The following is a 112553-nucleotide window of genomic DNA, read 5'->3' as shown; positions in this document are numbered from 1 at the left end:
CGGCTCCACACCCGAGGTCCAGCACACGGTCCCCCGGGGCGAGCGGGAACCTGGAGAAGTCGACGGTCAGCACGTGGCCCTGCTTTCGGGGGTGGTGGAACGGGGGGAGGGAAGCCCGGCGCCCAGGGGGCCGGGGTGAGGGTCGCGGGGCGGGGAGCCGGGGGCGGCTTCGTCCACGGCCGGGGCGGCGGCCTCGGCTCCAGCTGTCCCGGCCTCCGTCGTCGCGTGGCTCCGGGTGCCCCCCGCTCCCGCCGGCCGCCGGTCCGCGCCGGGGCGCGACGCGGACGTACCGCTCCTCTCGATCGCCTCGCGGTACCGCTCGACCGTGCCCTCGGCCGCCCTCGCCCAGGTGAAGCGGGACAGGACGCGTTCCCGGCCGGCCGCGCCGAGGCGGGCGCGCAGGTCCGGATCGCCGAGGAGCCGGCTGAGCCCGGCGGCCAGCGCTCCCGCGTCGCCGGGCGGCACCGCCACGCACGTCTCGCCGTCGGGGCCCGCGACCTCGGGGATCGCGCCGCCCGTCGTCGCGAGCAGCGGGGTGCCCGTCGCCATCGCCTCGGCCGCCGGGAGGGAGAAGCCCTCGTACAGGGACGGCACGCAGGCGACCTCCGCCGAGCGGACCAGGGCGACCAGTTCCGCGTCCGAGATGCCCTTCACGAACTCGACGGCGCCCTGGAGGCCGTACCGCTCGATCGCGCGCGCCACCGGACCCTCGGTGGGCTGCTTGCCCACGACGACGAGGTGCGCGTCGGCGTGTTCCGTACGGACCTTCGCGAGCGCCTCGACGAGGAAGACGAGGCCCTTGAGGGGGACGTCCGCGCTGGACGTCGTGACGATGCGGCCCGGTACGACCGGGACGGAGGGGTCCGGCGCGAACAGGTCGGTGTCGGCGCCTATGTGGACGACGTGGATACGGTCGTCGCGGACACCGAGGTGGTCGACGATCTCCTGGCGGGACGTGCCGGAGACGGTGAGGACGGACGGCAGGCGGCGGGCGACCCGCTTCTGCATCCGCGTGAACCCGTACCAGCGCCGCACCGAGTACCGCTTCTGCCATCCCTGCGCCGCGTCCAGCTCCAACCGGCGGTCCACGGTGATGGGGTGGTGGATCGTCGTGACCAGCGGCGCGCCGACGTCGCCCAACAGGCCGTACCCGAGCGTCTGGTTGTCGTGCACGACGTCGAACTCGCCGCGCCGCTCGCGCAGATGGCGGCGGGCCCGCAGCGAGAAGGTCAGCGGCTCCGGGAAGCCGCCCGTCCACATCGTGCCGACCTCCAGCGCGTCGATCCAGTCGCGGTACTCGTCGCGCTTCGGCGTGCGGAAGGGGTCCGGGTGGCGGTACAGGTCGAGGCTGGGCAGCTCGGTGAGGGTGACGCCCTCGTCGACCACGGGGTACGGCTGCGAGCCGATCACCTCGACGCGGTGGCCCAGGCGCGCGAGTTCGCGGGAGAGGTGCCGTACGTAGACGCCCTGGCCGCCGCAGAACGGGTTCCCCTTGTACGTGAGCAACGCGATCGCGAGCGGGCGCCCTCCGTCCGTGGCCGGTTCCGTGGCCGGTTCGGCCCCACTGGCCTCAGCGGTCACTCCGGGCCCCCTTCTGCCTGCGCGAGACGGCGAGACTACGCCGGGCGCTAATCTAGAACAAGTTTCAGACTTGATCGTCCGGGAGGCTTCGAATCTACCGGCAGGTAGGGGGCCTGTGAGCAGTGGATCAGGTGATTCACGCCACGGCCGCGCACCGCACGATCACCCGGCCCCACGGACGGTACCCATGCCCCCGGAACCCCCCTCCCCCGCCCTCACGGAACGCCAGCAGGCCCGCCGCCGCAGGATCCTCCACACCACCGCCCAACTCGCCGGCCGCGGCGGCTTCGACGCGGTCCAGATGCGCGAGGTCGCCGAGTTGTCCCAGGTGGCGCTGGGCACGCTGTACCGGTACTTCCCGTCGAAGGTCCACCTTCTGGTGGCCACGATGCAGGACCAACTCGCGCAGATGCACGGCACGCTGAGGAAGAAACCCCCCGCGGGGGACTCTCCCGGTGCCCGTGTCGCGGAAACCCTGATGCGAGCGTTCCGAGCGCTGCAACGCGAGCCGCATCTGGCCGACGCGATGGTCCGAGCCCTGACCTTCGCGGACCGCAGCGTAAGCCCCGAGGTCGACCAGGTCTCCCGCCAGACAACCTCAATCATCCTCGACGCCATGGGCGAACCCGACCCGACGCCCGCCCAACTCTCCGCGGTCCGTGTCATCGAACACACCTGGCACTCGGCCCTGATCACCTGGCTCTCGGGCCGCGCCTCCATCGCCCAGGTAAAAATCGACATCGAAACGGTCTGCAAACTGATCGACACGCCTACCACTGACAGGCGGTAGCCTCGAACTCCTCCAGAGAAACCGTGACCGCGGAATCCTCCTTCTCGTACCGGACCTGCCCGGGCGGAATCCGATCCCGCACGTTGAAAGAAACACCCACCGCCGACCAGGAGTTGTCCTTGGTCCACCCGTAGAGCACGTACGTGAAGCGGCCCAGAAGAGGGGCGGACAGCCCCTTTCCGCTCCACCCCGCGGCAGGGGTCTCAAGAGGCCAGGTAACGAGCCCGGGCCCAAGAGGACGGTCTGCGATCCACCTCCCCACCTTCCTTTCCTTGACGGCTTCCTCGCTATCTATGTAAAGAGTCGCACCGTCGATGTGATGCCCGCACACCAATATGACCCCGAGCAACTTCCCATCAGCACCGACGGAAATCCCGGCAACGGCGTCGATGGGAACACTGCACGCGGAGAGGGAGAACAGAGCGGAACCGGCGACGAGCACACCACCGAACCGCCGAATGACTGACCACATGAAAAGCCCCCCAGCTAATCGCGCACCCACCCAGCATCTGAAGACGACAGCATAGGCCCGCCCCCCTCAGGGGCGCGGGGAACTGCGCGACCAGCCACAACGGCCCCGCACCCGCCACACCCCTCAGCCCCCTACTCCTCCGGCGGGAACACCACCTCCCCGCTTCCCGCCAGGGCGATCGAGATCGCCTCCACCGGGCAGTTCTCCGCCGCCTCCAGGACGGCCTCGTTCGCGTCGGTCTCCACCTCGGCCGGCTGGGACTGGCGGCCGGGGTCGAGTTGGAAGAAGCCCTGGGTCCGGTGGACGCACTGGGCGGAGCCGATGCACAACGACCGATCCACGTCGAGCCGCCACCGATCACCCACGGCTAGGCCCCAGCCGGGAGGTGAATCATTTTGTGTTCGAGGTATTCACCGAATCCTTCGGGACCGAATTCGCGGCCCAGGCCGCTGTTCTTGTAGCCGCCGAAGGGGCCGAGCATGTCGAGGCTGAACGTGTTCACGTTGTACGTGCCGGTCCGTACCCGTCGGGCGATATCGATGCCGCGCTCGACGTCCTGGGTCCAGACGCTCCCGCTCAAGCCGTAATCGGAGTCATTGGCGATCCGTACGGCCTCTTCTTCGTCGCCGTAGGGGAGGAGGCAGATGACGGGGCCGAATATCTCCTCGCGGGCGACGCGCATACTGTTGTCGACGTCGCCGAGAAGCGTGGGAGCGACGTACCAGCCGCGTTCGAGACCGTCAGGACGCCCGCCCCCGGCGAGAACTTTGGCGCCTTCTTCCTGCCCGACCCGGATGTACTCGAAGCTGCGTTCCTGTTGCCGCCGGGCGACGAGGGGCCCGATCTGGGTGGCGGGGTCGAGCGGGTCGCCGACTTTCAGCGCGCGGACGGCGGCGACGAACGCCTCGGCGAACTCGTCGTACCGCTCCCGGGGCAGCAGAATCCGCGTCTGCGCGACACATGCCTGCCCGTTGTTCATCCAGGCGGCGGGCCCGATCCCGCCGACCGCCGCGTCGACATCCGCGTCGGGCAGCACGATCGCCGCGGACTTCCCCCCCAACTCCAGAGTGACCCGGGTCAGATTCCGGGCGGCCACGGCCATGACCCGTTTCCCGGCGGCCACGGACCCGGTGAACGCGACTTTGTCGACCCCGGCATGCCCGACGAGATACTCCCCGGCCTCCCGGTCCGCGGGCAGCACCGACAACACCCCTTCGGGCAGCCCGGCATCCCGGCAGATCTCGGCGAGCACGTACGAGTCGAGCGGGGCCTCGGGGGACGGCTTGAGCACGACCGTGCACCCGCTGAGCAGCGCCGGCGCCAGCTTGGACGCGGCGACGAACTGGGGCGTGTTCCAGGGGATGACGGCGGCGACCACCCCCACGGGCTCCCGCCGTACGAGGATCTTCCCGAGCACCCCGTCCCGCCGCTCCTCGAACACGAACCCCCGGGCGACGGTGATCGCGGCGTCCCACACCATCATGGACGCGAGCGCCTGCCCGAGCACGCTCCACGAGTAGGGCGACCCGTTCTCGCAGGAGATGACCCGGGCCAACTCCTCGTGCCGCGCGGCGATCCCGTCCTTGATCCGCGAGACGACGGCGATCCGCTCCTCCAACGACAGCCGGGGCCAGGGCCCTTCGTCGAAGGCCCGCCGGGCCACCTCGACGGCCCGGTCGACGTCCCCGTACGTCGCATGAGGCACCCGCCCGATGACCTCCTCGGTGTGCGGCGACACCACCTCGATGACCCCGTCCCCGAGCGGCGCCACCAACTCCCCGCCGATGACCAGCTGTCCGTACTCCACGACGTCCATAGCCACCACACCCTCGGTATCGGCACCGGTTTCTGACGGTGTTTCAGGAACTGATACCAGTTCTAGTTATAGTGAGCAATGGCCACGGCGCGGCGGCATGCGGAGGGCACATGACGGGGACCGGCACGAAGGCGTACGACCACGGCGGCGGCGTCCGCTCCCTCCAAGTCCCCATCCCTGACAACCCGTTGGGCCACACGCTGGTGTACGTCGTGGACACGGACGCCGGACCGGTGCTCGTGGACACCGGCTGGGACGATCCGGCGTCGTGGGACACCCTCGTCCAGGGCCTCGCCGACTGCGGTACGTCCGTGGCGGAGCTGACCGGCGTCGTCGTCACCCACCACCACCCCGACCACCACGGCCTCTCCGGCAGAGTGCGGGACGCGTCGGGCGCGTGGATCGCGATGCACGAGGCGGACGCGGCGATCGTCCGCCGCACCCGGGAGACGCGGCCGGAGCGCTGGTACACGTACATGGCGGCGAAGCTGACGGCGGCGGGCGCGCCCGAGGAGCATGTGGCGCCGCTGCGCGAGGCCCCGCGCCGGCCGCTTCCCGGGTTCTCCCCGGCGGTCCCGGACCGGGAGATCGTCCCCGGCGAGCTGCTCCCCCTGCCCGGCCGCCGCCTGCGCGCGATCTGGACGCCGGGGCACACGCCCGGTCACGTCTGCCTGCACCTGGAGGAGGCCCACCCGCACGACCTCCCCGGCACGGGCCGCCTCTTCTCCGGCGATCACCTCCTTCCCGAGATCACTCCCCACATCGGCCTGTACGAGGACCCGGACGACGCGACCGTCACGGACCCGCTCGGTGACTACCTCGACTCCCTGGAACGGATAGCCCGCCTCACCCCCTCCGAGATCCTCCCCGCCCACCAGCACACGTTCACCGACGCCCCGGCCCGCGTCCAGGCCCTGCTGGACCACCACGACCAGCGGCTTTCAGCATTGCAGGCGCTACTGACAACGCCCCTCACGCCGTGGCAGCTGGCGGTGCGAATGGAGTGGAACCGGCCGTGGGCCCAGATCCCGTACGGCTCCCGGAACATCGCGGTGTCGGAGGCGGAAGCGCACGTCAGGCGCCTGGTGAAGCTGGGCCGCGTGGAGGCGGTGCCGGGGAGCGACCCGGTGACGTACGTGGCCGTCGCGACGTAAACGTACGGAACACGATCCTTCGTCCGAGTGAGTACCGGCATGACCCGGTTCGGCCTGGGCAGGTCTGCCGCCGTAACACTCGTCACTCTCCGCAGCTTCATGCCTCCCATGGGTCACGGAGAGACCGCGAAAGGAACCGCGCACATGCGCATGCGTACCGCCCTGGCCGCCGGCGTCGGGGCTCTCGCCCTGATCGTCACCGTCCCCACCTCCGCGTCGGCGGCCGACGGCGCCTTCCTCTACGCCTACAGCGGCCTGGACGGCTCCGACCAGATCGCCATCCTGGAGGACCCGGCGAGCGGGGACTGCATCACGCTGCCCGAGGTGGCGAACCCGAGCTCCAGCTCGCCCGCGCGCTACGCGTACAACGACACGCGCTCCACGGCCGTGGTGTTCGAGAACCCGGACTGCACGGGTGAGGCGACCGCACTGGTGCCGCACTCCGGAGGGGGCGAGAGCACGGAGTTCCGGTCGGTCACTTTCAGCTAGAAAGTCCCGAAATATGCCGTTGACCGGTGAACCACCCCACGTGACCCGGGTCACCTACGAAGCCGGTTCGTAGCTCCGGACGCAGGTCACACGGCAATGAGTCACCTCAAATGCGACGAAACCTAGTAAAGGAGGTGTTTGCGGGTGCCCCCCGCCGCCTGCTTCTCTGGTTGACGTCGCACGGCGCCGACAAGCCCCCACGGGCCTCGGCGCCGACGCTTTGCCGGAGGTGAGACTCCCCCGGCGCGAGCGACCGCCCTGTCCCCGAAGAAAAAGGTCCCTGTGTCTTTCGCCGCCCTCCGCAGCATCACCCGGTCCCCGAAGAAGGCCCTCACGACCGCCGCCGTGGCCACCGCCGCCGCCGGCCTGGCCCTCACCGCGGCCCCCGCCCACGCGGCGACCGCGACCGCGGACTCCGCCGCCGAGGCGCGGACGATCGCGAAGCAGCTGATCCCGGACACGGCGCAGTACGACGCGTTCGCGCACATCGTCGAGCACGAGTCCGGCTGGGACGTCGACGCGACGAACTCCTCCTCCGGCGCCTACGGCCTCGTCCAGGCCCTCCCCGGCTCGAAGATGGCGTCCGCCGGCGCCGACTGGAAGACGAACGCCGCCACGCAGATCAAGTGGGGCCTCCAGTACATGAATTCGCGGTACGGCAGCCCGGCCGCGGCGTGGAACTTCTGGCAGGCGAACGGCTGGTACTGACCGGCCTTCCGGTCAACTGGCGCTGACCTTCAGCTCCTTGACGCCGTTGATCCACGCCGACCGCAGCCGCCGCGGGTCCTCCACCAGCCGGATTCCCGGCATCGCGTCGGCGACGGCGTTGAAGATCAGGTCGATCTCCAGTACGGCCAGCGACTTGCCCAGGCAGTAATGCGGACCCCCGCCTCCGAACCCGAGGTGGGGGTTCGGGTCTCTCATGATGTCGAACTGGCCGGGATTCTCGAAGACTTCGGGGTCGTGGTTGGCGGAGGCGTAGAACAGCCCCACCCGTTCGCCCTTCTTGATCTGCTTCCCGCCCAACTCCGTGTCCTGCGTGGCCGTTCGCTGGAACGACACGACAGGGGTGGCCCAGCGGACGACCTCCTCGGCCATGGTCGAAGGGCGTTCGCGGCAGTACAGCTCCCACTGGTCGGGGTGGGTCAGGAACGCGTGCATGCCGTGCGTGATCGCGTTGCGGGTCGTCTCGTTCCCGGCGACCGCCAGCATCAGCACGAAGAAGCCGAACTCGTCGGAGTTCAGGTTCCCTTCGTCCTCGGCGGCGACCAGCGTCGACACGATGTCCCGCGCCGGGCACTTCTTGCGCTCGCCGGCCATGTCCATCGCGTAGGCGATGATCTCGGCGGCCGACTGCTGGCCCACCTCCTCCGTCACGGCGAACTCGGGGTCGTCGTAGGCGATCATCTTGTTGGACCAGTCGAAGACCCGCGCCCGGTCGTCCTGGGGGATGCCGATCAGCTCGGCAATCGCCTGGAGGGGGAGTTCGCAGGCGACCTGGGTGACGAAGTCGAAGGGGTCCGCGCTGCCGCGTACGAGCTCGACGATGTCGTACGCGCGCGTGCGCAGCCTCTCCTCCAGCGCGCGGATCGACCGTGGCGTGAAGCCCCGTTGGACGATCTGCCGGACCCTCGTGTGCTCCGGCGGGTCCATGTTCAGCATGATCAGGCGCTGCGCCTCGATGGACGCGCGGTCGATGTGGTCGTTGAAGCGGATGATCGCGGTGTTGACGGAGGACGAGAAGAGTTCGGGGTGCGTCGAGACGTACCGGACGTCGGCGTGCCGGGTCACGGCCCAGTACCCCTCGTCCTGGAAGCCGGCGACGTTGCCCGACTGCGGTATCCAGCGCACCGGTTCGACGCTGCGCAGGTCGGCGAACTCCGGCAGGGGGACACGGGCGTGCAGCAGGTCGGGGTCGGTGAAGTCGAAGCCTTCGGGAAGCGCTGGACAGGGCATGGGACAGCTCCCGCCATCTGACGGCTCATCAGAAATAGGTGCGGAGACCGTAGTTCAGCGGGCTTGAGGCTGCAAGACCCTTGCGGTGACGTACGCCACATCCGCAGACTGGCAGGCGGAACTAGAACACGTACTAGTTACTCGGCCCCGGAAGGAATCCGCACCCATGGCCGCCGAACCCGTGATCGTGGAAGCAGTCCGCACCCCCATCGGCAAGCGCGGAGGCGCGCTCGCCAACCTCCACCCCGCCTACCTGCTCGGCGAGACGTACCGTGAACTCCTCGGCCGTACCGGCATTCCCGCCGACGCGGTCGAGCAGATCGTCGGCGGCGCGGTGACCCAGGCCGGCGAGCAGTCCGCCAACCCCGTGCGGACCGCCTGGCTGACCATGGGCCTGCCGTACGAGACCGCCGCGACGACCGTCAACTGCCAGTGCGGGTCCTCCCAGCAGGCCTCGCACATGACCGCGAACATGATCGCCGCCGGGGTCATCGACGTCGGGGTGAGCTGCGGCGTCGAGGCCATGTCGCGGGTGCCGCTGGGCTCCGCGTCCAAGCACGGGCCCGGGAAGCCGTTCCCCGACGAGTGGAACGTCGACCTGCCCAACCAGTTCGAGGCCGCCGAACGCATCGCCCGGCGGCGGGAGTTGACGCGCGAGGACGTCGACGGGCTGGGCGTGCTGTCCCAGCAGCGGGCGGCGGACGCGTGGTCGGAGGAGCGGTTCAAGCGCGAGACGTTCGGCGTGCAGGTGCCGACCACCGAGGAGGAACAGGCCGCCGGGCAGGGGATGTGGCGGCTCGTGGACCGCGACGAGGGGCTGCGCGACACGTCACTTGAGGCGCTCGCGGGGCTGAAACCCATCATGCCGACGGCCGTTCACACGGCGGGGAACTCCTCGCAGATCAGCGACGGGGCCGCCGCGATCATGTGGGCGTCCAAACGGATGGCCCGGGCGCTGAAGTTGAAGCCCCGGGCTCGGATCGTCGCGCAGGCGTTGGTCGGTGCCGATCCGCACTACCACCTCGACGGGCCGATCGACGCGACGCACGCGGTGCTGGGCAAGGCCGGGATGACACTGAAGGACATCGACCTCGTGGAGATCAACGAGGCGTTCGCGTCAGTGGTGTTGAGCTGGGCGCGGGTGTTCGGGCAGGACCTGGCGAAGGTCAACGTCAACGGGGGTGCGATCGCCCTCGGGCATCCGGTGGGGGCGACCGGGGCTCGGCTCATCACGACAGCGCTTCATGAACTGGAGCGGGCCGACAAGGAGTTCGCGATGGTCGTCATGTGTGCGGGGGGTGCGCTGGCCACGGGGACGATTCTTCAGCGGCTCTGAGTCCAGGTCAGGAACTCCGAGAACGCCGTGGGGTGGAGGGAGAGGTGGGGGCCTGCGGGGTTCTTGGAGTCGCGGACGGCGATACGGGGGAAGGGAGTCGAGGCGATCTCTACACAATCGCCGCCCTGGTCACTGCTGTAGCTGGACTTACGCCACAGAATCTCCGCGCTCCGCGCCATAGCGTTCCTCCATCACCCGCCGCATCAACTCCGCCGAGTCCTTGATGGAGAGTGCGGCGGCTTGGAGATGATCGTAACGGAGCGAGCAGTCTTCGACGGTGTCCGGGTTGGCCGTCGGATGCCCGTCGCCGTACCCCTCGGTGTAGACGATGTCGGGGTCGTCAGCGAAGCGGTAGAGGTTGAACGACCCTGTCAGTCCCGCGTGCGCGCCGGCCGTGAACGGCAGGATCTGCACGTTGATCCGGGGGTTGTCCTCGAAGGACAACAGATGCGCCAGTTGCTCCCGCATGATCTCGCGTCCGCCGATCTCCTGGTAGAGCGCGGCTTCACTGACGATCGCCCAGAAGACGGGCGGGTGCTCCTTCACCAGGATGTGCTGGCGGGCGAGCCGGGCGGTCGTGCGGTTGTCGAGGTCGACCTGGTCGAGGGTGCCGAGCGTGGCGCGCGCGTACGCCGGGGTCTGGAGGAGGCCGTGGATCATGCCGATCTGGAACGTCAGGATCTCGACCGCCCGCGCCTCCAACTCCGCCACCTGCTGGAACCACGACGGCAGTTGGGAGCGCAGGACAAGAATGACCAGCCGTGAGAAGAAACCGTCCGTGTTCAGTGCCGCGTCGATCCGCTGGCTGAACTCCAGTGTGGGGACCTTGCGCGCGTTCTCGATCTGGCCGATGAGGGAACCCGTGTAGTTGACGACGTCACCCAGCTGACCCTGCGTCATCCCGGACGCCTCGCGGAAGCGGCGCAGCTCGAAGCCGTAGTAGTCGAGCGGCGACGCACCCGGGTCGAGAACGTTGATGTGGGTCACCCAAGTCCCCTCTCTGGCAAGAAGTTTCGAATTCCCGCGAACAAACCGACAGGTTGTATTCGCGTGGTAGCCCAGAGTAGGGAAGAGGGTCCACGCTCGTACCGTGAACGAACACTTTCCCCCCTTCCTGGTGGGTCCCCTCTTCCCCACGTACTGCATGATCCTCAGGGTCGGCGACCACTCCCCGCGCCACATCCGCCGCATCACGCGCACGCTGCTGAAGGAGTGGCGCACGGAAGAGGTCACGGACGCCGTGGAGTTGGCCCTCACGGAACTGGTCACGAACGTCCACCGCCACGTCCCCGACCGCCGCTGCCAGATCCTGATCCTCCGCCAGCCGAACGCGATCCGCGTGGAGGTGACGGACCCCTGCCCCCAACTCCCCACCCCGACCCGAGACTTGCCCCTGGACGCCGAGTCCGGCCGGGGTCTGGTCCTGGTGGACGCCCTCACGGACAAGTGGGGAGTGGACCCGGTCGGGCCCCTCGGCAAGACGGTGTGGTTCGAGTGCGCGACGCCGATGGACCTGTGAACCCTGCCTCACGACGGGAGCCGGGCTCGGCACCTACGAGATGAGCCCGGCGCACCCGTCAGCCAGGAGAAGGTGCCGCAACCGTTCTCTCCGGTTCCCTGTCCTGTTCCTCGGGCGCGGTCTTCACCGCCGTCCGGGCGCGGGGCCCCATGAACGCGTACGACAGCCCGAACCCGGCAAGGACGACGACCGCGCCGCCCGCCGCGTCCAGGACCCAGTGGTTGCCCGTGGCGACGATGGCCGAGACCGTGAAGAAGGGGTGCAGGAGGCCCAGGGCCTTCATCCACCACTTCGGGGCCACGATCGCGATGACGAGGCCGCACCAGAGGGACCAGCCGAAGTGGAGGGACGGCATGGCGGCGTACTGGTTGGTGAGGGCCGTCAACGTGCCGTAGTCCGGTTTGGAGAAGTCCTGGACGCCGTGGACGGTGTCGATGATGCCGAGGGAGGGCATCAGGCGCGGGGGCGCGAGGGGGTAGAGCCAGAAGCCGACCAGGGCCAGGAGCGTGGCGAAGCCGAGGGAGGCTCGGGCCCAGCGGTAGTCGACGGGGCGGCGCCAGTAGAGGACCGCGAGGACCGTCAGCGGGACGACGAAGTGGAACGACTCGTAGTAGAAGTCGAAGTAGTTGCGCAGCCAGGAGACGCCGACGACCCAGTGGTTGACGGCGTGCTCGATGTCGATGTGCAGGAAGCGCTCGATGTCGAGGATCTGCTGCCCGTGCTCCTCCGCGCGCACGCGCCCGCCGGAGTTCGTGCCGCCGGTGGCCGCGAGGCGGACCTTCTGGTACGCCGCGTAGGTGACGCGGATGAGGAGCAGTTCGAGGAGGAGGTTCGGCCGGGACAGCACGCGCCGCATGAACGGCAGCAGCGGCACCCAGGAGAAGCGCGCGGGCACGGGCGCGGCGTACTGCGTGGGCGTCGGCGCGGCGTACAGCGGGTCCTTGCGGGACAGGAACGGCAGGAACGTGGCGGCGGCGATCGCGGCGAACAGGACGATGTTGTCGCGGACGGGGTACAGGGCGGCCATGTTCGGCAGCATCATCTTCGCGGGCAGCGTCATCACCAGGACGACGGCGACGGGCCACACGTACCGGTCGGAGGCCCGCTTCCCGACCCGCCCGACGACGGCGAGCAGCACCCACAGCAGCTGGTGCTGCCAGGTGGTGGGCGACACGGCGATGGCGGCGCACCCGGTGATCGCGACGGCGAGCAGCAACTGGCCGTCCCGCGCGTAGCGCACGGCACGGCGCACCCCGAGAACGGCGACGGCGGCGCCGAGCGCAAGGAACAGGCCGATTTCGAGCGGCCCGTTCACCCCGAGGCGCAGCAGCGCGCCGTGTAGGGACTGGTTCGCGAGGTCGTCGGCCTTGCCGCCGAGCCCGGTGCCGGCGATGTGGTGGACCCAGTACGTGTACGAGTCGTGCGGCATCGCGGCCCAGGCGAGCAGCGTGGCCGCGCCGAACGTGCCGACGGCCGTCGCCGCCGCCCGGCGTCTGCGCGTGAACCACAGGAGCGCGGCGAAGAGCAGGACGGTCGGCTGGAGGGCCGCGGCGACGCCGATGAGGACGCCGCCGGCGTACTTCCCGCGCGCGACGAAGCAGCCGAGGAGGACCAGCAGCACCGGGATGATGCTGGTCTGGCCGAGCCACAGGGTGTTGCGGACGGGCAGGGAGAGCATCAGGAGGCTGATGGCGACGGGGGCCGCGAGGAGGGCCGTACGGCGGCTCACGGGCTGCGGGAGGGCGCGCGCGGCGACGACGCCGAGGGCGGCGACCAGCAGCAGCGTGCCGAACGTCCAGCCCCAGCCGAGGGCCTGTTCCGCGGCCTTCGTGAGGGGCTTGAGGACGAGGCCGCCGAAGGGGGTGCCGGTGAACTGGGTGGAGTCGTACAGCGAGCCGTTGACGTGCAGCACGCCGTTCTGGCCGACCCAGGTCTCCAGGTCGGTCAGGCGCTCCCCGCGCGGGGTCGACAGGACGGCCGCGACCTGCCGTACGGCGAGGACCGCCACGAGCAGCCACAGGCCGATGCGGGCCGCGCGCAGACGCGCCTGTCGTGCGTCCGCGGGGTCGACGGCACTCGCCCCGAAGGGTTCCGCCGGTCGCCCGCTGTGCTCCGCATTCGCCACGGCTGGTAGGCCTCCCGCCCCGTTCGTTCGATCCCGCTTGTCTGGTGGTTCTCCCGGAGGCCCACCAGGGGTTTCCTCCGGACGAACCCTACGGGCACGCCTCTCCCCCTGACAGAGACGCAGGTCACCCCTGCTTCACCTGGCAGCCCTTCTCCTTTTGTCCGGAAGACGATAGTGCGTGTCCGGGCAGGTCGCGCCCTCGGGGGCTGTTTTCGCCCGTCTCATGGGCGGGATTTGAATCGGCGCCGAACGGAAGCCCCGCCGCGCCCGTACCGTCGTAGACCCGCGCGGGTCACAGCACTACGAGTAGTGACGGATGACTACGGAGGGCTTCGGGCATGGTGGTCGGTTTTCCGTGGAGACGACCGGGAGCGGCGAAAGGTTCATCCCCGTCCTTACGCGCGCGTGCGCTGGCCGCTCTTCTGCTGCCGGCCGTTCTCCTGCCGGTGGCTCCCGCGTACGCGGGCGGGGCGCTGATCACCGGGGACGACCGGCGCGCGGCGGTCACCCGGGAGGTCTCCGTCGTCCGGTGGGACGGCGCGCGCGAGCACATCGTGACCCGGCTGACCGTCGCGGGCGACGCGCCGGACGCGGGGTGGTTGTCGCCGGTCCCCGCGCGGACGTCGGTGAAGCCGGGCGACCCCGCCCTGTTCGACCAGCCGGCGTCGGCCACGGTCCCCTCGTACCGCACCCGGCTGCACTTCTGGCCGCAGGACGGCGACTGGCCCTTCACGTCCGGTGCCGACCGGGGCCCCGGGCCTCCCCCGCCGGGTCCGCGCCCCGGTGTCGGCGTCGTCGCCGGCCAGCGGCTCGGCCCGTTCACGGTGATCCGCCTCTCCCCCACCGACCCGCTGTCCGCGTGGCCGCGCGCGGGCGGTTTCGCCCTTCCCGCGGGCCTCCAGGACGCCCTGCGGCCGTACGTGGCGCTGCGTCGGCAGTACGTCGCGATCAAGCCGACCCCGGCCGCGTACGGCGCCCTCAGGGCCGCCCCCCTGGGCCCCCTGCTCGTCACGTTCGCCGCGCAGGCGCCGGTGCACCCGATGCGGCCGGCCTCGACGCCGGTGTCCCTGTCGCTGTATGTCCTCTCGGCGCCCCGCATGGAGCCGGTCTCCGCGATCGGCGACTCGCGCCTGCGCGTGACGTACGGGGGGCGGGTGCGGGCAACCGACGGCCTTCTGTCGACGTTCGCCCGCGAAACCCCCTACCTGACGGCTGTCGCCCAGGACGTCGCCACGCCCATCACCACCGACCCCGGCCTGCGCCGCGCCGCTTCCGACGCGCCCGTGCGGCAGGTCGTGTACGCCGACCGCCTGCGCACGCTCGCGGGGGTACCGGCGTGGCTTCTCGCGGTGGCGGCGGTGATCCTCGCGGTGGGCGGGGCGGCGATCCGTCTCGCGGTGCGGGGGCATCGGGTGGGGTGGGGGGAGCGGGGGGAGCGGGCGGGGGAACGTGACCGGGCGGGGCGGGGCGACCGTGCAGGTCAAGGGGGCCGCGCGGGGCAGGGCGACTCCGCAGGGCGGGGGAGCTGGGCAGGGCGGGGTGATCACCTGGAGCGGGGTGACCGCGCAGTGCCGGGCGACCGAGTGGGGGCGGGCGACCGAGTGGGGGCGGGGGACCGAGTGGGGGCGGGGGACCGCGCGATGCCGGGTAGCCACGGGGAGCAGGGGGGCCGCGCAGCGCGGGGCAGTCACTCGGAGCCGGGTCACCATCCAGTGCAGGGCAGCCACTCGGAACAGGGTCACCGCGCGCGTGCGCAGGCACGGCCGGGTGCGCAGGCCCGGCCGGGTGCGGGGGGCCGGCGCTGGTTCCTGGGGCGTGTCCCCACTTCCACCTCTTCTGAAGGGAGCACGACAGCAATGACCGGCACGACGGAGGAGACCCCGATGAGCGGCCTCAGCGCGCGGGTGGCCGACGCGTTGGGGGCGCTCCGCGCACGCGTGGGGGGTGGCGGCGCTCCGCGCGCGGGTGCGGTGCCGCCGATGCCGACGGAGGCACCGACCGTCGGGGTTCCGGCGGCGCCGGGGACGAGCGGGGTTCCGCCGATGCCGAGGACGGCGCCGGCGGTGGGCGCCGGCTTCGCCGTGGAAGGGGCGCCGTCGGCCGGGAGCCCTTGGTGGCCGGATCAGGCGCCCGCGCGCGGCGGCACCTCGATGCCGTACGCCGCCGGAATGCCTCCCCTCCCGGAGGAGGCACCGGCGACCGGGATTCCGCCCAGGCCGAGGACGGCACCGACCGGTGGCCCGGACGGAGCGTCGTGGGGTGACGCCACGGAACGGACGTCCGGCGCCGGGGTCCCGCCGATGCCGGACGCCGCTCCGACGGTCGGGGTTGCGCCGTTCCCGGAGACGCCGATGGCGGGTGGGGTGCCGCCCGTCGCGGGGGCCAGGTCGACGACCACGGTCGGGATTCCGCCGTTCCCGGAAACGCCCCCGGCAGGTGGGGTGCCGCCCGTCGCGGAGGCCGGGGCGACCGGCGCGGGCCGCGCGGTGTTCGACGTGCCGCCGGTCCCCCGGTCCGCGCCGCGTGTGCCTCCGATGCCGAGTGCCGCGCCGTACGCCGCGCCCACGCCGTCGGCGGACGGCGGTACGGCGCACCTCTTCGCGTCCCCCAGGGCTCTCCACAAGTACCCCTTCTGCGCACCGCCGTTGAACCAGAACACGTACGGCGCCCGGCACAGGCACCGCCGGGTGCAGCAGGTGCCGGGGCAGGGCAGGGGTACCGGCTGAGGGGCTGGGCCGCACGGCGTCCGGATGCGCCGAACGGGTGAAAGCGCCGGCTCGGACCACGGGTCGGGAACCTCGGCGGTGGTGACGGCCGTTGGGCGGATCAGACAGCGTGGAGAGGCAGGGGACGATGAGCGACGAGCAGCTCTGGGCATCGGTGGACGGGTACTTCGAGGAGGAACTGGGGCTGAGGGACGAGGTGTTGACGGCGGCGCTGCGGGAGAGCGAGGCGGCGGGGCTCCCGCCGATCAGCGTCTCGGCCGGTCAGGGGAAGCTGCTCCGGCTCCTCGCCGAGCTCCAGGGGGCCCGGCGGATCCTGGAGATCGGGACGCTGGGGGGTTACAGCACGATCTGCCTGGCGCGGGCGCTCCCCGAGGACGGCCGCCTCGTCACGCTGGAGTACAGCCGCAAGCACGCGGACGTCGCCGAGCGGAACATCGCGCGGGCCGGCCTCGACAAGATCGTGGAGGTCCGCGTGGGCGAGGCCCTGACGTCCCTCCCGCTGCTGGCCGACGAGAACCCGCCGCCCTTCGACCTGGTCTTCATCGACGCGGACAAGGCGAACAACCCGCACTACGTCGAGTGGGCCCTGAAACTCACCAGCGCGGGCGCCCTGATCATCGTCGACAACGTCGTCAGGGGCGGCCGGGTGATCGACGCGGACGACCCGGCGGCCGACGTCCAGGGCACGCGCGCGGCCCTGCACCTGATCGCCACCCACCCCCGCCTGACCGGCACGGCGATCCAGACGGTCGGCACCAAGGGGTACGACGGCTTCGCCCTGGCAAGGGTCCTGCCCTGAGGACCCGCCCCGGGGGACGCGGCGAGGTGCCCGGGGCCCCCGCCACACGGGCCCCCGCCGCCCCGCCGCCCCACCTCGCGCCCTGGCGGCACTCCCACCGGGCGGGACTCGGCATCACCTCCGCCCTCACCTCCAAGGCCCCCGCCGCCACGACCCCCCTCGCCGCCCCGAACCCCCTCCCCCCGAAACCCCCCGCCTCAGCGGAACCCCCCGTTCACCGCGATCGTCTGCCCCGTGACGAACGCCGCGTCGTCCCCGGCGAGGAAGGCGACCACCCCCGCGATGTCGGACCCGCGCCCGAGGCGCCGGAGCGGGGTCACGGCGGCGAGGGCCTCGCGGGCCCGCTCCCCGTGCAGCGCGCGCAGCATGTCCGTGTCGACGGTGCCGGGCGAGATCGCGTTGACGGTGATCCCCCGGGGCCCGAGCTCGTGCGCGGCGGTGGTCGTGAACCGTTCGAGCGCGGCCTTGCTCCCGGCGTACACGGCGGCTCCGGGCGCCGACAGCGAGGTGGCGATGCTGGAGATGTTGATGATGCGCCCGCCCTCGCCGAGCACCTCCTGGGCGCACTGCATGATGAAGAAGGGCGCCCGCGCGTTGACGGCCATGACGCGCTCGTAGTGCGCCTCGTCGGCGTCGGCGATGGCGATCTGCTCGGACTCGGCGGCGTTGTTGACGACGATGTCGAGACCGCCCAGCAGCTCCCCGGCGCGGGCCATGAAGGCGCGGACCTGCTCCAGGTCGGCGAGGTCGGCGCCGACGGTGTACGCCGTTCCGCCGGCCGCCCGGATCTCCTCGGCGCAGGACTTCGCGGCGGCCTCGCCCTGGTGGTAGCCGACCACGACGGCCGCCCCGTCGGCGGCGAGCCGCAGCGCGATCGCCCTGCCGACGCCCCGGGAGGCCCCGGTGACGACGGCCTTCCTGCCGTTCAAGACGCTCATTCAGTTCCTCCGGTCGAGCGGGACGATGGTGTCGCCGTCCACCAGGTCGGGCAGAGCGGCGAGTTGTTCGTCGAAGACGGCGTTGTCCCCGAGGTGGCCGCTGATGCTGCGCAGCCGGTGCACGCGCCGGAGCACGGCGGCGCGCTCCACGTCGGCGCGCGGGAAACCGTCCCCGTACCCGGCGGTGAACGCGTCCCACAGGACGCCGTAGCCGAGGTTGTCCGGCGCCCGGTGCGCCCCGCGCGAGGCGACCGCGACGGACGTGGACAGGGCCTCGGCGAGCGTGCCGAGGTCGAGCGCGGGAGGCCCGTACCCGGCCTCGGCGCTGACGAGGACGTGCGCGCTCCGGTCGCGCCGGTCGACGACGATCACCCCGGGCGACAGCGTCCCGAGCAGTACCCCGCCGGGCGCGGACAGATGAGCCGCCCACTGCGCGAGCCGCGTGGAGCGTTCCTCGCCGATCCGCCGCACCAGGCGCGCCGCCACCGGGTCGGGCCGTTCGGCGAGCCAGCGGGCCAGTCCGTCGAGCCAGGGCACGGTGCCGTGAACCCCGTCGGCGACCGCGTGCAGCCCGCGCACCGCGTCGCCCACGCGCCAGACGACGTCCGCGTACTGCCTGGGCAGAGCGCTCCCCGCGAGCAGGTGCCAGCCGATGCTGACGGAGTCGGGCAGGACCTGCGCGAACCCGCCCTCGGGCAAGGGCTCGGGCACGGCGAACCGGACGCCCTCGGTGCCCGCCCGGGCGAAGACGTCCCGCAGCCCGTCCGGCACCGCACCGGCCGCCTTGATCGCGCTCCGGCCGGGCACCCGGTGCCAGCGGAAGCGGTGCGGGCCTTCCCGCAGGACGTGTGTGGTCGACGCGGGGGTGCCGTACGAGACGACGACCTGTCCGGACATGCCGGTGCCTTTCGTCGGGTGGTGCTCGGGGGCCCGGCCCGGACCGGGCCCCCGAGCGTGTGCCGGCTTCGACTAGCAGTCGAAGATCAGCGTGGTGGTGGTGATGACGGGCGTCGCGGTGGTGATGGACGCCGTGGTCTCCGGGCCCTCGACGCCCGCGACCTGGGCGACCTGGTCGCCGTCGGTGTAGGTGCGGTAGCCGCGGACCAGGTTCTCGGCCGGGTTCTCGATCTTCATGGTGTTCTCCTCCGTTGGTTTTCCGGTTCTCCCGCCCGCCGAGGTCCGGCGGGCGGGAAGTCACAGGGCGGGGCAGGGGCTGTCGAGGTTGCGGTGGGGCAGCGCCGGGTCCGCGCCGGCGGCCCGCAGCGCCCGCGCGAGGGCTTCGGCGACGGGGATGCCGTACCGCGCGTGGTCGACGAGACCGTCGGCGCAGGCGCGTGCGCGGTGCTGGCCGAAGCTCGGCTGCCGGGCGGCGCCCGCGCGCGGGGCGGGGTCCCAGGCGAGGGAGAGGCCGGGGGCGAGGGCCCGCGTGAACGGCGAGACCGGGTCGGCCAGGTCGAGCGGGGTGCCGGCGACGGTGTCGACGGCGCGCTCCGCCTCGTCGGTGACGTAGACGACCATGGCGTCCCTGCGGGGGTACCGGTCCGGGTGGGAGAGGATCTTCGCCCGGTACGGCAGCCCCTCCCCCTCCAGCCGGCGCAGCACCGCGCCCCACACCGCCGGGGCGGCCCCCGCGTCCGGCACGTGCAGGTAGAGCCGCAGGACGGGACCGCCCTGCGCGCGGGGCAGCCGCGACCCGACCACGGACAGGAAGCCGGGGGACAACGACGGCCGGTACGGCGGCAGTTCGACGGTGGTGCCGTCCCGCGTGCCCACCCGCGCGCGCGGGACCCGCACCCGGAGCCCGGCCAGGACGACGGTCGCCTCCTCGCCGTCCTCCGACAGCAGGCGGGTGGGGACGCGGACGGCCGGGTGCGGGACGGCGGCCTTCAGCTCCGCCTCCAGCGCCGGGTCCACGAGGTCGCGGGGGTGCACGGCGGCCGGGCGCGCCCCTTGGTGGAACGTCCGGTACAGCTCCTCGGCGAGCCGGGCGCGCAGTTCGTTCAGGGTGCGCGCGCCGATCTCGGTGCCGGCGACGCGCGCGGTGAGGTTCGGTACGTCGACGTCGGTCGCGCCGGTGACGGTGGCGAGGGTGCCGGTCACAGCGCCTCCAGGCCCAGGACGCCGACGTACGCGGCGGGGCGCGTCAGCGCCGTACGGCCGACGCCGACCGCCGCGCGGTGCACGGGCGTGAGTTCGGCGCCGTACGCCGCCGCGGCCATCACGCGGTCGAGGAGGTGCCAGCCGGCGAAGGCGACCGCGCGGCGGGCGAGGTCGCGGTCGCGGCCGGGGCGCACCGCGCGGTAGCCGCGGGTGAACGCCTCCAGCGTGGGGAGCGCCTCCTGGAGGTTGCGCACGCCCCTCGCGACGATCTCGTCGTCCGCGCCGGCCGTGTCGATCTCCTCGGCGGCGATGCCGACGATGCCGCGGTGCAGGAACTCGCCGGCCGTGGTGCCGAGGTCGCGCGCGGCGTCGCCGTACCGGAATTCCTCCCAGTCCGTGACGACCAGTTGTCCGTCGGCGACGAGTATCTGATCGAGGCGGAGATCCGCGTGGATGGGAACCCGCGGTGCTATTTCCTCGTCTTTCCTGAGATTCGCGACCGCTTCTTTCAGGTGGTCGTCGCCCTGGAGAATGCGCCAGAGTTCGATGAGGCCGCCGCTGCTTTCCAGGTACTGGGCCGCCGAGAGGGCGGAGAAGACGCGGACCGAGGGCATCGGGAGCGGGCGGCGGTCGAGGTGGTCCGGGGTGAAACGGGCCGTGTGGAGTTCGCCGAGCGCGGCGCCGAGGGCGTGGGCGAGCGCGGGAGTGAATTCGCCCGCGGTCACCGCGTCGGCCGCCGTGCGGGCGTCGCGGACCCAGCGGGTCAGGTGGACACGGCGGTCCGGGTCGGCCGCGAGGACGGCAGGCCAGCGCAGGTGGTGCCAGGTCAGGGCCTGTGCGAGGTCCTCAAGGCGGGCGCCGTGCGCCGCGTGCGGGCCGGTGACGCGCTTGGCGAACACGTCGGTCCCGCTGGTCGTGCGTCCCGCCATGTTCGGATTGCGTCCTGGATAGGTCACCACGGTGTCCGAGACGAATTCCCCGTACCCCCGCTGTCTCACGAATTCTGCTATCTCCGCGTCGGGCATGGCTCGACTCTCGCAAATGCCTTTCGGCGCGGACAAGCCTTTCGAAGATCTTCAAAAAGTCTTGTGGGCGCAACCGGCGGAGTTCTTCGGGCGTCTGATCACGTGCAGACGAACGGGGGGTTCGATGGCCACGTATTCACAGCTCTGTCTCGGTGACATGTCCGAGATCCGGATGCAATTCGTTCCGCATCCGGGAGCGAGCCTGCTTTCCCTGACGGCGGACCTGTACGGCGACCGCCGCCACGCCGTGCCGCCGGCGGCGCGCGACGCCGTACGGCGCCGGGTGCCCGCGCACGTGCGCGAGACCCTGCGTCCACTGTTCGCGCCCGGGCATCCGGCGATCCCCGACTGCCTGACGCCGACCGCTTCCATGTCCCGCGACGGCGCCGAGCACCATCTGGAGCAGCTTCTCGACCTGCCCGCCGACGCCCTTCTGACGGCCCTGGAGGAGGAGTTCGCGGGGGCGCCGCCCGAGCAGTGGCGGCCGGTCGTCGACCGGCCCGGGCGGTGGCTGGAGCGGTACGGGGCGGTGATGCGGGCGCTGTGGGAGGCGGTACGGCCGGTGTGGCGGGCGGCGCAGGAGGGGCTGCGGCGGGAGGCGGAGCGGGTGGGCGGCGCGCTGGTCCTGGGCCGGCCGGACGCGGTCCTGTCCACCCTGGGCCCCCGCTACCGCTACACCGACTCCGTCCTCCACCTCTCCGACGGCCACCCCGAGACGTTCACCCTGGACGGCCGGCGCGTCATCCTCGTCCCCGTCGTCTCGGGCGGCTCGGCCTCCCTCTTCGCCCTGGACCACCCGGACTTCGTCTGGGTCGGCTACCCGCTGCCCGGCCTGCGGACCCTGTGGTCCCCCGCCGCGCCACCCGCCCCCTCGCCCACCGATCCCGCCCGCCTGCTCCTCGGCGACGCCCGGTCCGCCATCCTGCGCGCGACCACCCGCCCCACGGCCATGGGCGACCTCGCGACCGCCCTGCGCTACGCCCCCGCAACGCTCTCCCACCACTGCGCCCGCCTCGAAGACGCGGGCCTCGTCCAGCGCCGCCGCGAGGGCCAGTACGTCGTGGTCCACCGCTCACCCCTGGGCAGCGAACTCCTCGACCTGCTCGGCGCGTAGCCGCCCACCGCTGTCAACCCTCGTGGTAGAAGCCCACGTTCACGCTGCGTGGGCTCGTGCGGTCGGTGATGATGATTTCGCCGGAGCCGCCTCGGGGGAGGGTGACGGTGCCGCCGTAGGGGATCGGCTGGGCGTACTGGCCGGAGACCAGGCGGACTTCGGAGGAGGGGTCGTCCTGGGAGCCGCGGAGCCAGGTGACCTGCCAGGTGGCTTCGGGGCCGCAGAGGAATTCGAGGTGGACCCGGGAGACGAAGAGCCAGTCCTGGGGGGTCGCGAGGCGGCAGACGGTGGTGTCGCGGCCCACCCGCAGCACCGCCCCCGGCTCGCTGTCCGCGTCGGCCATGAGCATCCCTGCCGTGGCCCCCTCCTCGACCGCGGAGACGGAGGCCATGGTGAGTTCGAGCACGTGCGTTCCCCTTGTGTCCGCCGGACGGTCCGCCCGACATGTCCCAACCCCCCGGACACCTACGTCACAGCGTCCGAAACGGCATTGCACAGCGGCGGAAATGATAAATCGCCCGGCGACACCGCGTCCGGCACAATGGACGCATGACCGAGCGAAAGCCACCGGGCGTGCCGTTCGACTCCTGGGTGGACAGGCAGATCCAGGACGCGCAGGCGCGCGGGGAGTTCGACGGGCTGACGGGCGCGGGCAAGCCGCTGCCGGACGGTGCGGACTCCTCGTACGACGAACTCTGGTGGATCAAGCGGAAGATGGCCCGCGAGGGCTGGTCCGTGCTCCCGCCGGCGCTGGCGCTGCGCAAGGAGGCGGAGGACGCGCTCGCGGCGGCCTTGGCGGCCCCGTCGGAGTACGCGGTCCGCAAGATCCTCACCGAAGTCAACGCGAAGATCCGGGACATGATGTTCCGTCCGCCGCCGGGACCGCCGCTCGGCAAGAAGCCGTACGACGTGGAGGCGGTCGTCGAGGAGTGGCGCGCGCGCCGGAACACGCCCCCGGCGGACACCGAACGCCCCGCGCCCTGAGGGGACTTGGGTGGGCGCCGGGCCGCTGTACGGCGGCTCCGGCGCCCAACTCCCCTCACACGTGCAGCAACCGCTCGCACAGCTCCCGGTAGTCCCGCAGAGCGAGCCGCAGTTGCTCGGTGTCGCCCGTCGCCGGAGCCCCGCCGTCCCCGGCCTGCCAGGCCCCGCGTACGGTCCGCCGCCTGCGCGTGATCGCCTCGGTGAACCGTATCGCCAGCTCCTCCAGCACTTGATCGGCCTCGGCGACGGCTTCCCGGGGCTCGTCGACGAACCCGGCGAGCGCGTGCCGCATCCTCAGCTCCAGCTTGTCGCACTCGTCGCGGGGGATCAGCGGCGAGCCGTACCCCTTCTCACGGGTCTCCCCGCTCTTCACCGGCGCCGCGGCGGGCGCGCCCGCGGACGTTCCCGTGGGCATCCCCGTCGGCGTCTTCGCGGGTACGGCCGTGGCTTCCGGCGGATCCCCGGCGCCCGTGCGCCCCTGCGGCACGCCCTTGCGCGGCGTTCCCGTCTCCTCGCTCATCCCGCACCCCTCCTGTCTCGTCCTGTCCCGGCCCTCACTTGGCCTGAATCCGCTGGAACACCGCCGGTACACGACTGCTCCGGCCGGTACGCGCCCCGTCCTTGTCACGGCCCTTGTCGCGCGAGGCGGCGCGGGGCGCGCGGGCCGGCGCCTTCGGTGCGCCGATCAACTCCCCGAACAGCGCCCGGGCTTCGAGGACGGCCCGGCGCGCGTCCTCCGTGTCCGCGCCGCGCTCGCCGACCACGTGCCGCACGTGCCGGTACCCGTCGACGTGCCCGGCGTGGTGCACGGCCAGCGCCGCGACCTGCTCGTCGAAGTCCTCGGCCCGCGGATACCCTCGCGCGCCCGCCAACTCCCCGAGCAGCTGGTCCACTTCGGCGGCGGCCTCCCGGGGCGACTCCACGAACCGCTCCTGCGCGGCCCGCCACCGCTCCCGGAACTTCTCCTGCTCCCCGGCTTCGAGGGGCCGCTCCCGCAGACCTCCGTGGCGTTCGACGAGAGCCGTCAACTCCCGTTCGGCGGCCCGGACATCCCCGTCGTGCCGGGCCACGGCCCGCCCGTACTCGGGCCCGAACCGCCGCTTCAAGGACCCTCCGCCCTGGGTGCGGCGCACTCCGAGGAAACCCGCCGCGGCGACGACGAGCACGCCGACGACGATCAGAACGACGATCACGCCTGTGGACATGGCTGCCTTCCGGTGTCTCGGCCCAACGGGCCGGTTCCCCTTCCGGGTTGCCCGGAACCCGGCACACAAACGGCCGCTCCGTATATCGCTTGCGCCCCCGCCCGGCCGCGTCCGGAGAATGTCCCATGCCCTGGACGATCACCCCGGAACTCCCCGACTCCCCCGCCGCGCGGGCCCTGTGGCGCGCGTACTACACGGAGGTGAGCGACCGCTGGTACCTCCGCCACGAGGACCGCACCACCGACCCCGCCGAGCTGGAGCGCGAGATCCACGCCCGCCCCGGCACCGAACTCGCCCCGCCGCAGGGCACGTTGCTGGTGGGCCGGTACGACGGTGAGGCGGCCGGTACGGCGGGGGTGCGCTTCCTGGCGCCGGACACGGCCGAGTTGACCCGCGTCTTCGTGCTCCCGGAGCTGCGGGGCAAGGGTGGGGCGGCGCTCCTGGTGGGCGCGGCGGAGGACGCCGCCCGGGAGTTCGGGGCCGCGCGCCTGATCCTGGACACGCGCAGCGACCTGGTGGAGGCGAGGGCGCTGTACGCGCGGCTGGGGTACACGGAGACGGAGCGGCACAACGACGACCAGTACGCCGAGCACTGGTTCACGAAGGCCCTCGGCTGAGACTAGGGCCCAACCGGCCTCGCGTTCACGCCCGTTGCGGCTGCTCCCGCACCGACCCGCACAGCTCCCCGGTCAACTCCCGTACCAGTCGCACCAGATCGGTCGGCCGGTCGGGCCCCCACCAGTCCCCCAGCATCTCCGCGAGCGACTCCTCCCGTGCCTCGGCGAGCCGTTCGGCGGCCTCGCGTCCCCGCGCGGTGAGCCGCAGCTCCGTCCCCTCGCGCCGGGCGAGCCCGCTCTCCTCGATCTGCCGGGCCCCCTCGATGATCACGGCGAGCGGTACGGGGCTCTGGTCCGCGAGCCGGCCCGGCTCGACGCTGCCGTACTTCCTGATCCGCAGCAGGATCCAACTCGCCGCCGGCAGCAGGTCGTACCCCGCGCGGGCGGTGATCGTGCGGTACACCTCCCGGCGTCCCTCGCGCGTGCCGAGGACGGACAGCGCCCGGCACACCTCGTCGTACGAGGACCGCTCGACGGGGTTGCTGGCGAGGGTCTGGGTGACGTCGGGCGCGGTCACCGAGGAGCGGAGCTTGTCCTCCTTGAGGAACCAGGCGAGGACGAAGCCGAGCAGGGCGACGGGCGCGGCGTACAGGAACACGTCGGTGATGGAGGAGGCGTAGGCGTGGAGGGCGGGTGGCCTGAGCTGGGGCGGGAGTTGGGCGATGCCGCGCGGGTCGGACTTCAGCGCGTCGGCGGTGAACCCCGCCGGAAGCCCTTCAACTCCCTTGAAAGCGGAGGTGAGTTTGTCGGAGAGGCGGCTCGCGAAGAGCGTGCCGAACACGGCGACGCCGAAGGACGCGCCGATCGACCGGAAGAAGGTCGCGCCGGACGTGGCGACGCCCAAGTCCTCGTAGGACACGGCATTCTGGACGATCAGGACGAGCACCTGCATGACGAGGCCGAGCCCGAGGCCGAAGACGAAGAAGTACGCGCTCATCTCGCCGGTCGGGCTGGACTCGTCGAGGCGGTGCAGGAGGAGCAGGCCGATGGTGGTGACGGCGGTCCCGGCGACGGGGAACACCTTCCAGCGGCCGGTGCGGCTGACGATCTGGCCGGAGAGGGTCGAGGAGATCAGCAGCCCGGCGACCATCGGCAGCATGTGGACGCCGGACATGGTCGGCGAGACGCCCTGCACGACCTGGAGGAACGTCGGCAGGTAGGTCATCGCGCCGAACATCGCGAACCCGACGATGAAGCTGATGACGGCGGAGAGCGTGAAGGTGCGGACGGCGAACAGCTTCAGCGGCAACACCGGCTCGGCGGCCCGGCGTTCGACGGCGACGAAGGCGGCGGCGAGGACGACTCCCAGCACCAGCAGGCCGATCACCGGGAACGAGGCCCACGCCCACGTCGTCCCGCCGAGGGAGGCGACCAGGACGAGGCAGGTGGCGACGGAGGCGATCAGGAAGGTGCCGAGGTAGTCGATGACGTGGCGGGTGGTGCGGCGCGGGATGTGCAGGACGGCCGCGATGACGGCGAGCGCGACGACGCCGACGGGGAGGTTGACGTAGAACACCCAGCGCCAGCTGAGGTGTTCGGTGAACACGCCGCCGAGCAGCGGGCCCAGGACGCTCGTCGCGCCGAAGACCGCGCCGAACAGGCCCTGGTAGCGCCCGCGTTCGCGGGGCGGGACGAGGTCGCCGACGATCGCCATCGACAGGACGATCAACCCGCCGCCGCCCAGGCCCTGGAGTGCCCGGAAAGCGATCAACTGCGGCATGTTCTGGGCGGTTCCGCAGAGAGCGGAACCGATCAGGAAGAGCACGATCGCCGTCTGGAACAGTCGTTTTCGGCCGTACTGGTCACCGAGTTTTCCCCACAAGGGGGTTGCCGCGGTGGAGGCGAGGAGGTAGGCGGTCACCACCCAGGAGAGGTGTTCCAGGCCGCCGAGGTCGCTGACGATCGTGGGGAGCGCCGTGGAGACGATCGTCTGGTCGAGAGCCGCCAGCAGCATGCCCAGCAGCAGGGCACCGATCGACACCATGACGTTTCCGCCAACGTGTTCGCGGTGCGGATCCGCCGCGGCCGTCCGCGCGTCCAAGGCCATGGAGACCTCCCTCGGCTCTCGTGTCCCTTCCATGGTGGTCGGTGTCACCCGGAACGGCCTGTCGAAGCATGCGGGAGAGGATTTCCGGCCATCTCGCCGCCTGTGACGTGTGGTGCGATGGGGGCGTGCCATGAGTGTGGAGGATCTGCATAATTTCCGGAGTTCCCACGGGGAGGGGTGAAGGCGTGAACGAGCCGACGGAGCGCGAGGGACCCACCGGGCCACAGGGGCCGTACGGGCACCCCTGCCCGGAGTGCGGGGCCCTGCGTGCCGCCGACAGCACGCCGTCCTGCGACTGCGCGCAGCGGGCCGCCGAGACGCTGAAGGAGGCGCGGCTCGCGGACGCCGCCGCCGCGGAGGACTTCGATCCGCTGCGGATACGCCCCTATGTGGAGCTGGCGGGTACGGCGGGCGCGCCGGTCGCCGGGGGGCGTCCGCCCGGGCCGCCGGCCGACGCGACGATGCCGTTGCCGAGGGTTCCGGGTGGAGGTGCCGGTACTCGGGGTGGCTCTGGAGAGCCAGGGGTATCGGGGTATGACGGGGTCGCGCGGGGAGCGGGAGCGGGGGGCGTAGGACCCCTGGACGGCGTCATACCCGCGGGGGGTGCGGGGGCGCCGGGAGGCGTAGGGGGCGCCGGGTTCCCGGGGGACTCCGGGGCCCCGGGCGGCATACGGCCTCCGGGGGACGCCGGTTCCCTGGGGGACGTGGGGTCCCTGCGCGGCGTACGTCCGCAGAGTGACCCGGACGACGCCGACGCCCCGGAACGCGGCAGCCGTCGCCGCCGAGCGGTCCTCCTCGCGACCAGCGGAGCCGTCGTCTCCATCCTCGCCGCCGCCGGTTTCGCCAGCGGCCTCTTCGCGTACGACGCGCCCGCGCGCGACGACTCCCCGCCGGAGGACATCCGCGCGGCGGTCCCGGCGCCGTCCCGCACCGCGGCGGCGTCCGTCGAGGCACCGGCCGAGCGGCCCGCCGACCCCGCGCCCACGCCCGAGGACGCGACCCCGTCCGAGAGCGCGGCCCCCTCGCCCTCCCCGACGCCCTCCCGCTCCTCCCCCTCGCCCTCCTCCCCCGCGAGCGGCTCCCCCTCCGCCGACGCGTCCCCCTCCGGCGGGGCCGCCGAGGACCAGCGCCAGGTCCCGAGCCTCACGGTCGCGGTGCTGCGGCGCGGCGACACGGGCCCGGAGGTGCGGGAACTCCAGCTGCGGCTCAAGGAGTTGTCCCTGTACGGCGAGGACGCGGACGGGGTCTTCGACGAGCAGGTCGAGAACGCGCTCAAGACCTACCAGTCGTCGCGCGGCATCACCGGCGACGAGCCGGGGATCTACGGGGCGGCGACACGGGAACGGCTGGAGAAGGAGACGAAGGAGCCTTGAAGGGGAGAGCCGCAGCCGCCGTCCCCGGCGCCGACGGGGACGACCGGGGGGACAGAGCACGGCACCGGTGACCTCCGCGACGAGCACAGCGCCGCCAAGCACGGCATGACCAGCGACACCGGCCGCCCGGCGCGAAGCACCGGCCTCGACGCCGGATCAGAACACGCGGAGCGCGCGCGGAGGCTCCGGTGACGGACGCCGGTTCACGGGGCCGACGTCAGCGGCCCCCTCGGCGTCGAACGCCGGTCCGCGGCGCCGGCCTCGTAAGCGGCTCCCCCGGCATCAACGCCGGCCCGCAGCGCCGACGGCGTAGGTTTCGCCCCCGCCTCAGCCCCGCGCGCCCCGCACATGCAGCCGGACCCCGTCCCCCGTGACCTCCACCGCGATCTCGCGCAGGTCGCGGACGACGGCGTCCGGGGCGTGGGCGGCGGCCCGTTCGCCCACGCCCACGACGCGCATTCCGGCCGCCTTGCCCGCCTGGATGCCCGCGCCGGAGTCCTCGAAGACGACGCAGTCGGCGGGGGCGACGCCCAGTTCCGCGGCGGCCTTCAGGAAGCCCTCGGGGTCGGGCTTGCTGGCGCCGACGGACTCGGCGGTGATGCGCAGGGCGGGCAGCGGGAGGCCGGCGGCGGCCATGCGGGCGGTGGAGAGGGGGACGTCCGCCGAGGTCACGAGCGCGTGCGGGACGCCGACGAGGGCGGTGAGGAAGGCGGCGGCGCCGGGGACCGGTACGACGCCGTCCATGTCGGCGGTCTCCTGCGCGAGCATCCGCGCGTTGTCCGCGAGGTTCTCCTCGACGGGGCGGTCGGGGAGGAGCACGGCCATGGAGGCGTGGCCCTGGCGGCCGTGGACGACCTTCATGACCTCGTCGCCGTCCAGCCCGTGCGTCTCGGACCACCGCCGCCAGATCCGCTCCACCACCGCGTCCGAGTTGACGAGCGTCCCGTCCATGTCGAGCAGAAGAGCGCGAGCGTCGATGACGACTGGCTCGGCGACGGACATGCGCACTCCAGACACCCGGTTTCAGAGACCAAGGTGGCCCCGCCCGCCGGTCAGGGAGAACGAGCGGGAACCACTTTGTTTCTCCACGGTACAAAATGAACGGCGTCCCCGCCACCACCTACCGGAAACTTCACCGGCCGTTCAGCGGGGCCGCTCGCCCGGCTACGTCCAGTTCGGCTCCATGATGGGCCCCAGCGCCCCGACCACCACGATCTTCTCCGGGTCGAAGTGGTACTTGCCGGCGAAGACGGACCAGCTCGTGATCCAGCGGTACCGGTTCGGCTGCCCGAAGTCGTCCCAGCTCTCGTCCCAGATGAAGACGTTGGTGAAGCCGGACACCTGGCGCAGGCGGGCGTTGCTCAGCGCGTACGCGGTCTTGGCGCAGGCCGCCCGGTCGACGGTGGCGATGCCGTCCCAGGTCCGCCACAGGCGGAAGTAGTCGGCCCGACTAGGGATGTAGTACAGGAACTCCGACGGCCCGACCAGGAAGACCGTGTCCCCGGTGGTGGGCGTCGTGAACCGCGTCCCCTCGGCCGGACAGGCGAGCGCGGTCCCGGGCGCCGCGGCCGAGACACCGGCCGTACCCAGCGGCAGAGCGAGCCCCAGAGCCAGGGCGAGACAGGAACGACGTAACCGTTTCACCGATACCGCTCCCCTTCCGGCGACGCGAGCACGGGACAGCGGTCCGGGCGGACGGCCGTCCCTCCCCCGTCACTGTGACCGGCCCCCCGGCACCCGGCAAGGGACCCGGGTCCCGCCGGCGCCCGGGAGTACGGGAATGAGCCACCCGTACACGTCCGTACTCACCCGGCGATCGCCTCCCACAGGCTCCACACCCCGAGCCCCAGCATCAGCACCGCCGCGATCTGCGTGATCAGCCTCAGCGGGACCCGCTTCATCAGCGCCTTCCCCCCGACGATCCCGAGCCCCGCGACCGCCCACAGCGCGAGGACCGCGCCGAGGCCGACGGAGAAGGGGTCGTCGTAGCGGGCGGCGAGGTTGGCCGTCATGATCTGCGTGAGGTCACCGAACTCGGCGACCAGGATGAGCATGAACCCGGCGCCCGCGACCTTGAGGAAGGACTGGTCCTCCGGGCGGCGGACCTCCTCCTCGTCCTCGTCCTTCTTCAGGAGCAGCATCGCGGCGCCGCCGAGGAAGAGGACGCCGGTGAGGGCGTGGACGAGCTGCTGCGGGAGGAGCGTGAGGACGCTGCCCGCCGCGACCGCGAGGACGACGTGGACGAGGAACGCCGCGGCGACCCCGGCGAACACGTACGACGCCCGGTAGCGCGTCCCGAGCACGAGGCCGGCGAGCGCCGTCTTGTCCGGCAGCTCGGCAAGGAAGACGACGCCGAAGACGAGCGCCGTCACGCTGATGCTGATCAAGGTTCCTCAATCGGTAGGGGCCGCCCCACCGAGAGTGCTGGTCCTTGGGACACCTCGGCAGGACAGCACACGAAGAGCCCGCGTCGTACGACACGGACGTGCACTGCTTGCCGAAGGTCTCGCTGGCGGGCATACGCACCCCGCCTCCGGGCGCCGGCTCAGACGAGCTGAGCAGTATGTCGACGGTCCGGCGAAGAGCTACTCCCCTTCTGCGCCGCCCATCGTACGCGACGCCACCGACATCGCCGTAGGGACGGAGGTCACCCGGCTTCCCCCTGCCGCAGACCTTGTTTTGTCATGCGCGCGTCACTAACTTCTTACCGCTCGCACACCTCACCGCAACACGCCCCCGCGAGCATTCCCACGCCCCCCACTTCAACACCCCCACACTCCCCGGGAGTTCGCATGCGAAAGTTCTACGCGCGTGGACGGCTGAGCATACTGGCCGCCCTTACCGGACTCATAGCCTCCGTCGGCGTCCTCAACGGCCCGACCGCGTCCGCCGCGCTCCCCACGCCCGTCAGCGCGGCCACCGCGCGCACCTATCTGTCCCAGCTCACCGTGGCCGCCGAGGACCGCACGGGCTACGACCGGGACCTCTTCCCGCACTGGATCACCATCTCCGGCGCCTGCAACACCCGTGAGACCGTCCTCAAGAGGGACGGGTCCGGGGTCGTCACCAACTCCTCCTGCGCCGCCACCAGCGGCAGCTGGTACTCCCCCTACGACGGGGCTACCTGGACCGCCGCGTCCGACCTCGACATCGACCACCTCGTGCCGCTGGCCGAGGCGTGGGACTCCGGCGCGAGCGCCTGGACCACCGCCCAGCGCCAGGCGTTCGCCAACGACCTCACCCGCCCGCAGCTCATCGCGGTCACCGACAACGTCAACCAGGCCAAGAGCGACCAGGACCCGGCCGAGTGGATGCCGTCGGTCACCTCGTACCGCTGCACGTACGTCCGGGCGTGGGTGCAGGTGAAGTACTACTACGACCTGTCCGTCGACTCCGCCGAGAAGTCCGCGCTGACGAGCTACCTCGCGGGCTGCTGACCTTCCGCCGGGAGATGTCACAGCGCGGGGGCCTGCCTCGTCCGTAGGGAGCGGAACGCTTTCCCCACGGAGGAGAAGACGATGGACCTCGCGCTGTGGATCTCGGCCGGACTGCTCGCGTTCGTGGCGCTCGCCGGGGGTGTCACGAAGACGTTCGCCCCCCGGGAGAAGCTCGCCGCCGCGGGCCTGCTGCTGCCGGCGCGCTGGACACCGCGCCGGCACTGGTCCCGGTCACCGCCCTCTGCTGGACCCTCCTGATGGCCGGCGCGACGATCACCCACGGCCGCCGCGGCGAGTCCGCACTCGCCGCCCTGAACCTCGCCCACCTCGCCCTCGCCGCGTTCCCGGCATGGGGCCGGCGCAGCCTCGCTCTGCACCTCGAACGCGACCGGATCTCGACGATCCGACTGATCGGCAATCCCGGCAAACCCTTGAATATCAGCCCGATTGCAGACGAATAGGCTGTCGGCCGGGCATTTCACCGCACCGGGCACGGGTGACCGGTCACATCCCCCTCCGGGAACTCACACCCCTTTTGCCGCAGACATATTCACGCGCCCACGGGGATCCTTTTCGGTGCATTTGGTTGCGGATCTCCATGGACGCGTGAATTCACGGCACAGCAACTGGAACCCCCCGTCCGGTATTTCAGGAACCGGTGCTGTTCCAGTCGGGCGCGTATACCACGGCTTCGGAAACGTCACCGGCGCGGACGACGGCGTGGGGGGTTCCGGCCCCGCCGAGGGCGGTGGCGAGGACCGCCGCGAAGAGGGCCGCGAGTACAGCGACGCGAAGCAGTATGTTCTTCGACTCGATTGTCTGGTAGTGCATTCGGGTATTCCCATCGTTCAAGGTCCTGCGGTCGGGAACACTCTGGCCGCGGCCCGTCAGTGGAGGATCAGCGGACGATGGACGGGAGATGGACGCGCACCGCAGTCCGGGCAATTCACCCCCCACCCCGGGATTCCGAGCTGAAGGTGTTCATGTGTTCATGCGTTCCACAATCCGCCCGCCCGACGGTAATCCCACGGTCAATCTCATCCGCTCAATGAAAACGTCCGGCCACGGCTGCTTGAAGCTGCAAGTTCTCGGCTAGGATGGCCCCGCGCTGCGCTCGGTCCGACCAGAGAGGTGACCCGGTGGCGGTCCTCCATGTGTCCCTTCTCGGCCTGCTCGAAGTACGCCGCGACGCGACCGACCTGGACCTCGGGAACCCCCAGCAGCAGGCCCTGTTCACCGCTCTCCTGCTGCGCCGCGGGAGAACCGCCTCGGCGGCGGACCTGATGGAGGCGATCTGGGGCGAGGAGGTCCCCGCCTCGGCGCTCACGACCCTGCGCACCTATGCCTGGCGGCTGCGCAAGATTCTGGAGACGAACAGCAAGTCCCCGGAGTTTCTGGTCTCGGTGGGCGACGGATACCGGCTGGTCGTACGCGACGAACACATCGACTGGTACGAGGCGCAGCGGCTCGGCCGGGAAGCGCTCGACGCCAATGGTCCGCACCACGCCCTGGAGACCCTGGAACGCGCTCTGGCCCTGTGGAAAGGAGAACCTCTCGCCGGGATTCCCGGCCCGTACGCGGCACTTCAGCGCGACCGCATCGACGAGACCCGGCTCACCCTCGTGGAAGAGCGCCTGCACACCGTGATCACACTCGGCCAAGGGCAGTTGTGCATTCCCGAGTTGGTGGAACTGGTCGGCCGTTATCCCTTACGGGAGCGACTGTACGCCCTGTTGATGCGGGCGCAGGCCGGATCCGGCCGCCGGGCCGACGCGCTGACGACCTATCACGACGCGCGCCGGCTGCTCGTCGACGAGCTCGGGGTCGACCCCGGCGCCGAACTCACCGCCGTGCACCGCCGGATACTCAGCGGCGAACTGGACTCCGTACCGGACGCGTTGGAGGGCCCCGAGGAGCGGGCGGACCGGGGGGCCGTGCTGCCGCCCGCGCAACTGCCGCCGGAGCCCGCGGACTTCATCGGGCGGGCGCATGTCGCGCAGGCGCTCACCTCGGCGATGAACGCGGAGAGCCGGCCGACGCTCCCGGTGGTGGTGCTGGCCGGGATGGGCGGCGTCGGCAAGTCCTCGCTGGCGCTGCACGTGGCGCACCGGGTGCGCGAGGCGTACCCGGACGGGCAGCTGTACGCCGACCTGGGCGCGATGGCCGCTCCGGAGACCGTCCTGACGGGTTTCCTGCGGGCGCTCGGCGCGCGCCCCGAGGACGTGCCCGAGCCGCTGGAGGCGCGTACGGCGCTGCTGCGGACGATGCTGAACGGGCGCAGGGTGCTGATCGTGCTGGACGACGCGCGCGACGCGGCGCAGGTCCAGCCGCTGCTGCCGGGCAGCGCGCACTGCGGGGTGCTGATCACGAGCCGGACCCGGCTCGGCGGCCTCCCGGCCTCCCTCCAGGTCGAGTTGGAGGCGTTCTACCTCGACGAGGCGCTCGAATTACTGACCCACGCGATCGGCGCCGAGCGGGTGCGCGCGGAGCCGGAGGCCGCCGCCGCGCTGATGGAGTCGTGCGCCTGCCTGCCGCTGGCCGTACGGATCGTGGCGGCCCGGCTCGCGGCCCGGCCGCGCTGGTCGATCCGCTCGCTGGCCGCGCGGCTGGCCGACGAGCGGCGCAGGCTCAGCGAGCTGAAGGCGGGCGACCTGACCGTGTCGGCCGTCTTCGACGTGACGTTCCGCCAGCTCCCGGCGGACCAGGCGCACGCGCTGTGCCTGCTGTCCTGCGTGAGCAGTCCCGACCTGTCGCTGGCGAGCGCGTCGGCGCTGCTCGGCACGGGCGAGGAGGAGGCGGAGGAGTTCCTGGAGTCGCTGGTGGACGCGGCGGTCCTGGAGGCGCCGTCGGCGGGCCGGTACCGGTTCCACAGCCTGCTGCGCACGTTCGCCCGGGAGAAGCTGCCGGCGAGCGCGTACGCCGAACCGTTCCGGCGGCTCCTGCACTCGCTGCTGGCGTCCGCGGTGGACGCCTTCCGGCACGCGGTGCCCGGCGATCCGATCGAGGACGCCCTGACGCCGGCCAGGATGCCGGGGCGGCGGTTCGGCGGGCCCGCCCAGGCGCGGGCGTGGGCGGTCGCGGAGGCGCCGACGGCGCTCGCGGTGGCCGGGCAGGTCGCCCGGGAGTGGACGGAGATACAGCCCGGCGAGTACCACCACCGGGAGTGGCTGACCCCGGCGACGGACCTGCTGATCGCGCTGAGCGCCTACTGGGGTGACACGAGCCATGTGGCGTGGAACAGCACCCTCGACGCCCTGACGCGGGCCGCGGTGCTGGCCGGGGACGAACGGGCCGAGGGGCGGGCGCGGTTCCTGCGGGGGAACATCCACCTCGCCCGCGCCCGGCTCACCGCCGCCGTCGAGCACTCCACGCTCGCGGTCGCCCTGACCCGGCACACCGGGGACCTCGTGATCCTCCGCCAGGCCCTCAACGACCTGGGTCTCGCCCACCAGTTGAGGGGCGAGTTCCAGGAGGCCGCCGCCTGCTACGACGAGGCGATCGTGCTGGCCCGCAGCCTCGGCCACGCCACCGGCGAGGTCGCCACGACCCTCAACTCGGCGCTCCTGCACGTCAACGCGGGCGACCCGGCGCGGGCGATCGGCGTCTGCGAGCGGCTGCTGGCCGGCACCCCGGCGCTGTGCGCGAACCCGGGGGGCTCGGCGTACGCGTTCTACGTCCTCGGGTTCGCGCACCACACGCTGGAGGACCACCTGGCGGCCGTGTCCTGGTACGAGCGCTGCCTGTCCGTCGCCCTGGACGCGGGCCTCACCGGCCGGGAGGCGTGCGCCCGGTTCCGGCTCGCGGACTCGCTGCGGGCCCTCGGGCACCTGGAGCCGGCGGCGGTGGAGGCGCTGCGGGCCGTCGAGATGTGCGAACGGGCGGGCGACGTACGGAACCTGGCGCAGGCGCTGCTGGTCCTCGGCCGGGTGCGGCTGGACCTCGGGGAGCGGGAGGCCGCGCGCTCGGCGCTCAGCGACGCCCGGCGGATGATGGCCGAGCTGCGGCTGCCGGACGAGGGCCTGGCGGCCCTGCTGCTGCTCGCCGTACCGGTCACCGGGTCACGGTGAGGCGGCCGGGCGGGTGGCCACCGCGAGGAGGTTGGCGCCGCGCGCGCCGGAGTCGGGGTCGATGAGCAGCTCGCGTTCCATCTTCAGGACGTCGGCGAAGGTGCCCTCCTCGTGCGGGAACCGCGCGTAGAAGCTGGAGGCGGGCAGGACCAGGCCGGGGAAGCCGGTCAGGGCGTCCACGCGCAGGTCGAGCGCCCGGCACAGCAGCCGGATCTGGCCGGGGGTGAAGAGGTGCGCGTGCGGGGCGCCGGGGCCGCCCGGGTCGTGTCCGGCGAGGCTGTGCAGGGCCGCCTGGAGGTCGCCGCAGCCGAGGTACTCGTGGGCGGTGTGCCAACGGCTCGGCAGAAACGACACCATGAGCCCGCCGGGCGCCATCAGCGCCGCCAACTCCCTCAGGCCCGCCTCGGGTTGGGAGAAGGCGCTGAGGTGCGAGCAGTCGTGGAAGACGAGGTCGTGCCCGTGCTCGCCCAGCAGGCCCGCCAACTCGCCCGGCCGCGCCGCGAGATGGCGTACGCGGGAGCCGTGCCCGGCGCTGACCGAGCGGGCCCGGGCCTCGGCGGCGGCCTGCGGGGTCGGGGCGATGTGGACGCCGGTGCTGTGCGGGTACTCCGCGGCGATCCGGCGCGCCCAGCGGCCGGCGCGGGCCGAGACGTCGACGTACCGGAAGGAGAGCGGCAGACGGGAGAACACCGACTGTTCGAGGGCCGTCCACAGCAACGCGTCGGTGAGCCGGCCGTAGAGGCGGCCGGGGGCGTCCTCCTCGTCCCTCGTGCGGACTGTCCCGTCGTGCTGCGCTGAACTGGTCACTGTGGCCTCTCGGTTCGCGTCGCCTCGATCCTTTCCCGGGCTCGCGCGGGGTCAGGCGCGGCCCGGCGGGCGCCGGGGTGCGGGGGTCCGGTCGGCGGACGGGGGCTGGGGGGCGCCGGCGCGGTCCGGGACGCGCAGCCGGGAGCCGAGCACCATCCCCAGCTGGAAGCGGTTGTCGACGCCGAGCCGGTCCATGAGCGCGCGCAGGATGTTGGTGACCGTCCTGGGGCTGACCCCGAGCCGGTGGGCGGCGCTCGTGTCGGTGTGCCCGGCGTACAGCAGGGAGATGAGCTTGCGCTGCCGGTCGTCGAGGTCGAGGACCGCGGGCGCGCGGAGCCGGTGCGCCTGCGGGGGGACGGGCCTGACGGCCGCCGGGAACTCGGGAGCTGCCATGGGTACGTGCCTCTTCCCCTCGGGTCCGGTCGTCTTGCCGCCACTCTGGCAAGCCGCGATGGCGCCCCGATCAGCGTGGGATCAGCGGGAGTTCGGCAAAGGTTTCGTCCGCGCCGGCATGTGGGGGAACTGTGACCGGAGGGGTCCGCGTTGGCTTCCGTGACGGGCGGGGGCAATGATGAGGCGGCCGTCCGTTCCCCGAACGGGTGTCCGTCCCCTTCCGGGGGCGTCTTTGCCCACTGCGCCCCCACACGCCTGGGAGTCCACCTTTGTCCACTGTGTTCTCTGTGCCGCAGCAACGGGCGAGCGCCGGCCCGGCGCCGCTCTCGGTCGCCGTCGTCGGCGCCGGTCCGCGCGGCACCAGCGTCCTCGAACGCCTGTGCGCCTCGGCGCCGGAGCTGCTCGCCCCGGGCGTACGGCTGACCGTGCACGTCGTCGACCCGGCGCCGCCCGGCCCCGGGCGCGTATGGCGCACCGCGCAGTCCGAGGACCTGCTGATGAACACCGTCGCCTCCCAGGTGACCCTGTTCACGGACGAGAGCGTGAACTGCTCGGGCCCGATCCTGGCCGGGCCGAGCCTGCACGAGTGGGCGGACGGCGCGATCGGCCCCGACGACTATCCGACGCGGGCGCTGTACGGCCGGTACCTGGAGTGGGTGTTCGCGCGCACGCTGCGCCACGCGCCGCCCTCGGTGCGCGTCGAGACCCACCGGGCGCGCGCGGTCCGCCTCGACGACGCCGCGGACGGCCGGCAGCACCTCGCCCTCGACAACGGCCGTACGCTGACCGGGCTTTCGGCGGTCGTCCTGGCTCAGGGGCATCTGCCGGTACGGCCCTCCCCGGCCGTCCTGCGCGACGCCGAGCACGCCGACCGGCACGCCCTGCGGCACATACCGCCCGCCAACCCGGCCGACGTCGACCTCACCGTCATCTCCCCCGGCGAGCCGGTGCTGTTGCGCGGCCTCGGGCTCAACTTCTTCGACCACATGGCCCTGTTGACGACCGGCCGGGGCGGCAGGTACGTCCGTGAGGACGGCGTCCTGCGGTACGTGCCGTCGGGGCGGGAGCCGCGCGTGTACGCCGGGTCGCGGCGCGGGCTGCCGTACCAGGCGCGCGGCGACAACGCGAAGGGGCCCTACGGGCGGCACCTGCCCGAGGTCCTCACCCCGGAGGCCGTCTCGGCGCTGCGCAAGCGCGCGGACTCCGGGGAGGCGCCCGACTTCCTGCGCGACATATGGCCGTTGGTCGCCAAGGAGGTCGAGACCGTCTACTACACGGCGCTCGTGCGGCACCCCGACTTCGCGCCGCGCTACCTGTCCCTGCCGTACGGCGATCCCCAAGAGGCGGAACTGCTCGCGGAGTTCGGGGTGGACGAGGACGCCCGGTGGGACTGGGAGCGGGTCTCCCGGCCTTACGCCCAGCGGGAGTTCGCGCATCGCGGGGAGTGGCGTCAGTGGCTGCTCGGTTATCTGCGCGCGGACGCGGCCGAGGCGCTGCGGGGGAACGTCGACGGCCCACTGAAGGCCGCCCTCGACGTCCTGCGGGATCTGCGCAACGAGTTGCGGCTCGTCGTCGACCATCGCGGGCTGCGCGGGGACTCGCGGCGCGACCATCTCGACCGCTGGTACACGCCGTTGAACGCGTTCCTGTCCATCGGGCCGCCCCGGCGCCGCGTCGAGGAGCTGACCGCGCTGCTGGAGGCGGGGATCGTCGAGGTGCTCGGGCCCCGCCTCGAAGTGACGCGGGAGGAGGGAGCCTGGCTCGCCCGCTCCCCCGACGTGCCCGGGTCGGCGGTGCGGGTGACGACGCTGATCGAGGCGCGGCTCCCGGAGCCCGACCTCGGCCGGACCGCCGACGCGCTGCTGGCGCACCTGCGGGAGACCGGGCAGTGCCGGGCGCACGTCGTGGACGGGTACACCACCGGGGGGATCGACGTCTCCGCCCGGCCGTATCACCTGGTCGACCGGGAGGGGGTCGCCCATCCTCGGCGGTTCGCGTTCGGGGTGCCCACCGAGGGGGTGCACTGGGTGACCGCCGCGGGGGCCCGTCCCGGGGTGGACTCGGTGACGCTGTCCGACGCGGACGCGGTGGCCCGGGCGGTGCTGCGGGTGGCGGGGCAGGGGCGGGAGCAGTCGGCGGTGGGTGGCTCTGAGGTGGTACGGGTCTGAGGTGGTACGGGTCTGAGGTGGTACGGGTCTGACGTACCGGGGTGGTACGGGGGTGTACCTCTCTCGGGGTAAGCGACAGGCGGTGGGCGGTAGGCGCACCCCCTCGTGCTCAGCTCGCGTCGGTCCAGCCGAATGGGACCGTGAAGCAGCCGACGCGCGCCCCCTTCGTCCCGGGCTCGTCGTGGATCACCACGGACGCCGCCTCGCCCTGCCGGAAGGTCCAGGTGTGCGTGGCGACACCCACGCCGGAGCCCTCCTTTCCGGTGGTGAAGTCCAGCCACACCTCGTTGTCCTCGTTGACGTACTCCGGGCCCGTCCCCGGCACGTGCTGGTAGTGCCCGCCGGACGCCACCGGATCGGCCCCGCACGCCTTCTGGTGCACATGCGCGCCGAACGCGCGACCGGAGGGGAGACCACTCACCCGGAGGGTCACGACGGTGGCGCCGCCGTACGTGGTCCGCTGGACGACCTCGATCGACGCGCCCGCGGGGACGAGGTCCTGGTCGTACGTGACGGCGTCCGACGGGACGAAGGCGGTCGGCGGGGCGAAGCGGGCGTCGGCCCGCAGGACCACGTCACGGGCCGTACCGGGCGCTGCCGTGAGGGCCGCGGCGACGGCGCCCGCGCAGATGGCTGCCAGCATGGATGCTCACCATTTCCGAAGTTTCGGTCGTTTGTCTCGGTCCGGCGCGATCGCTACCCCCTTGTTCCGTTGTTAAGGGACCCGGGACTTGAGCGCCGCTCGAAACGTGCCGTTCGAGTGAACATTCCGCGCGCGTCGTACGTACCCCCCTTGGATCTTCTGTCACTCCTTGGGCGTACGCTGTATGGCTGTCATCGGGGGAGTCACGGGAGTCGTGGTGTTGGAGAGTCTGGGGTCGCTGACCGGCGGTCCATGGATCTATGCGGTGGTCGCCCTGTCCGTGCTGTTCGACGTCTTCCTGCCGGTGCTGCCGAGCGGCGTCCTCGTCATCACGGCGGCGACCGCGGCTGCCGCGGGCTCCGGCGCCGCGGTCGCCGGACAAGTACCCGAGCACGTGCCCGACATCCTCTTCCTGATGCTCTCCGCGACGACCGCGTCCGTCCTCGGCGACCTCGTCGCCTACCGCCTCGCCTGGCGCGGCGGCGCACGCCTCGACCGCGCCATCGCCCGCTCCCGCCGCCTCACCACGGCGCAGGAACGTCTCGGCGAGGCCCTCGCCCGCGGCGGCGGCCCCCTCATGATCCTCGCCCGCTTCGCCCCCGCCGGCCGCTCCGCCGTCTCCTTCCTCTCCGGCGCCGCCCACCGCCGCGTCCGCGACTTCCTCCCCTGGTCTGTCCTCGCGGGCGTCGCCTGGGCCGGCTACAGCGTGGCCCTCGGCTACTACGGCGCCCACTGGCTGGGCGCGAGCTGGCTGTCCACGGGCGTGTCGGTGGTGGCGCTGTTCGCGGCGGGGTCGGGGGCTGCGTATCTGATGAGGCCGCCGAAGGCCGGGTGAGTCCGGGGGCGCGCGGTCACCCGTAGAGCGAGCGGCCTCCCGGGCTGCCGGCCCGGAAGCGCTGCCCCATGGCGATCTCGTCGGCCACCACCGACCAGACGGTCCCGTCGTCCTGGAAGGGCAGCGGGTCCACGCCGCTCGTCTCCTCCCGGATACGCCCGACCTCGTCCTCCAGGCGCTCGAAACCGGCCTCCTCGTCGTCGCCGAACGTGAACTCCCCCAGCAGGCGCTCCACCCTGAGAGTGACATGGACCAGGGAGGAGACGTCCGTGTGGAGGGCCCGTACGGTCGCCTCGTCGGCGTCGACGGCGTACACCGTGCCGGAACCGGGGTCGAGGGCGAGGTGCGCGGCGAGCAGCCAGCCGATGACGGGCCAGTCCCCCGCGGCACCCCCGACGGGTACGACGTCCCGGACGAGGGGCAGCCGGCCCGTGCCCTCGTCGGGCGGGCGCGGCAGGAGCGTCCCGGTGGGGACGCCGACGGCCGTCAGGAGCCGGGCGCCCTCGGTGTCCGCCGCGGCGGACGGGAAGGCGGTGGTGGGCAGGGTCGCGAGCCGGTCCTCACCGAAGGCGGCGACGAGTTCGCCACGGGTGACGTCGAAAAGCACGGGTGAACTCCAAGAGGTCTGCTCCGCCGAACCCTAAGAGGTCTGCTCCGCCTCCCGGTGCGCCCCCCGCACCTCAAGGCCCGCCATCAGCTCCGCCGTGGCCGCCTCGATCGCCGCCACCGCCCGGTCGAACACCTCCTTGTTGTGCGCGGCCGGGGCGCGGAAGCCGGAGACCTTGCGGACGTACTGGAGGGCGGCGGCGTGGAAGTCCTCGCCGGTGGCGTCGTGGGAGAGGGACGGCGGGCGGAGGGTCTTGATGCTGCGGCACATGGGGCCAGTCTCCCTCTCCGGGACGATTCCCGCTGGCCCTTGGCAGGCACCGCCGCGCACGGGCATGATCACCCTCGTGGCGGCCACCGGAGACCCGGGGCCGACCGGCGAAAGGAATCACGTCATGACGTACGACAGGCTCACCGTCGCCGTCCTCGGCCCCGGCGGGGTCGGCGGACTGCTCGCCGCGCTGCTCGCGAAGGCCGGGCACCGGGTGATCTGCCTCGCGGGCGAGGACACCGCGACGGCGCTGCGCACGGACGGCATCCGCGTCCGCAGCGCGCAGTTCGGCGCCTTCACGGCCCAGGTCGAGGCGGACACGCGGCTCAGGGCCCCCGCCGACGCCGTACTGATCGCCGTCAAGCAGACGGCTCTGGACGACGCACTGGCGCGCGTCCCCGCCGAGGTGCTCGGCGACGCCCTCCTGGTGCCGTTCCTGAACGGCGTCGAACACCCCGAGGTCCTCCGCGCGCACCACCGTCCCGAGCTGGTCGCGCCCGGGGTGATCCGGGTCGAGTCCACGCGTACGGCGCCCGGGGTGATCGAGCACACGAGCCCGTTCACGGAGATCGACCTGTCCGGCGACCCCGTCGACCCGGCCCGTCTGGAGGCGCTGGCCGCCGTCCTGAACGCGGCGGGCCCGATGGCCCGGGTCCTCGACGGCGAGACGCGGGCGCTCTGGGCGAAGCTCGCGTTCCTGGCCCCCTTCGCGCTGCTCACCACGCGGTACGCCCTGCCCGTCGGCGACCTCCGCACCGCCCACCGCGACGAACTCACCGCCCTCGTCACGGAGGTCGCGGCGATCAGCACGGCCGCCGGGTCCCCCGCCGACCCCGACCGGACCCTGGCCCGCTACGACGCTCTGCCGCCCGGCATGAAGTCGTCCATGCAGCGCGACGCGGAGTCCGGCCGGCCGCTCGAACTCGACGCGATCGGCGGGGCGTTGCTGAGGGCGGCCGGGAGGTACGGGGTCGCGGCGCCGGTGGCGGAGCGGGTGGTGGGGGAGCTGGGGGCGTCGTAGCCCCTGCGGGGGACGGGTAGGGGGTGGCCTGGAAATCGCACAGGCGTACGACTACCTCGTTCGCGTGAACCCCGTGAGGAACTCGCTTCGCAAAATCGAACAGGCGTACCATTGCCGGTGTGGCTAAGACCTACGACTTTCCGAGCGACCTGCGCGCCGGTCAGGAGGAGCTGCATCAGGTCCGGGCCGAGCTGTCGGCCCTGCTGAAGCGGCTGCCCTGGTCGGTCGCGCCCCTGGACGGGTTCAGTGACACGGAGGGGTGGCGGCCCGTGGAGCGGCCGGCGTCCCCGGGGTGGACCGAGGACGAGCAGGCGGAGGTGGAGAAGCTGCGCCGCCGGGAGCACGAACTGGTGGTGTTCGTGACGGGGCACCGGTTCTGGGCGGAGGTGGAGACGGGGGAGCGGGTGGAGGCCCGTATGCGGTTGAAGCACGAGCCTCCACCCGAACCCTGAGGGTCACTTCTTGCCGAGGAAGCCCTTCATCTCCGCGATCTCGGCGTTCTGCGCCGTGATGATCGCGTCGGCCAGGGCGAGCGCGGGCGCGTACCGCCCCTTCGCCTTCTCGGTCCCGGCCATCTCGACCGCGCCCTCGTGGTGTTCGATCATCATCCGCGTGAACCGGGTGTCGAACTCGGCGCCGGACGCCTTCTCCAGCGCCGTCATGTCGGCGCCGGACATCATCCCGGCCATCCCGGAGTGCCCGGAGTGGTCCATGCCGCCCTGCTCGGGTACGGCCTCGCCCCACGCCGTGAGCCACCCGCTCATGGTCCTGATCTCCGGGTCCTGAGCCCCCTTGATCCGCTCGGCGAGCGCCTTGACCCGCGGTGCCGAGGCCCGGTCGGCGGCCAGCGCGGCCATCTCGACGGCCTGCCGGTGATGCGGGATCATCCCCTGCGCGAAGGAGACGTCCTGCGCGTTGTGCGCGCCCTCGGAGGCGCCGGCGGACCCGGAGGGCGCCGAGGCCGACGCGGACGACGAGGCCGACGTCGCCCCGCCTGCCCGCTGCCCCTCACTGTCCCCGCCGCACCCGGCGAGAAGAAGCGCGGCGGTCGCGACGACGGCGACCCGGACAGGCCGAATACGGCGAACGGTGCTGTGCATGTGTGTGAACTCCTGCGTACGGAAGGTCTGTCGGACGCGGCGGCACCCCACACCGGCGTACGGCATGGCGTGCGGGCGCCTCTAGATCCGCAGGAGTTGAAGCTCGGCGAGCGAGGGCGGGGCCCGAGCCGCCTCGGCATCACCACGGACGACGGAGCGAACGGCCTCACCGGGTACGACGACGGCGACCGGATCGGCGACGGGCCCCGCCAGTACGGGCGCCCCCATCACCTTCGCCGCGGCGCACGTCGCATCGGCATGCCGGGCATGCCCACCGCAGTGCCCGTCCCCGGCACACCCGCCGGCGCTCACATCGACATGCGTCCCGCCCCCGGCCATCACCGGAGCCGCGCCGGAAACCGCCGTCCCGCCCGTCCGCTCATGCCCCACCGCGTGCAGCCCACCGGGCGCCAGCCCATGCATGGCGAGCAGCCCCACGAGCACCCCGAGCACACACGCCAACGCCGGCCACCCCCGCAGGGGCGACCGCACGGCACACGGCTCGACTCGGGTCACGTGGGTCATCCTAGGGGGCTGCCGCGCATCCCCCGTGGGGGTACCCGGTATGTCATACCTGAGCATCCCGACGCGGGGTCCCTCAGTGCGTGCCGCAGCAGGACCCCCCACCACACCTTCCACGCCACGTTCGGCGCCGTCATCGCCCAAGGCCGCGACCACCGCGAGACGTTCCAGGAGTTCCGCCGGCTTCGACCTCTACACCGAGCGCGAGGCGCGGGCGGCGGCCGGAGCACTTCGGTGAAGCCGATCTGTACGCCGCCCACGATGGGTTGGGGGCCGAAGGACATCGAGGGCGCGTACGAGCACATCACCCCGGAGATGCGCCGTCTCCCGAATATCCCCCGAATGATCTACAGAGGCCCCTTGCTGATCATGCAAGGGGCCTCTGACCACTGTGGGCGCGGACGGTTTCGAACCGCCGACATCCTGCTTGTAAGGCAGGCGCTCTACCCCTGAGCTACGCACCCGTTCCCCGAGGCTGACGCACTCAGGACGAGTCGACAGCGTACCTTGCCGGGGGTGCTGGTCTGCAAACGCGTATCCCCCTAGGGGGTCCCCCGGGGGTTATCCCCACCCTGGATGAGGGAGGGAGCCGGATCGATGGCGGCGGCCTGCGGGCCTAGCGTCGTAGTACCGATCCGGCTCGTCTCAGGGGGACTTCGCCATGGCCCGCACCTCAGGTACTACCCGTCTCGTACTCAGCGGTGCGGTCCTCGTCGCCGTGTTCGCCACGGCCTGCTCGGACGCCTCGGAGGACACCGAGCCGGAGTCGCGGGCGTTCGACCTGAAGGGGTCGACGCTGACGATCGACTCCGGGGACACGGCGCTGGAGATCGTCGCGGCGGAGGGGAACAAGGCGGGCCGGGTGGAGGTGACGCGCTGGTTCGACGGTTCCGTGACGGTCGGCAAGGACCCGAAGCTGACCTGGTCGATGTCGGACGACGGCAAGCTGAAGCTGCGGATGAAGTGCAGCGGCCTCGTCGCGGACTGCTCCTCGCGGCACCGGGTCGAGATCCCCCGGGGCGTCGCGGTGAAGGTCGTCTCCAGCGACGGCGGCGTGAAGGTGAGCGGTGTGCGGGACGCGCTGAGCGTCAAGGCGGGCGACGGCTCCGTACGGATCACCGACACCTCGGGCCCGCTGGACCTGGACACGAACGACGGTTCGGTGCGCGCGGACGTGTCCTCGCGGACGGTCACCACGCGCTCCGGGGACGGCTCGGTCCAGCTGAACCTGTCCGTCGTACCGGACCGGATCGAGGCGAAGGCCAACGACGGGAACGTCACGATCGAGGTGCCGGAGGGGACGTACAAGGTGTCGACGAAGGTGAACGACGGCGCCACGAGGGTGTCGGTGCCGCGTGCCGACGACAGCGCGCACGAGATCACGGCCCGGGTCTCGGACGGCCACCTGACGATCCGCACCGCGAGCTGAGACACGGGCCGGGGTCCGGCGCGAACCGACCGCCCCGTGTGTTCGTCCTTGACCGGTGGGAGAATGGGAACCGGGCCAGGCAGGACGGACGACAGCGCGGGAGAGGGACGTGACGGCGACACCTTCACACGAGAGTCGACCGGACCGGCCCGCGCGGCGCGCCCTTACACCCCGTAGCTCCCTGGTACTACGCGACAGCCTCACCCTCGTCGCCGCCCTCCCCGTCCTCGCCGCTCTCGCCCTCCCCGCCGCGTTCGCCGGCGGCGGTACCCGGCGCTGGTTCGGCGGCCGGTCGGAGGGGATGCGGGTCGAGGCGCAGGCGGCGAAGGACGCGGCGGCTGCGGCGTTCTACGAACTGGACACGGCGCAGCGGGACTTGCGGATCTCGATCGAGACGATCACGGCGGTGGACGACTCCCCGGCGGCGCGCCGGGCCGTCGGCGCGTTCGAGGAGATCGGCCGCCGGATCGACGAGGTGAGCCAGCAGTACATCACCGCCGTCGACGCGCACGACCTCGACCGGGACGACCTGGAGGCGTCGGCGGCGTCGCAGGCGCGCACGCAGCTGACCCGGGCGAAGGACGAACTGGCCAAGGCCAAGCAGGACTTGGACCGCTTCGCGGGCAGCCTGGGCCCGCTGCTCGGCAAGGCGGAGACGCGGCTCGCGCGCCTCGCCCCGGCGGTGGAGCGCGCCCGCCAGGCTCTCCTCGCCGCGTCCAACGCGCTGGACGCGGTCCGGCGGACAGACCTCAAGGCGGACGACCTCGCGGCCCGACTCGCCTCTCTGGCGCCGGAGTTGACGAAGCTGAACCAGGGTGCGGGTCAGCACGGCGTGGCGGAGACGCTGGAGCGCGCGGAGCGGGTCGCGCGGGAGGCGGAGACGATCCGTACGGAGGCGGAGCGGCTGCCGGAGAAGGCCGCCGAGATCGATCACCGTCTGGTGTCGCTGCGCACCCGCGCGCAGGCGCTGACGACCCGCGCGGACCAAGTGGACCCGATCCTCAGCGAGTTGCGGCGCCGGTTCGCTGCGGCCTGCTGGCAGGACCTCCAGCGGGTGCCGGAGCAGGCCGCGGAGAACGTCCGGCAGGCGGAGGCGAAGCTGCGGGAGGCGCGCTCGGCGCGGGAGGAGCAGCGCTGGCCGGACGCGACGTCCCTGCTGTCGACGGTGCGGGCGCTGCTGAACGCGACGGACGAGTCGGTGTCGGCCGCCGGTGACCGGCTGACCAGGCTGAACGCGGTCCAGAAGGACCCGCAGCAGGAGATCGACCGGACGCGTTTCGCGATCCGTGACGCGCAGCGCCTGGCGATGACCGGCCGCACCACCCCGGACCCCCGGCACGCGCGCCCGCTGGACGAGTCGGTGGCCCGTCTGGACCGGGCGGTCGCGGGTCTGGAGGGCCGGCACCCCGACTACTGGCACTTCCTGACGGAGACGGAGGCGGTGCGGCAGTCGGTGGCGCGGGTGGTGTCGCAGATCCGCGAGGAGCGGGGCACGGCGCACTGAACCCGACGGCGCGCTGAACGCGCAGGGCCCGTCGCCCCGGAGGGTGACGGGCCCCGTCGTACCTGAGAGGGAGATCAGGTGCGGTACGCGTAGTAGTACGAGTTCGGGTACGACGCGAGGACGCTGGAGAGCGAACGCCGGTAGGTGTTCGAGGAGTGGTAGGTCAGGTAGGGCATACCGTTCGCGACGTAGGACACGATCATCGTGTGGTCCTTGGAGCCGTCCCGGTCGAAGTCGACCTGGAGGACGTCGCCGACCTGCATCTGGTAGACGTTCGCGAGCGGCGTCGAGCGCTTGGCGTTCTGGGTGAACCAGGACCACTCGTTGACGCCGACGAAGGAGTACGACTGGATCTCGTTGTTGCCGAACCACTTCGTGTAGTCGTACACGTAGCCCGGCGCGTGCTTCCAGCCGCCCGCCTTCAGGGACTGGCTGACGAAGTTGGTGCAGTCACCGCCCGCGCCCTGCCCGTTGAAGTTCGGGTAGTCGGGGTTGTAATTGCTCCAGTACTTCTCGGCGTAGGCAGCCATCGCCTTGTAGTCGTACGTCCCGCCGGTGAGGGTCTTCGGGACGGCGACGGGGTTGCGAGTGGTCGCGGCGCGCGGGGCGGCCGGGGTGTCGGTCGCGGCGGCGGCCGGCTTGACGGTGGCGACGGCGGGCGCGGCGACCTGGTTGACGGTGGTGCCGCCCTGGTCGGTCGAACGGACGCCGGAGAGCTGCCAGTTGCCGCTGTGGTCGGCCTTGAAGGTCAGCTCGTGGTGGGCCTGGAAGCCGGTGGTGTTCGGCTCCTTGGCGCTGGTCTTCTCGTAGGTGAGGACCGTGGTCTCGGTGACCTGGGCCTTGGCGGTGCGGCCGGTGACCTTGACGGTGTCGAGGCTGACGCTGGTGGCGCCCTTGCTGTACTTCTCACCGAGCTTCGCCAGCGTGTTCTTGCGCTGGGTCAGGGAGTTGAGGGTGCTGCTCTCGGTGCTGTTCTGCTTCGAGGACATCTTGACGCGCCCGGAGAAGCCCTTGGCCGTGGGCTTCCTGCGGTTGCCGTCGACGAGCGCGTCGGTGCGGTCGGTGAAGACCGCGTCGGCGAGCTTCTGGAAGGTCGCCCGGGTCTTGGCGTCCACCGTGGGGTCGCTCGGGGTGGCGGCTCCCGCCGACCAGTTCGGCAGCAGCGCGACGCCCGCGGCGACCGACGCGGCGGTCGCCGTGAGTATCGTGACGCGGCGCCGCGAGCGGCTCAATTTCCTTGACTTCACTGATAGTTCCCCTCTGGCCCGGCGGGGGAGGGATGCCGGGTAGCGGAATCCTTGCATGCCATGTGTGGCTGTTGTGAAGGGGGTTACCTTCGCTGCGGCAAGCTGTTATGAGACCGTCACTGGACGACGGTTGACCAGTCCGGGCTCTGGGCAGGATCAAGGGTTCGGAGCCGGTCGAGGGTCTCCGGGTCCTGGGCGTCCATCCAGTCCGCCAACTCCTTGAAGGACACGCACTTCACGTCCTTCTTGGTGCACATGTTCTTGATCGCCTGGTCGACGGCCTTCATGTAGATGCCGCCGTTCCAGTCCTCGAAGTGGTTGCCGATGAACATCGGCGCGCGGCTGCCGTAGTAGACCCGGTTGAAGCCCGCCATGTAGGCGTCGAGGGTCTCCTGCTGCCACTGCGGGTACTTGGCGGGGTCGCCGTTCACCTGGCCGTCGGACTGGTTGTAGAGGAAGTTGAAGTCCATCGACAGGCCCTGGTACTTGCCGCCCTCGTAGGGGAGCATCTGGAGCGGGAAGTCCCAGATGCCGTCCTTCTTGTCGGGCCAGACCTGGAACTTGCCGGGCGAGCTGGCGTCGTAGCGCCAGCCGTAGTCCTTCGCCGCCTTCAGCAGGTTGGGCTGGCCTTCGAGGCAGGGTGCCCGGCCGCCGGTGACCTCCTTGCGGAAGTCGAAGGGCAGCGGATCCATCTCCTTGAAGCCGGTGTTGGTCTTCCACTTCTCCGCGAACTCGTAGAACTGGTCGATCTCGCTCTTCCACTCGGCGACGCTCCAGTCCTTGCCGCCCTTGGCCTCGCAGAAGTGCCCGTTGAAGTGGGTGCCGATCTCGTTGCCCTCCTCCCAGGCCCGGCCGAGCTGTTCGAGGGTGGTGCGGATGTGGTCGTCGGTCGCGTAGCTGATCGCGGCGGAGCCCCGGGGGTGCTGCGGGGGCTGGTAGAGGTTCTTCTTGTCCTTCGGCAGCAGGTAGATGCCGGTCAGGAAGAACGTCATGTGCGCGTTGTACTCCTGTGCCAGGCTCCGGTAGTGCGAGAAGAGCTGGTCGTCGCCCTGGAGCGCGCCGTCCCAGGAGAAGACGACGAACTGGGGCGGTTTCTCACCGGGCTTGAGCTTCTGAGGCTTCAACTGCCCTGTCTGCGGGCCGGTGTACGACGTCGAGCCGTCCCCGAGCACCTTGGTCTTCCCGTCCCACGGCTCCTCCGTCTCCTTGACCGTCTGCTGCCCCTGGGGCCCCTCGGCGGCCGTCGGAGTGGTCCGGTCGGTGCGCGAGAGCACCAGGTATCCGCCGACGAGCGAGCTGACCACGAGCACGGCGGCCAGCGAGAGGAACCCCGAACGCCGGTTGGTGGCCGGGGACTTGGGGCGGGGTTCAGGTGCCTTGCGGCGGCGGCCCGACGGTTGCTTCATGTGCGGCTGCTCATTCTGCTGGGGGACGGGGGCGGTACGGCGGTCAGTCCGTCGGACTGGTGGCCCGCGACCAGATGCGGTACGGAACGCTGTCGCCGGCGCTCCCGGCGATGCCTTCCAGCGGCAGGGGTTCGAGGCTCTTGGTCAGGTCGATGCGGTAGACGACGACGGCCGTGGAGACCTTCTCGGCCGTGCCGACGAACCAGGACGCGGTGTCCTTCTCCGTCGTCCCGGACTTCCCGGCGCCGCTCGCCGAGGGGTGGGCGGTGCGCAGCGACTCGGTCAGCGCGTCGGTCACCTGGCCGGCCACCTCCTCGCTCATCGCCCGCTGCTTCCCGGGGATCGCGAGGTCCACCCGGGCGCCGTTGCGGGTGAGTTTGCGCACCGAGTACGGCTCGGTGTGGACGCCGCCGGCGGCGAACGTGGAGTAGCCGCTCGCCATGCGGATCGCGCTCGGCGTGGAGCTGCCCGCGGACAGGGCGGGCACCATCGCGCCGATGCTGGACGACAACAGGCCCGAGTCCTCGGCGGTCTTGCGGACCTTGTCGAGCCCGGTGTCCATGCCGAGCTGCATGAACGGCCCGTCGACACCGAGCGCGAGGGCCCGGCGCAGGCTGATCATGCCGTACGACTTCCCGCCGGCGTTCTTCGCCGCGACCGGCTTGCCGCTGCGGTCCCAGTACGGCCCCTCGGGCGTCCTGACCAGCGCGCCGTTGTTCCCGTCGTACAGGGACAGCGGGGTGACCTGTTCGACGGGGCCCTCGCGGGTCCTGCGGACGCCGTGTTCGAGCCCCGCGGCGTAGACGAACGGCTGGAACGCCGAACCGGCGGGCACCGTCGTGGCGTTGGACTCGTTGTAGCCCTGCGTACGGTGGTCGGGGCCGCCGTAGACGGCGATGATCCGTCCGTCGGCGCCGACCGAGGCGGCGCCGTAGTGGGCGGCCTTCGCGTTCTTCGGGTCGTCCTTCTGGGCCTGCTTGCGGGCCTTGGTCACCTCGGCGGTGAGCTGGGTCTCGCGGTTCTTGTCGAAGGTCGTGTAGATCTGGTAGCCGCCGAGGTCGAAGTCCTTGTCGGAGATGTTCGCGGCCTTCTTCACATAGCTGGTCGCCAACTCGACGAGGTAGTCGGTCTGTTGACCCGTGTCATAGAGCGGGTTGCGCTTGAGGGGCTCGGGGAACTCCGTGTAGGTCGCGCGCTCTTCCTTGGAGAGTTTCCCGATGTCGACCATCCGGTCGAGGATCCACTTCCAGCGCTCCTCGGAGCGCTTGTGGTTGGCGGCGCTCAGCGTCGGGTCGTACAGGCCCGCGCCCTTGAGGAGGGCGGCGAGCATCGCGCCCTCGCTGGCGTTGAGTTCGCCGACGTCCTTGCCGTAGTACGCCTGGGCCGCGCGCTGGATGCCGTACGTGCCCCGGCCGAACCAGCTGGTGTTGAGGTAGCCCTGGAGGATGTCGTCCTTGCTCATCTGGTTGTCCAGCTTGAGCGCGATCATCGCCTCGGTGAACTTGCGGCCGATCGTCTGGTCCTGGTTCAGGTAGACGTTCTTCACATACTGCTGGGTGATGGTCGATCCGCCCTGGGTATCACCCGAGCCGACGGTGCGCAGGAGGGCGCGGCTGATGCCCTTGAGGGAGATGCCGGGGTCGCTGTAGAAGCTGGCGTTCTCGGCGGCGATGACCGCGTACCGGACGTCCTCCGGGACGTCCTTGAGCGGCATGTCCTGGCGCTGGACCCAGCCGGTGCGGGCCATCGGGGCGCCGCTGGCCCAGAAGAAGACGTTGTCCTGCTGCTTGGCGTACGAGTTGAGGTCGGGTATGTCGGTGGCCGCGTAGGCGATGCCGAGGAAGACGACGCTCGCGCCGGTGCCGGCGAGGGCGGCGCCGGCCCACTGGCGCCAGGAGGGCATCCAGCGGCGCCAGCCGTCGCGGTCGGGGCGCGGGTAGGCGGGGCGCAGCCGGCGGGCGTAGGGGGCGGCGGCGCCGGCGAGGCGGCGCAGCGGGGACGGCCGGAGTTCCTTCTTGCGGGCCAGCCTGCTGGACCCGTCGGGGGACGCTCCGGCCTCGGGTATCTCCAGATCCCCGACCCGCAGTTGCATGGTCTCGTCCGCCCGGAAGGAGGCTGGGACCTTCAACTGCATGGTCTCGTCCGGCCTTCGGGGCTGCTCCCCCTCCCCCCGCCTGGTCACGACAGCGTCTCCCTCCGCATTCGTGGCTGCCGCGCGGAGGAACGCACAGAACGTACGGGGGGCTTGTGTTCACCTGGTCACGGCTGTGAAGCCCCCACGTCCCCCCAACCTCGCGGCCCACTCAAATTACCAGTGCTCTTCGCAAGTTCTCCACACGAGAAAGTGACAGAAATGAACGCAATCACTGCGTACGGCGGAAACCGGAGGGGGCGACTTCGTCACACGGGTGCTCGCACCCCATCCGTTAGCCTTCTGCCATGCCTCGTTACGAATACCGCTGCCGGACCTGCGGCGACACGTTCGAGTTGGCCCGGCCCATGGCCGAGTCCTCGGCCCCGGCCGACTGCCCCGCCGGGCATGGAGACACGGTGAAGCTCCTGTCGACAGTGGCGGTGGGAGGTACGGCGGCCACGCCGAAGCCGGCCGGGGGCGGGGGATGCTGCGGCGGAGGCTGTTGCGGATAGCGGTGAGGCGGGTGGGGTGCCCGCGCCCCTGAAGAACCGGGCGCGAGCGGCCGGCCCGCCTCTCTCACACCCCCGAGCGAACCGCCTTCAGGAACTCGCGCAGAATACGTTCACCGGCCAGGACCCCCCGTTCCGGCAGGGCCGTCACCCCCGGGCCCGTCCAGCCCGTGTCCGCCAGCTCCCCGTGCCCCGGGCGCCAGGCCCTGTCCACGGCCTCCAACAGGTCCGCGTCCAGCAGGGAGTCACCCGCGCCGAGGCTCGACTCGGCCCCCGTACGGCGCAGTACCTCACGGACCGCCGCACTCTTGGTCAGCGGCCTGGGCACCACGTAGATCTTGCGGCCCTGGAGCGAGACCCCCCAGCCCAGCCCCTCCGCCCACGCGGCGAGTTCCTTGACCCACTCCTCCGGCAGCAGTTCGCGTTCCACCACCAGGTAGGAGAAGAGGTCCTCGGCGACGCGCAGCTTGCGCAGCCACACCGGGTCGGCGTTCGCGGCCAGATGCGCCTGGATCTCCTCGTGCGGGGCGCACTCGGCGGCGAGGCGGGAGGCCACCGCCGCCTGCCAGTCGGCGTCGCTCACGCCGTCCACCAGGATGTGCCCCCCGTTCGCGCAGATCGCGAACTTGGGCGCGGGGCCGGGCAGGTTGATGCGGAGGTACTGCTTGCGCGTCCGTGTCGTCGTGGGGACGAAGACCGCCGCGTCGCCCAGGTCGGCGAGCAGCTGGGATGCCGTCTCCGTCATGAACGACAGCGGGCGCGCCTCGTGGACCTCCACGCACAGCAGGCGGGGCGCACGCGCGTCCGGCATCGTGAGCGCGAGGGCGGACGGCGAGTAGATGAGCGTACGGTCGAGGTCGCTGGCGACGAGTACCGGCATCAGACGGTCACCGCCTTCCCGTCGGCGCCGGTGGCGCCGCGCGTGTACTGGGGGTGGATCAACCCGACGCAGGTGTACGGGAGTCCGGCGACCTCCTCGACGGGTACGCCCCGCTGCTCGGCGAGCAGCCGGACATGCCGGAGGTCGTCACCGGCCCCCGCGCGGGCGAGGATCTTCCACGGCACCCGGCGCAGCAGCACCCGCGTCGTCTCCCCCACCCCCGGCTTCACGAGGTTGACGTCATGGATGCCGTACTCCTCGCTGATCCGCTCGACGGCGGCCCACCCTTCCCAGGTCGGCGTACGGTCACTGGCGAGCAGCTCCTTGACGGCGGCGTCGACAGACTCCCCCACCTCGGCGAACCGGGCGCGGACCGCGTCCAGGAACGCGACGGAGACGTCGGCCCCGGCCAACTCCCGGTAGAACTTGGCCCCGTGGAAGTCGTCCGGCCCCACCAGGTCCGCGCGCAGCACAGTTCGCGAAATCAGCCCGGACACCGTCGAGTTGAGGCAGGCGGAGGGGATGAGGAAGTCCTCGCGCGTGCCGTACGTCCGGACGCAGGAGCCGGGGTCGGCGAGAACGGCGATCTCGGGGTCGAACCCGGGAGCGCCCCCCGCCTCCTCGAACTCCCGGATCGCGGCGGCGAGTTCGCGTGTGATCGCGCCCTTGCCGGTCCATCCGTCGACGAACACGACGTCGGCGGGGTCGTGGTGCTCGGCCAGCCAGCGCAGCGCGTTCGCGTCGATGCCCCGGCCGCGCACGATCGACACGGCGTAGTGGGGCAGGTCGAGGCCGTGCCGGTGCTGGGCCCAGCGGCGCATGAGGACGCCGACGGGGGTGCCGGCGCGGGCCAGCGAGACGAGTACCGGGTGCGGTGAGCGTTCCGCGAGGACGGTTTCCGTCACCACGCCGACCGCCTGTGCGAGGCGCTCCGCCGATTCCGTGAGCGCGGCCTGGAACAGCGCCTGGTACTGCTCGGTCGGCTGGTACTCGATCGGCAGGGACTCCGCGTAGTGGGCGCCGCCGCTCTGCACGGCCTCCTCGCGTTCCTCCGTCGGCGCTTCCAGCGTGACGTCCGAGAGGTCCTGGAGGAGCCAGCCGACCTCGTCCGGGGCGTACGAGGAGAAGGCGGGGCCTCTGAGGGGGTCGGGCAGCATGCGGGGCCTTCCGGGCAGGTAGGACGGGATCACCGCGAGGATCACTTGCGGGGTGTGCTCGGCGAGTTGGGCCAACAGGCCGTCGGGGGCGTGGAGTTCGGGGGTGTCCGCGGTGGAGTCGACGATCACGAGAACCGCGTCGAAGCCGGCGCCGGCGATGTTGTAGACGTACCGGTCGCCCGGGCCGTCCGCCGGGTTGTCGTGGGCGGGGAAGGTGAGGCGGGTGCGGATGGCATACGCCGGGTCGTCGACGGCGAGGACCGGGGAGCGGGTCGTCGTCGAGTAGCGGACCTCGGCGTCGGCTATGTGCTCCAGTTCGTGGGCGAGGCGGAGGGGGGCGTACATCAGCTCTTCGAAGCCGAGGACGTGGACACGGCGGGCATTGGCGGGGAGTGCCTCTGCGAGGCGGGCCGCCATCTCGGGGAGGGCCGCGTCCAGTTGTATTCGGTGGTGGGCGGTGAAGCCGTGACGGCCGCCGTCGGGGAGAGCGAGAGGCCAGTTGAGTTCGACGCGGTTGTATTTCGGCTGCGGGCCGGTGGGGGCTGGTCGCGCAGTTCCCCGCGCCCCTAGGGGGTTGATGCCGGCGGCGATCGATTCGTACCGGCCCACCAGTTCCTGTCCCCTCGCCAGCACCCCCTCCGGCAGTCTCACCGTTCCCGATGCCGCCGCCACGAGATCCACCCGCGCGCCGATCTCCTCCGCGAACGCGGAAAGCCGCCCGGCGTCCGCCGGGGACCTCATGTCCACCAGCGTCACCACCACATACCGCCCCCGGGGATACCGCTCATGCAGGTCCCGGATCGTGTTCATGATCGTGTTGCCCGTCGAGAACTCGTCGTCGACCAGCACCAACGGCCCGTCCCCGCGCAGCAGTTCCCCGTCCTCCGGCAACAGCAGGTGCGACGTAGCGTGCGAGTGCGCCTCCTCGAACCCCCCGGCCCGCGCCACCCCCTCCACCGGCCGCCGGGTCGAGTGCAGGTAGGTCACGTCGCCGACGCCGTCCGCGACGGAGTGGCCGAGCCCCGTCGCCGTCTCCGCGTACCCCAGCACCACCGCCGACTCCGCGTCGGTGCCCAGGAGTTCGCGCACCCGGCGGCCGAGGGCGAAGCCGTGGCCGTACACGACGGACGGGAGCTGCGGTACGTGTTTGCCGAGGACGTTGGAGACCAGGAGGTGCGCGCGCTTGGGGTTGCGGCGCAGGGCGAGGCCCAGCATGTCCGGCAGCACCGCGTCCCCGGCGAGTTCCACGCCGAGCCGTTCGGACACCCAACCGCCGGACCAGACCGCGTCGTTCACATCGCTCCTCATGACGTCACCGAAAGACAGCACCGAGACACAGCCCCGGGCTCAGGCGGGGATACCGGCCGCGAGCAGATCGACGAACCCGACGTCCTCACGGGCCACGCCGAAGACCTCGGCGCGCAGCATCGTGCGCTCGGCCCAGGCGCGGTGCGGCTTCACCTCGTTCATCTTGTTCGTGTACGCCGAGCGCAGGACGCCCCCGCCGCCGCGCTCGGGCCGCAGGATGTCGGCCGCGTCGCTGTACTCCTCGTGGCTGACGACGGACAGCGCGTGGACGGCCGGGACGTGCGAGGGGTGGATGCAGGTCTTGCCGAGGAGGCCGTTCGCGTGGTCGAGGGAGATCTCGCGCAGCAGCCCGTCCATCGCGTGCTCGATGAGGCGTTCGCGCAGCTCGACGGCCTCGACTTCGAGGAAGGGGCTGGTGCGCAGCTGCGGTTTGAACATCCGCTGGGGGACGCGGAAGTACTCCCAGACGGGGCCGGTGACGGTGAAGCCCGTGCCGTCCGCGCGGCCGAGCATGTTGACGACGTCGGCGATGACGGACGCGACGATCTGGACGTCGTACGCGGTCATGTCGGGGGCGCGGCGCAGGCCGTAGGAGGAGCAGAAGTCGGTGACGCCGAGGCGCAGCGCGAGGACGCGGTCGCGGTACTTGTCGACGGCGCGGGCGATGCCCTCCAGGGCCTCGACGCGGGTCTCGCGGTACATCAGCTCGGGGGTCTCCAGGACCGGCATCCCGAACAGGCGCTGTCCACTGGCGAGTTCGGCGGCGGTGAGGGCCTCAAGGAACGCCGTGCCGCGCTCCTCGGTGAACTTGGGGAACACGAACCCGCTGAGCAGGGAGACACTGGAGCCGAGGCGGCGGACGAGGTCGGGGATCTGGTCGGCCGTACGGACCCGGATGAACAGGAGGGGGAGTTCCTCGGGGCGGGTCGCGAGGTCGGCGAACTGGCGGACGAGGTTCTCCTCGCCGGCCGGGACGTCCTCGTCGCCGATGGAGTCCTCCAGGCACAGGACCATGGAGACGACGCCCTGGGCGGCCTGCTTGATCACGTCGTCCGCGAGGCGGGGGCGGGTCGCGGGGCTGTAGAGCGTGGCGCCGAGGGCCGCCGACAGGAGGCGGGCCGGGGAGTCCGTACCGAACGCGCAGGGTTCCTGGTGGAAGAGGCGCCGGCGCTCCTGCGGGGCGATGTGCCCGAAATGACGCATGTCTACCCCCGTGACGGACGGCGAGCCCGGTGGATTCCGTGAAAACAAGTGACCGGTAATAGTACGTACCGATCGGTTCAAAAGTTCCCGCCGGGAATGAATTTCTGGTAACGCCACCGGGCACCTCCCGATGGACTCCACGCCTCGGTTGTCCTGCTCAGCGGCGAGAGGGCAGGATGACGCCATGACGCACGCGATGCTGAAGGGGTCGAACGTCCCGCTCGAAGCCACCACGGTGCGCGCCGTGCTGCGCTGGACCCCCGGGCAGGGTGTGCCGAACGTCGACGCCTCCGCTCTCCTCCTGGGTTCCGACGGCCGCGTGCGCTCCGACGAGGACTTCGTCTTCTACAACCAGCCACGCCACCCCTCCGGCAAGGTCTGGCGGCTCGGCCAGAAGCGGACCGCCGACGCCCTCACGGACACCATCCAGACCGACCTCGCCGGTGTCGAGTCCGTCGTCAGCCAGATCCTGCTCGTCGCCTCAGCCGACGGGGTCACCTTCGACCACGTCCGGTCCCTCCAGATCGCGCTGTACGACGCGAACCGCGCCGACTCCGACCCCATCGCCGTCTTCGACGTACGGCCCGAGACCGGCGAGGAGACGGCCCTCATCTGCGGCGAGCTCTACCGCCGGGGCGACGGCTGGAAGTTCCGCGCGATCGGCGAGGGCTACTCGAACGGTCTTGAGGGCCTCGCCGTCAACTACGGCATCTCGGTGGACGAGTCGGAGGCCGAGACCCCCGAGACCCCCGAGAGCTCCGAGAACCCGGAGACCCCAGCCCACGAGGAGCCCCCCGCGAGCCCCCAGACCTTCTCCCAGCCGCTGCCGCCCGAGCAGCCGACGACGACTCCCCCGCGGCAGCCGGCGTACGGCTACCCGGCGTCCCTCCCGACGTACGGCCAGGCGGCGCCCGCGTACGGCTACCCGCAGGAGGAGTTCCGGATGCCGCCGCAGGGGCCGCAGTTCATCGGGCGGTAGCTCTCAGAAGCAGTCCTTGAGGCGGAGGGGTATCACTTCTCCGCCTTCGCCTTGTACCCCCGCCCCCACTGGAGCCCCCACCCGTACAGCCGGTCCAGCTCCGCCTGGAACCCGTACACGAACCGCACCTCGCGGCGCACCATCAGCTCCCCCTTGACGTTCTCGATCATCACGACCGCGCAGGACCGCGCCTGGGGGTGCCGTTCGTCGAGCCCGACCTCTATGCGGGGGCCGTTGCTCGGGTAGAGCGTGACCATCGCGTGGGTACGGTCGAACGCCGGCGTCTGGTCGTAGATGTAGACGAACACCAGCAGCCGCTTGATGTTCTCGCGGTGGTCGAGGTTGACGTACATCGTCTCCCCCGACGCCGACCCGAACCGGTCGTCCCCGCTGAGTTTGACGTACGGCGCGTCGTTGACGTCCCCGAGCAGCCCGCCCAGCGGCTGTACGACGCCCTTGGAGCCGTCGGCGAGCTCGTAGAGGCAGCCCAGGTCGAGGTCGACGTTGACCATGGACTGGCTGTGCCCGACGACCTCCGGGGGCTTGAGCGCCTTGAAGGGGTGGCGCAGGAGGCTCTCGCGCTGCATGCCGCCGAAGTCGGAGGTCCGCATCCGCCAGGTCAGGTTGACGCGGAGGTTGCCGCTGGCCGCGCCCTGCTTCGTCAGCGAGACCTGCGGGTGCCGTTTGCTCAGCTCGATCGCGTTGCTCGCGGCGCTGCCCGAGTCGAAGTCGGCCGCGCGGCTGCCCAGCAGGCCGTCGAAGAAGCCCATCTCCCGCCCCATGTCCCTCTCGTAGAACCCCGCGTCGGTGAAATGCCCGGCGGGGCGGCCGTGTTGAACAGCCGCCCCGCCAAGTAGCTTTCCTCATCCGGAAGCTGATCACACTCCGGTCCACATGTCAGACGCGTATGTCAGACGCCGGAGGAGACCTCCGCCTTCGCGTCGTCAGACCCCTCTTTTCCCTCGGCCGCCGCCAGCGCGCGGTTGCGGCGGACGGAGGACCAGAAGGACCAGGCGATCAGCAGGACGCCGATGGAGCCGGTGATGACCTCGTGGATCTCGTACTGGATGGTGACCATCAGCAGCACCGCGAGCGCGCCGATCGCGTAGTGCGCGCCGTGCTCCAGGTAGACGTAGTCGTCGAGGGTGCCCTGCCGGACCAGGTAGACGGTCAGGGACCGGACGTACATGGCGCCGACGCCGAGGCCGACGGCCATCAGGACGATGTCGTTGGTGATGGCGAAGGCGCCGATCACGCCGTCGAAGGAGAACGACGCGTCGAGGACCTCCAGGTAGAGGAACATGAAGAACGCGGCGCGGCCGGCGAGCAGGATGACCGGCTTCTGCTTGCCCGCGCGCTTGGCCTCTTCCTCCGCCTCGTGCTCCCGCTCCTCCTCTTCTTCGAGCTTGCCCTCGAAGTAGCCGGAGAGGCCGCCGACCACGAGGTACGTGATCAGGCCGAGGATGCCGGAGAGCAGGACCGTCTCGGTCTTGTCGACGTGTCCGCCGCCGTGGATGTGGGCGTTGGGGGCGACCGTGAACGCGGCGATCAGCAGGACACCGAGCGCGATGCAGACCGACAGCATGTCGACCTTGCCGAGCTTGGCGAGCGGGCGCTCGATCCAGCCGAGCCACTTGATGTCCCGGTCCTCGAAGATGAAGTCGAGGAAGATCATCAGCAGGAACATGCCACCGAAGGCGGCGATCGACGCGTGCGCGTCGGTCACCAGCTCCTGGTAGCGGGTCTTGTCGCTGAGGGCGAGGTCGACGGCCTCGATCGGCCCCAGCTTGGCGCTGATGGCGACGATCACGACCGGGAAGACCAGACGCATGCCGAACACCGCGATGAGCACACCGACGGTGAGGAAGATGCGCTGCCAGAAGGCGTTCATCTTCTTCAGGATCCCGGCGTTGACCACCGCGTTGTCGAACGACAGGGAGATCTCGAGGATGGACAGGATCGCCACGACGCCGAGGCCGGTCCATCCGTCGTAGAGGACCCCGACGGCCAGGCCGAGCGCGGTGACCGCGAACGACCAGCCAAAGGTTTTCAGAAGCACTGGCTACCCAATCCGTAGGTACGGGTCTCCCCCGCGCCGTACTCGGCTTTACGAAACGTTGACTCCGAAGTCTAGAGCGATGCCCCGCAAACCCGACGCGTACCCCTGTCCGACCGCACGGAACTTCCACTCCCCCTGGTAGCGGTAGAGCTCGCCGAAGATCATCGCGGTCTCCGTGGAGGCGTCCTCGGAGAGGTCGTAGCGGGCGAGTTCCTGGCCGTCGGCCTGGTTGACGACGCGGATGAACGCGTTCGCGACCTGGCCGAAGGTCTGGCCGCGCTCGTCGGCCTGGTGGATCGAGACCGGGAAGACGATCTTGTCGCAGTGGGCGGGGACCTTGGAGAGGTCGACGATCAGCGACTCGTCGTCGCCGTCGCCCTCGCCGGTCAGGTTGTCGCCGGTGTGCTCGACCGAGCCGTCCGGGCTCTTCAGCTGGTTGTAGAAGACGAACCACTCGTCGCCCAGGACCCGGCCGCTGTTGCACAGCAGGGCGCTGGCGTCGAGGTCGAAGGGTGCGCCGGTGGTGGAGCGCGCGTCCCAGCCGAGCCCGACCAGCACTTGCGTGAGGTTCGGAGCGGCCTTGGACAGGGAGACGTTTCCTCCCTTGGCGAGCGTGACGCCCATGTTGCTGTCCTCCCCTGGTGGTGCCTCTGCTGGTTGTCCTGCGCGCCCGGCACCGCCCCTAAACGGGAGCGGGGCCGGGAACGTGGGAGCGGGGCGTCAGACGTTGACGCCGAAGTCCTGGGCGATGCCGCGCAGGCCCGAGGCGTAGCCCTGGCCGATGGCGCGGAACTTCCACTCCGCGCCGTGCCGGTACAGCTCGCCGAAGACCATCGCGGTCTCCGTCGACGCGTCCTCGGAGAGGTCGTAGCGGGCGATCTCGGCCTCGCCCGCCTGGTTCACGACGCGGATGAAGGCGTTGCGGACCTGGCCGAAGGACTGCTGGCGGTTCTCGGCGTCGTAGATCGAGACCGGGAAGACGATCTTGTCGACGTCGGCGGGGACGCCGGCGAGGTTGACCTTGATCTGCTCGTCGTCGCCCTCGCCCTCACCGGTGATGTTGTCGCCGGTGTGCTCGACCGAGCCGTCCGGGCTCTTGAGGTTGTTGAAGAAGACGAAGTTCGCGTCGCTGGCGACCTTGCCGGACGAGTCCACCAGCAGGGCGCTGGCGTCCAGGTCGAAGTCGGTGCCGGTCGTGGTGCGGACGTCCCACCCCAGACCGACGATGACCGCGGTCAGGCCCGGGGCCTCCTTGGTCAGCGAGACATTGCCGCCCTTGCTGAGGCTGACTCCCACGAGTCCTCCCTTGGATTCCCGGGGCGGGGAGCCCCGTCGTACGTCGGATATGCCGGATCAACGATCCGATCCTAGTGACGGGTTCCCGCACCCCGCAGGCCCTGGCCCGGAAGAAATCACAGGGTGTCGAGGGCCTTGACGTACTCGCCGAGGTCCCGGGCGTCCGGGAGCGCGTTGACGACCGTCCAGCGGACGATGCCGTCCTTGTCGATGACGAACGTGCCGCGCACCGCGCAGCCCTTGTCCTCCGCGAAGACGCCGTACGCGCGCGAGACCTCGCCGTGCGGCCAGAAGTCGCTGAGCAGGGGGTACTCAAGCCCCTCCTGCTCCCCGAACACCCGCAGCGTGTGGATGGAGTCGTTGGACACGGCCAGCACCTGCGTGTCCCGGTCCTCGAACCTCGGCAGGTTGTCCCTGACCTCGCACAGCTCCCCGGTGCACACGCCGGTGAACGCGAAGGGGTAGAAGAGCAGCACGACGTTCTTGCTCCCCCGGAAGTCGGAGAGCCTCACGGTCGCGCCGTGATTGTCCTTGAGCTCGAAGTCCGGAGCCTTCTCGCCGACCTGGATCGCCATCGGGATCTTTCCCTTCGGTGGGCTGTTCGGGGGATCACAGCGTACGGGGGGAGGGGGTGGGGGGAAGGGAGCGGGGGGTTCCGGGCGGGCCCGCGGCAACGGGGCCGCGGAGCGGGGCGGGGGGCAGGAGGGGGCGCGAGGGGGGGCGGGCCGCGGGGGTACGGGCCAGGGCGCAAAGGGGGCGGGCCGCGGGGGGACAGGCCAGGGCACGAGCGAGAGGCAGGCCCCGAGGGGGACAGGCCAGGGCACGAGCGAGAGGCAGGCCGCGAGGGGGGCGTGCGGCACACGTGAAGCGCCGGGGACCGGCAGAACGCCCGCTGCTCAGCGGGGCTCGGCCACCCGGTGCAGCCCCGGCGGCGCGGCGGCCACCCGGGCGGAGCGGCTCAGCCGCTGGGGGTGCGCGGCAGCTCAGCCGCCGTGTGGGGTGCGCGGCAGCCCTGCTGCGTCCCCGGCAGGGCCTTCTTCGGGGACCGGCGGGACGTCATCCCCGTCGTCCGGCAGGGCCGCGTTGGGCTCCGGCAGGTCTGCGCCGCCCGGCTGGGCCCCGGTGGGGTGCGGGTGGCGGCGCGGAGTCCCGTGTCGTCCTGCGATGCCCTGATCACCCGGCGAGGTGACACAAGGGCGTCGGGCGGGGTTGGGGGGCTCTGCGAGGGGCCCCAGCGCCTGGGGCGGGGCCGTGGGGCCGGGCCCGTGGGGCGGAGCTATGGAGCCAGACCCGTGGGGCAGGGCCACGGAGCCAGACCCGTGGGCCGGGGCCATGGGGCCGAGCCCGTGGGGCGGGGCCATAGGCCAAGCTCGTGGGGCGGAGCCGTGAGGCCGGGCCCGTGGGGCGGGCGGGATGCGGGTGCGGTTTTTGGGCCGGGTCTCCCCCGGAGGGTGCCGCACCCGCTTCCGTCAGCTGGAGGCGAGGCTCAGCGCTTGGCGCCCTTCGGGGGCAGGAGGCGGGTCGCCACCCAGTCCTTGCCCGCGTTGACGCTCTTGGACTGCGACAGTCCGGCCGTCTGCGCGGCGTCGTTGATGTCGCTGGGCTCGATGTAGCCGTCCCGTCCGGTCTTCGGGGTGAGGAGCAGGATCGTCCCGGCCTCCTCCAGGTACCCGATGGCGTCGACGAGCGCGTCCGTGAGGTCGCCGTCCTCGTCACGGAACCAGAGGACGACGGCATCGGCCACGTCGTCGTAGTCCTCGTCCACCAATTCGGCGCCGGTGGCTTCCTCGATGGCCTCGCGGAGCTCCTGGTCTACGTCCTCGTCGTAGCCGATCTCCTGGACCACCTGGGCGGGCTGGAAACCCAGCCGTACGGCCAGGCTCGTCTCCGCGTGGTCCGCGGTCGCGCTCACGGTCTGCCTCCTGATCATGTTCTTTCGATGACAACTCGGCCACGCGTACGCGCGTGGTGTTGGCCGTAGTCCACACGGGCGGGGCGGATCGCGCAAGTACCCGGCGGTTCGGACCGCCTAAACGGTGACGATCCGGGCCGTGTCGCCGCAACTCCCGTCAAGGTTTCCACGGCAAAGGTGACACACACCACACCTTTCTGCCCTGTTTGCGCGTTTGGAAATCGCGTACCCGCAGAAGGTGACGTTTGACGCCCCGAGGTACACGATGGGGAACGGTGCAGCAGGCATCCCGAAACGTGCGGCTCCCGGGGTCTTCACGGCCCCTCGGCAGCCCTTCGACAGGTAAGGAACAGCGTGGCTTCCGGATCCGATCGCAATCCGATCATCATTGGCGGCCTTCCGAGTCAGGTTCCTGACTTCGACCCCGAGGAAACACGGGAGTGGCTCGACTCCCTCGACGCCGCCATCGACGAGCGGGGCCGCGAACGCGCCCGCTACCTGATGCTCAGGCTCATCGAGCGGGCCCGCGAGAAGCGCGTCGCCGTCCCCGAGATGCGCAGCACGGACTACGTCAACACGATCCCCACCAAGAGCGAGCCGTTCTTCCCGGGCAACGAGGAGATCGAGCGCAAGATCCTCAACGCGACCCGCTGGAACGCGGCCGTGATGGTGTCGCGCGCCCAGCGCCCCGGCATCGGCGTCGGCGGCCACATCGCGACGTTCGCGTCCTCCGCGTCCCTGTACGACGTCGGCTTCAACCACTTCTTCCGCGGCAAGGACGAGGGCGACGGCGGCGACCAGGTCTTCTTCCAGGGCCACGCCTCCCCCGGCATCTACGCCCGCGCGTTCCTCCTCGACCGCCTGACCGAGCAGCACCTCGACGCGTTCCGCCAGGAGAAGTCCCGCGCCCCGTACGGCCTTTCGTCGTACCCGCACCCGCGTCTGATGCCGGACTTCTGGGAGTTCCCGACCGTCTCGATGGGCCTCGGCCCGATCGGCGCGATCTACCAGGCCCGCATGAACCGGTACATGCACGCCCGCGAGATCGCCGACACCTCGAAGTCCCACGTCTGGGCGTTCCTCGGCGACGGCGAGATGGACGAGCCGGAGTCGCTGGGCCAGTTGACGATCGCCGCCCGCGAGGGCCTCGACAACCTGACCTTCGTCGTCAACTGCAACCTCCAGCGCCTCGACGGGCCCGTGCGCGGCAACGGCAAGGTGATCCAGGAGCTGGAGTCCGTCTTCCGGGGCGCCGGCTGGAACGTCATCAAGCTGATCTGGGACCGCAGTTGGGACCCGCTGCTCGCGCAGGACCGCGACGGCATCCTCGTCAACCGGATGAACACGACGCCGGACGGCCAGTACCAGACGTACGCCACCGAGTCGGGCGCCTACATCCGCGACCACTTCTTCGGCGACGACCAGCGGCTGCGCGCGATGGTCGAGGGCATGACGGACGACCAGATCCTGCACCTCGGGCGCGGCGGGCACGACCACAAGAAGATCTACGCCGCGTTCAAGGCGGCCGTCGAGCACAAGGGGCAGCCGACGGTCATCCTGGCGAAGACGGTCAAGGGCTGGACCCTCGGCCCCAACTTCGAGGGCCGCAACGCGACCCACCAGATGAAGAAGCTGACGGTCGCCGATCTCAAGGGCTTCCGCGACCGCCTCCATCTCCCCATCTCCGACCAGCAGTTGGAGTCCGGCCTGCCGCCGTACTACCACCCGGGGCGGGACTCGGAGGAGATCCAGTACATGCACGACCGGCGCACGTCGCTGGGCGGGTACGTCCCGACGCGCGTCGTGCGCGCCAAGCCGCTCGCGCTGCCGGACGACAAGGCGTACGCGACCGTGAAGAAGGGCACCGGCCAGCAGTCCATCGCCACCACCATGGCGTTCGTCCGGCTGCTCAAGGACCTCATGCGGGACAAGGAGTTGGGCCGCCGCTTCGTCCTCATCGCGCCCGACGAGTACCGCACGTTCGGCATGGACTCCTTCTTCCCGAGCGCGAAGATCTACAACCCGCTCGGCCAGCAGTACGAGTCCGTCGACCGTGAACTCCTGCTCGCCTACAAGGAGTCGCCGACCGGGCAGATGCTCCACGACGGCATCTCCGAGGCGGGCTGCACGGCGTCCCTGATCGCGGCGGGTTCGGCCTACGCCACCCACGGCGAACCCCTCATCCCCGTGTACGTCTTCTACTCGATGTTCGGATTCCAGCGCACCGGCGACCAGTTCTGGCAGATGTCGGACCAACTCGCCCGCGGATTCGTCCTCGGCGCGACCGCCGGGCGCACGACCCTGACCGGCGAGGGCCTCCAACACGCCGACGGCCACTCCCAGTTGCTCGCCTCGACCAACCCCGGGTGTGTCGCCTACGACCCCGCGTACGGCTACGAGATCGCCCACATCGTCCAGGACGGGCTCCGCCGTATGTACGGCCCCGACAGCGAGGACGTCTTCTACTACCTCACCGTCTACAACGAGCCCCTCCAGCACCCGGCGGAGCCTTCCGACGTCGACGTCGAGGGCATCCTCAAGGGCATCCACCGCGTCTCCTCCGGCACGGCGGGCTCAACTCCGGCCCAGATCCTCGCCTCCGGCGTGGCCGTCCCCTGGGCATTGGAAGCCCAGCGCATCCTCGCCGAGGAGTGGGACGTCCGCGCCGACGTCTGGTCGGCCACGTCCTGGAACGAACTGCGCCGCGAGGCCGTCGACGTCGAACGCCGCAACCTCCTGCACCCCGAGGAGGACGCCCGCGTCCCCTACATCACCCGCAAACTCTCCGGCTCCGAAGGCCCGTTCATCGCCGTCTCCGACTGGATGCGCTCGGTCCCCGACCAGATCTCCCGCTGGATCCCCGGCACGTACCAGTCCCTGGGCGCGGACGGCTTCGGCTTCGCGGACACGCGGGGGGCGGCGCGGCGGTTCTTCCACATCGACGCGCAGTCGATCGTGCTGGGGGTCCTCACGGAGCTGGCGAAGGAGGGGAAGGTGGAGCGGTCGGCGTTGAAGCAGGCGATCGAGCGGTACCAGCTCCTCGACGTGGCCGCGGCCGACCCCGGTGCGGCGGGGGGCGACGCGTAGGGGCGTGAACCGGGGAACGGGGTCCTACATCCACCCGTTCCCCGGCGTCCCGGCGAGCCACAGCACCGCGAGCACGGTGTCCAGCCCGCCCAGAATCACCGCGACGAGCGGCGCGACGGCCCTGGAGGCCCACCGCCGCCCCATCGCCAGCCACCCGCACACCATGGCCACCGGCCCCAGCACGATCCCGAGCACGAAGAACCCGGCAACCGCGCACACCACCCCCGCGATCCCGAGCGTCACACGATCCGGCCCACTCCGTGACCCCATCCGGCCACGTGAGCGAGGGTATTTGCGTGCCCCGTGCCCAAACCCCGACATGGTCAACTCCCTTGTCTGTGGGGTCGCTTCACGGGAACGGGTACCCGCCGAGTCCGATTCACACCTGCCGTGCAGCTCCTTGCGGCCACACGACATCGACCGGCACGCCGGCCTTCCGCGCCTCCACCACGGTGTCAGCGGTACCGCCACCCTTCCCCCTGGGCGGCACCCCGTCCCAGACGGCGACAAGCCGCTCGGCCCGCTGGACGAGCACGGCGTTGGCGGCCTCGTACGCACGGCGGTCGGCGGTCTCGTACGGCAGCACCAGAACCTCGTCGGCGGCCTCGACGAGCCGGTCGAAGCGCGCCGCGTGGTCGGGCTTGACCTTGTTCGCGCGGTAGTCCTGGGACGGCACGACAACGACAAGCCGCCCACCGAGAGCGAGCACGACCTCGGCGAACAAGGAATCCGCCCCCTTGGCAATACACGAAACCCCAACAAGCTCCCCACCCTCGGCGTACCCCTTGAGCAACTCCCCCAGCGCGTCCCGCACCAACGGCACACTCACCTCGGTCAGATCCATGTGCCCGGTCACCGCGATCGTGGTCATGCCGCTCCCTCAACTCGCCAGAACTTCACGGATTCTCGCCCGCGCCTCGCCCACCGCGTGCGATGCCGAACGGCCCACCGTGTACGGGTACAGCTTGCCGAGATGGTCGCGTACACGGTCCGACCGGGTCCGATGAGCGGCATCGACAGCCCGATGAGTGTGCTCGACCGCCACTGCCACATCGCCCATCAGGAAGTGGCACTCCGCCAGTCCGATGAGGTCGAGGGCATGGCTGCGTCCCGCGCCGGGTCCACGGTTCGCCAGCGCGCCACGGATGTGTTCAGCGGCGGTTTCCGCATGCTGCCGGGGATCGTCGCGTGCCATGTCCAACAGACGGCCACCGGTGACACCGGACAGTTCGGCTTCGTCGAAGTACGCGATCCAGTACGGCTCTTCGTCCGAGTCCGCGTCGGCAAGCGCCTCGGCGGCCTCTCCTGTCGCCCGCCGGAACGCCGACACACGGCCCAGCGCCGCGTACGCCCATGCCTCGCGTGTATGAAGCATGGCGCGCACACGCGGGCCTGCCGCCTTGCTCGCGCCTTTCTGCGCAAAGTGCACAAGCTCCAGGGCGTCTTGCGGACGGTCCCGGCACAACATCTGCCGGGCCATGCCCGCCAGGACGTTCGCGCCGAACGCGGTGTCACCCGCCGCATGGGCCGCGCGCAGCGCCAACAGGTAATAGTCCTGGGCAAGTTTCTGGAGGCCGGAGTCCCACGTCATGGTCGCGGCGGTGCCACCCAGGTGTGCCATGACCTGGAAAAGACTTCGCTCGATGTCCGGCGCCTGGTGCTCCTCCAGATGTCCGGCCACCTCGTTGAGCTGGCCGATGACGGCTTTACGGCGCAGGCCACCGCCAAACCGGTGGTCCCAGGCTCTGAATGCCCGTGCCGTTGCCGCGAGTTCACTCACCTCACCTCGTCCGACACGGCCTCGGTGACGCCCGGCGGCAGTCGCCGACGCGGGTTGCGGGCTCAGCCAGCCCTCCAGCGAGTCGAGAAGGGAAGCCCCGGACAAGGTGGTGCCGGTCAGAGCGCCTATGGCGGCACGGCGGTCCATGACGAGATCACTCCTGGTCATGTCGGAAGCCAGATGCACGGTTGCTTCAGGGAGCCATAAAACGCCGTCGGGTGACTGTGCAGTCGGGGGTGCCGGAGAAGCTGGCATATCGGGCTGCTTCTCCCAAGGACGGTCGGCAAGTCCGACCATGCGCCCGGGAATTCGCAACCCGTCAGCGATCCGGCAGATCACGTCGAAGCTGGTGACCTGCTGCTGCCCACTGATGATCGTGGAAACCTTCCCCGGGGTAAGCCCGCAGGCTGCCGCGATGCGGTTCTGGGACAAGCCGCCCCACTTCTTGACGAGCGAGAAGACCGCAGCGAAGTCGTGCTCCTCCAGGGCTCGCTTCAAGTCGTCTCGTTCGAGGATCTCGGGAGCGAGAGGGCCGGGAGTAGTGGTGTCCATGAGGCCAACTTCCGCGATGAGCTTAGGCGCTTCGTCATGCCGTTCTGAACCGGCAACGAGTGTATTACCGCCTCGGTAACCCCCGCTGGTCATACCTGAGATCCACCCACGGCGACGATCCTCGACTCATCGGCAACGCAGACCCCGGCGACCTGGCAGGGCCCCGGGGCGTGGCCAACGCTGTAAAGGAGCGTCAGCAGTTGAACCGGACAACCCCGCCCCGGGCCGACGGCCTTCCGCCGAAACCCCGCATGACGGTGCACGTGTTCACCGTCGACCGGTACGGCCGTGTCACCCGCGATCTCGGCATCCGCAGCGTGTCCGTCGAGCCGGACGCCCCGCCCGAGCCGCTGCCCCTGAAGTTCCCGGCGTGCGCGTGCCCGCGTCACCGGCCGACGGTCACCGGGGTTGTCCAGGCTCCGACGGTCCATGCGGTGCGTGCCGAGGCGGGTTGGTTCCTGGAGCAGACCGAGCTGCCCCGGCATCAGACGGTCGCCGCGTTCGGCCGGGACTTCGCCGCCTGTATCGCCGAGTTGATCCCCAGGTGGAGCGGGCCGCGCGCGGCAGCACCGCCGCCCTGTCCGCCGTCGCTGAGGCCCGCCGCTGCCTCGGCGTCGCCGTCCAGCCGGGGCTGGTGGGTGAAGTGGCGCGAGTGAGGGAGCTGGCGCGGTGCGTCGTGGCCCTGGGTGAGCAGTACGACGTACTCACCCGGGAGGCGCGAGCGTGAACAGGCGCCTGCTGACCGTCGCTTACCTGACCGTCCTGCTGACGCTGCTGGTGGCGCTGGCGTGGGGCATCGCCGGTGCCAGAGGTATGTCGTGACGTCCGCCGTACATGTCTGGAACGGCCTCCGCGTCCCCTGGATCACGCCCTGGAGCAGCGAACAGGGCCTCCCCGTCCGACTCGTCCGGCAGTACAACCGCCACGGCGAGGAACGGATCGGCTACGCGGATGAGGACCGCTCCGACCGCCGTGACGGTGTGCTGTGGGTGCGGATCGCGGTGACCCCAGGGACCGGCGTACCGGACTTCGCGTCCCTGCACCCGCTGCGTCAACGCCAGGCGATGGCGCACCTGTTGTGCCAGGTGTGCGGAACCCCGACCGTCGGAAGCCGCGCCGATGAACGGCACCTCTTCCTGGTTCGCGAGGCCGACGGCCGTCCCCTCCGGGAGGGACAGACGACCATCGCACCTCCCGTACACGAAACCTGCGCCCTCCAGTCCGTACGCGCCTGCCCCCACCTCCGCCGGGGCTGGACCGCCGCCCTCGTCGGCCACGCCTCCCCGTGGGGCATCGCCGGAACCCTCCACCACCCCGACACCCTCGCCCCGTTGAGCCCGCCGAGGGAACTGATCCCGGTGCCGTACGAGGACGAACCCCGTCTGCACTGGCTTCTCGCCTCCCGCGAGGTGGTCGCCCTCCACGAGGTCGAGCCGATCGGTCTCGACCGGTTGGAGACCGAGGCTCGAACCGTACAAGTCTCCGCATGAGACCCGAGCACGCCCCAGGAGGGCATGTGTCTGGTACCGCGTTCCACACGACGCTCAAGACAGCGTCGGGGTACCTCGACGTGGCCGCGAACGCGCACGGAGAGGAGAAGGCGTTCCTCGCGCTCCAGGCCCTGGAGCGGACGAGGCGGACCGGTCCGCATGTCGTCGAGGTCGGGCCGGGCGGCGGATCGGCTGTCGCCTGCCTGGCCTCCCGACTCGCGGAGGGCAGGCCGCAGGTCTACGGCGTACGGCTCACCCTCGTCGAGGTGCCCGGCGTGACGTCGTCCTCTCTCACGGAGGCGATGGCCGCCGTCGACCGCGTCGGTTCCTGCCGGCTGATCGCCGGGTTCGCCCAGGACATCGGGACGCTCCTGCCCGAACCGGCCGACGTCATCAGCGCGTCTGCCCTGCTGCACGAGGTCTATTCGTACGCCGGTGGCTACCCCGGCCTGCACGACATGATCCGTACGCTGCCGACCGTCCTGACGCCCGGCGGCATGTTCGCCTACCGCGACGTGTACGCGGTCAGGGGCGCCTCCCTGCACGACCGGGCGTTCCAGACGTACACCTCGCGGGCGTGGCTGCGGTTCCTGCGGATGTTCGTCCCGCAGTACCTGGAGCACGGCACGCACCCGTACCACAGCGCCTCGGACCTGATCGTCGTACGCCAGAACTCGCGGATCGTCCCGATCGGGGAACTGGACGAGGGGACCAGCGCCGTCGTCGCCGCGCCCGTCGGGCTCTTCCGGGAGGTGCAGCGGCATTACGTCACGCTGCGGGACCACGTCTGGCGTTCGGGGGTGCTCGGTGTCCGGCCGTATCTGGAGGGGCCGTTGGCGGAGGACTGGATGGACGCCCGGCACGGACACAAGCGGGTCCACTACGCGCTGACCGACTCCGACTGGTTACCGGAGGCGCAGAAGAGCATGCTGCTCGCCCTGAGCGAGAGGTACACGGATCACTTCACGGTGGACGGCGACATCTTCGACGAGTGCACCGACATCGCCCTGACCGCGTTCCTGGCGCGCGCCGAGCAGGACGACGGGGAGTGCGCGCAGGTGTGGCGGAACTGGGTGACCCGCGAGGGCCGCGAGACGTACGCGTACCTGACGCTGGACGCGCTGCTCACCGCTGTCGCCGTCCACTCCACCGAGGCCGCCCAGGACCGCCGTACCGTCCTCCTGCCCGTGACGGCGGAGGATGTACTGCGTTGCGAACGCGCCTACTACAACCGGTACTTGAGGCGTGCCCTGCCCAACCCCCTCAGGGACGCCAAGCAGTTGGTGCTCTTCACCAACATTCCCATCGACGACCGGGACCAGGTCGCCCGCGGCATGCGCTGCCTCCAGCAGTGGTGTGCCAAGGGCAGTCTGGCCCGCGTCTACTCGGCCATCAGCGCAGAAGGATGAGCACAGTGCACGGACAGATCGAAGTCGAACGCAAGCGGCAGCTCCCGGCGGACGGCCGCACCGGCATCGTGGAAGCGCTGGCGGAGTCCGGCTGGACGGCGGACGCCCCGGTGACCGAGGTCGACACCTACTACAGCCGGCCCGACGTCGACTACATGGAGACGGTCGAGTGCCTGCGCGTCAGGCGGCGCGGGGACTTCGCGGAGATCACCTACAAGCCGGCGTCCGGCACGGAGACCAGCGGCGACGGCGTGATCGCGAAGCGGGAGACGAACGTCGAGGTCGGCGGTGCGCAGGCGGATCAGGCTGACCTCCTTCTGGAGAGCATCGGGATGCGGCTGCTGGTGCGCGTGGAGAAGCACCGTACGACCTACCGGCACCCCCTGTATCCGGACGCGTCTGTCAGCATCGACCTCCTCGCCGGGGTCGGGGACTACGTCGAGACCGAGGTCATGAGCCCGGACCAGGAAGCCGCTGCGGCCACCCTCAAGGATGTCGAGGAGCAGATCGGTGTGACGGACCTCCCCGTCGTCGACCTCCCCTACCGGGACCTCGTGCTCGCTCGGTGACCCCCGCCCAGGGCCACAGCGCGCTATCCCCCTCCGGCAGCGCGCCACAGCCCTGGGCCTGACCCACTGTGACGCGCGCCGCGAACCGTGCGCGAGGAACCTTTAGCAAAGTCACCCTGATTGGGGAACTTCCTTGACGTTGCGTCAGTTTCGTTGACAGGCAGGGAGTTGACGGAGCGTCAGGTGAATGTCAGATGTGGACCCCACCCCCGGCGGCGTCCGCGTTGGCCCCCCGCTTCGTCAGCAACGCGACCAGCACAGCGAACACAGCCACCCCGGCGGCGACCAGCGACGCGAGGCTCATCCCGGAGATGAACGTGTCGTGGGCGACGTCGGTGATCTTCGCAGCGACCGCGTCAGGTGTGCCGGGAGCCACCGGAGCCGCCCCCACCTGCACCGCCTCGGCCGCCTGGTCCAGCTGGGCCGGGGTCATCTCGGGGAGCCCCGCCTCCTTCCAGTTGCCCGGCAGTGCGCTGTCGACCTTGGACGCCATGACCGCGCCGAGGACGGCCGTACCGAGGCTGCCGCCGATCTGCATGGCGGCCTGCTGGAGGCCGCCGGCGACGCCGGAGAGTTCCATGGGCGCGTTGCCGACGATGACCTCGGTCGCGCCGACCATGACGGGCGCGAGGCCGAGGCCGAGGAGGGCGAACCAGATGGACATGGCGAGGCTGCCGGTGTCGGTGTCGAGGGTGGAGACGCCGTACATGGCGATGGCGGTGCAGGCCATGCCGCCCGCGAGGGGCACGCGGGGGCCGAACTTCGTGATCATCACGCCCGCGAGGGGGGAACCGAAGATCATCATCCCGGTGAGCGGGAGGAGGTGGAGCCCGGCGTCGATGGGGCTGAGGCCGTGGACGTTCTGGAGGTAGAACGTCACGAAGAACAGGCCGCCCATGAACGCGATGGCCATGAGGACCATGAGGACCACGCCGGCGGAGAGCGGTACGGAGCGGAAGAGGCCGAGCGGGATCAGCGGCTCCTCGACCTTGGTCTCCCAGAACGCGAAGACCCCGAACCCGACGGCGGCCAGCGCGAGGAACACCCAGGTCAGCCCGCCGCCCCAGCCCCACTCGGGCGCCTTGATGAGGGCCCAGACCAGGCAGAACATGGCGCCGGAGAGCAGCGCGATGCCGGGGAGGTCGAAGGAGCGGGGCGCGTTCTCGGCGCGGTGGTCGAGGAGGATCGTCACGCCGAGGGCGAGGGCGATGACCCCGACGGGCACGTTGATGAAGAACACCGACTGCCAGCTGACGTGCTCGACGAGCACCCCGCCGAGGATCGGCCCGCCCGCGGTGGACGCCCCGATGACCATGCCCCAGATGCCGATGGCCATGTTCAGCTTCTCGGCGGGGAAGGTGGCCCGCAGCAGCCCGAGCGCGGCCGGCATCAGCAGCGCCCCGAACAGCCCTTGCAGGACACGGAAGACGACGACGGCGGAGACGCTGGAGGAGAGGCCGATCGCGCCGGAGGCGAGGGCGAAACCGGCCACGCCTATCAGGAAGGTCTGGCGATGGCCGAAGCGGTCGCCGAGCTTGCCCGCGGTGATGAGGGACACCGCGAGGGCGAGGAAGTAGCCGTTCGTGATCCACTGGACCTGCGCGAACGTCGCGCCGAGGTCTTTTTGGATGGCGGGGTTGGCGATGGCCACGATGGTGCCGTCGAGGGCGACCATCATGACCCCGACCGCGACGGTGATCAGCGTGAACCAGGGGTGGCCGCGCAGCCCCGCGCCGGGCGGCGAGCCCGCGGGGGCCGAAGGCGCCCCGTCCCCGTGGCCCGCCGCTTCAAGGGTGGTCTGACTAGTCATGCCTTCTACGCTAGTGACAGCCACTGACAATTGACGAACCAATTCACAAGCTGGTGACTGACACGCATGAGAACCCTGCGCGAACGCAAGAAGCAACACACCAGAGACGCCCTGGTCAGAGCCGCGCTCACGCTCTTCACGACCCAGGGCTTCGAACGCACGACCGTCGACGAGATCGTGGCCGCCGTCGAGGTCTCGCAGCGCACCTTCTTCCGCTACTTCGCGAGCAAGGAGGACGTCGCCCTGTTCGTCCCGAGCCTCGCCGAGGACCACTTCGTGGAGTGCCTGCTGGAGCGCCCGGCGCGCGAGCACCCCTTCGAGGCGATGCGCGAGGCCCTCAAGGAGAGCCTCGACACGATGGACGAGGCGATCGAGCGCGTCGTACCGATGGAGCTGTACACGCACGGCTACCGCACGATCGAGGAGACGCCCGCCCTGCTCGCCTCGCATCTGCGGCGTTCGGCGGAGCTGGAGGAGCACATCGCGGGGATCATCGCGCGGCGCGAGGGGACGGACCTCGCCACCGATCCCCGGCCGCGTCTGGTCGTCGCGCTGTTCAGCGGCGTGATCCGGGTCGCGGAGCGCGGCTGGGCCGGGGAGGCGGGCGGGGACCTGGCGGCGATGCGGGAGCGGACCGCGCTGTACCTCGATCAGGTGGGACCCGAGCTGATCGGCGCCTGGCGAAAGGGCTGACGGCGGGCCCGAGTTGGCTGTCCGAACCGTTTCCCACACAGCCAGTCACCAAAACGTGATCCCTGTCACTCAGGACCCCCGAGACCCTTTCGTTCTCCTAGTGTGTCCCCTCAGTGACTTCCTTCGACCCCTCTCCCCAGATCGGCGTCTGGCGCGCACTGCTCGCGCTGGCCGTGGTCTTCGTGATGCTGTCGACGACCGGCTGGACCGCTCTGCGCCCCCAGCGTTCCGACAGCGCCCTCGAAGCCTCCGTCGCCGCCTGGCGGCACGGCTTCCTCGACGGCCGCAGCCTCCCGGACCCCGACCAGGCGCCCACGCGACTGGCCCGCTTCTTCGCCGCGCTCACCGCTCCCGAGCAGGGCGCCCTCGCGCACACCTACCCGCTGGCCGTCGGCAACATGAACGGCGCCCCGGTCGAGCTGCGCTATCGCGCCAACCGCATCGCGCTCGGCCAGGCCGCCGCCGTCGAGCGCACCCGTATGCGCGACCCCCGGCTCACCTCCGACGGCCAGCGCGAGGCGGGCCGCCGTATGCACCGCTTCGAGGCGATGGCCGGCGGCGGGCGGCAGATCCTCGCCTTCGACCCCGAGGGCGGTGGCCGGGCCGCCGAGGTGTTCGGCGACCTGACGAGCGCCGCGCGGGTCTCCGTCGTCGTCCCCGGCGTGGACACCGACCTGCTGACCTTCGAGCGGACGGTCAGCAAGTACCGGGCCCCCGTCGGCATGGCGCAGGCCCTGTACGCGGCGGAGCGCGCCGCCAGTCCCCGTACCGCCACGGCCGTCATCGCGTGGGCCGACTACACCGCCCCCGCCGGGCTCGGCATCGAGTCGGCGACCGCGCGGCGCGCCGAGGACGGCGCCGTACGCCTGAACGCGCTGGTGCGCGCGCTGCCCGGGAAGGCGCCGGTCTCGCTGTTCTGCCACAGCTACGGCTCCGTCGTCTGCGGCGTCGCGGCGCACGCGCTGCCCGCTCGGGTCGCCGACATAGCCGTCGCCGGGAGCCCGGGGATGCGCGTCGAGAAGGCGTCCCACCTGCACACCTCCGCGCGCGTGTGGGCGATGCGGGACGCCGACGACTGGATCCAGGACGTGCCGTACCTGGAGCTCGGCGGGCTCGGGCACGGCGAGGACCCCGTCTCGGCGGGGTTCGGGGCGCGGCGGCTGGCCGCGAAGAAGGCGCGCGGGCACGCCGGGTACTTCGAGCCCGGCACGGACTCGCTGCGCAACTTCGCCGAGATCGGGACTGGCGCGTACCGATCGGTGGTGTGCGCCGACGATGACACGGCCTGCCGGGCGGGTTTGTCCGCCACTACCACGGCCGGACGCGCGTAGAAACAGCAGGAACTGCGGTGTGCGCAGGGAGGGGACGAAGATGCGGGTCCCGCATACGATGAGCCGCATGGGTGATGTACTGGCCGGTTCGCATGCCGCCTGGGAGTTCGAGTCCGACTCCGTGCTCATCCGCTACGAACGGGGGATGCGGGCGCCGAAGCTGTTCTCGGCGCTCGGCGAACGGCGTATCCCGCTCGCGGCGGTCGAGGGCGTGTCCCTGTCCCCGGGCAGGCGCGGGACCGTCGTCCTCGGGCTCGACCTGCGCGAAGGCGCCGATCCGCTGCTCGCGGCGGCCGAGGACCAGCTCAAGGAGGGCTCCCACCCCTACCGGCTCGTCCTGCCCGCCGAGCGGGACGCCCTCGCGGAGTACTACGCCGAGGAGGTACGGGGGCTGCTGACGCACTCGGGTCCGGCGGAACGGTTCCTCGTGGACGCGCCCGAGGTGCCGCTCTCCTTCAAGGCGTACGACGCCAAGGCGTCCTTCGACGGCCGTACCATCCGCTTCCGCTGGTTCTGGACCGGCGCGTCCTCCGCGAAGTGGAAGGCCGGCGACCAGTCCTTCGCGATCTCCGACCTCACCGGCGTCGAGTGGCGCTCGCCCGAGGTCTTCGAGGGGCATCTGCGGCTGCTGCGGGGCGAGCCGTCGGCCGTGCAGCCCGACCAGGACCCGGCGGCGGTCGTCTTCGGGCTCGGGTACGGGCCGGTCCACGAGTCGCTGCCGTTCGCCGCGGCCGTCCTGGCGGCCGTACGGGGCCAGAAGGGGCCGGCGTCCGTGATGGCGGCGCCGGCCAGGCGGGACCCGGCGGACGTCGCCGAACGCATCCGGCACCTGGGGGAGTTGCATCGGGCGGGGCTGGTGACGGACGAGGAGTTCTCGGTGAAGAAGGCGGAACTGCTGGCGGAGCTGTGAGCGCCTCTCACGCCGAGTAGTACTGGATCTTCTTGTTCAGTACCGCCAGCGTGCCGTTCAGTTCCGCGATCCTCGCCTGGACGTCCCGGCGCGTCGACTCCAGCAGTTCGCGCCGCTCCCCGAACGTGCTCTCGCCCTCCCGCGCCAGCTCCGCGTACCGCACCATGTCCGCGACCGGCATCCCCGTCAGGCGCAGCTTGCCCACGAAGTCCAGCCAGTCCAGGTCGCGGTTGCAGTAGCGGCGCTGGCCGGTGTGCGAGCGGTCGACGTGGTCGAGGAGGCCGATCCGCTCGTACCAGCGCAGCGTGTGCGCGGTGAGGCCGCTGAGCGCGACGACCTCGCTGATCGTGTAGCTGTCCTGGCCGTCGGGGCGGGGGTGGGGCGGCGGGGGCGCTGAGCAGACGTCGGCGGGGGTTTGCGGGGTTTCGAGGGTCAGGGGCGAGGTCTGCATCACCGTCATACCCCCAAGCTATGACCTTGGAGTGGGCTCGAAGCAAGCGTAGAAGGCAAGAATGGCGAAGGTAGGCTCGCGGCATGTCCCTGAGCAGCCTCGCCCGGATCGAGAACTGGCCGGTCCCCACCGCTGCGGCGGCCGTGGTGCGCGCCGACGGCACGGTCCTCGGTACGCACGGCCCGACCGCCCACCGCTTCCCCCTCGCCTCGGTCACGAAACCGCTCACGGCGTACGCGGCGCTGGTCGCGTACGAGGAGGGCGCGATCGACCTCGACGAACCCGCGGGTCCCCCCGGCGCCACCGTCCGCCACCTCCTCGCCCACACCTCCGGCCTCGCCTTCGACGAACACCGGGTCATGGCCCCGCCCGGCGACCGGCGCCTGTACTCCAACGCCGGTTTCGAGCAACTCGGCGACCACATCGCGAAGTCCACGGACATCCCGTTCCCGGAGTACCTCCGCCAGGCGGTGCTGGAGCCGCTGGGGATGACGGACACGTCCCTGGAGGGCTCCCCCGCGAAGGACGGCACCTCGACGGTCGCGGACCTCGTGCGGTTCGCCGCCGAAGTCCAGTCACCCCGACTCCTGGACCCCCGTACGGTGGTGGAGGCGATGACCGTCCACTACCCCGGCACGAAGGGCGTGTTGCCGGGCTACGGCCACCAGAACCCCAACGACTGGGGCCTCGGCTTCGAGATCCGCGCGGCCAAGTCACCGCACTGGACGGGCAGTTCGTCGTCCCCGAGGACGTTCGGGCACTTCGGCCAGTCCGGTACGTTCCTGTGGATCGACCCCGACGCCGGGCTCGCGTGCGTGGCCCTGACGGACCGCGCCTTCGGGCCGTGGGCGATCGAGGTGTGGCCGGCGTTCACGGACGGCGTGCTGGCGGAGGTGCGCTGACAGCGCCCGAGCGGCAGACTCGGTACTCGACGCGCAGGGCGGCGGATCCGAGGTGCCGAATGTGGCTGAACATCTCGAACGTGGACCTTCCCGCACACGAACAGCTGCCTTTCTGGGGCGAGTTGGTCTCCCGTGAACTGGCGCCGCTCACCCTCACCAGCCTGACCTCGGCGGGCTTCCCCGCATCGGCGTCGATGCTGGACCTCGACGCCGTCCGGATCGGCACGTTCACCAGCCCGCCCGCGTACCTCGAACGCACCTGGGCGGACGTCCGGCGGGCCGACCCGGACACGTACCAGCTGACGTTCGTCTCCGGCGCCCCGCTGTGGGTCAGCCAGCGGCGCCAGGACTCCGGGCTGGTCTGCGGGGACCTGGTGCTCTTCGACCTCTCGCACCCGTTCGAGGGCGCGGTACCCGACCAGGGCCGCCACACCAAGGTCGTCATCGCGCAACTGCCGCGCTCCGCGCTGCCGTTACCCCCGGACAAGGTCCACCGGCTCCTCGCCCGGCCGATGTCGGCGCACACCGGCATGGGCGCGATCCTCGCCCGCTTCCTGACCTCCTTGGACACCTACGGCCCCGACTGCGACCCCCACGGTCTCAGCCGCCTCGGCACCACGGCCCTCGACCTGGCCGCCGCCTGCCTCGCCCAGCACCTCGGGGCCTACGACGCCCTCCCGGCCGACACCCGCGAACAGGCCATGCTGGCCCGCGTCAACGCCTTCATCGACCACAACCTCGGCGACCCCGACCTCGACCCGGCCGCCATCGCGGCCCACCACCACATCTCCGTCCGCACCCTCCACACCCTCTTCCGGCACCAGGGGGAGACCGTGTCCGCGTCCATCCGCCGACGCCGGCTGGAACGCTGCCACGCCGACCTCACCCACCCCGGACACCGCCGGCGCCCCATCGCCGCCGTTGCCGCCCGCTGGGGCTTCCTGCGCCCCGCCGACTTCAGCCGGGCGTTCCGCGCGGCGTACGGGCTGACTCCGCGAGAACTGCGCCGCTCCGCACGGAACGACAACTAACCCCGCACGCATCCCCAACTCCCGCCCCGCAGAGGGCGCGACGATGGAAGAGCACCGGGGGGAGCCCGGTAGCGCCGGCGCTACACGGAACGAACGCACCAGGAAACTCCTGGCAGTCGTCAAGCTCTCCAGGCCCTCGGTTACCCTCGTCCCCCACAGTGCGTGATCACGGGGGAACGATGGACGGGGCTTTCGGGGCGTTGGAGGCCGGGGATCCGGTGATGGTGGGGCCGTACCGGCTCACGGCGAAGCTCGGGGCCGGGGGGATGGGGGCGGTGTACCTGTCCCATACGCCCGGGGGGCATTCCGTCGCGATCAAGACCGTGCGGCCCGAGCTCGCCGAGAACGCGGAGTTCCGGCGGCGGTTCCGGCAGGAGGTGGCGGCGGCCCGGCGGGTGCAGGGGTTCTACACCGCGCCGGTTCTCGATCACGACGTGGACGGTGCGCGGCCCTGGCTGGCCACGGCGTACGTCGCGGGGCCCTCGCTGGCCGAGGCGGTCGGGAAACACGGGCCCCTTCCGGTGGCCTCCGTTCTGCTGCTGCTCGCCGGGGTGGCGGAGGCGTTGTCCGCGATCCATGGCGCGGAGGTCGTCCACCGGGACCTCAAGCCGTCGAACGTGCTGCTCGCGGCGGACGGGCCGCGCGTCATCGACTTCGGGATCGCCCGGGCGTCGGACGCGACGTCCCTGACGGGTACGGGGGTCTCCCCCGGGACCCCGGCGTTCATGTCGCCGGAACAGGCGGCCGGGAAGCGGGTGACACCGGCGTCGGACATCTTCTCGCTGGGCCAGATCGGGGTGTTCGCGGCGACGGGGAGGGGGGCGTACGGGGACGGCTCGGCGCACGCGTTGCTGTACCGGATCGTGCACGAGACGCCCGACCTGACCGGGCTGCCCGCCGAACTCGCCTTCATCGCACGCTGCTTGACGAAGGACCCGGCCCAGCGGCCCACACCGGCCGAGGTGATCGCCCTGTGCCAGAAGGCGTCGGCGACGCCGCTGAGGCAGTCGGGGGACTGGCTGCCGGCGGCGATCGGGGCGGACATTCCGCACAGGACACCGGGGAACGCGGGGGCTGTTGGGGCGCAGGGGGGCGTAACGCCCGGCGAGACACCAGGGGGTGCGGGCACCGCCGGGGCGCAAGGGACCACAACGCCCACCGAGACATCAGGGGTTGCGAGGGCCTTCGAGGCGGCGGGGCCTATCGGGGCGCCGGGAGTTGCGGGGCCCACCGGGGCGCCGGGGATGCCAACGCCCCTTGAGACGCCGGGGGTTGCGGGGGCTGTCGGGGCGCCGACGCCCCGGCCGGTGCCCCCGCCGCCGGTCCACCCCGCCTACAACCCGCCCCAACACCCGTACACCCCGACGCAGTTCGCACCGAGCACGGGCCCGTACCCGGTGCCGACGGCAGCCCCCGCACCGGCCCGGCCCGCCCCCCGCCCCCGCCGCGCCAAGACCTTCCTGGTCCTCGCCGCAGTCCTCGTCCCCCTGGGCATCTGGGGCTCGAACCTCATGGCCGATGCCGGTGACGACTCGGCCGGCAACACCCCGGACCCGAAGGTCTCGGCCGGCCCCACCGCGTCCGCCGCGCCGCCGGCTCCCCGGACCTACCGGAACATCGACATCCCCCTCGACCACTTCATCCGCTTCACCGACACCCCGCCGAAGCCGATGAACAACGGCGGCTCCACCCGCAACACCGAGGAGTCGGACTTCTACTTCTTCCAGGGCAACGACGACGAACTCATCGGCAGCGTGGGCCGCAAGGTCGTCGTCCTGGACGCGAAACAGCAGGGCACGCTCCAGACCTGCCGCACGGAGACCCGCTTCACCCGCGAACTCCCGCTCCCCCAAGTCCCCACGGGCACACGGCTGTGCGTGCACTCCTCGGCCGGGCACATCGCGCTGATCACGTACCGGGGAAGCTCACCGGCGTCGGACCCGAGCAGGTACGTCACGGTCGACGTGACGGTGTGGAAGAACGCGGAGGGCTAGCGCCGCCCGTCCATCTCCCACATCAGCACCTCGGCACCACCGCCGAGCGCGACGAGTTCCAACTCCCCCTCGCCGGAGAGCCGCAGGGCGTCCCCGGCGGCCAACTCCACCGCCCCGACCCGGACTTCACCGCGTACGACGTGGACGTACCCGAGTCCGGCGTCCGGTACGGCGATCCGCTCGCCGGCGGTGGACAGGCGGCGTACGTGCAGCATCGCCCCCGCGCCGGGAACCGCGTACGGGGTCGAGTCGGCGATGCCCCGGACGATCTCGTACGCGGGTTCGCCGCCGGGGTCGAGGGGGGCCAGCCACATCTGGAGGAAGGTCAGCGGCACGTCCCCTGCGTTGCGTTCGACGTGGCGGACGCCGGCCCCCGAGGAGAGGCGCTGGACGTCGCCGGGCCGGACGACCGTCTCGTGGCCGGCGGAGTCGCGGTGGGTGAGTTCGCCGGAGACGACCCAGGTGACGATCTCGGTGTGGGAGTGGGGGTGCTCGTCGAAGCCGGCGCCGGGGGCGAGGCGTTCCTCGTTGCAGGCGATGAGGGCGCCGAAGCGGAGGTTGTCGGGGTCGTAGTGCGGGCCGAAGGAAAAAGAGTGCAAAGTCTCGATGCCCTGCCCGGCATCACCGCCCCGGTAGCGCGCGTCCCCGCGCCGCACGTCCATCACACCCCCAAGGTATCCCGGCCCGGAACCCGCCTCACGCCCGCACGACCACCGCCCCCACACCCTCCGACCGCCACCGCCACCGCCCCTCCAGCCGCCACCGCCCCGCCACACGGCCACCGGCACCCACCCCTCCAGCCGCCACCGCCCCGCCGCCCGCACCCCGCCAACCGAGCACCGCCACCACGCCCCCCCCCAGCCGCCACCGCCACCACACCCTCCAGCCGCCACCACCCCCACCGCCCGACCACCGCCACCACCACCGCCCCGCCGCACACCGCCCCGACCTCCACGCCCCGGCCCCGTACCGCCCGCATCCGGACAGACCCCCCGCCCCCCGCCGCACCACCCCGTCCGGATGAGGCACCCTTGGACCGTGCCCGAACCCAGATCCACCCCCCCGCCGCCCGTCGCGCCGGCCCACCCGCATCTCGCCACGTTGAAGCGGCTGGAGAAGTCGTCCGGATCGCTGGCCGCGCAGGCCATCGCGAGGATGGACGAGAGCCTGCCGTGGTACCGGGCGATGCCCCCGGAGAACCGTTCCTGGATCGGCCTGGTCGCGCAGGCGGGTATCGCGGCGTTCACGGAGTGGTTCCGGCAGCCGGACGCCCCGCAGGCCATCTCGACGGACGTCTTCGGGACCGCGCCGAGGGAGCTGACGCGGGCGATCACGCTGCGGCAGACCGTCGAGATGGTCCGCACGACGATCGAGGTCATGGAGTCGGCGATCGACGAGGTGGCCGCGCCGGGCGACGAGGGGGTGCTCAGGGAGGCCCTGCTGGTGTACGCCCGGGAGATCGCGTTCGCGACCGCGCAGGTGTACGCGCAGGCCGCCGAGGCACGGGGTGCCTGGGACGCGCGGCTGGAGTCGCTCGTGGTGAACGCGGTGCTGAGCGGGGAGGCGGACGAGGGGGCGGTGAGCAGGGCCGCCGCGCTGGGCTGGAACTCCCCGGAGCACGTGTGCGTCGTCCTCGGCACCGCCCCGGACGGTGACTCGGAGCTGACCGTGGAGGCGATCCGGCGCGCTTCCCGGCACGCCAAACTCCAGGTGCTGACCGGCGTGTTGGGCACCCGTCTCGTCGTCATCGCGGGCGGCAGCGACAACCCCCTCGCGGTCGCCAAGTCGCTGATCGGCCCGTTCGCGGCGGGCCCGGTGGTCGCGGGCCCCGTCGTACCGGACCTCCAGACGGCGACCCGCTCCGCGCAGGCGGCGGCGGCCGGGCTGAAGGCGTGTCTGGCCTGGCAGGACGCGCCCCGGCCGGTGCTGGCGGACGATTTGCTTCCGGAACGAGCGATCGCGGGCGATCCCACCGCGCGCGGTCAGCTGGTGGAGGAGATCTACAGACCGCTCGAAGAGGCCGGTTCCGCACTCCTGGAGACACTCTCCGTATATCTCGAACAGGCCAGCAGTCTCGAAGGCGCCGCCCGGATGCTCTTCGTCCATCCGAACACCGTGCGCTACCGGCTCCGACGTGTGACTGACGTCACCGGATGGTCACCCTCCGATGTACGCTCGGCCTTTACTCTGCGGATCGCGCTGATCCTGGGGCGCCTGGCCGACGGAGATCCCCAGACCTAGGCTTTTGTCGGGGCTCCACAAAACCCCCTGCTGTTCTTCGTCCCTGTCCCCACGGGCGGCCGTGCCCGTCCCCAAGAGAGAGTGTGAGAGTGCTCGTACTCGTCGCTCCCGGCCAGGGCGCCCAGACGCCCGGCTTCCTGACCCCCTGGCTCGACCTCCCCGGTGTCTCCGACCAGCTTGCCGCCTGGTCCGAGGTCATCGGGCTCGACCTGGTGCACTACGGCACGAACGCCGACGCGGACGAGATCCGTGACACCTCCGTCGCCCAGCCGCTGCTGGTCGCGGCCGGGATCGTCTCCGGCACGGCACTCGGTGCCATCACGCCGGGCGCGGTCGCCGGACACAGTGTCGGCGAGCTGACGGCCGCCGCGTGGGCCGGTGTCCTGCCCCCCGAGGACGCCCTGTCCCTCGTACGCAAGCGCGGGCTGGCGATGGCCGAGGCCGCCGCCGTCACCGAGACCGGTATGGCGGCGCTTCTCGGCGGCGACCCCGAGGTGACGCTCCCGCACCTGGAGAAGCTGGGGCTGACCCCGGCGAACATCAACGGCGCGGGCCAGATCGTGGCCGCCGGTACGGCCGAGCAGCTCGCGGCGCTGGCCGAGGACAAGCCGGAGGGTGTGCGGAAGGTCGTCGCGCTGAAGGTGGCGGGCGCGTTCCACACCCACCACATGGCTCCGGCGGTCTCCGCGCTCAAGGAGGCCGCACAGGCCCTCACCCCGGCCGACCCCTCGGTCGCGTACGTCTCCAACAAGGACGGCAAGGCCGTCGCGACCGGCGCCGAGGTGCTGGAACGTCTCGTCGGCCAGGTCGCGAACCCGGTCCGCTGGGACCTGTGCATGGAGACGTTCAAGGAGCTCGGCGTCACCGCGATCGTCGAGGCCGCCCCCGGCGGCACCCTGGTCGGCCTCGCGAAGCGCGCCCTGCCCGGGGTGAGGACGCTGGCCCTGAAGACCCCCGACGACCTCGACGCGGCCCGCGAGCTGATCGCGGAACACGGCGCCTGAGAGGAGATCCCGATGGCGAAGATCAAGCCCGGCAAGGGTCATCCGTACGCGCGCATCCTCGGTGTGGGCGGCTACCGGCCGACGCGGGTCGTCCCCAACGACGTCATTCTGGAGACGATCGACTCGTCCGACGAGTGGATCCGCTCCCGCTCCGGCATCGAGACGCGGCACTGGGCGAACGACGAGGAGACCGTCGCCGCCATGTCGATCGAGGCGTCCGGCAAGGCCATCGCGGACGCGGGCATCACGGCCGAGCAGATCGGCGCTGTGGTCGTCTCGACCGTCTCCCACTTCAAGCAGACCCCGGCCGTCGCGACGGAGATCGCCGACAAGCTGGGGACGGACAAGGCCGCCGCGTTCGACATCTCGGCGGGCTGCGCGGGCTTCGGCTACGGCCTCACCCTCGCCAAGGGCATGATCGTCGAGGGCAGCGCGGAGTACGTGCTGGTCATCGGCGTGGAGCGGCTCTCGGACCTGACCGACCTGGAGGACCGGGCGACGGCCTTCCTGTTCGGTGACGGCGCCGGGGCGGTCGTCGTCGGCCCCTCGAAGGAGCCGGCGATCGGCCCGACGGTGTGGGGCTCGGAGGGCGACAAGTCCGAGACGATCAAGCAGACGGTGCCGTGGACGGACTACCGCGACGGCGTCGTCGACAAGTTCCCCGCCATCACGCAGGAGGGCCAGGCGGTCTTCCGCTGGGCCGTCTTCGAGATGGCGAAGGTCGCCCAGCAGGCGCTGGACGCGGCCGGCATCACCGCGAGCGACCTCGACGTCTTCATTCCCCACCAGGCCAACGAGCGGATCATCGACTCGATGGTGAAGACGCTGAAGCTGCCGGAGCACGTCACGGTCGCGCGTGACGTACGCACCACCGGCAACACCTCGGCCGCCTCGATCCCGCTCGCGATGGAGCGGCTCCTGGCGACCGGGGAGGCGAAGAGCGGCGACACGGCGCTCGTCATCGGTTTCGGGGCGGGTCTCGTGTACGCGGCGACGGTCGTTACCCTCCCCTAGGCACTCCGTTGCCGGATCACGCAATCCTGCGCCTGGCCACGGTAAGCAGCACAGCCAACCCTCTGGAAAGAAAAAGAAGGAGCGCCACCATGGCCGCCACTCAGGAAGAGATCGTCGAAGGTCTCGCGGAGATCGTGAACGAGATCGCCGGCATCCCGGTTGAGGACGTCCAGCTGGACAAGTCCTTCACCGACGACCTGGACGTCGACTCCCTGTCCATGGTCGAGGTCGTCGTCGCCGCCGAAGAGCGCTTCGACGTCAAGATCCCGGACGAGGACGTCAAGAACCTCAAGACCGTCGGCGACGCGACCGACTACATCCTCAAGAACCAGGGCTGACCCTCCCTGGGCTCTGAGCCTGTGGGGTGATTGCCCCGCCACCCGGCGGTGGCGCCGTTTCATCCTCGAAATTCCGTAGGAGAGAGAATTCCCGTGAGCCCGACCAATCGCACCGTGGTCGTCACCGGTATCGGCGCAACCACACCGCTGGGTGGCGACGCAGCCTCGACCTGGGAAGGTCTGATCGCCGGCCGGTCCGGCGCGAAGGCGCTGACCCAGGAGTGGGCGGCCGAGCAGGCCGTCAGGATCGCGGCCCCGGCCGCGGTGGACCCCTCCGAGGTGCTCCCCCGCCCGCAGGCCCGCAAGCTGGACCGCTCGGCGCAGTTCGCGCTGATCGCGGCGCAGGAGGCGTGGGCCGACGCCGGCTTCACCGCCCGCGCCGGCGAGGACCCGTCCATCAACCCCGACCGGCTCGGCGCGGTCATCGCCTCCGGCATCGGCGGCGTGACGACGCTGCTCGACCAGCACGACGTGCTGAGGGAGAAGGGCGTACGCCGCGTCTCCCCGCACACCGTCCCCATGCTCATGCCGAACGGCCCCTCGGCCAATGTCGGCCTGTACGTCGGCGCCCGCGCCGGCGTCCACACGCCGGTCTCCGCCTGCGCCTCGGGCGCGGAGGCGATCGGCTACGCGATCGAGATGATCCGCACCGGCCGTGCGGACGTCGTCGTCGCCGGCGGCACGGAGGCGGCCATCCACCCGCTGCCGATCGCCGCGTTCGGCAACATGATGGCGATGTCCAAGAACAACGACGACCCGCAGGGCGCGTCCCGTCCGTACGACAAGGCGCGCGACGGCTTCGTCCTCGGCGAGGGCGCGGGCGTGATCGTCCTGGAGTCCGCCGAGCACGCGGCGGCGCGCGGCGCGCGTGTGTACGCCGAGGCCGTCGGGCAGGGCATCTCCGCCGACGCGCACGACATCGTGCAGCCGGAGCCGGAGGGGCGTGGCATCGCCGCCGCGCTGAACCACCTGATGTCCTCCACCGACCTGGACCCGGCCGAGATCGTTCACGTGAACGCGCACGCCACCTCCACGCCGGCCGGTGACATCGCCGAACTCAAGGCGCTGCGCAAGGTGTTCGGGGACCACGCGGACCACTTCGCGGTGTCCGCGACCAAGTCGATGACCGGTCACCTGCTGGGCGGCGCCGGTGGTGTGGAGTCGGTCGCGACCGTCCTCGCGCTGTACAACCGGCTCGCGCCGCCGACCATCAACGTCGAGAACCTCGACCCGGAGGCGGAGGCCAACGCGGACGTGGTGCTGGGTGAGGCGCGCAAGCTGCCGGTGGAGGGCCGTATCGCCGCGCTGAACGACTCGTTCGGGTTCGGCGGGCACAACGTGGTCCTGGCGTTCCGGACGGTCTGAGAAGGCTCTGTACGACGCTGAAGGGGACCGGCCTCACTGAGGCCGGTCCCCTTCTCGGTCTTGGCTCAGACGACCTGGTGCAGCCACCGCACGGGCGCGCCCTCACCGGCGTACCGGAACGGCTCCAGTTCGTCGTCCCACGGCTTGCCGAGCAGCTTCGTGATCTCCGTCTCGATGTCGGTCTCGCCGCGCTGGGATCTCAGGAGGGCGGCCCGCAGCCGGTCCTCGGGGATCAGGATGTCGCCGTGGATGCCGGTGACGGCGTGGAAGATGCCGAGGTCGGGTGTGCAGCTGTAGCGCTCGCCCTCGGCGCTCGCGCAGGGTTCGGCCGTGACCTCGAAGCGCAGCATCTGCCAGCCCCGCAGCGCGGACGCGAGTTTGGACGCCGTACCGGCCTGGCCCTTGAAGGAGAACTCGGAACGCCAGGTTCCGGGCGCGGCGGGCTGGCGGATCCAGTCGAGGTTGACGCGCGTGCCGAGCACCCCGGCGATGGCCCACTCGACGTGCGGGCACAGCGCGCGCGGCGCGGAGTGCACGTACAGAACTCCACGTGTCGTCACCGGGACCTCCGGACAGAGCGGGACATCTTGCAGGGCTGGTTGAGCGGCAGCGTCGGGGCAGCCACGTTGATGGCGAGGCTACCGTGCGACGGGGTGAGGAGTGTGACGTACCGTCGGTCCAGGTGCCCCGAAAGGCCCGCCATTCACTCGGCAGGACGCCTGCGCGGGTGGGGAACGTTCCGTGGATCACGTCGGAAGTCGGCGAGGAGATGTCCTGGAGCGGGTTCGGGAACTCGGCTGCGTTGTACTAGGTGCGGGGGTCAGGGACCGGACGGCCGAAGGGACCAGTCGAGCATGGTGACGACGCGAGGGCGGGGCGTGTTCGCCGGGGTGATGGCGGGGGTGTCGCTGGCGGTGGCGGGGTGCACGGGCGGGGTCGTGGGCGGGGACTCAGGGGGCGCGGCGGGCTCCGCGGCTCCTTCGGGGACGCGCGCGGGGGCGAAGCCTCCCCCGGCGTGGAACACGCGTCCGGCGTCGCTGGCGGCCGTCGGGGACTCCATCACGCGCGGGTTCGACGCGTGCGGGATCCTCCAGGACTGCCCGGAGGTGTCGTGGGCGACGGGCGACAGCGCGGACGTCGACTCGCTCGCCGTGCGGCTGCTGGGGCCCAAGGCGGCGACGCACAGCTGGAACTACGCCAAGACGGGCGCCCTGATGGCCGATCTGCCGGGCCAGATGGCGCAGGCGGGGACGCGCAAGCCGGCGCTGGTGACGGTCATGGCGGGGGCGAACGACGCGTGTCGCGACACGGTCGCGGCGATGACGCCGGTCTCGGCGTTCCGTACGTCGTTCGAGCAGTCGATGGCCGCGCTGCGGTCGGTGTCGCCCACGTCGCAGGTGTACGTGGCGAGCGTGCCCGATCTCAAGCGGCTGTGGTCCGAGGGGCTGACCAAGCCGCTCGGCAAGGTCGTCTGGAAGCTGGGGATCTGCCCGTCGATGCTGGCAGACGCGACGGCGGTGGACCAGGCGGCGGTCACGCGGCGGGACTCCGTGCAGGAGCGGGTGCGGGAGTACAACTCCGTGCTGAAGGAGGTGTGCGCGAAGGACCAGCGGTGCCGGTTCGACGGCGGGGCGGTGTACGACTACCGGTTCGGGACGAAGCAGTTGAGCCGGTGGGACTGGTTCCATCCGAGCAAGGACGGGCAGGCGCGGCTCGCGGAGATCGCGTACGCCAAGGTGACGGCGCCTCAGGCGTGAAAGGGACGTGTCCCGGCGGGGGAGGCGTGACTTAGGGTTTCGCTCATGAGCGAACACTTCGGAACACTTTCCGACGGCACCCCGGTGCACCGCTGGACCCTGGAGCGGGCCGGGACCCGGGTGCGGATCCTGTCGTACGGCGGGATCGTGCAGTCCGTCGAGGTCCCCGACCGGGACGGGCGCGCGGGCGATGTGGTGCTGGGGTTCGCCGATCTCGCGGGCTACCTCGACCATCCCGAGCCGTTCCTCGGCGCGTTGATCGGGCGGTACGCGAACCGGATCGCGGGGGCGCGGTTCACGCTGGACGGGCGGGAGTACCGGCTGGCCGCCAACAACGCGCCGAACTCGCTGCACGGGGGTCCGGCCGGCTTCGACAAGGTCGTGTGGGCCGCCGAGGAGGCCGGTCCCTACGGCGTACGCCTCAGCCGTGTCTCCCCCGACGGCGAGGAGGGCTTCCCGGGGCGGCTGGACGTCTCGGTGACGTACGCGCTCGACGCGGCAGGCGCGCTGCGGATCTCGTACGAGGCGACGACCGACGCGCCGACCGTCGTGAACCTCACGAACCACAGCTACTTCAACCTCGCCGCGTCCGGCGTGGCGACCGACCACGAACTCCGGGTGGACGCCTCGCGGTACACGCCGGTCGACGCGACGCTGATCCCGGCGGGCGAGCCGGCCGGGGTCTCCGGCACGCGCTTCGACTTCCGTACGTCCCGCAAGGCGGGCGGCGGGTACGACCACAACTTCGTGCTGGACAAGGGGGTGACGGCACAGGCGGAGGAGATCGCCGAGCTGCACGACCCGGCGTCGGGCCGGACCCTCACGGTCTCGACCACGGAACCCGGCATCCAGGTCTACACGGCCGACCACCTCTCGGCGCCGTTCGCGCCCTGCGCGGGGATCGCCCTGGAGACCCAGCACTTCCCGGACTCGCCGAACCGCCCGGACTTCCCGGGGACGGTGCTGCGGCCGGGCGAGGTGTACCGTTCGGAGACGGTGTACGGGTTCTCGGCACGCTGATCGCCGGGCGGGCTGTTCGCGGGGTTTCGTGCGGGGGAACCCCGGTCCAGGGGTCAGGGTCCCGGACCGGGGCAGCTCCCGAGGGGAACCCCGCGTCGCACGCTATCCGCTGCGCGGCGATTCCACCGTCCTCGGACGATCTACCCCCTTGGATTCCGAACGAACCCTTCACAAGTTCCGGACGGTGGGGCCTTTTTGTGTGGCTTGTGTCGCCGGCCCGGTTGCCGGTCCGGTCGCCGCGACGACCTCGATCTCGATCAGCGCCTCCGGCCGGAACAGCCTCGGGACCTCGAACGTCATGCTGGTCGGCGGGGTGCCGGTGAGGAACTCCCCCCGTACGGCGGCGTATTCGGCGAGCCGCGAGATGTCCGTCAGGTAGGTGCGGATGTTGATGACGTCGGCCAGGGTCGCCCCGTGCGCCGCCAGCAGCGCGGCGATCGTCTCGAAGACCCCCCGGGACTGCTCGGCGAGACCGGCGCCTTCGGCGATCTGGCCCGAGAGGTACAACAGGGCGCTGCCGTCGGGGTGTTCGACGCGGGCGACCTGGGAGTAGTACGGCGAGAGGGGCTGCGGGGCGGTGGCGGGGTTGTCGAGGGTGATGCGCATGGGGCGACGGTAGGTTCGCGTCGCGTGATGCGACAAGCGAATGTCTAGCATGGCCGGTATGCGGAACGAGCATGGATCGGGTGCGCCGGCGTCGGGCGAGTTGTCCACGGTCTGGCTGCGGGTCTTCCTGGAGGTGGCCCGGCAGGGGTCGTTCACGGCTGCCGCCCGCGACCTCGGGTGGACGCAGTCCGCCGTGTCCCGGCAAGTCGCCTCGCTGGAGGGGGCGTTGGGGTCGGGCCCGCTGTTCGAGCGGCTGCCTCGCGGGGTGCGGCTGACCGAGGCGGGCCGGGTGCTCGTGCCGTACGCGCAGACCGTGGCGGACGTACTCGTGGGTGTGCGGCGGGAGTTGGGGGCGCTGCGCGCGGGGACGGCGGGGCGGCTGCGGTTCGGGGCGTTCGCGTCGGCCGATGTCGCCCTGGTGCCACGGGCGTTGGCCCGGTTCCGGGCGGAGCGGCCGGGGGTGGCGGTGAGCCGGGAGGAGGGGTTCACCGCGGGGCTGCTGGAGCGGCTGGCGGCGGGGCACCTGGACGTGGCGGTGGTGTCCACGACGGGCGGGGCCTCCTTCGCGCCCTACGAACTCCGGCACCTCCTCGACGAGTTCCTGTACGTCGCCCTCCCCGCCGGCCACCCGCTCGCCGGGGCGCCGGACGTACGGCTCGCCCGACTCGCCGACGCCGACTGGATCTCGGGCGGCCCGCACCCCGAAGGGACCTTGCTGGACGCCGCGTCGAGGCAGGGGTTCCGTCCCCGGGTCGCCCATGTCGTCGGGGAGTGGACGGCCAAGCTGGGGTACGTCGCCGCCGGGCTCGGGGTCGCGCTGGTGCCCGCGCTGGCCGCCGGGGCGGTGCGGCGGGACGTCGCGCTCGTGCGGGTCGTCGACGAAGGGGGTCCGGCGCGGGCCGTGTACGCGGCGACCGTGCGGGGGCGGGCCGTACCGGCTGCCGGGGAGGCGTTCGTGGAGGTTCTCGCGGAGACGGCTCGCGCCATGGCGTGGACCACTCCCGGCACGGGATGATTCCGGGGTCCCAGCCTTCCCGGAAGGAACGGAAACCCCCACATGCCCTCCCTTCTCCGCGTCCACGTCGGCGCCCTCGGCCTCGCCCTCCTCACGGGCCTCGCCTCCCCCCTCACCGCGAGCGCCGCGCCCCGGCCCGCACCGACCGTCGAGGAGCAGCGCCTCGACCGTGCCGTGCCCCAGGAGATCCTCGCCCGGTCCGGATTCGCCTCCGTGGCACCGGAGTTCGCTCGGGCGCTCGGCGGGGCGCACAGTTACGAGCAGGCCCGTGCCGTCGTCGTGCGGGACGGTTCCGCGCTGTGGCGGCGGGCCGTGGACCGTGCGCAGGGGCGGGGTCCCGCGGCCGGTGATCTGAGCCGGGGCGACGACCGGCCGCTGTACTGGGCGCGGTTGGGGATGACGCGTGAAGTGCGGGGCTGGGAGCCGTCGTTCGGGCTGAGCTCGGCGCGACGGGCGGCGCTGCTGGACGAGGTGGAGCGGACGTCCCGTGGGCAGACGGACATCGCCTACCCCGCCCGCGACAAGGGGATCAAGCGGGTCCTCGTCACCGGGTTCGACCCCTTCACCCTCGACGCGGACATCCGTATCTCCAACCCGTCCGGGGCCACGGCGCTCGCGCTGGACGGCACGGTGATCGAGACCGCTCAGGGTCCCGCCCGCATCGAGACGGCCGTGTTCCCGGTGCGCTGGCGGGACTTCACGGAAGGGACGGTCGAGCGCACGCTCCGCCCCCAGCTCCCCCAGGTCGACCTCTTCACCACCGTCAGCCAGGGCCGCGTGGGCCGGTTCGACATCGAGCGCACCAACGGCGCCTGGCGCGGCGGCTTCGGGGACAACGACAACATCGGGCGCACGGAGACGATCCCGGTCACCGATCCGGCGTCGCAGCCGCAGTGGACGGCCACGACGCTCCCGTACGCGGCGATCGTCGCGGCCCGTACGGGCCCGTTCCCGGTGTACGACAACACGAGCGTCACGGAGATACCGGCGGGCGGTACGGCCCCGGTCGAGCGGCCCGACGGACCGACGCCGGGTTCGACCGCCCGCGAGGGCGGGGGCGGTGACTACCTGTCCAACGAGATCGCGTACCGGGCGACCCTGCTGAGGGACCGCCTCGGCCTGCACGACTCCCTGCCGGGCGGCCATGTGCACACGCCGGTGCTTCAGTTCGGGGCGGGGAACACGACGGAGGTGACGGACCCGGAGTTCGTGGGGAACCGGGAGCGGATCGTGGGCCAGGTGCGGGAGATCGTGCGTACGGCGGTGTCCGCGGGCGGAACTGTTCGCGGCGGTGGGTCAGCTCGGGGCTTTTAGGGGCGCGGGGAACTGCGCGAAGTACCCCGACGGAGCCGCACCCGCCGGCTGCCCCTTCGCGGCACCCCCTAGCGCGCCCCGTCCACCACCCGCGCGTCGTCGCCCTCGTGGTCCTCCCGGTGCTCCTCCCTGTTCTCCTCTTCGAGCATGTGCCGGGCCATCAGCGTCGCCCCCGCGACCGCGCCCGGCATGAGGAAGACGGCGACCACGGGGACGAGGAACGCGATGCCCAGCGGCGTACCGAACCCCCAGACGAGCGTCTTGCGGGAGCGCAGCATGCTCAGGCGGGCGCGGAGTTCGATGCCCCGGCGCTGGAGGGCGACGGCGGTCAGCTCTTCCGTGAGGAAGAAGCCGGTGACGAAGAAGCCGATGACGGGCACGACGGTCTGGCCGACGACGGGGAGGAAGCCGAGGCCGAAGAGGAGGACGCTCCACAGGCCCGCGCGCAGGAGGACGCGGAGGCTGTCGCGAGCGGAGATGAGGAGGTCGCGCCAGAGGGGGAGGCCGGACTCGGGGGCGGTGCCGTCGGGCGAGACGTCCCGGTCGACGCTCTCGGAGAGGCTCTCGTAGAACGGCTGGCCGACGAGCAGCGTGACGGCCGTGAACGTGAGGACCGCGAGGAGCAGCGCGAGGGCGAACAGGACGACCGTGAGGAAGCCGCGGAAGAGGCCCTGCCAGGGGCTGGACCAGTCGTCGGCGAAGGGCGTCGCCCAGGAGACGAGGTCGCCGCCCCACATGATCAGGGAGGCGAGGGCCGCGACGTACAGCACGAGCGTGATCAGGCCGGGGATCAGGCCGAAGCCGTACTGCCTCCGGTGCCCGACCACCCACCGCTGGCCCTGCACCAGATACCCGAAACCCACCCCAAGATCGCGCATGGGGAAACTCTATCGGCCGCCGCTGACAACGCCCTCCGCTCCGTCGGCGCCCGGCTCTCCGCCCTGTCCTTCGCCCTGTCCTGCGCCCGCCTCGGGCTCGCCGATCATGCGGCGCAGCAGGCTCCGCAGGACCTCGCGCTCGGTCCGGGTGAGCTCCGCGAAGGGCTCGTGGGCGAAGCGCAGGGAGTCGCGCAGGTCGCGGGCGACCTTGCGGCCCTCGTCGGTGGCGGCGGCGAGCTTGACGCGGCGGTCGGCGGGCGCGGGGCGGCGCTCGACGAGGCCGCGGGATTCGAGGCGGTCGACGATGCCCGTGACATTCGACGGCTCGCACTTCAGGCGCTCGGCGATCTTGCGCATGGGGAGCGGTTCGAGGGTGAGGAGGCTGAGCAGGCGGGCCTGCGCGCCCGTGAGGGAGTGTTCCGTGGCCGCCGTGTCGTAGTCGTCGTGGAAGCGGGCCACGACCTCGCCGATGAGTTCGATGACTTCCACGGTGAGGGGGTCGTAGCGGCGGGTGCTGTCTGTGGCCATGCTCACCAGGGTACCCCGATACTTGACAACATGAAATATCCAGCCGCATGATTGTTTCACGTAGTTAAATAAATGCGTGTGAAATAAATCCGCCTGATGTACCTGTGAGGAAGGGTCCCCCCATGCTCAACCGTGAATGGCACCTGCTCAGCCGCCCCGTCGGCTGGCCGAAGACCGAGGACTTCGCCCTGGTCGAGGCGGAGGTCCGCCAGCCCGGTGAGGGTCAGGTCCTGGTCCGGAACACGTACCTGTCGGTGGACCCGTACATGCGCGGGCGCATGAGCGCCGCGAAGTCGTACACCGCCCCGTTCGAGCTGGGCAAGGCCATGCAGGGCGGCGCGGTCGGCGAGGTGATCGAGTCGAACGCGGAGGGCATCGCCGTCGGCGACCACGTCCTGCACTTCGGCGGCTGGCGCGAGTACGCGACGTTCGACGCGAAGCAGGCCGTCAAGGTCGACGCCGGTGCGGCGCCCCTGTCCACGTACCTCGGTGTCCTCGGCATGACCGGCCTCACCGCGTACGCGGGCCTGCTGCGTACCGCCGCGTTCAAGGAGGGCGACTCCGTCTTCGTCTCCGGCGCGGCCGGCGCCGTCGGCAGCCAGGTCGGGCAGATCGCCAGGCTGAAGGGCGCCTCCCGGGTCATCGGCTCCGCCGGGTCCGACGAGAAGGTCAAGCTCCTCGTCGAGGAGTACGGCTTCGACGCCGCGTTCAACTACAAGACCGGCAAGGTCTCCGACCTGCTGCGCGAGGCCGCGCCCGACGGGATCGACGTCTACTTCGACAACGTCGGCGGGGACCACCTCGAAGCCGCGATCGGCTCCCTCAACCAGGGCGGCCGGATCGCCGTGTGCGGCATGATCTCGGTCTACAACAACACCGAGCCCGCCCCCGGCCCCCGCAACCTCGCCCGCCTCATCCAGACGCGCGGGCGCATCGAGGGCTTCCTCGTCGGCGACCACTACGACCTCCAGCCCGAGTTCGTCGCCGAGGTCGCCCCCTGGATCGCCTCGGGTGCGCTGAAGTACCAGGAGACGGTGGTGGAGGGCATCGAGAACAACCTCGAAGCGTTCTTCGGCGTCCTGCGCGGCGACAACATCGGCAAGATGATCGTCAAGCTCTGACCGGGGCGCGCACAGCGCCCGGTGTTCCCGAGGCCGCATCCCTGGACGTGGGGTGCGGCCTTCGCGCGTGCCCGCGAGCCGTGGTGATTTCCGGGCCCTCTTGTTGCCGTTGAGTCGAACAGGTACATCTCGCCGTACCGATCTGAGGAGGTACGCGTGAGGAGCACGAGAACCATCCCTGTCAGACCTTTGCTGATCGTCGGTGTCGTGGGGGCCGTGGCGGGCTCGTTCCTGCTGGGGCCGGGGACGGCCCGTGCGGAGAACGAACAGCCCAGCAGGGAGCGGGAGTTCACCGGGAGTGCCGCCGACTCGGGGGCGGCGGCGGCCCGTCGGGCGCTCGCGGCGCCCGTCGCCGAGCCGGGCGAGGACGGGCGGGGGTATCCGCGGCGGGTGGTGCTCTCGCCGGACCCCGTCGACTCTGCTGACAAGTCCATCAAGTTGGGGCTCACGCCGTATCACGCGATCGCGGCCAGGCTGAACTCGCTCCAGCGGCTGGGGAATCGGGTGAGTGTGGAGGTCACCGGCCGGTCGGCGGGCGGGCATCGGCTGTATCTGGTGACCGTGACCGCGCCGGAGAGCGCCGCGCAGGCGCGGGCGCAGGAGCGGACCCGGCGGCTCATCGAGGACGCTCGCGTGTCGTCGGCCCGGCAGGTCGCCGGGTACAAGGCGCCCGTCTTCTTCAACAGCAACATCCACGGCAACGAGTGGGAAGGCACCGACGCCTCCCTGAAGGTGATCGAGCGGCTCGCGACGGCGAACGACGCGCGCACGAGGGATCTCCTCGCCCACACCCGGCTGTACTTCAACATCACCGCCAACCCGGACGGAAGGATCGCCGGCACCCGCGCGAACGCGAACGGCTTCGACCTGAACCGGGACTTCGTGACGGCCTCGCAGCCGGAGACGCGGGCGATGCGGCGGATCCAGATCGACAAGCAGCCGGCCGTCATGCTGGACCTGCACGGGTACGTGAACGGCACCCTGATCGAGCCGACCACTCCCCCGCACGGCGAGAACTACGAGTACGACCTGTTCCTGAAGAACACGTACGCGAACGCCCTCGGCATGGAGAAGTCCGTCAACTCCCTGGGCTACACGCCGGGTCGGGACGGGGTCGAACCCGCGCAGATCCCGTTCCGGGACCAGCAGGAGGGCTGGGACGACTGGCCGCCCATCTTCACCCCGCAGTACGCGGCCTACCACGGCACGGTGGCCGCCCACACGGTCGAGATCCCGCTGCCGGTGAACAACGCGGCGTACGGCCTGCCCGTCGCGGAACTCCGGCGGCGCTCCGGCATCAACACGGCCGTCGCGGGCGCCGCGATGAACGCCACCCTCGACTTCGTGCGCGCCCGCCGCGCCCAGCTGATCGCCGACCAGATCGAGGTCTTCCGGCGCGGCGCGCGAGGCGCGGCACAGATCCCGGTCTCCTCCTCAACTGTCCCCGGTGTGCCGGGAATCGGCCCGGAGGACGTCTACACGACGACGTTCCCGCGCGCGTACGTCATCCCGTCCGGCACGACGGCAGCGGCCCGGCTGGTCGACCACCTCATCGCCAACGACATACGCGTCACCCGCGCCAACTCCCCTTCCGGCGCCTACCTCGTGGACATGCGCCAGCCCAAACGCGGCCTGGCGAACGCCCTGTTGGCCGACGGCCGCGACATCAGCGGCAAGGTCACGGCGATGTACGACATCTCGGGCTGGAGCCTGGGCCGCCTGTGGGGCGCGAAGGTCGAACGGGTCGCCACCGGGCGCCTCCCCGCAGCGCACGCCATCTCCCGCGCCGCACCGGTGAGTTCGGTGCCGGCCTACGGCAACCTCAGCCTGCACCTGGACGACCCGAACGCGTACGCGGCCCTCAACTCCCTCCTGGCGCAAGGTGTTTCGGTACGCCGGTCCAGCGCCACCAGCGTGATCGTCCCGGCGTCCGCCCGCCGCGCGGCCGTGCGGGCGGCCCGCGCCCACAATGTCGCCTTCACCGCGACGCCGTTCACCGGGACGGCTCCGCTGCACCGCGTCCGGGTCGCCGCGGCCGTCACCTCCGGCGAGCTGTTCGCTCTGCGGGAGATAGGCTTCGAGGTGACGCCGGTCTCGACGGAGATCCTCAACGCGGGCTTCGACTGGGCTTCCGTCGACGTCCTGTTCGCGTCGGCCGGGCTCGACCATGCCCGTCTGACCGCGGGTGCGAGGAGCGCGCTGGACGGGTTCCTCGCGGGGCACGGGCTGGTCGGCCGGGGCGCCGTGGGCGCCCAGGTCAACGCCGGGGCGGGGCTGCTGGCGGTGACCGCCGTCGAGGGCAACGAGGACGCCAACGGGGTGGTCCGGGTGGCGAGTCCGACGTCGCGGGGGTACGCGTTCGCGTACGCCCCCGTCTGGTTCACCGGCCTCGGCGCGGGGGTACGCGTGGAGGAGTCGTACGCCGCCGGGAACCCGCTCGTCTCCGGCCACTGGCGGGCGCGGGCCGACGGCACCGGCGGTCCGTCCGCCGCGGCCGGGCGGCCGTCGGTCGTGAGCGGGCCGCATGCCGTCCTGTTCGGCACGGAACCCCTCTTCAGGGATCATCCGAAGGGGGAATTCCCCCAGGTCGCACAGGCTTTGTTCACCATGGCACACGCAAGCAGCGGTCTGGTCGAGGAGAGCGGATGACCCTGGAGATCCACGGCACCGTCGCGGACGGTTTCACGTCCGTACGGGAGGAGTTCGCCGCGTTCGTGGCGACTGAACGGCCCGATTACGAGGGCCAGTTGTGCGCCTACGCGGACGGCCGCAGAGTGGTCGACCTGTGGGCGGGCGAGGAGGCGGGACCCGACTCCCTGTACGGGGTGTTCTCGTCGACGAAGGGGGCCGCGCACCTCGTCGTCGCGCTCCTCGTGCAGGACGGCACGCTGGAGCTGGACCGCAAAGTCACCTACTACTGGCCGGAGTTCGCCGCCGAGGGCAAGGGTCAGCTGACCCTGCGGGACCTGATCACGCACCGCGCGGGCGTGGTCGGCCTGGACGCCGGGTTCTCGGCGGCGGAGCTGGCCGACGACCGGCTGACAGCCGAACGCCTCGCCGACCAGCGGCCGTTCTGGCGTCCCGGCACGGCGTTCGGCTATCACGCCCTGGTGATCGGGGCGTTGACGGGCGAGGTGGTGCGCCGGGCGACCGGCCGCAGCCTTCAAGAAGTGTACGAGGACCGGGTGCGGGCGCCGTACGGGCTCGACTTCTTCCTCGGGCTGCCGACGGCGCTCGAACCGCGCTTCCGGTCCGTGCAGCCGATGCTGCCGACTCCCCCGCAGCAGGCCGAGCTGGACGCCGTGCCGGCCGCCCCGCACTCCTTGGCGTCCATCGCGTTCAACACGCACGTCCCGGACCCCGGGGACCTCGTCTCCTACGCCAACTCCCGTGCCGTGCGCGCCAAGGGGCCCGCCTCGGCGGGCGGGGTCGCCGCCGCGCGGGGGCTCGCGGGGATGTACGCGGCAGTGCTGTTCGAGGTGGACGGGCGGCCTCCGCTGCTGAAGCCGGACACCATCGCCGAGGTCGGGCAGATCCACTCCACGGGGTACGACCTGGTGGCCCGGGCGCACAAATCCTTCGGGCTCGGGTTCCAGGCGGTGGCCGACACCGCGTACCCCTTCCTCGGCGCCGGCTCCTTCGGGCACAGCGGCGCCGGGGGCTCCCAGGCGTTCGCCGATCCGCGCGGGGGGTTCGCCTACGGGTACACCCGGCGCCGGATGGCCTTCCCCGGCGGGGCCGCGCCGGAGAACGAACGGCTGGTTCGGGCAGTGCATGAGGCGGTGCTCGCGATGTGAGACCGGGCGGGTCGGGGGGCGCGCCTCGGGCGGGGTTCCCTCGGGAGGGGGGCGTCCCAGGCGGGGCTCCCCCCAGGCGGGGCGCCCCAGGCTCGGCTCCCTCAAGCGAGGGGTCTCGGGCTGGGCTCCCCCAGGCGGGGGGCGCCTCAAGTGGAGGGCCTCGGGCGGGGCTCTCCCCGGCGAGGGGCATCCCAAGCGGGGGCGTCCCAAACAGGGGGCGCCTTGAGCGGAGCTCCCCCAGGCGCGGCTCCCCCCGGAGGAGGACGGCGCCCCAAGCGCGGCCCTCTCAAGCGGGGGGCGCCTTGAGCGCGGCTCTCCCGGAGAAGAGCGGCCCGAGCGCGGCCCCTTCAAACGGGGAGGCGCCTTGGGTGCGGCTCTCTCGGGCGGGGAGCGTCTCAAGCAGGGTGCCTTCCAGGCGCGGCTTCCCCCGGAGGAGAGCGGGCCGGGCGCGGCTCCCTCAAGCAGGGGGCGACTGTGGTGGGGCGCTTCGGGGTCGTGCGTAGGTCGTAGCCGGGTAGCTCCGAGGTACGGCCTACGTGCACCACCACAGGAAACGGTTGCAGGTTTCCGACGGTGACGGCTGGGGGGACGGCGCGGTCGGTGTCGGGTCCGCCGGGGGGCTCGTGGGGTCGGGGTCTGTCGGGACGGACCCGGCGGGGGCTGTCGGCGCGGGGTCGGCCGGGGTGGTGCCGGGGTCCGTCTCCGTCGGGGTCGGGGATGCGCTGCCCGACGCGGAGGGGGAGGGCGAGGCCGACGGGGAGGCGGACGCGCTCGGGTCGGACTTCGCAGGTGAGGAGGGGTCGTCCAGGGGACGGGCCGGGTCGCCGGGAGTCGGGGACGCGCCGTCGACCTCGGCGGACTCGCCGCCGGCCGCCGCCGGGTTGCCGGAGGAGGAGCCGGGGGCGTCCATGCCGAGTTCCGCGAGGCCGACACCGGCCGTGAGCAGGATCACGCCGGCCGCGATCAGTACGGCACGGCGACGGCGTCTTCGGTGCGCGGACGCCTTGCGATCGCGACGGCTCGCTCCGGACGCCGGGTGCGCGTCCTCGCCGTCGGCGGCGTCGTCGCCGGTCGCGCCGTCGTCGTCGGTGGCGCCGGTGTCGTCGGACTGGCTCTCAGGGGGGACGGTACGACCCCGGCGGCGGGCCGCGCGGCCACTCTCGGCCGTCGGCGTCATACCCGTCGTACTCTCGGGGTCCTCGGCCGCGACCGGTTCGGTGACGGGCTCCGTGACCGGTTCCGGGGCCGGCTCGTACCCGTACGCCTCGGGTATCACCCCGTACGGCTCCTGAGCCGCTGCGCCCTGCTCTCCGTAACCGCCGCTCGGCTGCTCCCCGTACCCCTCCGGATACGCGCGTAGCGACGCGGCGGAGGCGCCGCAGCCGGGGCAGGCGAGTGCGCCGTTCAGGTGGCGTCGGCAGGAGTGGCAGTAGTCCATGACGCGGGAAGACTAGGTTCCCGACACGTGGATTTCCTAGAGGAGCCTGTGGAGGTTTCGTGGGAACAGGCGATCGAAACCTGGTGGGCCGGAGCGAAACTGTCGAAACCGTTATGCGTTCGACCCATTGACACTCCCCTCACGCCGTCCTTACTGTCACGCCAGCATTTCGAACGTGTGACGAAATCTCGAACAGCTGAGGGGCAACATCCGTGCGTATCACCGGAATCAGCACACACGTGGTCGGGACGCCGTGGCGCAACCTGACCTACGTCCAGGTGCACACTGACGAAGGGATCACCGGAGTCGGCGAGACCCGGATGCTGGGCCACACCGACGCACTGATCGGCTACCTGCGCGAAGCCGAGACCAACCACATTCTGGGCTCCGACCCGTTCGCGGTGGAAGACCTCGTACGCCGCATGAAGTACGGCGACTACGGCCGCGCCGGCGAGATCGTGATGTCCGGCATCGCGGTCATCGAGATGGCCTGCTGGGACATCAAGGGCAAGGCCCTGGGCGTGCCGGTGTGGCAGCTGCTGGGCGGCAAGGTGACCGACAAGGTCAAGGCGTACGCGAACGGCTGGTACACCACCGAGCGCACCCCCGAGGCGTACCACAAGGCCGCGCAGGGCGTGATGGCGCGCGGGTACAAGGCGCTGAAGATCGACCCGTTCGGGACCGGCCACTTCGAGCTGGACCACGAGCAGACCCTGTACGCGGTCTCGCTGATCGAGGCCGTGCGCGACGCGATCGGCCCCGACGCGGAGCTGATGCTGGAGATGCATGGCCGGTTCTCGCCGTCCACCGCCGTGCGCCTGGCGAACGAGCTCGCGCCCTTCAAGCCCGCGTGGCTGGAGGAGCCGTGCCCGCCGGAGAACCTGAAAGCTCTCGAAAAGGTTGCGGCGAAGGTCGACATCCCGGTCGCGACGGGTGAACGCATCCACGACCGCATCGAGTTCCGCGAGCTGTTCGAGAGCCAGGCCGTGGACATCATCCAGCCGGACGTCGGCCACATCGGCGGCATCTGGGAGACCCGCAAGCTCGCGGCGACCGCCGAGACGCACTACATGCTGGTCGCCCCGCACAACGTCGGCGGGTCCGTGCTGACCGCCGCCTCGCTCCAAGTCGGCTTCACCTCCCCGAACTTCAAGATCCTGGAGCACTTCAACGACTTCGCGGACGCGGAGATCAAGAAGATCGTGAAGGGTGCGCCGGAGGTCGTCGACGGGTACTTCCACCTGTCGGACGCGCCGGGTCTCGGCGTCGAGTTCGACGCGGACGCGGCGGCCGAATTCCCGCAGCAGCAGGCCCGGTTCGACCTGTGGGCCGAGGGCTGGGAGCAGCGCAAGCCGAAGGGTACGCAGTGAGTACGCAGGTCGTCGTCCAGGCGCCGGGCGAGCACCGCGTCGAGCCGCACACGCCGCGCGAGCCGCTGGCGGGCGAGGCGCTGGTGCGGGTCCACGCGACGGGCATCTGCGGCAGCGACCGCGAGGTGTACCAGGGCAACAGGCCCGAGGGGTACGTCCGTTACCCCCTCACGCCGGGTCACGAGTGGTCCGGGACCGTCGAGGCCGTCGGCGCCGGGGTGCCGTCAACTCTCGTAGGCCGCAAGGTCGTCGGGGAAGGCTTCCGCAACTGCCAGGTGTGCGACCGGTGTCACGCAGGTGAGACGACGCTGTGCACCGACGGGTACGAGGAGACCGGGTTCACGCAGCCGGGCGCGATGGCCTCCACGCTGACGCTTCCGGCGCGGTTGCTGCACGTCCTGCCCGAGGACGCGGACCTGACCGCCGCCGCGCTGCTGGAGCCGGCCGCCTGTATCGCGGCTGCCGCGATCAAGGCGAACGCGCTGCCGGGTGAGCGGGTGGCGGTCGTCGGGACCGGGACGCTCGGGATGTTCGCCGTTCAGTTCCTGAAGGCGGGCTCGCCGGCCGAACTGCTCGTCGTGGGCACCCGCGGCGACCGGGAGGCGCTGTCGCGGCAGTTCGGGGCGAGCGACTTCCGCACGCGCGACCAGGAGCTGCCGGACGACTTCGACGTGGTGATCGAGACGGCCGGTTCCGCCTCGGCGGCGCGTACGGCGGCCTCGCTGCTGCGGCGCGGGGGGCGGCTGGTGCTGACCGGGATCCCGGCGCCGGGCGCCGAGGGTCTCGACCCGACCGACCTCGTCGTACGGCAGCTGGAGGTGCACACCGTGTTCGGGGCGCCGCCGGACGCCTGGGCGCACACCGTGCGGGTCTTCGGCGCCGGGCTCCTCGATCCGCTGCCGCTGGTGACGCACGAGCTTCCGCTCGCGGAGTTCTCGGAGGCGATCGAGCTGGTCGGCTCCGGGGATCCGAAGGTCGGCAAGGTCCTGCTGAAGCCGTAGTACCCCCGTACCGGTAGCTCTCGAGAAGTACCCGCGTACCTCTCGAGAGGTACCCGCGCTCCACCCCCGCGCTCCACCCGTACCCCGAGCCGCGAACCTCGTCCGAAATATCGAACCTCCAGGACAACGAAGGAAAGCTTGTGACCGACGCTTCCGTTCCGGCAGCCCGTCGTCCCGGTGAGCCCGTGCTCACCGCGCTCGGCCTGGGTGCGCCCGCGCTCGACCCCGCCGACGCCTCCGCCCACACCTTCCCGGGCGGCGGCACCTGGCGCACCGAGGTCCCTTCCTGCGAGGGTCCCGAAGCGCTGGCCGTCGTACTGAAGGAGTCCTCCCGCCTCGATGTGCCGATCCACCGGATCAGCCAGGGCAGCGGGGTGTGGATGCTGTCCGACGCCGAGATCACCGAGATGGTCGAGGCGACCGCCGAACGCGACATCGAGCTCTGCCTGTTCACCGGCCCGCGCGGCACCTGGGACATCGGCGGCTCCACCCGCACCGACTCGCGCGGCGGCGGCCTGCGCGCCCGGGGCCACGACGCGGTCGCCGGCTGTGTCGAAGACGCCGTCCGGGCCACGGAGTTGGGCGTCAAGTGTCTGCTGGTCGCCGACGAGGGCGTGCTGTGGACCTTGCACCGCGCCCGCGAGCAGGGCATCATCCCCGCCGACACCACGCTGAAGGTGTCCGCGCTGATCGGCCCGGTCAACCCGGCGGCGTACGCGGTCTACGAGCGGCTCGGCGCCGACTCGGTGAACGTGCCCAGCGATCTGACGCTGGATCACCTCACCGAGATCCGGCGGGTGTCGGGCGCTCCGATGGACATGTACATCGAGGCCCCCGATGACCTCGGCGGCTACGTGCGGATGTACGAGGTCGCCGAGCTGATCCGGCGCGGCGCACCGCTCTACCTCAAGTTCGGTCTGTCCAAGGCGCCTTCGATCTACCCGTGGGGCACCCATCTGCGGGACGTCACCCTGGACACCGCCCGGGAACGGGTCCGGCGCGGCCGGCTCGCCCTGGACCTGCTCGCCCGGCACGGCGCGGACGGCGCGATGGCGCCGCTCGGCTCCCGGCTGCCGGGAACGCTCAACCGCTTCCCGACCGGGGACTGAGCAGCCTCAGCACAGCTTGCACGACCCGGCGCCTGACGGGGACGCCGGTCTCTCAACGACGAGAACACAAGGATTGATCACCATGCGCAACCGCAGAGCCGTACTCGCCTCCATAGCCGGTGCCGCCTCCCTCGCCCTGACCCTGTCCGCCTGCGGCCAGAGCGGCGAGGGCGGCAGCGAGGAGAAGTCGGGCGACAGCAGCAAGGGCGCCCTGGTCGGCATCTCGATGCCGACGAAGTCCTCCGAGCGGTGGATCGCCGACGGCAAGAACGTCGTGAAGGACCTTGAGGCCAAGGGCTACAAGACGAAGCTGGTCTACGGCGAGGACGAGCCCGACCAGCAGGTCTCGCAGATCGAGAACCTGATCACGCAGGGCGTCAAGGCGCTGATCATCGCGGCGATCGACAACAAGTCGCTGAACAACGTCCTCCAGCAGGCCGCCGACGCGAAGATCCCGGTCATCTCCTACGACCGCCTGATCCTCGGCACGAAGAACGTCGACTACTACGCCTCGTTCGACAACGAGAAGGTCGGCAAGCTTCAAGCGCAGTACCTGGTCGACAAGTTGGGCCTGGCGAGCGGCAAGGGCCCGTTCAACATCGAGCTGTTCGCGGGCTCCAACGACGACAACAACACCAAGTACTTCTTCGGCGGCGCGATGAGCGTCCTCAAGCCGTACATCGACTCGAAGAAGCTCGTCGTCAAGTCCGGCCAGACCGAGCTGACCAAGGTCACCACGCTGCGCTGGGACGGCGCGACCGCGCAGCGCCGCATGGAGGACATCCTCACCTCGACGTACACCTCGGGCCGGGTCGACGCGGTGCTCTCGCCGTACGACGGCATCTCGATCGGCATCATCGCCGCGCTGCGCTCCGACGGCTACGGCACCGCCGCCAAGCCGCTGCCGGTCATCACCGGCCAGGACGCCGAGATCGCGTCCGTGAAGTCGATCATCGCGGGCCAGCAGTCGATGTCGGTCTTCAAGGACCTGCGCAAGCTCGCCCAGTCCGCGACCGACATGGTCGACGCGTCGCTGAACGGCAAGAAGCCGGAGATCAACGACACGAAGACGTACGACAACGGCACGAAGGTCGTCCCCGCCTTCCTGCTGGAGCCGGTCAGCGTCGACAAGACCAACTACGAGAAGGAACTCGTCCAGAGCGGCTTCTACACGGCGGACCAGCTCAAGTAAGCGTCGGCCCTTAAGGATTGGAAGGCACGACCATGGCGGGACCCGTCCTGGAAATGCGCTCGATCGTCAAGACCTTTCCCGGTGTCAAAGCGCTCTCGGACGTCACTCTGACCGTTCGTCAGGGCGAGGTCCACGCCATCTGCGGGGAGAACGGCGCCGGCAAGTCGACCTTGATGAAGGTCCTCTCCGGCGTTCACCCGCACGGGAGTTACGAGGGCGACATCCTCTTCGAGGGTGAGCCTTGCGAGTTCAAGGACATCCGGGCGAGCGAGCACCGCGGCATCGTCATCATCCACCAGGAGCTGGCGCTGTCGCCGTACCTCTCGCTGGCGGAGAACATCTTCCTCGGCAACGAGCATGCCAAGGGCGGGTTCATCGACTGGCGCGAGACGCTGCGGCACGCCACGCAGCTGCTGCGCCGGGTGGGCCTCACGGACCACCCGGACACCCGGGTCGCCGACATCGGCGTCGGCAAGCAGCAGCTGGTGGAGATCGCGAAGGCGCTCTCGAAGAAGGTGAAGCTGCTGATCCTCGACGAGCCCACGGCGGCGCTCAACGACGAGGACAGCGACAAACTCCTCGATCTCATCCTGGAGTTGAAGAACCAGGGCATCACCTCGATCATCATCTCCCACAAGCTCAACGAGATCCGCAAGGTCGCCGACTCGGTGACGATCATCCGCGACGGCCGGTCCATCGAGACGCTGGACGTGAAGGCCGCGGAGACCACCGAGGACCGGATCATCAGCGGCATGGTCGGCCGCGACCTCGACCACCGCTTCCCCGAACGCAGCACGTACGACGGGGAGGTGGACGACGCGCCGGCCCTGGAGATCAAGGGCTGGACCGTCGGTCACCCGATCGACCAGCAGCGCAAGGTGGTTGACGATGTGTCACTTCATGTACGGCGTGGGGAGATCGTCGGCATCGCGGGCCTGATGGGGGCCGGCCGTACCGAGCTGGCGATGAGCGTCTTCGGCCGCACGTACGGCCGTTACGGCGGCGGCACGGTCCTCAAGGACGGCCGGGAGATCCGTACGAAGACGGTCGCCGAGGCCGTCGAGCACGGCATCGCGTACGTCACCGAGGACCGCAAGCACTACGGCCTGAACCTCATCGACACCATCAACCGCAACATCTCGCTGACGGCGCTGAACAAGGTCGCCAAGCGGGGCATCGTCGACGAGCACGAGGAGCAGAAGGTCTCCGAGGGCTACCGCAAGTCGATGAACATCAAGGCGCCGACGGTGTTCGAGCCGGTGGGCAAGCTCTCCGGCGGCAACCAGCAGAAGGTCGTCCTCAGCAAGTGGATCTTCGCGGGTCCCGAGGTGCTGATCCTGGACGAGCCCACGCGCGGGATCGACGTGGGCGCCAAGTACGAGATCTACACGGTCATCGACCAGTTGGCCGCCCAGGGCAAGGCGGTCGTCTTCATCTCCTCCGAACTGCCCGAACTGCTCGGCATGTGCGACCGCATCTACACCATGGCCGCCGGGCGGCTCACCGGTGAGTTCTCGCGGGCCGAGGCCACGCAGGAAGTGCTGATGCGTCAGATGACGAAGGACAAAGAGGTAACGCGATGAGCACCGACGTGACCGACAAGAGCCCGGCAGCGGCTCCGCCCGGCAAGGGCGGGAGCTCCGGGGCCGGCGGGAATCTCCTCCAGCTGGTGCTGAACGGCCTGCGCCGCAACATGCGCCAGTACGGCATGCTGATCGCGCTCGGCCTGATCATCCTGCTGTTCCAGGTGTGGACGGGCGGCGACCTGCTGCTGCCGCGCAACGTCTCCAACCTGGTCCTCCAGAACAGCTACATCCTGATCCTGGCCATCGGCATGATGCTGGTCATCATCGCCGGGCACATCGACCTGTCGGTCGGTTCGGTGACGGCGTTCGTCGGTGCCTTCGCGGCCGTGCTGACGGTGCAGCACAGCGTGTCCTGGCCGGTCGCGCTGGTGCTGTGCCTGCTGGTCGGCGCGGTCGCCGGCGCCGTACAAGGCTTCCTCATCGCCTACTTCGGCATACCGTCGTTCATCGTCACCCTCGCCGGGATGCTGCTGTTCCGCGGTCTGACGGAGATCCTGCTGGAGGGCCAGACCCTCGGCCCGTTCCCGGACGGGCTCCAGAAGATGGGCAACGGGTTCCTGCCCGAGACCGGTCCGGACACCAACTACCACAACATCACGCTGCTGTTGGGGCTCGCGCTGATCGTCTTCACCGTCCTCCAGGAGGTCCGGGACAGGAAGCGGCAGCAGGAGTTCTCGCTCGACGTCGTGCCGTTCAACCTGTTCCTGCTGAAGATCATCGCGATCTCAGCGGCGATCCTCGCGGTGACGATGCTGCTCGCCAGCTACAAGGGCGCGCCGATCATCCTGCTCATCCTCGGTGTCCTGGTGGTCGGTTACGGCTACCTGATGCGCAACTCGGTGTTCGGCCGCCACATCTACGCCATCGGCGGCAACCTCCCGGCGGCCAAGCTGTCCGGCGTCAAGGACAAGAAGGTCACCTTCCTTGTCTTCCTCAACATGGGCGTGCTCGCGGCCCTGGCGGGTCTGGTGGTCGCCGCCCGTCTGAACGCGGCGTCTCCGAAGGCGGGGCTCAGCTTCGAACTGGAGGCGATCGCCTCCTCGTTCATCGGTGGCGCGTCCATGAGCGGCGGCGTGGGTACCGTCCTCGGCGCGATCATCGGCGGTCTGGTCCTCGGCGTGCTGAACAACGGCATGAACCTTCTGAGTGTCGGCTCCGACTGGCAACAGGTCATCAAGGGCCTCGCCCTGCTGGCGGCGGTCGGGTTCGACGTGTGGAACAAGCGCAAGTCCGGTTCGTAACCATCTCCGGGCCTCACCCCCGAGGGGGTGGGGCCCTTCCCATAAGGGGCCGCAGATATGGAACTGAACAGACGCACGGTCATCGCGGGCGCCGCCGCGGCGGGCATCGCCGCGAGCACCCTCGGCTCGGCGGCCGAGGCGAGCACGGGTAGTACGTCGGGTGGGGGCAGGGCTCCGTCGCGCAAGCTCTTCGGCACGCTCGCCGACGGCACCAAGGTGTACGTCTGGTCGCTGGCCAACGGCGGGACGAAGCTGAAGGTCCTGTCGTACGGGGGTATCGTCCACTCCCTGGAGACGGCGGACCGCAAGGGCCACTACGCCAACATCTCCGCCGGGTTCGACAACCTGGAGGACTACGTCGCCAAGTCCCCCTACTTCGGCGCGCTGATCGGGCGGTACGGCAACCGCATCGGCAAGGGCCGGTTCACCCTGGACGGCAAGCAGTACCAGCTGTCCGTGAACGACGGCGACAACAGCCTGCACGGCGGCGCCAAGGGCTTCGACAAGCACGTCTGGAACGTCGAGCCGTTCGTCAAGGGCACTGACGTCGGGCTGCGCCTGTACTACACCAGCGCCGACGGGGAGATGGGGTACCCGGGGACGCTGAAGACGAAGGTGACGTACACGCTCACCAAGCACGGCGACTGGGTCATCGACTACGAGGCCACCACCGACAAGGCCACCGTCGTCAACCTCACGAGCCACGTGTACTGGAACCTCGCGGGCGAGGGCAGCGGCACGATCGAGAACCACGAGCTGACGATCGCCGCCGGCCGCTACACCCCGACCGACTCCGGCCTCATCCCCACGGGTGAGCTGGCCCGGGTCGCCGGCACCCCCTTCGACTTCCGCAAGCCCAAGCCCATCGGCCGCGACATCCGCGCCGGGCACGACCAGCTGATCCTCGCCAAGGGTTTCGACCACAACTGGGTGCTGGACAAGGGGATCACGGCGAAGCCGGTGCACGTCGCGACGCTGCGCGACCCGAAGACCGGCCGCACCCTGAAGATCGCCACCGACCAGCCGGGGCTCCAGTTCTACTCCGGCAACTTCCTCGACGGCACCCTGACCGGGACCGACGGGCACGTCTACCGCCAGGGCGACGCGCTCTGCCTGGAGACGCAGCACTTCCCGGACTCGCCGAACCAGCCGAAGTTCCCCTCGACGACGCTGCGGCCGGGGCAGACGTACCGGACGCGGACCGTGCACTCGTTCAGCGCGCGGTAGCAACTCCCGTACGCGGGCCGGTATTTGGGGAACCGGCCATGGCTATACGGCTGTTGCCCACAGAAGACTCACAACTTCTTACCGATTTCTCAGTGGGTGAACAGCGCCACTCCAGCCTCCGTATGTATGGGCGGCCCGGGCTTCTTCGTCCGGGCCGCCCAGCCGCGACGGGCCCGGTCGTCCCCAACGGGCCCGCCCACAACGGAGGTTCCATGGCCGACAACGTCACCTCGTTGTTCCGCAGCACGGCGGCGCACAGCCCGTCGATGGCCGCGTTGACGCGAGAAGGCGGGGAGGGCACCGGCCCGGTCGACTTCTGTATCCCGTGCAACCCGTACTTCCCGACGCCCGCGATGTTCGACGACATGGCGGCGCGGTTCCGCGACATCATCACGTACTACCCGAGCAGCGCCGACACGATCACGTCCGAGCTGTGCAACCTCCTCCAACTCCCGCCGCAGGCCGTGGCGATGGGCAACGGCTCCACCGAACTCATCACCTGGATCGACCACTTGCTGGTGCGCGAGTCGCTCGCGGTGCCGGTTCCGACGTTCGGCCGGTGGACCGACCAGCCGATGGAGACCGGCAAGCGGGTCGACATGTTCCCGCTCCAGGAGGCCAACGGGTTCGTCCTCGACCTCGCGCAGTACGCGGAGTTCATCCGGACCCGGGGGACGCGGGTCGCCGTGATCTGCAACCCCAACAACCCCGACGGCGGCTTCCAGCACCGGCAGGCGCTGGTGCAGTTCATGGACACGATGGCCGACCTCGACCTCATCGTCATCGACGAGTCGTTCCTGGAGTTCTCCGACGCCGAGCAGGAACCCAGCGTCGTCCAGGAGGCCATGCTGCGGCCGAACGTCGTCGTGCTGCGCAGCCTCGGCAAGAACTTCGGGCTGCACGGGATCCGGTTCGGGTACCTCGTCGCGAACCCGTCGCTGGCCGGCAAGGTCCGCTCGATGCTGCCGAAGTGGAACCTCAACTCCTTCGCCGAGCACGTGGTGTTCATGCTGAAGGACCACGGGCCCGAGTACGCCCAGAGTCTGATGCAGGTGCGCAAGGACCGGCTGGAGATGGCCAGTCAGCTCTCCGCGCTGCCGGGGCTCACGGTCTACCCCTCGCAGGGGAACTTCCTCTTCGTCCGTCTTCCGGTGGGGGCCGAGGGGACGGTGGTCCGCGACCGGCTGCTCACCGAGCACCGGGTCCTGGTCCGGGAGTGCGGCAACAAGATCGGCTCCTCCAGCCGCTTCCTGCGGCTCGTGGTGCGCCCCCAGGTCGACGTACGCCGTCTGGTGTCCGGCATGGAACAGGTGCTCTACGGGACGCGCCGGGGCAACCCCGTGCCCGAGCTGGCCCCGGCGGTGGGGTACAGCTCCGGTACGGCCGCGGTCGACCGGCTGGTCACGAACGGCGCCGGCACGCAGGGACTTGCCGCTCAGGCCCTCGCGGCCGGCGCCCCGGCTCCGATGGCGGCGGCCGTCGGAGCCGGACTGCCGGCGCAGATGCCGGTGGCTCCGCCGGTCGCGCCGAGTCCCTTGGCGCCGGTGGCTTCCATGGCCCCGGCGGCTTCCATGGCCCCGGCTGCTCCGGCGGCTCCGGCTGCTCCGGCGGCGATGCAGCCCGCGGCGATGGCTCCGGCCATGGGGCAGGTCATGGGGCAGGCACCGATGGGCGCGCCGATGATGGCCGCTCAGGTGCCTCAGCAGATACCGATGCCGTCGAACGGGGCGGGCATACCGATGCCGGCGCCTCAGGCGGCTCCGATGCCGCCGGACCCGGTGCCGCCGATGGCTCCCGCTCCGCCGATGGCTCCCGCCGCGTCGACGGTTCCGCCGGCCGGTGTGCCCGGTATGACTCCGCCCGGCGTTCCGGCGCGAGGCGGGCTCACGGCGGCCCAGGTCCGGGGGACGAACGGGCTGACCCCGGCGCCGGCCACGGGGTGGCCGAACGCGGGGAGCTGGCCGAACGCGGCGGGGATGGGGCAGGCGGGGTAGTACCTGAGAGCCAGGGCGGTATCCGTAGTACTTCGGTATCGGGAGGGATACCGGGGGACTACGGGTGCCGCCCTTATCTTCGTGTCTCAGTAGGCCACCGGCCAGCCCGAGCTCCAGTTCAGCAGGTTGATGCCGAGCTTGGGGGTGCCGTTGTCGTTGCCGTCGTAGTAGTGGTAGACGATCAGGTCGCCGTCGGAGTCGGCCATGATGGACTGGCCGCCGGGGCCGATGACACTGCCGTGGGTCTCCAGGACGGGGGTGCCGCCGTTGTTCGTCAGGGCGACGCCGTTCTTGTCGTAGTACGGGCCCGTGACGCTGGTGGCGCGGCCGACCTTGACCTTGTACGTCGAGCTCGTGCCCGCGCAGCAGGTGTCGTACGACGCGAAGAGGTAGTAGTACCCGTTGCGCTTCACGACGAACGGCGCCTCGACCGCCTTCGTCCCGGTGGGGCGGGACGCGATGGAGTACCGGGTCGTGTTGCCCGCGAGCTGCTTGCCGGTGCCGGGGTCGAGCTGGATCATCTTCAGCCCCGTCCACCAACTCCCGAACGACAGCCACCACTTGCCGTCGTCGTTCACGAAGAGGTTGGGGTCGATGGCGTTGTAGTCGCTGGAGGTGGCGGAGGTGTAGACGGTGCCCTGGTCGGTCCAGGACCCGGGCAGCCCGGTGGACGAAGTGGCCAGCCCGATCGCCGACTTGTTGGACCCGAAGGTCGAAACGGCGTAGTAGAGCAGGTACTTGCCGCCGCGGTACGAGATGTCCGGCGCCCAGGCTTCGGTGGCCCCGTACGAGGACCACCAGCTCGGCTTGCTGGTGAAGGCGTCGCCGCCGGCGCTGAACGCGGTCCGGTCGGTGGAGGTCCGGTACGAGATGCCGCCCCCGGTCGCGTAGAGCAGGTACCGCCCGCCGGAGGTCCGGATCATCGTCGGGTCGTGGACGACCGTACTCCCGGTGACCCGGCCGGGGTTGGGGTAGGCGGAGGCGGCGGTCGGCATCAGTGCGAGCAGAAACGCGGCGGGCAGGGCGAGCAGCGCGGCTCTGCGGGAGGTACGGATCACCTGGACGCTCCTTGGGGTGGGGGGAGTTCACCGTTCGGCTTCCCGAACGGCGGTCGCGTCATCGGACGGGACGGTAGAATCGAACCCCTTGCGCGTCAACGGCCCTGGCATCCACTCGAAACTCTTCGAAAGCGTCGGACCGCCCGGCCTCTCCCAACACTCCTGTCCGGCACATGACTTACCGCCGACTCGCAGACGGCGAAGGCGGAACCGGTCGCCGCGGCGGCCGTCCGCACGCTGGCGCTCGGCGTCGAGCGGTAGCCGGGCGGGG

General features: G+C 71.1%; 108 protein-coding genes and 1 tRNA gene (1 of these 109 running past the window's edge). 55 read left to right on the top strand and 54 right to left on the bottom strand.

Translation table 11 applies throughout. The annotated features are described in order from the left end of the window. Both PV682_RS23660 and PV682_RS23655 read right to left on the bottom strand, forming a co-directional pair. Positions 1–73: the start of a class I SAM-dependent methyltransferase gene (locus PV682_RS23660; RefSeq protein WP_319733018.1), read on the bottom strand. 671 nt of this gene lie to the left of the window's left edge; only the first 73 of its 744 coding nucleotides appear in the window; its start codon is at positions 71–73; its stop codon lies off the left edge, out of view. Then, a complete protein-coding gene (locus PV682_RS23655; protein ID WP_319733016.1) occupies positions 67–1581 on the bottom strand; it encodes a glycosyltransferase family 4 protein in 1515 nt (504 codons plus the stop codon). Before PV682_RS23655 ends, PV682_RS23660 begins: the two co-directional genes overlap by 7 nt. A 187-nt stretch (positions 1582–1768) precedes the next feature. Here PV682_RS23655 and PV682_RS23650 point away from each other — a divergent pair, with 187 nt between their 5' ends. Continuing rightward, complete coding sequence (locus PV682_RS23650; protein WP_319733014.1) at positions 1769–2371, top strand: TetR family transcriptional regulator; 603 nt, start codon at positions 1769–1771, stop codon at positions 2369–2371. Here PV682_RS23650 and PV682_RS23645 read toward each other — a convergent pair. From PV682_RS23645 to PV682_RS23635, 3 genes are all read right to left on the bottom strand, one after another. Next, positions 2352–2843, bottom strand: coding sequence for a hypothetical protein (locus PV682_RS23645; protein ID WP_319733012.1), 492 nt, complete (start codon positions 2841–2843; stop codon positions 2352–2354). The two genes, PV682_RS23650 and PV682_RS23645, sit on opposite strands and share 20 nt — an antisense overlap. A 131-nt stretch (positions 2844–2974) precedes the next feature. Next, positions 2975–3208, bottom strand: coding sequence for a ferredoxin (locus PV682_RS23640; RefSeq protein WP_319733010.1), 234 nt, complete (start codon positions 3206–3208; stop codon positions 2975–2977). Positions 3209–3210: 2 nt separating this feature from the next. After that, positions 3211–4659 (bottom strand): aldehyde dehydrogenase, encoded by a 1449-nt coding sequence (locus tag PV682_RS23635; RefSeq protein ID WP_319733008.1) that lies wholly within the window; start codon positions 4657–4659, stop codon positions 3211–3213. Between the two features lie 110 nt (positions 4660–4769). Here PV682_RS23635 and PV682_RS23630 point away from each other — a divergent pair, with 110 nt between their 5' ends. The 3 genes from PV682_RS23630 to PV682_RS23620 all read left to right on the top strand — a co-directional run bounded on the left by PV682_RS23630 (position 4770) and on the right by PV682_RS23620 (position 7010). Continuing rightward, positions 4770–5813 carry an MBL fold metallo-hydrolase gene (locus tag PV682_RS23630; RefSeq protein WP_319733006.1) on the top strand — a complete coding sequence of 348 codons (1044 nt, stop codon included), beginning with the start codon at positions 4770–4772 and terminating at the stop codon, positions 5811–5813. Between the two features lie 144 nt (positions 5814–5957). Further along, complete coding sequence (locus PV682_RS23625) at positions 5958–6302, top strand: hypothetical protein (protein ID WP_319733004.1); 345 nt, start codon at positions 5958–5960, stop codon at positions 6300–6302. A gap of 282 nt (positions 6303–6584) precedes the next feature. Then, on the top strand, positions 6585–7010 hold the full coding sequence (locus PV682_RS23620; protein ID WP_319733002.1) for an aggregation-promoting factor C-terminal-like domain-containing protein: 426 nt from the start codon (positions 6585–6587) through the stop codon (positions 7008–7010). Positions 7011–7022: 12 nt separating this feature from the next. Here PV682_RS23620 and PV682_RS23615 read toward each other — a convergent pair whose 3' ends face one another. Continuing rightward, the gene (locus PV682_RS23615) at positions 7023–8258 is read right to left on the bottom strand and encodes a cytochrome P450 (protein WP_319733000.1); all 1236 of its coding nucleotides are present in this window, start codon (positions 8256–8258) and stop codon (positions 7023–7025) included. 166 nt (positions 8259–8424) lie between these two features. Here PV682_RS23615 and PV682_RS23610 point away from each other — a divergent pair, with 166 nt between their 5' ends. Then, complete coding sequence (locus PV682_RS23610; protein ID WP_319732998.1) at positions 8425–9594, top strand: steroid 3-ketoacyl-CoA thiolase; 1170 nt, start codon at positions 8425–8427, stop codon at positions 9592–9594. Here the strand turns inward: PV682_RS23610 and PV682_RS23605 are convergent. Further along, positions 9582–9773 carry a DUF397 domain-containing protein gene (locus tag PV682_RS23605; protein ID WP_319732996.1) on the bottom strand — a complete coding sequence of 64 codons (192 nt, stop codon included), beginning with the start codon at positions 9771–9773 and terminating at the stop codon, positions 9582–9584. The genes PV682_RS23610 and PV682_RS23605 overlap by 13 nt on opposite strands. Further along, positions 9742–10581, bottom strand: a complete 840-nt coding sequence (locus tag PV682_RS23600) for a helix-turn-helix domain-containing protein (protein ID WP_319732994.1) — start codon at positions 10579–10581, stop codon at positions 9742–9744. Before PV682_RS23600 ends, PV682_RS23605 begins: the two co-directional genes overlap by 32 nt. A gap of 103 nt (positions 10582–10684) precedes the next feature. On the opposite strand from PV682_RS23600, the gene PV682_RS23595 reads away from it, so the two are divergent. Continuing rightward, positions 10685–11113, top strand: a complete 429-nt coding sequence (locus PV682_RS23595) for an ATP-binding protein (RefSeq protein ID WP_319732992.1) — start codon at positions 10685–10687, stop codon at positions 11111–11113. 58 nt (positions 11114–11171) lie between these two features. On the opposite strand, the gene PV682_RS23590 is transcribed toward PV682_RS23595, so the two are convergent. After that, positions 11172–13238: a bifunctional glycosyltransferase 87/phosphatase PAP2 family protein gene (locus PV682_RS23590; protein ID WP_319732990.1), complete on the bottom strand. Its 2067-nt coding sequence runs from the start codon at positions 13236–13238 to the stop codon at positions 11172–11174. Between the two features lie 446 nt (positions 13239–13684). On the opposite strand from PV682_RS23590, the gene PV682_RS23585 reads away from it, so the two are divergent. Together PV682_RS23585 and PV682_RS23580 are read left to right on the top strand one after the other, a co-directional pair. After that, positions 13685–15964 carry a DUF2330 domain-containing protein gene (locus PV682_RS23585; RefSeq protein WP_319732988.1) on the top strand — a complete coding sequence of 760 codons (2280 nt, stop codon included), beginning with the start codon at positions 13685–13687 and terminating at the stop codon, positions 15962–15964. A 127-nt stretch (positions 15965–16091) separates the two neighbouring features. Further along, positions 16092–16763, top strand: coding sequence for an O-methyltransferase (locus PV682_RS23580; RefSeq protein WP_112477207.1), 672 nt, complete (start codon positions 16092–16094; stop codon positions 16761–16763). A 197-nt stretch (positions 16764–16960) separates the two neighbouring features. Here the strand turns inward: PV682_RS23580 and PV682_RS23575 are convergent, their stop codons facing one another. The 5 genes from PV682_RS23575 to lxmK all read right to left on the bottom strand — a co-directional run bounded on the left by PV682_RS23575 (position 16961) and on the right by lxmK (position 20826). After that, positions 16961–17701 (bottom strand): glucose 1-dehydrogenase, encoded by a 741-nt coding sequence (locus tag PV682_RS23575; protein WP_319732986.1) that lies wholly within the window; start codon positions 17699–17701, stop codon positions 16961–16963. Then, complete coding sequence (locus tag PV682_RS23570; RefSeq protein WP_319732984.1) at positions 17702–18598, bottom strand: aminoglycoside phosphotransferase/kinase family protein; 897 nt, start codon at positions 18596–18598, stop codon at positions 17702–17704. Between the two features lie 72 nt (positions 18599–18670). Beyond that, entirely contained in the window at positions 18671–18835 is a 165-nt protein-coding gene (locus PV682_RS23565; protein ID WP_159031256.1) for a hypothetical protein, read from the bottom strand. A 60-nt stretch (positions 18836–18895) separates the two neighbouring features. Then, positions 18896–19801, bottom strand: coding sequence for a T3SS effector HopA1 family protein (locus PV682_RS23560; protein WP_319732981.1), 906 nt, complete (start codon positions 19799–19801; stop codon positions 18896–18898). Beyond that, on the bottom strand, positions 19798–20826 hold the full coding sequence (gene lxmK / locus PV682_RS23555) for a class V lanthionine synthetase subunit LxmK (protein WP_319732979.1): 1029 nt from the start codon (positions 20824–20826) through the stop codon (positions 19798–19800). The genes PV682_RS23560 and lxmK overlap by 4 nt, the downstream gene beginning before the upstream one ends. 124 nt (positions 20827–20950) lie before the next feature. Here lxmK and PV682_RS23550 point away from each other — a divergent pair, with 124 nt between their 5' ends. Then, positions 20951–21940 carry an ArsR/SmtB family transcription factor gene (locus tag PV682_RS23550; RefSeq protein WP_319732977.1) on the top strand — a complete coding sequence of 330 codons (990 nt, stop codon included), beginning with the start codon at positions 20951–20953 and terminating at the stop codon, positions 21938–21940. Between the two features lie 13 nt (positions 21941–21953). On the opposite strand, the gene PV682_RS23545 is transcribed toward PV682_RS23550, so the two are convergent. Continuing rightward, positions 21954–22346, bottom strand: a complete 393-nt coding sequence (locus PV682_RS23545; RefSeq protein WP_109363465.1) for a hypothetical protein — start codon at positions 22344–22346, stop codon at positions 21954–21956. 143 nt (positions 22347–22489) lie between these two features. On the opposite strand from PV682_RS23545, the gene PV682_RS23540 reads away from it, so the two are divergent. After that, a complete protein-coding gene (locus PV682_RS23540; protein WP_319732973.1) occupies positions 22490–22924 on the top strand; it encodes a DnaJ family domain-containing protein in 435 nt (144 codons plus the stop codon). 55 nt (positions 22925–22979) lie between these two features. On the opposite strand, the gene PV682_RS23535 is transcribed toward PV682_RS23540, so the two are convergent. After that, positions 22980–23444 (bottom strand): hypothetical protein, encoded by a 465-nt coding sequence (locus PV682_RS23535; RefSeq protein WP_319732971.1) that lies wholly within the window; start codon positions 23442–23444, stop codon positions 22980–22982. 34 nt (positions 23445–23478) lie between these two features. Further along, positions 23479–24129: a hypothetical protein gene (locus tag PV682_RS23530; RefSeq protein ID WP_319732969.1), complete on the bottom strand. Its 651-nt coding sequence runs from the start codon at positions 24127–24129 to the stop codon at positions 23479–23481. A 125-nt stretch (positions 24130–24254) separates the two neighbouring features. Between PV682_RS23530 and PV682_RS23525 the strand changes: the two genes are divergently transcribed. Next, complete coding sequence (locus tag PV682_RS23525; protein ID WP_319732967.1) at positions 24255–24746, top strand: GNAT family N-acetyltransferase; 492 nt, start codon at positions 24255–24257, stop codon at positions 24744–24746. A gap of 25 nt (positions 24747–24771) precedes the next feature. On the opposite strand, the gene PV682_RS23520 is transcribed toward PV682_RS23525, so the two are convergent. Beyond that, positions 24772–26793, bottom strand: coding sequence for an MDR family MFS transporter (locus PV682_RS23520; protein WP_319732965.1), 2022 nt, complete (start codon positions 26791–26793; stop codon positions 24772–24774). Positions 26794–26978: 185 nt separating this feature from the next. Between PV682_RS23520 and PV682_RS23515 the strand changes: the two genes are divergently transcribed. Next, a complete protein-coding gene (locus tag PV682_RS23515; protein WP_319732963.1) occupies positions 26979–28166 on the top strand; it encodes a peptidoglycan-binding domain-containing protein in 1188 nt (395 codons plus the stop codon). Positions 28167–28493: 327 nt separating this feature from the next. Here PV682_RS23515 and PV682_RS23510 read toward each other — a convergent pair whose 3' ends face one another. The 3 genes from PV682_RS23510 to PV682_RS23500 all read right to left on the bottom strand — a co-directional run bounded on the left by PV682_RS23510 (position 28494) and on the right by PV682_RS23500 (position 30553). Further along, a complete protein-coding gene (locus PV682_RS23510) occupies positions 28494–29168 on the bottom strand; it encodes an HAD-IA family hydrolase (RefSeq protein WP_319732960.1) in 675 nt (224 codons plus the stop codon). 162 nt (positions 29169–29330) lie between these two features. Then, positions 29331–29810: a hypothetical protein gene (locus PV682_RS23505; protein ID WP_319732958.1), complete on the bottom strand. Its 480-nt coding sequence runs from the start codon at positions 29808–29810 to the stop codon at positions 29331–29333. Positions 29811–29971: 161 nt separating this feature from the next. Beyond that, positions 29972–30553 carry a TMEM165/GDT1 family protein gene (locus PV682_RS23500; protein WP_319732956.1) on the bottom strand — a complete coding sequence of 194 codons (582 nt, stop codon included), beginning with the start codon at positions 30551–30553 and terminating at the stop codon, positions 29972–29974. Between the two features lie 405 nt (positions 30554–30958). On the opposite strand from PV682_RS23500, the gene PV682_RS23495 reads away from it, so the two are divergent. From PV682_RS23495 to PV682_RS23485, 3 genes are all read left to right on the top strand, one after another. Beyond that, on the top strand, positions 30959–31603 hold the full coding sequence (locus tag PV682_RS23495; protein WP_319732953.1) for an HNH endonuclease family protein: 645 nt from the start codon (positions 30959–30961) through the stop codon (positions 31601–31603). An 81-nt stretch (positions 31604–31684) separates the two neighbouring features. Next, positions 31685–31861: a hypothetical protein gene (locus tag PV682_RS23490; protein ID WP_319732951.1), complete on the top strand. Its 177-nt coding sequence runs from the start codon at positions 31685–31687 to the stop codon at positions 31859–31861. After that, entirely contained in the window at positions 31861–32064 is a 204-nt protein-coding gene (locus PV682_RS23485) for a hypothetical protein (protein WP_319732949.1), read from the top strand. Before PV682_RS23490 ends, PV682_RS23485 begins: the two co-directional genes overlap by 1 nt. A gap of 187 nt (positions 32065–32251) precedes the next feature. Here PV682_RS23485 and PV682_RS23480 read toward each other — a convergent pair whose 3' ends face one another. After that, on the bottom strand, positions 32252–32434 hold the full coding sequence (locus PV682_RS23480; RefSeq protein WP_319732947.1) for a hypothetical protein: 183 nt from the start codon (positions 32432–32434) through the stop codon (positions 32252–32254). A gap of 308 nt (positions 32435–32742) precedes the next feature. On the opposite strand from PV682_RS23480, the gene PV682_RS23475 reads away from it, so the two are divergent. Next, positions 32743–35670 (top strand): AfsR/SARP family transcriptional regulator, encoded by a 2928-nt coding sequence (locus PV682_RS23475; RefSeq protein ID WP_319732945.1) that lies wholly within the window; start codon positions 32743–32745, stop codon positions 35668–35670. Here PV682_RS23475 and PV682_RS23470 read toward each other — a convergent pair. Continuing rightward, positions 35662–36477 (bottom strand): class I SAM-dependent methyltransferase, encoded by an 816-nt coding sequence (locus PV682_RS23470; protein ID WP_319732943.1) that lies wholly within the window; start codon positions 36475–36477, stop codon positions 35662–35664. The two genes, PV682_RS23475 and PV682_RS23470, sit on opposite strands and share 9 nt — an antisense overlap. Before the next feature lie 51 nt (positions 36478–36528). Continuing rightward, complete coding sequence (locus PV682_RS23465; RefSeq protein ID WP_319732941.1) at positions 36529–36870, bottom strand: helix-turn-helix domain-containing protein; 342 nt, start codon at positions 36868–36870, stop codon at positions 36529–36531. Positions 36871–37157: 287 nt separating this feature from the next. On the opposite strand from PV682_RS23465, the gene PV682_RS23460 reads away from it, so the two are divergent. Further along, positions 37158–39038: an FAD/NAD(P)-binding protein gene (locus PV682_RS23460; RefSeq protein ID WP_319732939.1), complete on the top strand. Its 1881-nt coding sequence runs from the start codon at positions 37158–37160 to the stop codon at positions 39036–39038. 109 nt (positions 39039–39147) lie between these two features. On the opposite strand, the gene PV682_RS23455 is transcribed toward PV682_RS23460, so the two are convergent. Further along, positions 39148–39681, bottom strand: coding sequence for a superoxide dismutase family protein (locus PV682_RS23455; protein WP_319732937.1), 534 nt, complete (start codon positions 39679–39681; stop codon positions 39148–39150). Positions 39682–39898: 217 nt separating this feature from the next. Here PV682_RS23455 and PV682_RS23450 point away from each other — a divergent pair, with 217 nt between their 5' ends. After that, positions 39899–40516 (top strand): DedA family protein, encoded by a 618-nt coding sequence (locus tag PV682_RS23450; RefSeq protein WP_319733122.1) that lies wholly within the window; start codon positions 39899–39901, stop codon positions 40514–40516. Positions 40517–40532: 16 nt separating this feature from the next. Here PV682_RS23450 and PV682_RS23445 read toward each other — a convergent pair whose 3' ends face one another. Together PV682_RS23445 and PV682_RS23440 are read right to left on the bottom strand one after the other, a co-directional pair. Next, positions 40533–41123: an SUKH-4 family immunity protein gene (locus PV682_RS23445; RefSeq protein ID WP_319732935.1), complete on the bottom strand. Its 591-nt coding sequence runs from the start codon at positions 41121–41123 to the stop codon at positions 40533–40535. 33 nt (positions 41124–41156) lie between these two features. Next, positions 41157–41393 (bottom strand): DUF2277 domain-containing protein, encoded by a 237-nt coding sequence (locus PV682_RS23440; RefSeq protein WP_319732933.1) that lies wholly within the window; start codon positions 41391–41393, stop codon positions 41157–41159. A 124-nt stretch (positions 41394–41517) separates the two neighbouring features. Between PV682_RS23440 and PV682_RS23435 the strand changes: the two genes are divergently transcribed. Both PV682_RS23435 and PV682_RS23430 read left to right on the top strand, forming a co-directional pair. Further along, the gene (locus PV682_RS23435) at positions 41518–42414 is read left to right on the top strand and encodes a ketopantoate reductase family protein (RefSeq protein WP_319732930.1); all 897 of its coding nucleotides are present in this window, start codon (positions 41518–41520) and stop codon (positions 42412–42414) included. Between the two features lie 119 nt (positions 42415–42533). Further along, positions 42534–42866, top strand: coding sequence for a hypothetical protein (locus PV682_RS23430; protein WP_319732928.1), 333 nt, complete (start codon positions 42534–42536; stop codon positions 42864–42866). A 3-nt stretch (positions 42867–42869) separates the two neighbouring features. On the opposite strand, the gene PV682_RS23425 is transcribed toward PV682_RS23430, so the two are convergent. From PV682_RS23425 to PV682_RS23415, 3 genes are all read right to left on the bottom strand, one after another. Then, positions 42870–43514, bottom strand: a complete 645-nt coding sequence (locus PV682_RS23425) for a DUF305 domain-containing protein (protein WP_319732926.1) — start codon at positions 43512–43514, stop codon at positions 42870–42872. Positions 43515–43595: 81 nt separating this feature from the next. Further along, a complete protein-coding gene (locus PV682_RS23420; RefSeq protein WP_319732924.1) occupies positions 43596–44030 on the bottom strand; it encodes a DUF6153 family protein in 435 nt (144 codons plus the stop codon). 398 nt (positions 44031–44428) lie between these two features. Next, a tRNA-Val gene (locus PV682_RS23415) sits at positions 44429–44500 on the bottom strand. A 197-nt stretch (positions 44501–44697) separates the two neighbouring features. Here PV682_RS23415 and PV682_RS23410 point away from each other — a divergent pair. Next, complete coding sequence (locus PV682_RS23410) at positions 44698–45465, top strand: DUF4097 family beta strand repeat-containing protein (RefSeq protein ID WP_319732922.1); 768 nt, start codon at positions 44698–44700, stop codon at positions 45463–45465. Positions 45466–45574: 109 nt separating this feature from the next. Next, positions 45575–46969, top strand: a complete 1395-nt coding sequence (locus PV682_RS23405; protein WP_407705726.1) for a hypothetical protein — start codon at positions 45575–45577, stop codon at positions 46967–46969. A gap of 74 nt (positions 46970–47043) precedes the next feature. Here PV682_RS23405 and PV682_RS23400 read toward each other — a convergent pair whose 3' ends face one another. The 3 genes from PV682_RS23400 to PV682_RS23390 all read right to left on the bottom strand — a co-directional run bounded on the left by PV682_RS23400 (position 47044) and on the right by PV682_RS23390 (position 51804). After that, positions 47044–48201, bottom strand: coding sequence for an amidase domain-containing protein (locus tag PV682_RS23400; protein WP_319732920.1), 1158 nt, complete (start codon positions 48199–48201; stop codon positions 47044–47046). 131 nt (positions 48202–48332) lie between these two features. Beyond that, positions 48333–49622 (bottom strand): polysaccharide deacetylase family protein, encoded by a 1290-nt coding sequence (locus PV682_RS23395; RefSeq protein ID WP_319732918.1) that lies wholly within the window; start codon positions 49620–49622, stop codon positions 48333–48335. A 43-nt stretch (positions 49623–49665) separates the two neighbouring features. After that, the gene (locus PV682_RS23390; RefSeq protein ID WP_407705725.1) at positions 49666–51804 is read right to left on the bottom strand and encodes a transglycosylase domain-containing protein; all 2139 of its coding nucleotides are present in this window, start codon (positions 51802–51804) and stop codon (positions 49666–49668) included. A 257-nt stretch (positions 51805–52061) separates the two neighbouring features. On the opposite strand from PV682_RS23390, the gene PV682_RS23385 reads away from it, so the two are divergent. Then, the gene (locus tag PV682_RS23385; RefSeq protein WP_319732916.1) at positions 52062–52268 is read left to right on the top strand and encodes an FmdB family zinc ribbon protein; all 207 of its coding nucleotides are present in this window, start codon (positions 52062–52064) and stop codon (positions 52266–52268) included. Between the two features lie 64 nt (positions 52269–52332). On the opposite strand, the gene PV682_RS23380 is transcribed toward PV682_RS23385, so the two are convergent. From PV682_RS23380 to PV682_RS23370, 3 genes are read right to left on the bottom strand one after another with little or no spacing between them, the layout of a single operon-like run. After that, positions 52333–53145, bottom strand: a complete 813-nt coding sequence (locus PV682_RS23380) for an HAD family hydrolase (RefSeq protein WP_319732914.1) — start codon at positions 53143–53145, stop codon at positions 52333–52335. Further along, complete coding sequence (locus PV682_RS23375; protein ID WP_319732912.1) at positions 53145–55610, bottom strand: phosphoribosyltransferase; 2466 nt, start codon at positions 55608–55610, stop codon at positions 53145–53147. Before PV682_RS23375 ends, PV682_RS23380 begins: the two co-directional genes overlap by 1 nt. A gap of 39 nt (positions 55611–55649) precedes the next feature. After that, entirely contained in the window at positions 55650–56813 is a 1164-nt protein-coding gene (locus PV682_RS23370; protein ID WP_319732910.1) for an HpcH/HpaI aldolase/citrate lyase family protein, read from the bottom strand. A 184-nt stretch (positions 56814–56997) separates the two neighbouring features. Between PV682_RS23370 and PV682_RS23365 the strand changes: the two genes are divergently transcribed. Further along, on the top strand, positions 56998–57792 hold the full coding sequence (locus PV682_RS23365; protein WP_319732908.1) for a TerD family protein: 795 nt from the start codon (positions 56998–57000) through the stop codon (positions 57790–57792). Positions 57793–57824: 32 nt separating this feature from the next. Here the strand turns inward: PV682_RS23365 and PV682_RS23360 are convergent, their stop codons facing one another. The 6 genes from PV682_RS23360 to PV682_RS23335 all read right to left on the bottom strand — a co-directional run bounded on the left by PV682_RS23360 (position 57825) and on the right by PV682_RS23335 (position 63059). Then, positions 57825–58562: a TerD family protein gene (locus PV682_RS23360; protein ID WP_109363471.1), complete on the bottom strand. Its 738-nt coding sequence runs from the start codon at positions 58560–58562 to the stop codon at positions 57825–57827. A gap of 140 nt (positions 58563–58702) precedes the next feature. Then, entirely contained in the window at positions 58703–59851 is a 1149-nt protein-coding gene (locus PV682_RS23355; protein WP_319732906.1) for a DUF475 domain-containing protein, read from the bottom strand. Between the two features lie 48 nt (positions 59852–59899). Next, complete coding sequence (locus PV682_RS23350) at positions 59900–60475, bottom strand: TerD family protein (protein ID WP_055719211.1); 576 nt, start codon at positions 60473–60475, stop codon at positions 59900–59902. Between the two features lie 96 nt (positions 60476–60571). After that, positions 60572–61147: a calcium homeostasis/redox stress adaptation protein gene (locus tag PV682_RS23345; protein WP_055719212.1), complete on the bottom strand. Its 576-nt coding sequence runs from the start codon at positions 61145–61147 to the stop codon at positions 60572–60574. Positions 61148–61263: 116 nt separating this feature from the next. Then, the gene (locus PV682_RS23340) at positions 61264–61722 is read right to left on the bottom strand and encodes a peroxiredoxin (protein WP_319732902.1); all 459 of its coding nucleotides are present in this window, start codon (positions 61720–61722) and stop codon (positions 61264–61266) included. 911 nt (positions 61723–62633) lie between these two features. Then, positions 62634–63059: a DUF3052 domain-containing protein gene (locus tag PV682_RS23335; protein ID WP_055720450.1), complete on the bottom strand. Its 426-nt coding sequence runs from the start codon at positions 63057–63059 to the stop codon at positions 62634–62636. A 354-nt stretch (positions 63060–63413) separates the two neighbouring features. Here PV682_RS23335 and aceE point away from each other — a divergent pair, with 354 nt between their 5' ends. Continuing rightward, the gene (gene aceE, locus PV682_RS23330) at positions 63414–66146 is read left to right on the top strand and encodes a pyruvate dehydrogenase (acetyl-transferring), homodimeric type (protein WP_319732900.1); all 2733 of its coding nucleotides are present in this window, start codon (positions 63414–63416) and stop codon (positions 66144–66146) included. Positions 66147–66170: 24 nt separating this feature from the next. Here the strand turns inward: aceE and PV682_RS23325 are convergent, their stop codons facing one another. The 3 genes from PV682_RS23325 to PV682_RS23315 are packed head-to-tail and all read right to left on the bottom strand — an operon-like array spanning position 66171 to position 68478. Then, positions 66171–66467, bottom strand: coding sequence for a small hydrophobic protein (locus PV682_RS23325; RefSeq protein ID WP_319732898.1), 297 nt, complete (start codon positions 66465–66467; stop codon positions 66171–66173). Between the two features lie 58 nt (positions 66468–66525). Beyond that, positions 66526–67017 carry a hypothetical protein gene (locus tag PV682_RS23320; RefSeq protein ID WP_319732896.1) on the bottom strand — a complete coding sequence of 164 codons (492 nt, stop codon included), beginning with the start codon at positions 67015–67017 and terminating at the stop codon, positions 66526–66528. A 9-nt stretch (positions 67018–67026) separates the two neighbouring features. Beyond that, entirely contained in the window at positions 67027–68478 is a 1452-nt protein-coding gene (locus PV682_RS23315) for a helix-turn-helix domain-containing protein (RefSeq protein ID WP_319732894.1), read from the bottom strand. A 200-nt stretch (positions 68479–68678) separates the two neighbouring features. Here PV682_RS23315 and PV682_RS23310 point away from each other — a divergent pair, with 200 nt between their 5' ends. The 4 genes from PV682_RS23310 to cyaB all read left to right on the top strand — a co-directional run bounded on the left by PV682_RS23310 (position 68679) and on the right by cyaB (position 71946). Continuing rightward, positions 68679–69134 (top strand): hypothetical protein, encoded by a 456-nt coding sequence (locus PV682_RS23310; protein ID WP_319732892.1) that lies wholly within the window; start codon positions 68679–68681, stop codon positions 69132–69134. Between the two features lie 162 nt (positions 69135–69296). Then, positions 69297–69968, top strand: a complete 672-nt coding sequence (locus PV682_RS23305) for a hypothetical protein (protein ID WP_319732890.1) — start codon at positions 69297–69299, stop codon at positions 69966–69968. Positions 69969–69994: 26 nt separating this feature from the next. Beyond that, complete coding sequence (locus PV682_RS23300; protein WP_319732888.1) at positions 69995–71377, top strand: class I SAM-dependent methyltransferase; 1383 nt, start codon at positions 69995–69997, stop codon at positions 71375–71377. Continuing rightward, positions 71374–71946 (top strand): class IV adenylate cyclase, encoded by a 573-nt coding sequence (gene cyaB / locus PV682_RS23295; protein ID WP_319732886.1) that lies wholly within the window; start codon positions 71374–71376, stop codon positions 71944–71946. Before PV682_RS23300 ends, cyaB begins: the two co-directional genes overlap by 4 nt. A gap of 190 nt (positions 71947–72136) precedes the next feature. Here cyaB and PV682_RS23290 read toward each other — a convergent pair whose 3' ends face one another. Beyond that, positions 72137–73756: an MFS transporter gene (locus tag PV682_RS23290; RefSeq protein ID WP_319732884.1), complete on the bottom strand. Its 1620-nt coding sequence runs from the start codon at positions 73754–73756 to the stop codon at positions 72137–72139. Positions 73757–73822: 66 nt separating this feature from the next. On the opposite strand from PV682_RS23290, the gene PV682_RS23285 reads away from it, so the two are divergent. From PV682_RS23285 to PV682_RS23275, 3 genes are all read left to right on the top strand, one after another. Further along, positions 73823–74449 carry a TetR family transcriptional regulator gene (locus PV682_RS23285; RefSeq protein ID WP_319732882.1) on the top strand — a complete coding sequence of 209 codons (627 nt, stop codon included), beginning with the start codon at positions 73823–73825 and terminating at the stop codon, positions 74447–74449. A gap of 113 nt (positions 74450–74562) precedes the next feature. Then, positions 74563–75780 carry an alpha/beta hydrolase gene (locus PV682_RS23280; protein ID WP_319732880.1) on the top strand — a complete coding sequence of 406 codons (1218 nt, stop codon included), beginning with the start codon at positions 74563–74565 and terminating at the stop codon, positions 75778–75780. A 58-nt stretch (positions 75781–75838) separates the two neighbouring features. Then, positions 75839–76690, top strand: a complete 852-nt coding sequence (locus PV682_RS23275; RefSeq protein WP_319733115.1) for a DUF4429 domain-containing protein — start codon at positions 75839–75841, stop codon at positions 76688–76690. Positions 76691–76697: 7 nt separating this feature from the next. Here PV682_RS23275 and PV682_RS23270 read toward each other — a convergent pair whose 3' ends face one another. After that, a complete protein-coding gene (locus tag PV682_RS23270; RefSeq protein ID WP_319732878.1) occupies positions 76698–77150 on the bottom strand; it encodes a MerR family transcriptional regulator in 453 nt (150 codons plus the stop codon). A gap of 74 nt (positions 77151–77224) precedes the next feature. Between PV682_RS23270 and PV682_RS23265 the strand changes: the two genes are divergently transcribed. From PV682_RS23265 to PV682_RS23255, 3 genes are all read left to right on the top strand, one after another. Then, on the top strand, positions 77225–78043 hold the full coding sequence (locus tag PV682_RS23265; protein WP_319732876.1) for a serine hydrolase domain-containing protein: 819 nt from the start codon (positions 77225–77227) through the stop codon (positions 78041–78043). 80 nt (positions 78044–78123) lie between these two features. Beyond that, positions 78124–79074, top strand: a complete 951-nt coding sequence (locus PV682_RS23260; protein WP_319732874.1) for an AraC-like ligand-binding domain-containing protein — start codon at positions 78124–78126, stop codon at positions 79072–79074. A gap of 179 nt (positions 79075–79253) precedes the next feature. Continuing rightward, on the top strand, positions 79254–81068 hold the full coding sequence (locus PV682_RS23255) for a serine/threonine-protein kinase (RefSeq protein ID WP_319732872.1): 1815 nt from the start codon (positions 79254–79256) through the stop codon (positions 81066–81068). Here the strand turns inward: PV682_RS23255 and PV682_RS23250 are convergent. Further along, the gene (locus tag PV682_RS23250; RefSeq protein WP_319733113.1) at positions 81065–81730 is read right to left on the bottom strand and encodes a pirin family protein; all 666 of its coding nucleotides are present in this window, start codon (positions 81728–81730) and stop codon (positions 81065–81067) included. The genes PV682_RS23255 and PV682_RS23250 overlap by 4 nt on opposite strands. Positions 81731–82106: 376 nt before the next feature. Between PV682_RS23250 and PV682_RS23245 the strand changes: the two genes are divergently transcribed. The 5 genes from PV682_RS23245 (at position 82107) to PV682_RS23225 (ending at position 87030) form a co-directional block, all read left to right on the top strand. After that, on the top strand, positions 82107–83309 hold the full coding sequence (locus PV682_RS23245; RefSeq protein WP_319732870.1) for a PucR family transcriptional regulator: 1203 nt from the start codon (positions 82107–82109) through the stop codon (positions 83307–83309). Positions 83310–83398: 89 nt separating this feature from the next. Next, entirely contained in the window at positions 83399–84313 is a 915-nt protein-coding gene (locus PV682_RS23240) for an ACP S-malonyltransferase (protein ID WP_319732868.1), read from the top strand. Between the two features lie 12 nt (positions 84314–84325). Continuing rightward, positions 84326–85327, top strand: a complete 1002-nt coding sequence (locus PV682_RS23235) for a ketoacyl-ACP synthase III (RefSeq protein WP_319732866.1) — start codon at positions 84326–84328, stop codon at positions 85325–85327. A gap of 89 nt (positions 85328–85416) precedes the next feature. Next, the gene (locus PV682_RS23230; RefSeq protein WP_010354715.1) at positions 85417–85665 is read left to right on the top strand and encodes an acyl carrier protein; all 249 of its coding nucleotides are present in this window, start codon (positions 85417–85419) and stop codon (positions 85663–85665) included. A gap of 93 nt (positions 85666–85758) precedes the next feature. Beyond that, positions 85759–87030 (top strand): beta-ketoacyl-[acyl-carrier-protein] synthase family protein, encoded by a 1272-nt coding sequence (locus PV682_RS23225; RefSeq protein ID WP_319732863.1) that lies wholly within the window; start codon positions 85759–85761, stop codon positions 87028–87030. Positions 87031–87095: 65 nt separating this feature from the next. Here PV682_RS23225 and PV682_RS23220 read toward each other — a convergent pair whose 3' ends face one another. Next, positions 87096–87590 carry a DUF3145 domain-containing protein gene (locus tag PV682_RS23220; RefSeq protein ID WP_109363598.1) on the bottom strand — a complete coding sequence of 165 codons (495 nt, stop codon included), beginning with the start codon at positions 87588–87590 and terminating at the stop codon, positions 87096–87098. A 294-nt stretch (positions 87591–87884) separates the two neighbouring features. Between PV682_RS23220 and PV682_RS23215 the strand changes: the two genes are divergently transcribed. Both PV682_RS23215 and PV682_RS23210 read left to right on the top strand, forming a co-directional pair. Next, complete coding sequence (locus tag PV682_RS23215; protein ID WP_319732860.1) at positions 87885–88787, top strand: SGNH/GDSL hydrolase family protein; 903 nt, start codon at positions 87885–87887, stop codon at positions 88785–88787. Between the two features lie 45 nt (positions 88788–88832). Then, positions 88833–89807: an aldose epimerase family protein gene (locus PV682_RS23210; protein ID WP_319732858.1), complete on the top strand. Its 975-nt coding sequence runs from the start codon at positions 88833–88835 to the stop codon at positions 89805–89807. Between the two features lie 168 nt (positions 89808–89975). Here the strand turns inward: PV682_RS23210 and PV682_RS23205 are convergent, their stop codons facing one another. Beyond that, complete coding sequence (locus PV682_RS23205; protein WP_319732856.1) at positions 89976–90413, bottom strand: RidA family protein; 438 nt, start codon at positions 90411–90413, stop codon at positions 89976–89978. A gap of 49 nt (positions 90414–90462) precedes the next feature. On the opposite strand from PV682_RS23205, the gene PV682_RS23200 reads away from it, so the two are divergent. Then, positions 90463–91428: a LysR family transcriptional regulator gene (locus tag PV682_RS23200; protein WP_407705724.1), complete on the top strand. Its 966-nt coding sequence runs from the start codon at positions 90463–90465 to the stop codon at positions 91426–91428. Positions 91429–91470: 42 nt separating this feature from the next. Further along, a complete protein-coding gene (locus PV682_RS23195) occupies positions 91471–92742 on the top strand; it encodes a pyroglutamyl-peptidase I family protein (RefSeq protein ID WP_319732852.1) in 1272 nt (423 codons plus the stop codon). 68 nt (positions 92743–92810) lie between these two features. Here the strand turns inward: PV682_RS23195 and PV682_RS23190 are convergent, their stop codons facing one another. Beyond that, on the bottom strand, positions 92811–93620 hold the full coding sequence (locus tag PV682_RS23190) for an EI24 domain-containing protein (protein ID WP_319732850.1): 810 nt from the start codon (positions 93618–93620) through the stop codon (positions 92811–92813). A 9-nt stretch (positions 93621–93629) separates the two neighbouring features. Next, on the bottom strand, positions 93630–94148 hold the full coding sequence (locus PV682_RS23185; RefSeq protein ID WP_319732848.1) for a MarR family winged helix-turn-helix transcriptional regulator: 519 nt from the start codon (positions 94146–94148) through the stop codon (positions 93630–93632). A 122-nt stretch (positions 94149–94270) separates the two neighbouring features. Here PV682_RS23185 and PV682_RS23180 point away from each other — a divergent pair, with 122 nt between their 5' ends. The 3 genes from PV682_RS23180 (at position 94271) to PV682_RS23170 (ending at position 99066) form a co-directional block, all read left to right on the top strand. Continuing rightward, positions 94271–95269 carry an NADP-dependent oxidoreductase gene (locus PV682_RS23180; RefSeq protein WP_319732846.1) on the top strand — a complete coding sequence of 333 codons (999 nt, stop codon included), beginning with the start codon at positions 94271–94273 and terminating at the stop codon, positions 95267–95269. A gap of 156 nt (positions 95270–95425) precedes the next feature. Beyond that, positions 95426–97918: a M14 family zinc carboxypeptidase gene (locus PV682_RS23175; protein WP_319732844.1), complete on the top strand. Its 2493-nt coding sequence runs from the start codon at positions 95426–95428 to the stop codon at positions 97916–97918. After that, the gene (locus PV682_RS23170) at positions 97915–99066 is read left to right on the top strand and encodes a serine hydrolase domain-containing protein (RefSeq protein WP_319732842.1); all 1152 of its coding nucleotides are present in this window, start codon (positions 97915–97917) and stop codon (positions 99064–99066) included. Before PV682_RS23175 ends, PV682_RS23170 begins: the two co-directional genes overlap by 4 nt. A gap of 532 nt (positions 99067–99598) precedes the next feature. Here PV682_RS23170 and PV682_RS23165 read toward each other — a convergent pair. Then, complete coding sequence (locus PV682_RS23165) at positions 99599–100504, bottom strand: SCO2400 family protein (protein ID WP_319732840.1); 906 nt, start codon at positions 100502–100504, stop codon at positions 99599–99601. 212 nt (positions 100505–100716) lie between these two features. On the opposite strand from PV682_RS23165, the gene PV682_RS23160 reads away from it, so the two are divergent. The 8 genes from PV682_RS23160 (at position 100717) to PV682_RS23125 (ending at position 111224) form a co-directional block, all read left to right on the top strand. After that, positions 100717–101874, top strand: a complete 1158-nt coding sequence (locus PV682_RS23160; RefSeq protein ID WP_319732838.1) for a mandelate racemase/muconate lactonizing enzyme family protein — start codon at positions 100717–100719, stop codon at positions 101872–101874. Then, a complete protein-coding gene (locus PV682_RS23155) occupies positions 101871–102875 on the top strand; it encodes a zinc-dependent alcohol dehydrogenase (protein WP_319732837.1) in 1005 nt (334 codons plus the stop codon). Before PV682_RS23160 ends, PV682_RS23155 begins: the two co-directional genes overlap by 4 nt. A 140-nt stretch (positions 102876–103015) precedes the next feature. Next, positions 103016–103984: a hypothetical protein gene (locus tag PV682_RS23150; RefSeq protein WP_055723069.1), complete on the top strand. Its 969-nt coding sequence runs from the start codon at positions 103016–103018 to the stop codon at positions 103982–103984. Between the two features lie 82 nt (positions 103985–104066). Further along, the gene (chvE, locus tag PV682_RS23145) at positions 104067–105176 is read left to right on the top strand and encodes a multiple monosaccharide ABC transporter substrate-binding protein (protein ID WP_319732835.1); all 1110 of its coding nucleotides are present in this window, start codon (positions 104067–104069) and stop codon (positions 105174–105176) included. A gap of 32 nt (positions 105177–105208) precedes the next feature. After that, positions 105209–106759 carry a multiple monosaccharide ABC transporter ATP-binding protein gene (mmsA, locus tag PV682_RS23140; RefSeq protein WP_319732833.1) on the top strand — a complete coding sequence of 517 codons (1551 nt, stop codon included), beginning with the start codon at positions 105209–105211 and terminating at the stop codon, positions 106757–106759. Beyond that, positions 106756–108003 (top strand): multiple monosaccharide ABC transporter permease, encoded by a 1248-nt coding sequence (mmsB, locus tag PV682_RS23135; protein WP_319732831.1) that lies wholly within the window; start codon positions 106756–106758, stop codon positions 108001–108003. Before mmsA ends, mmsB begins: the two co-directional genes overlap by 4 nt. A 57-nt stretch (positions 108004–108060) precedes the next feature. Further along, a complete protein-coding gene (locus PV682_RS23130) occupies positions 108061–109230 on the top strand; it encodes an aldose epimerase family protein (RefSeq protein WP_319732829.1) in 1170 nt (389 codons plus the stop codon). A 212-nt stretch (positions 109231–109442) separates the two neighbouring features. Next, positions 109443–111224 carry a pyridoxal phosphate-dependent aminotransferase gene (locus tag PV682_RS23125; RefSeq protein WP_319732827.1) on the top strand — a complete coding sequence of 594 codons (1782 nt, stop codon included), beginning with the start codon at positions 109443–109445 and terminating at the stop codon, positions 111222–111224. An 86-nt stretch (positions 111225–111310) separates the two neighbouring features. Here PV682_RS23125 and PV682_RS23120 read toward each other — a convergent pair whose 3' ends face one another. Continuing rightward, the gene (locus PV682_RS23120) at positions 111311–112219 is read right to left on the bottom strand and encodes an arabinan endo-1,5-alpha-L-arabinosidase (protein ID WP_319733111.1); all 909 of its coding nucleotides are present in this window, start codon (positions 112217–112219) and stop codon (positions 111311–111313) included. Positions 112220–112553 lie beyond the last annotated feature (334 nt).

The sequence above is a fragment of the Streptomyces niveiscabiei genome (genome assembly GCF_033794345.1).
In the GTDB taxonomy this organism is placed as follows: Bacteria; Actinomycetota; Actinomycetes; order Streptomycetales; family Streptomycetaceae; genus Streptomyces; species Streptomyces niveiscabiei.
Note: the sequence above shows the minus strand (reverse complement) of the source record. Positions and strands in the feature narration are given on the sequence as shown.

Coding starts and splice junctions, on each gene's coding strand:
- PV682_RS23380 (WP_319732914.1), bottom strand. CDS start 53,145: ATGCCGGTACTCGTCGCCAGCGACCTCGACCGTACGCTCATCTACTCG.
- PV682_RS23275 (WP_319733115.1), top strand. CDS start 75,839: ATGAGCCGCATGGGTGATGTACTGGCCGGTTCGCATGCCGCCTGGGAG.
- PV682_RS23570 (WP_319732984.1), bottom strand. CDS start 18,598: ATGTCCGGACAGGTCGTCGTCTCGTACGGCACCCCCGCGTCGACCACA.
- PV682_RS23630 (WP_319733006.1), top strand. CDS start 4,770: ATGACGGGGACCGGCACGAAGGCGTACGACCACGGCGGCGGCGTCCGC.
- PV682_RS23235 (WP_319732866.1), top strand. CDS start 84,326: ATGGCGAAGATCAAGCCCGGCAAGGGTCATCCGTACGCGCGCATCCTC.
- PV682_RS23495 (WP_319732953.1), top strand. CDS start 30,959: ATGCGAAAGTTCTACGCGCGTGGACGGCTGAGCATACTGGCCGCCCTT.
- PV682_RS23490 (WP_319732951.1), top strand. CDS start 31,685: ATGGACCTCGCGCTGTGGATCTCGGCCGGACTGCTCGCGTTCGTGGCG.
- PV682_RS23290 (WP_319732884.1), bottom strand. CDS start 73,756: ATGACTAGTCAGACCACCCTTGAAGCGGCGGGCCACGGGGACGGGGCG.
- PV682_RS23325 (WP_319732898.1), bottom strand. CDS start 66,467: ATGTCGGGGTTTGGGCACGGGGCACGCAAATACCCTCGCTCACGTGGC.
- PV682_RS23615 (WP_319733000.1), bottom strand. CDS start 8,258: ATGCCCTGTCCAGCGCTTCCCGAAGGCTTCGACTTCACCGACCCCGAC.
- PV682_RS23215 (WP_319732860.1), top strand. CDS start 87,885: ATGGTGACGACGCGAGGGCGGGGCGTGTTCGCCGGGGTGATGGCGGGG.
- PV682_RS23170 (WP_319732842.1), top strand. CDS start 97,915: ATGACCCTGGAGATCCACGGCACCGTCGCGGACGGTTTCACGTCCGTA.
- PV682_RS23265 (WP_319732876.1), top strand. CDS start 77,225: ATGTCCCTGAGCAGCCTCGCCCGGATCGAGAACTGGCCGGTCCCCACC.
- PV682_RS23360 (WP_109363471.1), bottom strand. CDS start 58,562: ATGGGCTTCTTCGACGGCCTGCTGGGCAGCCGCGCGGCCGACTTCGAC.
- PV682_RS23200 (WP_407705724.1), top strand. CDS start 90,463: ATGGCCGGTATGCGGAACGAGCATGGATCGGGTGCGCCGGCGTCGGGC.
- PV682_RS23365 (WP_319732908.1), top strand. CDS start 56,998: ATGACGCACGCGATGCTGAAGGGGTCGAACGTCCCGCTCGAAGCCACC.
- PV682_RS23385 (WP_319732916.1), top strand. CDS start 52,062: ATGCCTCGTTACGAATACCGCTGCCGGACCTGCGGCGACACGTTCGAG.
- PV682_RS23370 (WP_319732910.1), bottom strand. CDS start 56,813: ATGCGTCATTTCGGGCACATCGCCCCGCAGGAGCGCCGGCGCCTCTTC.
- PV682_RS23270 (WP_319732878.1), bottom strand. CDS start 77,150: ATGACGGTGATGCAGACCTCGCCCCTGACCCTCGAAACCCCGCAAACC.
- PV682_RS23340 (WP_319732902.1), bottom strand. CDS start 61,722: ATGGCGATCCAGGTCGGCGAGAAGGCTCCGGACTTCGAGCTCAAGGAC.
- PV682_RS23465 (WP_319732941.1), bottom strand. CDS start 36,870: ATGGCAGCTCCCGAGTTCCCGGCGGCCGTCAGGCCCGTCCCCCCGCAG.
- PV682_RS23565 (WP_159031256.1), bottom strand. CDS start 18,835: ATGAAGATCGAGAACCCGGCCGAGAACCTGGTCCGCGGCTACCGCACC.
- PV682_RS23435 (WP_319732930.1), top strand. CDS start 41,518: ATGACGTACGACAGGCTCACCGTCGCCGTCCTCGGCCCCGGCGGGGTC.
- PV682_RS23255 (WP_319732872.1), top strand. CDS start 79,254: ATGGACGGGGCTTTCGGGGCGTTGGAGGCCGGGGATCCGGTGATGGTG.
- PV682_RS23645 (WP_319733012.1), bottom strand. CDS start 2,843: ATGTGGTCAGTCATTCGGCGGTTCGGTGGTGTGCTCGTCGCCGGTTCC.
- PV682_RS23195 (WP_319732852.1), top strand. CDS start 91,471: ATGCCCTCCCTTCTCCGCGTCCACGTCGGCGCCCTCGGCCTCGCCCTC.
- chvE (WP_319732835.1), top strand. CDS start 104,067: ATGCGCAACCGCAGAGCCGTACTCGCCTCCATAGCCGGTGCCGCCTCC.
- PV682_RS23205 (WP_319732856.1), bottom strand. CDS start 90,413: ATGCGCATCACCCTCGACAACCCCGCCACCGCCCCGCAGCCCCTCTCG.
- PV682_RS23580 (WP_112477207.1), top strand. CDS start 16,092: ATGAGCGACGAGCAGCTCTGGGCATCGGTGGACGGGTACTTCGAGGAG.
- PV682_RS23210 (WP_319732858.1), top strand. CDS start 88,833: ATGAGCGAACACTTCGGAACACTTTCCGACGGCACCCCGGTGCACCGC.
- PV682_RS23520 (WP_319732965.1), bottom strand. CDS start 26,793: ATGGCCTTGGACGCGCGGACGGCCGCGGCGGATCCGCACCGCGAACAC.
- PV682_RS23285 (WP_319732882.1), top strand. CDS start 73,823: ATGAGAACCCTGCGCGAACGCAAGAAGCAACACACCAGAGACGCCCTG.
- mmsB (WP_319732831.1), top strand. CDS start 106,756: ATGAGCACCGACGTGACCGACAAGAGCCCGGCAGCGGCTCCGCCCGGC.
- cyaB (WP_319732886.1), top strand. CDS start 71,374: ATGAGCACAGTGCACGGACAGATCGAAGTCGAACGCAAGCGGCAGCTC.
- PV682_RS23540 (WP_319732973.1), top strand. CDS start 22,490: ATGACCGAGCGAAAGCCACCGGGCGTGCCGTTCGACTCCTGGGTGGAC.
- PV682_RS23315 (WP_319732894.1), bottom strand. CDS start 68,478: ATGGACACCACTACTCCCGGCCCTCTCGCTCCCGAGATCCTCGAACGA.
- lxmK (WP_319732979.1), bottom strand. CDS start 20,826: ATGCCCGACGCGGAGATAGCAGAATTCGTGAGACAGCGGGGGTACGGG.
- PV682_RS23480 (WP_319732947.1), bottom strand. CDS start 32,434: ATGCACTACCAGACAATCGAGTCGAAGAACATACTGCTTCGCGTCGCT.
- PV682_RS23635 (WP_319733008.1), bottom strand. CDS start 4,659: ATGGACGTCGTGGAGTACGGACAGCTGGTCATCGGCGGGGAGTTGGTG.
- PV682_RS23185 (WP_319732848.1), bottom strand. CDS start 94,148: ATGGCCACAGACAGCACCCGCCGCTACGACCCCCTCACCGTGGAAGTC.
- PV682_RS23250 (WP_319733113.1), bottom strand. CDS start 81,730: ATGGACGTGCGGCGCGGGGACGCGCGCTACCGGGGCGGTGATGCCGGG.
- PV682_RS23510 (WP_319732960.1), bottom strand. CDS start 29,168: ATGTCCGTCGCCGAGCCAGTCGTCATCGACGCTCGCGCTCTTCTGCTC.
- PV682_RS23455 (WP_319732937.1), bottom strand. CDS start 39,681: ATGCTGGCAGCCATCTGCGCGGGCGCCGTCGCCGCGGCCCTCACGGCA.
- PV682_RS23125 (WP_319732827.1), top strand. CDS start 109,443: ATGGCCGACAACGTCACCTCGTTGTTCCGCAGCACGGCGGCGCACAGC.
- PV682_RS23180 (WP_319732846.1), top strand. CDS start 94,271: ATGCTCAACCGTGAATGGCACCTGCTCAGCCGCCCCGTCGGCTGGCCG.
- PV682_RS23320 (WP_319732896.1), bottom strand. CDS start 67,017: ATGACCACGATCGCGGTGACCGGGCACATGGATCTGACCGAGGTGAGT.
- PV682_RS23395 (WP_319732918.1), bottom strand. CDS start 49,622: ATGAAGCAACCGTCGGGCCGCCGCCGCAAGGCACCTGAACCCCGCCCC.
- PV682_RS23425 (WP_319732926.1), bottom strand. CDS start 43,514: ATGCACAGCACCGTTCGCCGTATTCGGCCTGTCCGGGTCGCCGTCGTC.
- PV682_RS23610 (WP_319732998.1), top strand. CDS start 8,425: ATGGCCGCCGAACCCGTGATCGTGGAAGCAGTCCGCACCCCCATCGGC.
- PV682_RS23485 (WP_319732949.1), top strand. CDS start 31,861: ATGGCCGGCGCGACGATCACCCACGGCCGCCGCGGCGAGTCCGCACTC.
- PV682_RS23625 (WP_319733004.1), top strand. CDS start 5,958: ATGCGCATGCGTACCGCCCTGGCCGCCGGCGTCGGGGCTCTCGCCCTG.
- PV682_RS23410 (WP_319732922.1), top strand. CDS start 44,698: ATGGCCCGCACCTCAGGTACTACCCGTCTCGTACTCAGCGGTGCGGTC.
- PV682_RS23350 (WP_055719211.1), bottom strand. CDS start 60,475: ATGGGCGTCACGCTCGCCAAGGGAGGAAACGTCTCCCTGTCCAAGGCC.
- PV682_RS23165 (WP_319732840.1), bottom strand. CDS start 100,504: ATGGACTACTGCCACTCCTGCCGACGCCACCTGAACGGCGCACTCGCC.
- PV682_RS23230 (WP_010354715.1), top strand. CDS start 85,417: ATGGCCGCCACTCAGGAAGAGATCGTCGAAGGTCTCGCGGAGATCGTG.
- PV682_RS23650 (WP_319733014.1), top strand. CDS start 1,769: ATGCCCCCGGAACCCCCCTCCCCCGCCCTCACGGAACGCCAGCAGGCC.
- PV682_RS23440 (WP_319732933.1), bottom strand. CDS start 41,393: ATGTGCCGCAGCATCAAGACCCTCCGCCCGCCGTCCCTCTCCCACGAC.
- PV682_RS23550 (WP_319732977.1), top strand. CDS start 20,951: ATGGCCACGTATTCACAGCTCTGTCTCGGTGACATGTCCGAGATCCGG.
- PV682_RS23575 (WP_319732986.1), bottom strand. CDS start 17,701: ATGAGCGTCTTGAACGGCAGGAAGGCCGTCGTCACCGGGGCCTCCCGG.
- mmsA (WP_319732833.1), top strand. CDS start 105,209: ATGGCGGGACCCGTCCTGGAAATGCGCTCGATCGTCAAGACCTTTCCC.
- PV682_RS23120 (WP_319733111.1), bottom strand. CDS start 112,219: ATGCCGACCGCCGCCTCCGCCTACCCCAACCCCGGCCGGGTCACCGGG.
- PV682_RS23535 (WP_319732971.1), bottom strand. CDS start 23,444: ATGAGCGAGGAGACGGGAACGCCGCGCAAGGGCGTGCCGCAGGGGCGC.
- PV682_RS23190 (WP_319732850.1), bottom strand. CDS start 93,620: ATGCGCGATCTTGGGGTGGGTTTCGGGTATCTGGTGCAGGGCCAGCGG.
- PV682_RS23530 (WP_319732969.1), bottom strand. CDS start 24,129: ATGTCCACAGGCGTGATCGTCGTTCTGATCGTCGTCGGCGTGCTCGTC.
- PV682_RS23130 (WP_319732829.1), top strand. CDS start 108,061: ATGGAACTGAACAGACGCACGGTCATCGCGGGCGCCGCCGCGGCGGGC.
- PV682_RS23375 (WP_319732912.1), bottom strand. CDS start 55,610: ATGAGGAGCGATGTGAACGACGCGGTCTGGTCCGGCGGTTGGGTGTCC.
- PV682_RS23605 (WP_319732996.1), bottom strand. CDS start 9,773: ATGGCGCGGAGCGCGGAGATTCTGTGGCGTAAGTCCAGCTACAGCAGT.
- PV682_RS23525 (WP_319732967.1), top strand. CDS start 24,255: ATGCCCTGGACGATCACCCCGGAACTCCCCGACTCCCCCGCCGCGCGG.